Below are 113,232 nucleotides of genomic sequence, written 5' to 3'. Positions count from 1 at the left end.
CGTTGTCGGCGAGCACGACCAGGTCGCAATGCAGCAGCATCGTGGTGCCGACACCGACGGCGCGGCCCTGCACGGCAGCGACCAGCGGCCGGGTGCAGCGCGCCAGCGACTGGATGAAGCGCACGACGTTGCGGCTGCCCTCGGACTTACCGGCCGCGACCGCGGCGAATTCGCCGACATCGTTGCCGGCGGTGAACATGTCGCCCTCGCCACGGATCAGGATCACGCGGGCCGACGGATCGAACTCGGCGGATTCGATGCTGTCAGCGAGCTTGCCGTACATCGCATCCGTCAGCGCGTTCTTCTTGTCGGGCCGCGCCAGCGTGAGGGTGAGGATGCCGCCATTGTTCTCGATCCGGACGTGCTCTGTCATCGGTCTCTCCTTTTATTCATCTGAATGTCTTGGATCTGAAGATCTTGGAAACTTGTCCTGAATGCTGGTCAGCCAGCGCGCAACGATGTCGATCTCCGCGGCCGTGAATCCGTCCGTCAGCGCGGCGTTGACTTCCGCCGCGCCGGCCTTCGCCTGCGCCAGCGCGGTCCGTCCCTTCGGCGTCAGCCATATCCGCCAGGCGCGTCCGTCCTCGCGATCGGCCCGCCGCTCGATCAGCTTCGCCGCCTCGGTGCGATCGACCAAGCCGGAAATCCCGGCCGGCCCCAGATCGAGCGCCGCGCCCGCCTCGCCCATCAGGACGCCGTCCTGCCGTCCGAGGATGAACAACAGCCCCGCCTGCGCCGGCGTCACATCGTTACTGGGCTGCGCCGCCATCCAGCGTTGCAAGCGGCGCTGCGCGACGCTCAGCAGGTAGATCAGCCGATGATGGCGCGCGTCGGCCGCTTTATTTCGCATGCGAAGTATCTAGCCGAGCCCGTCAACACTGTCAAATGTCCGGCGGCGTCCCGGCACCGAGTGCCCAGGGTCAGGTCCCGCTTGACGGCGGACCGCATCGACCAGGCGATCGAGGTGCCGCTGCCCGACGAGGCCGGGCGCGGCAAGCTGGTCCGCCTCTACGGCAAGGGACTGCCGCTGGAGGACGCTTTCATTGCCGAGGCGGCCCGGCGCAGCGACGGAACGAGTTGTGCGTTCGTCAAGGAATCGATGCGGCGGCTGGCACAGGCCAGCATCGCCCGCGACGGCGAAACCTCCGTGATTTCAGCCGATATCGACGAGGCGCTCGACGACATGCTGTTTTCCGGCGGCCGGCTCAACGCGCAGTTGCTTGGCGGCGCACAGGCGATGGCAGCAAGGTAGGCCGTGCGTGCCTGCGTCGCTCACAAGCGGCGCAAGAATTCACGGCGCGCAGGTGAAGCTCGACGCCTCCGTCACGGGGCCGCTCTTGTAGTGCGGCCAGGATGGCCAGCGGCACAGCGGCAATGCGCGCAGGGTCGCGAACGAGGGCGCCTCGACCTTCTGCTCGCTGACGTCGAGATCGCCGGGCGCCTTGCCCTTCTCGACCCAGTCGACCAGCACGCTCAGCATGTCGACATTGGCCGGCGCGCCGGAGCCGACATGGTCGACGCCGGGCGCGGTGTAGAGCCGCGCGAACTCCGCCGTCTCGGCCCTGCCGAGCTTGCGCTCGACGCTCTCGAAATAGCGGATGCCGGCATAGGGGCTCTGGGCGTAATCGGCCATGTGCTCGAGCATGATGAGACGGCCGCCGCGGGCGCGGAAGCGGCCGAGATCGGGGTCGGTCGAGTCCATCAGGCCGGAGACCTCAAGCAGCCGCGCCTTGTGCTCCTCCACCTTGTAGGTGGTGACATCGAGCTTGGGATCGCGCGCAAAGACATATTGAATGCCGCCAGCACCGTAGATCCAGGCGATGCCGTTGTTGGGCGCAGGCGGCTGCGCCGGCGGCGCGGTGCCGAGCCACCACGCCGTCCAGCCGCCGGTCGGGCCGATCGCCGGAGTGTCCTCGCCTGACACGCCCCAGCCGGGATAATCGTCGAGGCCGTTGGCAAGCGCGAACGGAAACTTGTAGGTGCCGTGCAGCGTGTCGATCGCCTTGATCTGCGCATCGGTCAGGCACTGATCGCCGCTCTGGCCGGCTGCGCAGCGCAGAGCCTCGACCTTGAATGCCGCCTTGCAGCCGACGGGGTCCTGCACCAGCGCATCGTCGGAGCCATCCGCCTTGTCACAGGCCGCCCGCACGGCCTCGCCGACGAGCTTCACCTGAGCCGGATTGATCCAGCCCGCGCCCATGGTCGCAAGCCCCGAACGCGTGCCGGCGTGCTGCAAGCCGACCCAGTTGATGACGGGCACGCGGGCGAAGATGCCGTCGAAATCATCAGGGTAGCGCTGCGCCATGGTCAGGCCTTCACGGCCGCCCTCGGACGAACCCATGAAATACATCTTCTCGGGCTTCTTGCCGTAGGCGCGCTCCATCAACCCAACGGCGGCATCGCGCACTTTCTTGTAGGCGCGGTGAGCGAAATTCTCGAAGGCTTCGTCGTTGAGCGCAAAGACCTGCGGCGGCTCGCCCTGCTTGGTCTCGTGGCCCGAATCGGTGCCGTAGGTGACGAAGCCGCGCGCTAGCGGCGACGGCTTGTCGAAGGGATAGGCGGGCGGCAGCCCGAGACCCGTGATCAGCACGCCGTTGAAGCCGCCGCCGCCATATTGCAGTGAGCGTCCATTCCATTCGACGGGAAGGTTGACCTGGAACTTGATCGGCGGCGCCTTGGGGTCGACGGGGTCGATATGGCCGAGCACCTTGCAGAAGCCGGGATTGGCCGGCGTGATGCGTCCCGACGGCGTCGGCCCGCGTTCGGCGACGGCGATTGGCGAGGGGGCCTGCAACGTCGCGGCATCGATCTTCACGGCATCGGCTCCACCGACGAGGCCCTTGCAAACCGTCTCTGCATCCTCCGCCAGAGTGAGTGCCACAGCGGAATTCGCGCCCAGCACGGCCACAGTCCCCACGAGCCATGCGCACAGCTTCGCTCTCGTCAGCGTCATCGTTTCCACCCGGATGTGTACTCTTGTTCAACCCAGCGAAGGCCGCATTCAATGCGACCTGCTGCCGGCCGTCAATGACGCGTTGCAGCCCTGCCCCGATGGAAGCGGAACAGGTCTGCGGTTTGTCGTATTGACGCGTTCTTTACGCGAACCGGTATCCACTTCGCTCGAAAACGCTTCAGTGCTCGAACACCAGCCGCGCGCCGATCGTGCCGTCGAGGCTGCGGATCTGCTGGAGCAGCGCCGCCGAATCCTGCCCGCCGAGATCGGCATCGAGCACGACATAGCCGAGGTCGCCAGCGGTCTCCAGATATTGCGCGGCGATGTTGATGTCGCGCTGGAGGAACACCTCGTTGAGCCGCCGCAACATGCCCGGCACGTTGCGGTGGACATGGCTGAAGCGCGCGCCGGAGGGGCGCAGATGCAATTGCACCTCAGGGAAATTCACCGCGCCCATGGTCGAGCCGGTGATGAAATAGTCGACCAGCTTGCGCGCGACCTCGCCGCCGATGCGCTCCTGCGCCTCCTCGGTCGAGCCGCCGATATGGGGCGTGAGGATGACGTTCTCGAGGCCCTGGATCGGGCTCTTGAAAAGATCCGAATTCGAGGACGGCTCGACCGGAAAGACGTCCACGGCCGCGCCGGCGAGATGACCGTCGTGCAACGCGCGCGCAAGTGCCTCGAGATCGACCACGGTGCCGCGGCTGTTGTTGATCAGGAACGAACCCGGCTTCATCGCCCGGAGCTCCTTCTCGCCAATCATGCCCGCGGTCTCCGGCGTCTCCGGAACGTGCAGGCTGACGACGTCGCTCTGCGCCAGGAGTTCTTCCAGCCTCTCGACCGGTTCGGTGTTGCCGTGGCGGAGCTTGTCGGTGCGGTCGAAATAGATCACGCGCATGCCGATCGCTTCGGCCAGCGTCGAGAGCTGCGAGCCGATATTGCCGTAACCGACGATGCCGAGGGTGCGGCCGCGCACCTCGCGGCTGCCGGTCGCCGATTTGTCCCAGCCACCCGCGTGGGCCGATACCGAGCGCGGAAAGATCCGCCGCAGCAGCATCACGATCTCGCCGATCACGAGCTCGGCGACGCTGCGCGTGTTGGAGAATGGCGCGTTGAAGACGGGAATGCCGCGCTTGCGCGCCGCCGCCAGATCGACCTGGTTGGTACCGACGCTGAAGCAACCGACCGCGAGCAGCCCGTCGGCAGCTTGCAGCACCTCATCGGTGATCTGGGTGCGCGAGCGGATGCCGAGCAGCGACACGCCCTTGAGCGCACGCCGCAGATCCTCTCCGTCCAGCGCCTTGGTCAGCCGCTCGACATTGCTGAAGCCCGCGCCCTTGAAAAGATCGACAGCGCTGTCGTTGACGCCTTCGAGTAGCAGCGCCTTGGCACTCCGCTCAGGGCTTTGGCCTGGGGCCGGCATGGTGTCTCCGTGGATCATGAGCTACGTCGCAGCACATAGACCGTGGACGGTGCGCGACACAATAGGGGCGGATACGGAGGGAAGATGGCGAAGTGGCATCCCACCAGCACCCCGGTCATTCCGAGCTCGCGACAGCCAACCGTCATCCAGAGAGACGGTGACGGATCAGCGACAAGGCCTTACGTGCGCCTGCCCCGCAATCAAATCACATAAAACCCGTGCGTGCCGTCACGACGGAGTTGCTCCACGAGTCCATACTCCCAATCGAGATAGGCCTGCATCGCCTTCTCCGCAACGTCGGTACCTTCATATGGCCGGCGGTAGCGGTGGGCGGGATCGGGCTTGGGCAGCCCACCGGGCGGGCCGATCTCCAGCGCGCTGTCATAACCGCCTTCCAGCACATAAACCTCCCAGCCCATCTGGGCCAACCAGGACGCCGTCATGTCGGCGCGGACGCCCTTGTCGTCGGTCAGGACGATGCGCGCGCCGCGCACGGGGGCGGCCATGTCGGTCTCCTGCACGAGCTGGCCGCCGGGATAGTGACGAAAGCCCGGGAGATGGCCGGCGGCATATTCTTCGGCGTCGCGCACGTCGAAGCGATAGAGCGTGCGATCCGTCTGCGCGAGCAGCGCAGCCATTTCGCTTGCGCCGATATGGCGAACACCGGCGCGATAGGCGACGTCGCGCGCGTTGGCAGGACCGCCTTCGAACGGGCCGATTTCTCCGCGCTTGTCCGCGCCGTGGTCGAGCGTATGCCGCGCCAGCGTCCAGCCGATGGTGCCGTTGCGCAGTGCACGCACCTTGTTGGGTACGCCGGCATTGATCAAAGACTGGGTGCCGATGATCGAGCGGGTACGACCAGCGCAATTGACGATGATGGTGGTATCGGGGCTGGGCGCGGCCTGCCCCGCCCGCAGCACCAGCTCCGCGCCGGGCACGCTGACCGAGCCCGGAATGTTCATGGTGGCATATTCGTCGAAGCGGCGAACGTCGAGGATGGCGATGTTGGCCTTGTCGGCGATCAACTGCGCCACCTCGTCGGCGCTGAACGAGGGCGTGTGGCGCCGCGCTTCGACCAGCTCGCCAAACGCCTTCGAATAGGAATTGACGTCCTCGAACACCTCATAGCCCGCGTCGCGCCAGGCCTTCAGGCCGCCATCGAGCGCGCTGACATTGCTGTAGCCGAGCGCGGCGAGACGCTCGGCGCCCGTCGCGACCAGCCCCTCGCCGTCGTCATAGAGAATGATCGGAACGCCCTTCCGCGGCAGCCTGATCTCGGCTTCGATTGCGATCCGATCGACGGCCATGTTCGCGGCGAACAGGGGATGCCCTGTCGCGAAGCCTGCCTCGTATCTGAGGTCGAGCAGCGCGACTTCTTCGCGCAGCAGCAGGGCGCGGCGGACATCGGCGGGGGTGACGGTCGGGAGCTTCATGGCATGAATCCTGGGTGGACAGGCCATGGGCTTTTGAACGATTGCAGGCGGGTTGGCTAGCCTCGTCCGCTCACTCGCCCGGGACGAGCTGCCCGAGCGGCTTCTGCGCCGGACGCCGCAGCCTGCGGCGCGACAGATAAAGCAGAATGCCGGTGACTGAAAACAGCGGCATTAGGATCGCGGCGATCATGAAGGCGAGCTTCCCGGGCCACCCCAGGATTTCGCCGCGGTGGATGTCGTAGATGGCCGCGATGATTGTCTCTCCGAACGTCTTGTCGGCATAACGCTCCGCGGAGAGCAGTTTGCCGGTGACGGCATCGATGCGGAATTCATCGCGCGTGGTCTCCAGCAGGGACGACGCCTTCCGCCAAGACCGGATCCGAACCGCCGTGCCCGTCCCCGCCGGTAGCGTCAGCAAGGCCCTGGAGAAGCGGTCGCCCTCCTCGCGCTGGAACGTCGTCCATGCCCGATCGAATCCGATCGGCGAAACGGGCTCGCCGCGTTCGGCCATACGGGGCGACTTTGCGGGCATCTTCGCCGCGGCGACGTGCGGACGTGCCAACAGCCATGTGACGCTGTCCTTGTACCATTCGAAGGAGAAGAACAGCCCGGTGAGCGTCATCGTCAGATAGACCGGCAGCACCCATGTGCCGATCACGGTGTGCAGCGACCGGTGCAGTCCACGGCCGCTGAGCCCGAGATTCGGCTTCAGCCACATCTTCGCGCTGCCCGCGCGACGCGGCCAGCGCAGCACGAGGCCCGAGACCAGCATGACGATGAGGCCGAGCGCGATCGTGCCGGTGATCGGACGCCCCCAGCCCTTGCCATCGCCGGGAATGAGCAGCCAGCGATGCAGCCGGCGCACGGTTGCGAAGAATACCTCGCCGCGCGGCGAGCCCAGTATGCGCGCGTCGTAGGGATCGACATAGAGCGAGGTCGGCCGGCCGCCCTGCTCGTCGCGCGCAAAGCGGACATGAACCGCCGCCGAAGGATCGCTCGACAGCGTGACCGCGGCGATCTTGCCGAGGTCCTGGGCCGCCTTCAGCCGCGCCACCAACTCGTCCGGCATCAGCGTCGGCGCCTGACGCGGCGCGACCTGCATGATGCCGGCGTTGAGATGATCGACGATCTCGTCCTCGAAACTCATGATCGCGCCGGTCAGCGCGATCAGGGACACCAGCAGCGCAAGCATCAGGCCCGCGATGGAATGGACCTGGAACAGGACCGCCTTGAGGGTGTGTCCCAGCCGCGCGGCCATGGCTAGAACTTCACCGTGGCCGACAACGAGACTCGCCGCGCATCGCCGATGGCGACGTTGAGATTGTTGACGGCGGAGGGATAGTAGACGGTGTCGAACAGGTTCTTGACGTTGAACTGGTAGATCACCGGCGTGTTCTGGTATCTCGTCTCGTAGGTGGCAAAGATGTCGGCGACCACATAGGACGGCAGGAAGAAGCTGTTGGTGGAATCACCGGGACGGTCGCCGACGTAACGCGCGCCGCCGCCGAGCCGAAGCTGACCGGGCAATGCCGTGCCGAAGTCGTAGACCAGATAGAGCGAGGCGGTGTTCAGGGCCACGTTCTGCAGCTTTCTGCCGAGTAACGTCGGATCCTCGGACGCCGTCACGCGGGCATCCGTGTAGCCATAGCTGCCGATCAATGCCCAGCTGTCGGTCAGCCTGCCGGTGACATCCAGCTCGACGCCGCGCGAGCGTGCACGGCCGACGGTGTGGAGCTCCACGATGCCCGCACTGTTCGTCTTCGTCGTCTGGACGTTCTTCTTGTCGAGGTCGTAGAGTGCCAGCGTCCCGGAGATGCGCTTGTTCACATCGAACTTCACGCCGGTCTCGTACGACACGCCCTCTTCCGGCGCGACGTTGGAATCGATCACGACGCCGATCGGCGCAATGGTCGAGTTCGGCTTCAGCGATTGGGTATAGCTCGCGTAGAGCGAAACCTGATCCGTCAGTTTAAAAATGGCGCCGCCGAGCGGGAGCACCTTGTCCTGCGACACGTTGGTGTTGGTGACGAAGGGCTTTCCGCGTCCGGCGATCTGGTCGTAGTCCATGTAACGCGCGCCGCCGACCAGCGCGAACCGGTCCGTCAGATGCAGTGTGTCCTGCACGAACAGCGACCACTGGCCGAGCTTGTCGGTCTGGGCGCTGTCGGAGTTGGACACTGTGGTGCCGGGCCCGATCAGGCCGTAGACCGGATTGTAGATGTTGATGGCGGGCGTCGCCTGCCGGATCAGACTGTCGCGGTAGATGGTGCGGTACTGGCCGTCGCCGCCGAACACCAGTTCGTTACGCATGTTGCCGAGCCAGAAGCCGCCCGAGATGTACGACGTTCCATAGCTGACATTGCTGAGCGAGCCCCGCGTGCCGTCGTTGCTGCGCGTCTCGTTGCCGGTCGTGAAGTTGATGCCGGTGATGCGGAGCTGGTTGGCGCTGAAGGTTTCGGTGTTGTAGCTGTAGCCGGCGTAGAGCTTCCAATCCTGGTTGAAGCGATGCTCGACCGAGGCCTGGAGCAGATCGGACGTGCCCCACGTGTTGTTGAAGGGTTCGTCGAGACGGCGGGTGGCGGGTACCGCGAGCGGCGCCTTGGTCACCGGGTTGAACGCCGTGCCACGATCGAACGGGTAGATGAACTCGCGATGCTCGTAGTTGAGCTGGACCGTGGTGTCCTGGCCGTACCAGGCCAGCGACGGTGCGACCAGCATCTCGCGATGCCGGCCGAAATTGCGCCAATAGTCCTCGCTGACGCCGTAGCCGATGAAGCGATAGGCGAGGCCCTGATCGCCGATCGGACCGGTAACGTCGAGCAGGCCGTCGGCGCCCGTCTTCGAGGCGCTGAAGGCCGAGCCGAGCAGCGTCACCGAACCGTGCTGGTAGAGCTCCGGCCGCTTGCTGATGGTGTTGACGATGCCGCCGGGATCCATGATGCCGTAAAGCAGCGAGGCTGGCCCCTTCAGCACCTCGACGCTTGCAACGGCAGGATTGAAGCTGCGCCCCTGCACCAGCGGCATGCCGTTGCGCATGATCGAGCCGTCGCGATTGTCGCCGAAGCCGCGGCGGATGACCGCGTCCTGGCTGCCGGCGAGGGTGTTGGTCTGGGTGACGCCGGAGACATTGATGAGCGCATCGTCGATGTTGCGCGGGAGCTGGTCCTTGAGCACCTGCTCGGGCACGACGTTGACGGCCTGCGACGTATCAAGGGGCGAGGCGCCGCTGCGCAGCGTCGTCGCGCTCGGCATTGCGCGATAACCGAGCTTGGCGGCCTGCTGCGCGGCGGCCTCCGCGGCCGCGCGCTCCGAGAGCGTTGGCGGCGTGGGGGCTGGGTTACGGGCGGATCGGCGGCGCGCAACGGCCTGGGTGCGGCGCGACGATTGCTCCGACGCGCGCACCGCCCTGGACCGCGGCGCCGGGGCCTCCACCGTCACCGGCGGCAGCGCCGACTGCGCCTGCGCGCAAGTCGTGTGGGAGGAAAATTCGGTGAGCAGGACGGCTGCACCGACCAGAAGACCTGCACGGCTCGTGCAGGCACGATGACGATGGCTGCCGATACGCAGGCCATCCACGGAGGCACGCACTTTCAATCCACTTCACGTCAGGACATTGAAGTGTGCGCGTGTAACAGCCGGCGAGATCGAGGAGAACCGTAGCGGAGCTTGAATCGCTCTAGTGTGGAATCGTTCTAACGAAAGATCGACCAGCAACGGCAATCATGAATTGCTGTCGTGCCGTGCGCGACACGCTGCACGCGAGTTCGCCGCAACGTGCCGCAACTTTATCGCGATCTCACGCGACGGCAGGAGCTGTCAGTTCGTCGAGCTTGCGCTTGAGCGCGACGCCGTCGGACGAGGCGCGCATCGGCGGGCACACGCGCAGCCAGGCCGAATCGCCGGTTTGCGCCGCAAGGATGGCTTTCAGCGTCGCGGTGAACGACGGCGTCTTCAGCACGACATCGATCGCAGCCTGCATGCGCGCTTCGACGTCCTTGCCCTCGACCATGCCCTTGACCAGCGCAGGGACGACGTTGGCCATGCCACAGATGGTACCGGCGCCGCCGGCGGCGATCGCGCGGGTGATGTCGGCTTCGTTGCCGACGGTGATGGCGAGTTCGGGAGCCGCGGCGCGGAAGGCCTGAAACTGCTTGAAGTCGCCGCTGGAGTCTTTCAGACCTGCGATCACCTTGCCATAACGCTTGCGCAGGTTCGCAGCGACGCCGGTCGGGATCGCAACGCCCGACATTTGCGGGATGTGATAGAGATAGGCACGCAGCCGATCGTCGCCGACGCCATCGATGATCGCGGCAAAGGCATCCTCGATGCCCTCAGGCGTGACGCTGCGATCGAAGTAAGGCGGCAGCACCAGCACGTGGCGCAAGCCGAGACCGAGCGCGGCGCGCGCGAGTGCGATGCTGTCGCTGATGGCGGGAAAGCCACCGCCGATTCCGATCCGTTCCGGCGCAACACCAGCCTTGAGCACGGCTTCGATGGTCGCGATGCGCTCGGTGACATTGAACGAAGTGCCTTCGCCGGTGGTGCCGAACAGCACGACGCCGTCGACGCCCTTGCCGAAGAGCTGCTTGGCGTGCGCCGCGAGCTTGGCTGAATCCACGCTGCCGTCGGCCGCCAGCGGCGTCGCCGATGCCACCCAGAACCCGCGAATTGCCTCCGTCATCTCACCACCCTCTATGCTGCCATCTCGAACGAGCCCCCGATCCCCAGTGATCCAAAGGGCCCTCAAGCCTTGTTTTTGCTTTACTTTCTAACTTGTACCTTACATACAAGAACGAGGCAAACCCTTTTCCCCACTACGGCGCGCATGGGCGCGACCAGATTTTGGGATGTCTCGCATGAACATGGTGACCCCGATGAAGCGGCCCGACCAATTGCTCGGCGCCCTGCGCGACAAGCTTGGCGCGGCCGCCGTCCTGATCGGCACTGACGTGCCCGCCCGCAATTGCAACGACTGGAGCGCCAGCCTGCCGCAGACACCGCTCGCGGTGATCCGGCCGATCGACGCACAAGGCGTGGCCGACGCGATAGCGACCTGCCGGCAGGCGCATCTGCCGTTCGTGCCGCAGGGTGGGCTCACCGGACTGTGCCGCGGCGCCTCGCCCGAAGCCGGCTGGGTCGCGATCTCGCTGGAGCGCATGAGCGGCATCGAGGAGATCGACCGCGCCTCGATGACGATGACGGTGAAAGCCGGCACGCCGCTGGAAACGATCCAGAAGGCCGCGGACGAGGCGGGCTTGTTTTTTCCGCTCGATCTCGGCTCGCGCGGCTCCTGCGCCATCGGCGGCAATCTCTCGACCAATGCCGGCGGCAACCGCGTGATCCGCTACGGCATGACGCGCGAGCTGGTGCTCGGCTTGGAGGTGGTGTTGCCCGACGGCACCATCATCACCAGCCTCAACAAGCTGATGAAGAACAATGCCGGCTACGATCTGAAGCATCTGTTCATCGGCTCTGAAGGCACGCTCGGCATCATCACCCGCGTCGTGCTGAAGCTGTTCCCGAAGCCGCGCTCGACCATGGCTGCGCTCTGCGCGCTGAAGGACTACGCCGCGGTGATCGCGCTGCTCGGCGCTGCGCGCAGCGGCCTCGGCCCGTTGCTGTCGGCCTTCGAGGTGATGTGGCCGGACTATTGGGACGTGATCACGGCGCGCGCCGGCGTCAAGCCGCCGGTCGCAGCAGGGCACGGCCTCTACGTGCTGGTCGAGGCACAGGGCACCGACGAGAGCCTGGACGCGCCGCGCTTCCAGGCGTGGCTCGAAGAGCTGATGGAAAGCGGGCTGCTGGCCGATGCCGCCGTGGCGCAATCGCTGGCGCAGACGCAGAGCTTCTGGCGCGTGCGCGACATCTGCGCCGAGTTCGGCCAGGTGCTGGGGCCGCACATCTCCTACGACATCGGCCTTGCGGTGGCGCGGATGGACGAATTCGTCACGCGCTGCAAGGGTTCGCTGGCCTCCGGCATCGAGGGTTGCGAGAGCGTCTATTACGGCCATATCGGCGACGGCAATCTGCACCTGGTCTCCTGGGTCGCCGGCCTCTCCGTCGAGCAGCAGCCGAAGGAAGAGATGGACACGATCATCTACGGTCTCGTCCGTGAACTCGGCGGCAGCATCTCGGCCGAGCACGGCATCGGCACGCTGAAGAAGAGGTGGCTGGGCCATGCCAGGAGCGAGGCCGAGATCGCGCTGATGCGGACGCTGAAAGCCGCGCTGGATCCCGACAATCTGCTCAATCCAGGCAAGGTGATCTGAGAGCACCGATGCGATCGCTCAAGCTCGATATGCCGAAATCGCTGTCGCAGCGCGTGATGCAGCGGCTGCGCCAGGCGATCATCGACGGCGAGTTCGCGCTGGGAGCGGCCATCTCCGAGGAGATGGTGGCGAATTCCTTCGGCGTCAGCCGCACGCCGGTGCGCGAGGCGATGAACCAGTTGCAGGCGCAAGGCCTCGTGGTGATCCGTCCGCAGGTCGGGAGTTTCGTGTTCACGCCGAGCGCGGACGACATCAACGCGCTCTGCACCTTCCGCATCGCGTTGGAGCCCAAAGCGGCAGAGTTCGCCTATCGTCACGATCGCGACGGTGCGGTCGCAGCGATCAGCGAGGCCATCGCGGCGATGGAGCCGGCGGTCAATGCCAAGGACAACATCGCCTATGGCCGCGCCGATGCGGCCTTTCACGAGGCGCTGTTCACCCATTGCGGCAACCGCTATCTCGCCGAATCCTATCAACTGGTCTCGGGCCGCGTCGCCGCGCTGCGCACCAATCTGACCTCACCGATCGACGTGCGCACCCGCACCTCGTTCGACGAGCACCGCAGTCTGCTTGATCTGTTCGCGCGGGGCGCGTTCGCCGCCTTCGAGCAATTGATGACCACGCATATCACCAATTCGGGCGTGGTCTACGCCAAGGCCTTGAAGGTTGAGGCCTTGAAGGTAGAGGCTTTGAAAGTGGAGACGTCCGAGCGGGATTGATCGCTATTTTGCGTTTTTCGAGCCGGGCTTGGCCAGGAAATCCAGCGCGGTGTTGATCTGCTCGAGCTGGTGCTCGATCCTGTCGCGATCCTCGACCGACGGCGCCTTTTCGAGCTGCTCCACGAGCTTCTGCTTTCGCAACAGCAGGTTCTCAATGACTGTACTCACAGCTCCCCCACGCCAGAGGCGACCATTTGAGAACGCGCGCGAGCCGGGCTCGCAGCGACCCTTCCATCAGAATGTCCGCGCACCCGGATGGTTCCTGCAGGGTGTGCGCGGATGGAACTAGCGGCGCAGACTGGCCCAAACGCCGCCCAGGATCAGCAAGCCGCCGAAAAGATGGATCAGCTTCGGCGGCTCGCCGAGGATGACGAAAGACAGCAGCGCGCTTGCGATCGGCCCGAGATACAGCACAAGCGAGGTTCGCACCGAGCCAAATTTGCCGCCGAGCCAGGCGAAGCCGGCATAGGCGAGCAGGCCGGGAACGATCCCGGCAAAGACATAGGCGGAGAGAGCTCTCGTGCTGAAGACTTGCCCCGGCGTCGCCCACATCTCCATAGCCGCAAGCGGGAGCGAGAACAGGGCGCCGGCGCCCGAGAACAAGCTGATGCGCGCCAGCAGCGAGGCCCTTGGCGCGGCGCGCGATTGCAGCAGCGTGTAGCCGGACCAGCCGAGCATCGCGATCACGACGAGCCCATCGCCCGCCACGGTCTGAAGTTCGATCAGCGTCTGCGGATGGCCGCCGGAGATGATGAGCAGCGCACCGGCGAGCGCCAGCGCGGTGCCGAGCCATTGCAGCGGACCGACATGCTCCATGCCGCGCATGGCCGAGATCAGCAGCACCGTGATCGGTGACAGCGCCATGATCAGCGCGATGTGGATCGCCGTCGTGGAGACGCCGGCGGCGTAGACCGGGCCGCCGCACAGGAACATGCCCATGAAGCCGGCGGCGAGGATCGGCCAGATGTTGCGGCCGAGCGGCACGCGGCCATCGCGGATCTCCCTGAGCGCGATCGGCGCGAGCCCGATGGCGACGATGCTCCAGCGGAAGAAGGCGAGCGCGAAGGGCGGGACGGAGCCCGCGAGCCCGCGCGCCAGGACCTGATTGGAAGCCTGCGCGGTCGCCACCAGGACGAAGCCAATGAGCGCGATTGCGCCGAGCCAGGCATTCGCGGACGACGCTGGGCCGGCGACTGATCCATGACGGCCCTCAGAGGTTTCCTTGCCCATGGATCAATCGGATATCCGATGTCGGCCGCGGTGAGAACCCCGAGGAGGGCTCACCGATATGCATATGCGGCACGCGCGCCATTCCGGAAGGCGCGGAGACGCTTGCGAGCAGCACCGGCACGATGGGGGTGCGGGTGATCGAAACCGAGAACACCGCCAGCATGCAGATCCTCATCCGCACCGTCCGGCGGTCGCTGATCGGCAGGAACAGGAAAAACAGCATCGCAAGGATCAGCAGCGCGTCGATCAGAAACATGGGGCTCTCCTTCAAAGCTGGAGAGGAGCATGATGCGTTCGTGCCGGCCGAACTGTGGAAGGCGTCACACCCCTGATGGCATCAACGCGGGTCGCGCGGGTGGTGGAGTGAGCGGCCTACGCTCGTGAACGGTCAACGTGCCCGATTGCGGCCGTGGAACCTCGATCTTTCACGCCTCCGTCGGTTGTATTCGGCAGCGCGGAGTCCTATGCGTAGGCGCCATGGACACCCAGATCATCACCGCCGCACAGCCCCTGATGGCCCAGGCGCGCCCGCGCAAGCCGGCACCGTTTCTCCCGATGAGCCGCACCGAGATGGATGCGCTCGGCTGGGACGCCTGCGACATCGTGCTGGTGACCGGGGACGCCTATGTCGACCATCCCAGCTTCGGCATGGCCATCATCGGCCGGCTGCTCGAGGCGCAGGGTTTTCGGGTCGGCATCATTTCGCAGCCCGACTGGCACTCGGCCGAGCCTTTCAAGGTGCTTGGCAAACCAAAGGTGTTCTTCGGCGTCACCGGCGGCAATATGGATTCGATGGTGAACCGCTACACAGCGGACCGCCGCATCCGCAGCGATGATGCCTATACGGCTGGCGGCGAAGGCGGCAAGCGGCCGGACCGCTGCACTGTCGTCTACGCGCAGCGCTGCCGCGAGGCGTTCAAGGACGTGCCGATCGTGCTCGGCGGCATCGAGGCCTCGCTGCGCCGGATCGCGCATTACGATTACTGGTCGGACAAGGTGCGCCGCTCGGTGCTGGCCGACGCCAAGGCCGACCTGCTGCTCTACGGCAATGCCGAGCGTGCCGTCGTCGAGGTGGCGCAGCGGCTCGCCGCCGGCGAAGCGCCGCGCGCGCTCGACGACATCAGGGGCGTCGCGCTGTTCCGGAAAGTCCCCGAGGATTACACCGAGCTGCACGCCGACGATCTCGATTCCGCCGACGAGGGCGCGACGCGCCAGAAGGGCTTGACCGTGATCCGCCTGCCTGCGCTGGAGCAGGTCGAGCAGGACAAGGAAGCCTATGCCCGCGCCTCGCGCGTGCTGCACCGGGAGAGCAATCCCGGCAATGCGCGGCCGCTGGTGCAGCGTCATGGCGATCGCGACCTCTGGCTCAACCCGCCGCCGATCCCGCTGACCAGCGACGAGATGGACGCGGTCTACGACCTGCCTTACGCGCGCGCGCCGCATCCGTCCTATGGCGATGCGAAGATCCCGGCGTGGGACATGATCAAGTTCTCGGTGACGATCATGCGCGGCTGCTTCGGCGGCTGCACCTTCTGCTCGATCACCGAGCATGAGGGCCGCATCATCCAGAACCGCTCCGAGGGTTCTATTCTCCGCGAGATCGAGAAGATCCGCGACAGGACGCCGGGCTTCACCGGCGTGATCTCAGACATCGGCGGCCCCACCGCCAACATGTACCGGATGGCGTGCAAGGACCCCAAGGTCGAGGCGGCGTGCCGGCGGCCGTCCTGCGTCTTCCCCGAGATCTGCCCGAACCTCAACACCTCGCATGACGACCTCATCCGGCTCTATCGCAAGGTGCGCGAGACCAAGGGCATCAAGAAGGTGATGGTCGCCTCGGGCGTGCGCTACGACCTCGCGGTCGAGAGCCCTGAATACATCAAGGAACTCGTCACCCATCACGTCGGCGGCTACCTCAAGATCGCCCCTGAACACACCGAGCGCGGCCCGCTCGACAAGATGATGAAGCCCGGCATCGGCGCCTATGACAAGTTCAAGCGCATGTTCGATGCCGCCGCCGAACAGGCCGGCAAGAAATATTACCTGATCCCCTATTTCATCGCGGCGCATCCGGGCACGACCGACGAGGACATGATGAACCTCGCGCTCTGGCTGAAGAAGAACCGCTATCGCGCCGATCAGGTGCAGACCTTCCTGCCCTCGCCGATGGCGACCGCAACGGCGATGTACCACACCGGCGTCAACCCGCTGCGCGGTGTGCGCCACGGCGGAAGCGACAAGGTCGAGGCCATCAAGGGCCTGCGCCAGCGCCGACTGCACAAGGCGTTCCTGCGCTATCACGACCCCGACAACTGGCCGGTGCTGCGCGAAGCCCTGATCGAGATGGGCCGCCGTGACCTGATCGGCTCGCAGCCGCACCAGCTCGTGCCCGCACACCAGCCGCCAGGCACCGGAAAGGCCGCGGGAACGCGGCGGCCCGTGCGGCCGGGCGAGAAGTCGCAGCGGTTCACGACCAAGGGCTTGCGGGTGATGAAGTAGCGGGGCTGCGCCCGCCTCCGCCGGGGCGAAAAGTGCGAAAACAACCCCATGCACAGTAGACGGGGCCAGCAAGATCAATGGGTTAGAGCGCGACGAAATCGGGACGGGTCCCCGCGCACAGGAGCTCGCTGCTCCCAGACGGACGTCAAGAAAAAGATAACTGCTTGACCCTTCGTCGGGCAAAACAGGCGCAAGGCGACGTCGTTCCAAGCTCGCTCGCGGAGCTCGGGCAGGCATCTCGTCAGCCTGGGTTGCGATGGGAGAACGTATCCTTGCTCGTCAGTACATCGACACGGTGCACCTTGGCCGCATCGGCCAGGATGGCATTCATCTGTGTCACGTCGCGAAAGATATCTGCCAAGATCGTCGGTCCGGCAATATGCCGGAGACTAGTCGAATAGCACCGGCAAGCCGCGCCACGACCGAAGGCGGATGTCACTTTCTCCGTAAAATTACGGCATCCAAATTTGCATTGCAGAGGTCTGCCGGAAGCCAGCAGGGATTTCCTGTCAGGAGAATGTCCCATGCTATGCTACCTTTTTAGCGTGCGTCCGGAACACGCTCGTCGGCCGGGGCTCCGCGAACGATTTCCGATCCATCGACATGCTCTTGAAAAGATTTCCGACATTTCAAACCGGCGACGTGCAGGAGCTTGCACATCAACTCGAAGGCGTCGCCAATGGCCGCCTCCAATCGGCAGAGTTACCGGGCGGCCAAGCGACGGCCTATTGGTGCAACAGCATCGAGACGCAAAAATTACCGTTCATCATGTTGAAGAGCGATGCCGCGATCGACGTGACGTATCAGCCGGTCGATTACCTCAGGATTGTCTTCCAGACGCACAAGAACAGCCGACTCCTTCTGCGAGGAATGGAAATCGATACCGGCCCTCGCAACATAGGATATGTCATTCCGGAAGGCGTGGAGGCCAGGAAGATCGATCCCGACGGCCATTCGAGCCTGTTCATTCGTATCAACCCGGAGGACCTAAAACAGACCCTTGCCTCGCTGTGCGGCGAAGAGGTTTCAGGGCCAGTGCAGTTCGCACAACCGGCCGCCACCAACCTGAGTTTCGGCCGTTACGTGCGGGATACGGTGTTCCGGGGTGCACAGGAACTTGACGCGCTGGAACAACGGTTTCACGACAGGCTGATCGAGCAGATCCATGCTGTGGTGCTGCTTCGACTATTGATCCATCTCCCGCACAATCACAGCCACCTCCTCGATGCCTCGATACCGCGCCCGAGCATGCCGCAACTCAAGCAGGCCGAGGACTTCATCGTCGAGAATTTCAACAAGCCGATCGACGTGGCCGGGATTGCCGAAGCGACCGGAACGAGCGTCCGATCCATCTTTCGATATTTTCAACAGATCCACGGCGAATCTCCGAGCATGTATCTGAAGCGTCTGCGGCTCGAACGCGCGCGGACCATGCTGGCAGACAGCGAGGCGTCCAGATCTGTGACGGAAGTCGCCCTGTCGTGCGGCTTCCAGAGCCTCGGTCATTTCGCGCGCGCCTACCGGCAGCGCTTCGGAGAGCTTCCGTCGGATACAGCGGCAAGACATTGACGCCTCACTGCCGGCGCAGCGCTCGCGGCCGAGCGTGACGATCACGTGTCCCCGACATGACGGCGGGAACGCCGTGGCACGTTCGGAACGAAGCTGGCCTGCCCGGGATTTTATCAATTTTTACGCGAATTGCGGAATGTCCGGCATGGCGACCGCTCATCCGCTTCCGCGATGAAACGCGCGGCCGCGTGACAATGGCGTCGGAGATTTCATCATGTTTGCCAAATGGTCGATTCGCTCGAAGATCATCGCGGTCATCGCGATCATGCTTCTCCTGATGGGAGGCTTGGGAGCGATGGCGGTGCGGAGCATGGACGGCATCAACGCCCATTCCGTCGCGATCGCCACCAACTGGCTGCCCAGCGTCCGCGCGCTCGGCAACATGCGAACCGCCATCACCGAATATCGCATTGCGATTCGCGATCACATCTTCAATGAAACCGCTGATGGCAAGGCCGGCTTCGAGAAACGGGCGGCAGCTAGCCTCGCGATCATCGAAAACCAGCGCCAGGCCTACGAGCGAATGATCACCTCGCCGGAGGAGCGCAAGAATTACGTCGAGTGGGTGCGTGTCTGGGGGGACTACCGCAAAGCCGTCGACGAAGTCACCGACATGTCACGGAAAATCCTCGGTCGTCCCGCGCTCGAAGCGCGCGAACTGCTTGCCAAATACGGCAAGCTGAGCGTTCAATCCGACGAACTTCTCCAGAAGAACATCGACATCAACGACAAGGGCGCGGATGACGAAACACGAGCCGCGGCCGAAGGCTACAGCTCCGCCCTCATGGTGATCGTCGGGATCATCCTGGCTGCGGTGACCGGCGGAGCGTTGGTCGGCTTCATTCTCATGCGCGACGTGTCAGCGGGCATTGCCTCGATCATCAAGCCGATGCAGGAACTGGGCCGGGGCGATCTTTCCGCCGAAGTCACCCATCGCGGCGAGAAGACCGAAATTGGTGCGATGGCCGACGTGCTGCAGCTGTTCAAGGAAGCCCTGATCGCGAAGAAGGCATCTGACGAAGCAGCTGCGCGCGACGCTGAGGCCAAGATCGAGCGTGGCCGCCGGGTCGACGGCATCACGCGCGACTTCGAAGCGATGATCGGTGAGATCGTCGAGACCGTATCCTCGGCCTCGACCGAACTCGAGGCGTCTGCAAGCACGCTGACCGCCACCGCCGGACAGGCGCAGGAGGTGACGACCATGGTTGCGACGGCATCCGAGGAGGCGTCCACCAACGTGCAGTCGGTGGCGTCGGCCACCGAGGAACTGTCATCCTCCGTCAATGAGATCAGCCGGCAGGTGCAGGAATCGGCGCGGATGGCCGGTGATGCCGTCAACCAGGCGCGCAGGACCAACGATCGTGTCAGCGAGCTGTCCCGCGCCGCGAGCCGGATCGGCGACGTGGTCGAGCTCATCAACACCATCGCAGGCCAGACCAACCTTCTGGCCCTGAACGCCACCATCGAGGCGGCGCGAGCCGGTGAAGCCGGCCGCGGCTTTGCAGTGGTCGCCTCCGAAGTGAAGGCGCTGGCCGAACAGACCGCGAAAGCCACCGGTGAGATCGGACAGCAAATTTCCGGCATCCAGGCGGCGACCCGGGAGTCCGTCGGTGCCATCGAGGAGATCGGCGGCACCATCGAAAAGCTCTCCGAAATCGCGTCCACCATCGCCGCGGCCGTCGAAGAACAGGGAGCTGCAACGCAGGAAATCTCGCGCAACGTCCAGCAGGCGGCGCAGGGCACCCAGCAGGTCTCGTCCAACATCATCGGCGTGCAGCGCGGAGCCACCGAGACCGGCTCGGCCTCGTCTCAGGTCCTGTCCGCGGCGAAGTCTCTTGCCAGCGACAGCACCCGCCTGAAGCGCGAGGTGCGACAATTCCTCGAGGCGGTCCGTGCGGCCTGAGGCAAGTCCTCGAGGCAATATCTGTCGCACGCGTTTCGAACGGCTCGTCACCTCCGGTGGCCGAGCCGCGAAGCGGTCGACTCGAAGGACGAGGCGTGCGCTCCGCTCACGCAGAGAGCCATGTGCGATTGCCCTGCCGCAGCACGGCAGCACCTGTTACCCGTGGTACCGCTCCAGCAGGCTCCGCTCCACCTTGCAGATGTACGTGTATTTCGGATTGACCACCTGCGTGCAGCGAGCTTCGGCGACCTGACCGAGCAGCATGTAGCCCTCGGCGGCTGGAATCTTCCAGTCGTCCTCCATCCAATAGACCATCTCCTCGAACGCGATGCGCATGGCGTCCTCCAGCGGGCGCGCGCATCCGAGCGTGCAGATGTGGGTGGCCGTTTCGATGCGCGGATGAGTCAGTCGCGCCGGCGCCTTGGCGAGAGAGACCTTGACCGTGAGGTTGGCCGCGATCTCGATCGCGCCCATTCCGTTGCATTCGCCGTCGCCCTGGATGGCATGGCAGTCGCCCAGGAAGAGATGCGCGCCGTCCTTGTTGACGCGGAAGAAGATGCTGTTGCCGGTGGTGATCTCCTGGACGTCCATGTTGCCGCCATGCGGGCCGTTGTCGACGGTGAGAACCGCGCCGTGGACCGGCGCCACACCGGCCACGCCGATCATCGGCTTGACGGGCAGCTTCAGATGCTCGTTCCAGTGCACGTGGCCGTCCTTGACCTCGACGACGCGCGTCTGGATCCCGAACTCCTTGCGCCTGACCCAATCGGGAAACATGCCGATGCCCGGCCAGAGCGCGGTGAAGCCGAGCTTGTCGAGCTCCATGCCGACGATTTCGAGGCGCAGCATGTCGCCCGGCTTGGCGCCGCGCACCTCGATCGGACCGGTGGCGCCGTTGACGAACGGCATCGTTACGTCGGCCTCGGTCAACTGCTGCCCAAGATGACGGATGGTGCCGTCGTTGGCGTTGATGGCACACTCAACCACGAAGGTTTCGCCGGGCTCGACGCTCGCGATGAAACTGTCGTCCCCGGACAGCGCGTATTTGATGTTTCCGGCCTTGCTGATGCGCTTGGACATGGTTCCTCCCTGGGCGTTTCGGAATATGGTTGATCGCTCGACGTCAGGCCTGGCGCCGCCACGGAATCAGCAGCCGCTCGATCTTGCCGACGAGCCAGGTCAGAACGAGCGCAAGGACGATCGTCACGACGAGCGCGGCGAATACCTTGGGAATGATATAGAGCGAGCCGGCCTTGAAGATCGCGTGACCCAATCCTTCCGACGATGACATGAACTCGCCGACGATGGCGCCGATCAGCGCGAAGCCGACCGTCAGCTTCAGCCCCGCGAAGATGTCCGTGAGCGACGCCGGGACGACGAGCTTCCGGAAGATCTGGAACTTGGAGGCGCCGAGCGTCTTCATGAGATTGATCTGGTCGCCGTCGACGCCGATCGCTCCCTTGTAGGACGTTACAAGCGCGACGATCACCACCGACAGGGTGGACATGGCGACCTTCGAGACCAGCCCGGTGCCGAACCAGATGATCACGATGGGGGCGAGCGCGATGATGGGGATCGAGCCGAGCGCGATGACGAAGGGCTGAACGACGCGGGAGACGAAGCGCGAATACCAGAGCAACAGGCCGAGCAGCGTGCCGACCAGATTGCCCAGGAAGAAGCCGAGCAACGTCTCCATGCCGGTGACGCCTGCATCGCGATACAGGCTTCCGTCCTTCGCCATCTGCGCCAGGAAGCCCGCGATCGCCGACGGCGATCCGAACATGAAGGCCGCGGGGCTGCCCTTCGGCGTGGCGTATTCCCACAGGACGAGAAGAGCGGCCAGGACGAGGACCTGGGTCGCGAGCACGGCGATGCCGTCGCGCAGTCTTTGCCATCTTGCACGGCCCCGTGGCGATGCAGCGCTTGCGGCAGGCTTCGACGCGTCAACCATGCGGGTCTCGATACCTGTCGTCATTGGATCGCGATATCGAGGTCGGCCCAGATGCGCCGGACGTATTGGCTGAAATCCGGCCTCTCGCGCAGCGAAATCATGTCGCCGCGGTCGGCACCGAACTCGATCTGATAGGTCGTCTTGACCCAGGTCGGCCGCCGCGACAGCACGACGACGCGATCGGCCAGCGACACGGCTTCCTCGATGTCATGGGTAATGAGCAGCATCGAACGTCCGCCCTTTCGCACGAGATCCACCATGTCATGCTCGATCAGCAGCTTGGTCTGGAAGTCGAGCGCGGCGAATGGTTCGTCCAGCAGCAACACGTCCGGATCGTTGACGAGGGTCCGCGCCAGCGCCACGCGTTGCCGCATGCCACCCGACAGGGTCGAGGGGTAATGGTCCGCGAACCCGTGCAGCCCGAGCTGATCGAGCATGGCCCGGCTGCGGTCTTCCGCCTCTGCGGCAGCGACGCCGCGGATCTCGAGGCCGAGCATGGTGTTGCCGAGCGCGGTGCGCCATGGCAGCAGCAGATCCTTCTGCAACATGTAGCCGACGTTTTGCGGCTGACCGGAGACCTGCCGGCCATGCCAGCGGATGCGGCCCGCATCGGGCGCCAGCAGGCCGCACAGCGTGTTGAGCAGCGTGGTCTTGCCGCAGCCGGACGGGCCGACGATGCTGACGATCTCGCCCTTGCGCAGCGTCATGCTGAGATCGGCGATGACAGGCACGACCCGGCCATCGAGATCGTAGCCTTTGGCGACATGCTCGACCACGAGCGGGAGGGCGGCGCCGTCCACGGCCCCGCCCTCTCCGGGCTTCGCGTATGTGGCAGCCTCGGCGATCATTTCAGGCTGGCGATCGCCTTTTCAGCGAACGAGTTGTCGATGATCTGCTCGAACGGAACCGATCCCTTGGCATTGCCGAGGTAGATCTGCATGTCCATGAGGTTCTTCCACTGATCCTGCTTGGTGATCACGGACTGCGCCGGGATCAGGTATTGCAGCTCCGCGTCGATCGCCTTGTCGACGACCTCGCCGGGCAAATCCGGAAACTCCTTCCGTGCGACTTCCTTGGCGAAGGCCGGATCGGCGTAGGTCTTGCGCGAGGCCTCCTCGAACGAGGTGACGAGCGCCTGCACCATTTGAGGATCCTTCTGAATGGTCGAGGGCAGCACCATGATTCCGGTGTTGCAGAACGGCCCGACATAATTCGAGAAGTCGAACACGACCTTGGCGCCTTGCGCCTCCGCGGCGGCGACGCTCGGCTGATAGGCGACCGCCATATCCGCCTGCCCGGCCAGCATCGCCGCGATCTCGGTGCCGGGATTGACCGGAACGATCGTGGCGTCGGTACCCAGCTTGAGCCCGGCCTTTTCCAGCATCCGCTTGGTGACGCTGAAATTGGTGTTCGGCTCCGGCGAGGTGACGATCTTGAGACCCTTGAACTCCTTCGGATCGGTGATCGGCTTGAGCGTCTTGGAGACGCCGAAATAATGCGCGCGCTGCACGACGGTCCCCACAACGACACCGGGGCCGCCGTTCTCGCGCGAGATCTGCGCCATGGTCGCATCGCCGATCGCGAAGTCCGCGGAGCCGCCGAGCACGGCCGCGAAAGTCTGGGTGTCGCCGCCGGCGGCGCTCACCTTCATGTCGAGACCGTTTTTCTTGAAGATGCCGGCATGCATGCCGACGTAGAGGTTGATGTAGCCCAGATTGTGCACGGCCTCGCTGAAGCGAACGGTCTTGAGCTCGGCGGCGGAGGCGATACCGGATCCCATGAGCGGTGCGGCGCCGATGCCGGCAACGAGTATCGACGAGGCTGCGAGGAATCGGCGGCGGTTGAGCACACGACCACTCGGCGTGGCCGGAGGACGAACATCATTGGTCATGGCGCGAAATTCTCCAGAGCTGCTGAAAGGCAGCTCAAAGACTAGGCGCCGACCTCCGTGCATCAAGGCGAAATAAGCGACGCATTCTGCACGCGATTTGAACCGGGCGATGAATATGTCGTGCGGGTGGCGCGAACGCTGGATTCTTGATCGCGTTGCGCCTCATTTCCGCTCGTTCTGCAATCGGTCCGAGGCAGACGTCGGCGGGCCGCGAACGATTCCGTCATTTTTGACATTATCGCTGCACAAAGAATTTGCAGAACCGCGAACGAGCTTGCAGGTTCCATCCGTCCCAGCGGAGTCCGCACGTTACGGATTGACGCGCACCGAGGAGAAGCGGCCGGTCAACGCGCCACCACACTTCTCCGCTGCGATCCGGCTGGCGCGAGTACCCTGCTGCGGCGTGGCCGTCGATGTGCCGTCTTTCTTTTCAGTGTCCGTGTTGCGCAACTGTTCGAACAGATTGCTGACGAGGCCGCGCAAGCGCACATTCTCGGACTTCAGCTCGTTCATCTGCTGAATGGCGTGGACGTCGAGGCCGCCGAAGCTGCGGCGCCAGCGATAGAACGTGCGCTCGGTAATGCCGGCGGCCTTGCAGATCTCTGCAATCGACACCCCGGAGCTCGCTTCGGCAAGGAGATGAATAATCTCATTCGCAGTGAAACGGGACCGCCTCATCGATCTCTCCCCCGGCCCGCCATTTGCACGGAACACCGCGCAGGGCCTGAGGCCAGTATAGCCGAAGGATTGCCGCAGCCTAGAATGTCCAAGGACGATTTTGCCGGTCGCGCCCGTGATGCCCCGGCACGATTGCCCGCCCGCGAGAGCGCACCCGCCATGCCTGGAGTTCATCCGATGCAACGCCACCACGAGATAGCCAGTACGCCCGAGAACATGGTCTGGGGCTATCTGGACTGCAGCACACGACCTGTGCTGGAAATCAACTCCGGCGACAGCGTGACGCTGCACAGCTTCCCGGCAGGTGGCAAGGAGACGCTGCCGGACGACCTTTCGCTGGTTCCCGAGGACTATCGAGTCGCCCTCGAGACGATGCAGCCGGGGCCGGGACCTCACTTCATCACCGGCCCGGTTTATGTGCGCGGCGCCAATGTCGGCGACACCCTCCAGGTCGATATCCTCAACGTGAAGGTTCGTCAGGATTGGGGCTTCGTGTCGATCCTTCCTCTGCTCGGAACGCTGCCGGACGAATTCACGGATTATGAGACGATCCATCCGGTGATCGACCGCGAGCGCGAGGTCTGCATCATGCCATGGGGCACCGAGATTCCGCTCGCGCCCTTCTTCGGCATCATTGCCACGGCCCCGCCACCAAGCTGGGGCCGCTGCGGATCGCCCGTTCCGCGCGCCTTCGGCGGCAACATGGACAACAAGGAGCTGCGGGCCGGCACGACGCTGTATCTGCCGGTGTTCAACGAGGGCGCATTGTTCTTCGCCGGCGACGGTCACGGCGTGCAGGGCGATGGCGAGGTCTGCATCACGGCGCTCGAGACCGGCGTCACCGGAACCTTCCGCCTGACGGTTCGCAAGGACATGGACCTCCGGTGGCCGTTTGCCGAGAGCGCCACGCATCTGATGTCGATCGGGCTCGACGAGGATCTCGATGACGCCGCCAAGCAGGCGGTCCGGGAGATGGTCAAGCACGTCTGCGCGCGGACCAACCGCACGCGTAACGAGGCCTACATGCTGTGCTCGCTGGCCGGCAATCTTCGGGTCACCCAACTCGTCGACGGCAACAAGGGCATTCACATGCTGCTGCCCAAAGCGCTGCTTTAGATCGACGCAAGAAAATCAGGATCTGCGCATGACTCCACCGCGCTTCGCCGTCAGCCGACGCGCTGGCCTCGCGCGTTCATCAATGCGCGTCGGGTGAGAGGGACGTCGGCTTGACGGCCGGCTCATCATGTAACATATAAAGTTACATGAAACAAGATTCCCGGCTCTCCGGCGTTCTCCACGTCCTCCTGCACATGGCACAGCAGCCCGGGCCTTTCACGTCCGAGACGCTGGCAAGGGCCATGGACACCAACCCGGTCGTGATCCGCCGCATCATGGCGGGGCTGCGGGAGATCGGTTACGTCCGATCCGAAAAGGGACACGGCGGCGGCTGGACGATCGCCTGCGACCTGTCGAAGGTGACTCTGCGCGACATCTATGCCGCGCTCGGCAATCCCCCGCTGCTGGCGATGGGCAACCGGACCGAGTCGCCCGGCTGTCTGGTCGAGCAGGCCGTCAATGCCGCGCTCGATCAGGCCTTTGACGATGCGGAGGCGCTGCTGCTGGCGCGGCTCGGCGAGGTGACGCTGGCGATGCTGGGCGAGGACCTGCGCAAGCGGCTCGGCGCACGCAAGCATCAAGGCATGAGCGCCCATCGCGCGTGATCGCGCTCCCTTCACCAGAGTAACATCATGACCGACATTCAAACCATGTTCTCCGATCCGCAGGCCGTGGCGCGCTACACCGAAGGGCCGCCGCGCTTCGTGCCCGGCTACAATGCCATGCTGTCCATGGCGGCGATCCTGCTGGGGGAGCGCGTTCCGAACGACGGCAGCGTGCTGGTGCTCGGCGCCGGCGGCGGCCTCGAGCTCAAGGCGTTTGCGCGAGCACATCCCGGCTGGCGCTTCGACGGCGTCGATCCGTCCGCGGCGATGCTGGCGCTGGCCGGGCAGACCCTGGGGCCGCTCGCACCGCGTGCGCGCCTGCATCGAGGCTATATCGATGACGCGCCGGAGGAACCGTTCGACGGCGCCAGCTGCCTCCTGACCCTTCACTTCGTCGATGTCGCCGAACGGCGCCGCATCGCCTGGGAAATCCGCCGCCGGCTCAAGCCGCGCGCACCGTTCGTGGTCGCGCATCTGAGCGCGCCCGACGGCGAGGAAGAGCGCCCGCTGTGGCTGTCGCGCTACTCCGCGTTCCTGGCCGCCGCCGGCGTCGAACCCGAGCAGGCGGCCGCCGCACGTAACGCCGTCACCAACCATCTGGAGATTCTCGCGCCCGCCCAAGACGAAATTATTTTGCGGGAGGCCGGCTTCTCCGACCCCACGCTGTTCTACACCGGCTTCGCGTTCCGAGGCTGGGTGGCCTACGCCTGAGGCCGTCACGGCTTCACGCGGGCGTCAGCGATCGACCGGCACACCGGGGCCGAGATGATACCGGCTGGAAAAGAACACCAGCGGGGTGGTGTCGTCATGGTCGCACGCCGAGACTTCGGCGATGATCAGCGTGTGGTCGCTGACATCGACGTGACGCGTGACCTCGCAGGCGAACCAGGCGACGCATCCCGACAGCCGCGGCAGGCCGTCCACGATGTCGTAATCCGGGCTGGCGCCGGTGTTCGGCTGGCTGGCGAAATGCCGCGAGAGGTCGCGGCCATGATCAGGCAGGACGTTCACACAATAACGTCCCGTCGCCGAGATCGCACGGTGCATGCGGCCCGGCATGACCGAGACCAGCACGGTCGGCGGCGACAGGCTGACGGTGACGAAGCTGTTCACGGTCATGCCGCAGACGCGGCCGTGCTCGTCGAGCGCGGTCAGCACCGCAACGCCGGTCGCGAAGCGCGAGGCGGCTTCGCGGAACGCGGCGGGATTGGCGCGCGGCATCTCAATTTCCGCTCGCATCGATCCTCACGCAATCGCCCTGATCGGCTCGGCCGGCGCCGACATGCGCTCGATCCAGGCCTGGATGCGCCCCGGCGTCGAGATGTGGTCCCACTGCCGGTCCGGATAGTTGAAATTCTCGGTGAACTCGTTCGCCAGCGCCGGGTTCTGGCTCATCGCGCCGATCAGCATGCCCAGCGCTTCCGTCGGCGGCTGCAGCATCACGTTGGTCCAGCGCGACGCCGCCAGCACGCGGTCCTGCCGCTTCAAATCGATCTTCTCGCACAGCCGGGCGTCGAACGCGTCGGAATTGACGATCTCCTCGCCGAGCACGAAGGCCGCATAGGAGGCGACGTTGGCGCCCTGGCCCATCATGGGATCGACGATCGCATGGACGTCGCCGAGCGCGATCGCGCATTTGCCGTCGTCGAATTCGACCACCGTGTTGCGCACCGTCGGCACGACGCCGCCTTGCAGGAGATCCTGCGGCTGCGCGAGGTCGAAGCGCGAGGTATCGATGCGGTCATAGGTCGTCGGATGATGCTTCTCCAGCTTGCCCAGCAGCACCTTCAGGAAGTGCTTCGGATTGTCGTCGTAACTGAGCATCGCCAGTTCTTCCATGTCGCCGCCCGGCACGTTCTCCATCAGCAGCGCGTTGGCGATGCCGCCGAAGGTGATGGTCGGGATCACGATCATCTCACCGTGGCCGGGAGAAACCGAGAGCGTAACGTTCATGGGATCGGGCTGCCGCACGCCGGTGTAGAGCCCGACACACAGCCGCCGTTGCGGCTGCGAATAGGGCGTATGTTCGGGACGGTAGGTGAAGAGCTGGCCCAGCGGACCCTTGCCGGTCGATACCACCAGCAGATCGAAGCGGGCGACCAGCGGACGGATGTCGCGCTCTTCGATGCGGCGGTACTCGATCCTGCCGCCGCGGCTGGCGAAGTCGTTCATCAGCGCGGGAAGATAGATCCGATAGTCGACGGCGCGGCTCGGCTTCGAGAAGTCGCCGCGAAAGCTCAGTGGCTGCGGAAAATTGAAGACGTGGTCGTGATAATAGTAATGGTCCTTCGGATCGGTCCAATGATTGACGCCGAGATAGTCCTCGCGGGCGATCGTCACGTGGTGGTGCGCAACGGTGTTGAGCAGCCGGATGTCGCGGTAATCCTCGGGCGGCCGGTCGGTGATGACGGTGGCGTCCACGCCGTGCTTTTGCAGATAGAGCGCGAGGTGCAGGCCGGCGATGCCGGCGCCGACGATTCCGATGTTGCGTGCCACTGTCGTCTCCTCCCCTGGTCGCTTGTTTTGAGGAAGCCTAGCGACCGGCCGTGTTGCACACTACGGAATAACCGGGATATGATTTATTCCAACTTGGAATAGATCATGGACCGGATCGATTGCCTGCGCGCCTTCGTCCGCACCCTCGAGGGCGGCAGCTTCTCGGCGGCTGCCAAGGAGCTGGGGATCGGCCAACCCGCCATCAGCAAGCGCATCGCATTGCTGGAGAGCGAGTTCGGCACGCAGCTGTTCCTGCGCACGACCCGCACGCTCAAGCCGACGGCCGAGGCGCACCGGATCTACGAGCTGGCGCGCCAGATTCTCGGCAGCTTCGACATGGCGCGGTCGAGCGTGGAAGAAGCGGCGCCCCGTCCCACCGGCACGCTCCGGATCGGCGTGCCGTCGTCGTTCGGACGGCGCTACATGATGCCGATCGTTGCCGAATATGTGCGGAATTATCCGGAAGTGAGGGTCGACATCCGCTTCAGCGAGCGGTTCGTGAACCTGGTGGAGGAAGGCATCGAGCTTGCCTTGCGGATCGGACATCTGGAGGCGAGCACGCTAGTTGCCCGCCGGCTCGGCACCGTGCAGCGCCATCTGGTTGCGACACCCACCTATCTACACGGCCGCCCGCTGCCGCGGACGCCTGACGATCTCGGCTCGCATCAATGCATCGTCTATTCCAGGATGTCGCCGGCGCACCAATGGGCGTTCGAATCCGAGCACGGCCGTCACGTCGCATCGGTCAACGGCCCCATCCAGGTCGACGACGCCGATGCGATGCAGGAGGCAACGATGCATCATCTCGGCATCGCGATCCTGCCCGAGTGGAATGCCGCCGACGGTCTTCGCAGCGGCGAGCTCGAACATGTGCTTCCGGACTACAGCATCGCCGCGCTGCCGCTGCACGCGGTCTATCCGGAGACGCACTGGATGTCGCCGCGGGCGCGAAGCTTTCTGGACCTCCTGGTCGAGCGCGCCGACCATTTCGCGATTGCATCGTCTGCAGGCACCGCCATCCATGCGGGTGGTTGACGCCGTCCTGCCCTGCATTAAATGACGTCCATGAAGAAGATCGGATTTCTGTCCTTCGGACACTGGACCCCCTCGCCGCAATCGCAGACCCGCTCCGCGGCAGACACCCTGCTGCAATCGATCGAGCTTGCGGTCGCGGCCGAGCAACTCGGCGCGGATGGCGCCTACTTCCGCGTGCACCATTTCGCGCGGCAGCTGGCTTCGCCCTTTCCACTGCTCGCGGCGGTCGGCGCGAGGACGAGCAAGATCGAGATCGGCACGGCCGTGATCGACATGCGCTACGAGAACCCGCTCTACATGGTCGAGGACGCCGGCTCTGCCGACCTGATCGCCGGCGGCCGGCTGCAGCTCGGCATCAGCCGCGGCTCGCCCGAGCAGGTGATCGACGGCTGGCGTTACTTTGGTTATCGCCCGGCCGAGGGCCAGAGCGACGCCGACATGGGCCGGCGCCACGCCGAAGTCTTCCTCGATCTCCTGCGCGGCGAAGGTTTTGCCGAGCCCAATCCGCATCCGATGTTTCCGAATCCGCCGGGGCTGCTCCGCCTGGAGCCGCATGCGCAGGGTCTGCGCGAGCGGATCTGGTGGGGCGCGGGCTCGAATGCGACCGCGGTGTGGGCAGCGAAGCTCGGCATGAATCTGCAGAGCTCGACGCTGAAGAACGACGAGACCGGCGAAGCCTTCCACGTGCAGCAGGCCGCGCAGATTCGCGCCTATCGCGCCGCGTGGAAGGACGCCGGCCACGCCCGCGAGCCCCGCGTCTCCGTGAGCCGCAGCATCTTTGCACTGATGGACGATCGCGACCGCGCCTATTTCGGCCGGGAGCGCGGAGGCGAGGACCAGATCGGCTTCATCGACCCGCAGACCCGGGCGATCTTCGGCCGGAGTTATGCCGCCGAGCCCGATGCGCTGATCGAGCAGCTGCGCAAGGACGAGGCGATCGCGGAGGCCGACACGCTGCTGCTGACGATCCCGAACCAGCTCGGGGTCGATTACTGCGCGCATGCGATCGAGGCGATCCTCAAGCACGTCGCCCCGGCGCTGGGGTGGCGCTGAGACGAGCTCGCGCGGCACGACCAGAAGTCGCGGTTGACTTCGTCCACCACCCTCGCCAATGATTCCTCCGGGGACTGTTGGACTGAATCAGGGGGTTGGAATGGGCTTGCGTCCGGGGATTTTCGTTGCGGCTTTCCTGCTTGCGGGGTGTGCATCAGGGCCGATGGGCAGCACGGCCCTGACGGATAACGTCAAGGCAAATACGGCGCGGCTGGTGGTCTATCGCTCATCCGCCCTGGGTTTCGCGATCCAACCGAGCTATTCGGTCGATGGACGCCCCGTTGGAGGCAGTCAGGCTGCAGGTTTCCTGGCCTGCGACCTGCCTCCGGGCCGCCACGAGGTTGCGGTCAACAATCTTCCACTGAGCAGCAATCTGTTCGGACAGGGAAGCGAGAAAGTGAGCCTCGATCTGCGCGCCGGCAGCACCACCTACCTCTCCGCCCAGCCACAGATGGGAATCATCACGCCCGGTGCGATCACGTTGATCCAGGTCGCGGAAAGCCAAGGCCGTGCCGACGTCGCCAGCTTACATCAGAGCAACAGCTCGTGCGGCAAGGCGTGATTTGAGACGCTCCGCGCTCCCTGCGGAGTTCGACCAAGCGGGCGAACCAGAGGCCGTGCGGAAGCGGGCCAGGGCTCATCCTGCGTCGTAGATACTTGCGTGTAACGGCAAATCGCCTAAGCGCCTGAACGTGGCGCCGACGGCTAACGGCGCAATCAAGATAAGAAATCCGGAGGCCGTGCGGCTGACGCATCGACCGACGCCAAGCCAGGCGGGCTGCGGCCCCGGTTTCGACCATCATCGAAACCGGGGCCTTCGCATTCAGTGCATGTGTCCAATGAGATAAATGCCGCCGCCGACGACCAGGATGGCGGGCACGGCCCAGAGAATCAAAATGGGCATCTTCCTCTCCTCCAATCAGCTGCTCCCGGTAGCAAAACAGGAAAAAGTGGCAAACGTTCCCCTATCGGCGGAACGGGCAGGCCGGTGCCGCGTTCATCGCAGCACCGCATGCGGCAGACCGTGGAGAAGCGGCTCGGCTCGCAGTCGCGCTTCCTCCATCTCGCGGTCAATTCCTGATGCCCATCATTCGCTACCTTGTGTTCGCAAGTGCATTCGTCGCGGCGTTGCTGTTCGCGCTCGACCGCAGTTTGCCTCCACTCAACGATGTCTCCGCTGGCGCTGGTGTCGACCGATCGGTCATTCGCATCCATTCCGCGCGCGCCCTGCCTGAGAAGATCATTCTGGACACGTCAAGCATGGTTGCGATGGAGACATCATGGGATCTGCTTGTCTCAGAGGCCTCAAACCGCGCTGCAAGCCAGGCGTTGGCGTCGGCGGAATCAGCGGGGCAGACGTCCGAGATTGCGCACAAACCTCGACTGAGCCCGAGCCACGCAACGCCTGCGCGTTCCAGTCGCACTGCCAGCTCGGCAGCTGCGCTGCGCTCTGCGATCGTCGAGTAACGATCGACGCATTCTGAGTGAACTAACTACGTCGCGGGAACGCGGCGCAAGAGCGGTGCGCACTTCGTGCGGATGAATGCAGGATGAACGCGAACCAACGCGCATCGCTGCAGGTGCGGTGAGCTCCGCTGCGGGCGATCAAAATGCACCAACGTGCACAACCGTTGGAACGTTTGCCTGATTGCCACTTTATCCCGAGCCTGATTTGGCAATCTGATTTTGAAAAACCCTGGAGGAGATGACATGAGGATCCTGAAGCTTTCTGCGGCCGCGGCCGCACTGTTGGCCAGCACCGCGCTTGCCGTTGCGCAATCGAGCTCGACCGTCGGCACCGGCGGATCGTCGGCGGGCGGCGGCACCAGCAGCTCGACCGTGGGTACCGGTGGCTCTTCGGCCGGCAGCGGATCTGGCAGCGGATCGGCCTCGACGCTCGGCACCGGCGGCTCGTCGGCGGGCGGCGGCACCAGCAGCTCGAGCGTCGGCACGGGCGGCTCCGCGGCCGGCAGCGGATCGGGCAGCGGCTCGGCTTCGACGCTCGGCACCGGCGGCTCATCGGCCGGCGGCGGCAAGAGCTCGTCCAGCGTCGGCACCGGCGGCTCGGCGGCTGGCAGCGGCTCCAACTCCGCATCGACCGTTGGCACCGGCGGTTCCTCGGCTGGCGACGGCAAGAGCGGATCGACGGTCGGTGCGGCCGGCTCGTCTGCGGGTCATGCCAGCGACATGGGCATGGAAAAGGGCAAGGGCCACAACAAGGGCGAGATGAAGAAGGACAAGGATTGATGCCTTGACCCGGGAGCGGCAGCGATGCCGCTCCTTCGTCTTTGTTGGAGGAGAACTCGCATGAACAGATCAATCATTGCGATCGCAGCGTTGAGCTTGATGACCGGCGCTGCTCAGGCAACCACCATGGAAAAGACCGGCAAGACGGCATCAGGCGAGACCTGCAAGGTCACGGTCGAAAAACATGCCGATGGCAGCATCACCGCGGTCGGCTCATCGGGTTCAAGCACGACCGGTTCGACGGCCTCAAGCGGTTCGCTTTCAAGCTCGAGTTCGGCCGGCGGATCGTCGGTGCATGTGCAGGCGGGCGGCGGCAACGTCTCCAGCTCGTCCTCGACCGCAGGCGGGCCGGGCTCGACCAGCGCCAGCACCATCACGGTCAACGGCTGCACGATTTCGACCTCGTCCCCCTAAGATTCATCGAGAGGATTGAACATGAGAACGATATTCGCGACCGCGGCAATTGCAGCTCTGCTTGCCGCCACCTCCCCGGCTCTCGCGCAGAAGAGCGTCACGGGCGGAAGCGGCGGCTCGGCCGCGGCAGGCGGCACCTCCGCCTCGACGGTCGGCACCGGCGGGACCTCCACCTCGGCGAACGGCAGCACCGGCTCGTCGATCGCGGCCGGCGGAAGCGCCGCTGCCGTCGATGGCAAGGCGCAGACCGGCGTCAGCACGAACAAGGGCAACGGCCCCGTGATGAACTCCAACGCCCGGGCGCAGGCCCATGAGGGCGGCACGTTCAGCCGCTCGCATACCCGCACCAAGGTCAAGGCTGGTGAAGAGGTCGGCTCGACGACCAAGACGATGTCGCATGTGCCGGGCTCGAAGCCGACGATGTCGACGACATCGACGACCGCACGCTAACCTCACGGCCCTGCTGCCCGACTTGTTCGGGCAGCTCTTTTTCTTTGCGTAGTTCAGTTGGCGCTCAGGCTATGGCTGACCCGCGTGACCACGCCATCCCATTGCCGCTTCTCGGCGGCGGGGTAATTGATCAGCACGCAATGCACATAGCCGCGTGAAAAATTGCAGCGGTTGTACCAAATCTTGTCGCGCCTGATGCTGGAAACGACGAAAAACTTCGGGGTTATACGCTTGTAGATGATGCCGGCAGGTGGCCCCTTCCTGGCAAGGAATGCGGACGGCGAGAGACCTTCGCTGTTGGAAACAGTCTGCACGGTAAGATCGGCCCGAGCATCAGCGGTCTGAAACCGCTGGCCCAGGCCGTCGGGCTTGCCGGCAAGCTCCGTAAAGAGCGACGAGGGAATATCCACCGATGTTCCCGCTTCAGGGATCCGGTACGTTGTCCAGCTTTCCGCGCGCGCAGCCGAGAGCGTGGCGAGCAACGCGATGATAGCGGCGGCAAATGTGGTCCTCATGTTCGGTCCCTCACGCGCGCGGAATCAATTGCAGCTCCATCAGGGCGATCCTCTGCAGGTCAGCGGCATTGCGCTCGCCGGCACCGGCGGTGCGCAGGATGGATTCGGCGAGCGTGGTGACATGCGAGGAATGCACGGGCTCAGGAAGGCTCGCGACCGCGGCTTCCAGGGCGCCCGTCATGATCGCGATCACGTCGGGAGAGAATGCGGCGTTGGAAAAGTTTTTCATGGCCAGGACCGGCCCCTTTTTGCGGCGAGCACGATCAACGCCGGGAAAAAGCGGAAGTTCCTGCGACAGCCATCTGAGGCGGGCTTTAGGTTATCGGCTGATAATGCGCGGCATGTTCGATTTCAGCCCGCTCGCTTGCCACGCCCTGCATGCGCACATGGCTGCCGATCACGAGACCGGTGAGGGAAAACATCAGTCCGAGCGCGAGCGGCGCGAACAGAGCCTCTTCCTGGAACAATCCATTCAGCAGCACGACCATGACGCCGAAGCCTGCGAGCCCCTGCGTCAGATAGCCCGACGACGCGTAGAGGCGCCAGGCCTTGAGCGCCATCGCGAAATAGAAGGCCAACGGCACGAAGGCGCCAACGCCCATCTGGTACAGGAGAACGCCGATCGCGCTCTCGACCGCGCCGTCGATCGTCCCCGCGGCCTGCGCGGCGCTCCAGTCGATGGAGAAATAGCTATCTGCCAAATTGCCGCCGATGCCGAGGCCGCGGCCGAAGGGTTTCTGCACGAATCCGTCCAAACCACCCATCAACCCGATGACGTGATAGTCGCCGATCTGAAGTCCGAGGCGGATCGCCAGAATTGCAAAGGCGATCATGCCGAGGAAGCCGAGCAACAACGTCGTCACGGCGCCGATCAGACGTGTCCCGATCCAGGCTGCGGCCACGAAGATGACCGTAATGAGCGCGCCCTTCACGCTGCAGAAGACCAGCAGCGGCAACGCGGCGAGGGCCAGCAGCGGTCGTCCGACCGAAAACAGGAACAAGGTGAGAAAGGCGAGCCCGTAGGCGAAGCTGATCGGGTGCATGTTCGGACCGTTGATGCGCAGCATCTTTGACAGGCCGAAGCCTTCGAGCAGGGGCGTGTTCAGGAAGTCGAAGCTGAAGCGGTCCTTGAGATCGACGGGCACGTTGCCGGTGGCCCGCATCTGGGCTTCCCAGACACCCGAGTGAGTCGCCTTGAGTTCGTCGAAACCCCAGAACGTATAACTGTTGGTGATGGCCAGCCAGACATCGCGGAAGGCGAACTCGACGTAGCCGCACAGCATGAGGATGACCGCAAGCGTCACCAGGAAAGGCGTGATGCGCATCTCGTAGGTCGCGGCGGTCAGCAGCGAAAGCTGGAACAGGAACAGCGGCAGCACGATATTGCGCAGATAGACCGCCGCCGGCTGTCCGTCCTGGACGAAGCCGATCGCGAAATACAGCGACACCACGGCGAGGGTGACGACACCCCAGCGCATGATCCGGTTCACCTCGGTTGATTGATTCCGCTGGCCCAGCACGTAGAGACCGAACGTCGCCAGCCACATCACGGAGCAGACGAGGAAATTGTAGCCCTTGATGAAGTCGAGATCGGACGGCAGCGGAACCAGCGGCGACAGGATCGAGACGAACAGGTTCTGGAAGAACAGGACGAAGATCGCGATGGCAGGCGCGCAGGTGGGGACCGCCAGCACGATGGCGATGCCGACGAACACCTCGACGACAATGCCGAGAGCCGGATTGGCCAGATGCAGGACCGGCACAAAGCCGATCGCGGCCACGGCGATGCAGAACGTCACAGCCAGCTCGCGCCAGGCCGGCGGCAATCTCACGGCCTGCACGCTCTGATCCTGGGTCAAGTCCCCGGCGCTCATCGATCGTCCTTTGGCATCGCGCGGCGAGCACGATAGCGGGGTGATGCGTAACGATGCGTTAACGATAGCGAACCGGCGCGATGTCAGCGCCGGCCGGGCCGCGCCGTGCCAAGCAGCGCCCGCATCACGTCGGGATCGGGCCTGCCGGTGCTGCGGTCGACGAGGCCGAAGCCCTGCGCCAGCTCCCAATGCGTCCAGCCCCAGCAATGGTCGCGGGCGTAAGCGGTGACCTCCGCCAGCCAGCGCAGCCGGGCCTGTCTGGGCGCGCCGGCTTTCAGCACGCCGAATTCGTTGACGATGATCGGCCGCGCGAACTGCCGCTGCCACGCAAGCGCGGGCGCGAGCCAGCGATCGGCGCCCGGTTTGTCCCGGGCGGCGGCAATCGCAGTATCGAGCATGCCGAGCGCCTTGGTCGCCCCCCTCGCCTGCAGATCCTGGCGGATTGCGCGAACCTTGGGATCGCCGGCATCGATCGGATAAGGCAGGTCCATGATGTCGTGCAGCGGATCCTGCGCATCCCAATGGCCCTGATGGGTGAACACCATGGGATCGTAGAAGTGGATGGCATAGACGACGTCAGGATCGTCCAGCGGACGAAACCGCGGCAGCGAGTCCGCGCGCTGCCAGTTGACCGGACCGACGATGAGCGTGTTGGCGGGAAGCAATTTGCGCACGAAGCCGCCGAGCGACTCGGCCTGCCTTTGCCATGTGTCGGCGTCGATATCGGGCTCGTTGAGCAGCTCGGCGAAGATTCGATCGGCCGGATAGGAGCGCATGGGTCCCGCGAGGCTGCGCCAGGCCTCCTGCATCTCGCGCAGCGCCGCCTCCGGATCCTCCTTGTGCAGGCGGTTGAAGCGCTCGCCGGGGTGAAGATCGACGGAGATGGCATAGCCGAGCGCAGTGAGCTGCTTCAGCGCCTTGTCGAGCACAGCCAGCGTCCCGTCGCGCTCGACCGGCGATGCGAAACGCGGCATCACACGCTCGGCCGGCACCGGCAGCCGGACGTGACTCATTCCGGCCAGGCGCAACTGCTGCAGCAATTCGCGACCTGGCACCTCGCCGTTGATCCAGCCGTCCGCATTGAAGCCGCGGGACAGTGCGGCAAGCCTCACGGGCGCGACCGTCTGCGGAACGGGTACGCAAGTGTCGGCGAAGGCCGACGGACCGAACGAGATCGAGAGAAGCGTCGCAGCAGCCAGCCGACGACGCAGCGATGCTGTCATCGTCAAACCGCAAGGCCCAATGCGCCGCCCTCGGGGTGAGGCGTCGTCGAATCCGCTGGCGCGTGATTGACAACGAGCCCCATCGGCACGGTCCTATAGCGCGACAGCGCCGCGGTCACCCGGCGCATCGCCGCCGACCCGAGCTCGCCGGCGCGCGCCACGAGGACGATCAGGTCGGCATGCGCGGCCAGCGCGATCGCATCCGGCTGCAAGGCGAGATTGCCGGCATGGACGATGATCAGGTCGAACTCCGAACGAATATCGTCCTCAGGCCTCGCATCGGCCTTTCGGCCGGCGCTGAGAAGCTCGTCGATCGACTGAAGTCCCGCCGTGGTCGAGCCGTCGTTCCATTCGGTCACCGGCGGCTGGTGTCCTGCGAATTCCCCCTGCAGCCGGATCAGCACGCTCATCATGCCCCTGTTCACGGCGGCACGATTGAGTGAACGCGCAACGGTGTTGCCGCCAGCGCTCTTGCCGACCGACAGCACCAGAGCGACCTTGCAGCCGCGCACCGGTACGCGATCGATCCGCTCGAGCAGCGGCCGCAGATACGGACCGAGATCGAGTTCGGCCGGAGCAGCGATCGGTCGCTGCCAGACGGTGCTGGTCGCGGTCCCGGACGCAGACGCCAGATCGGGAATGCGGGCCCAGACAGGAAGCCGCGGCATCGCCTCGGGCCGGGGAGCGACGGCGGCCGGCGTTTGGACTTGAGGCTGGACCTGCTGCGGGACTCGAGGCGGGACCTGCCGGTCCTCAGCCGCCTGCACGGCCGCCTCGGCAGGCGCGGGCCCGCCGGATAGGCTCGTCAACGCCGCGACGGCAGCGGTCGACGTCAACAGCGATCCGATCATCAGCGCTGCCAGCAGCAGAGCGAGCGGCGGACGGGTCGAGCGCAACGGCGGAATGGCGGGCGAGGCGACCTTGCTCTGGGAGCTCTGCAGCTGGCGCTGCTCGTTGGTCGTCTTGAACCGCGACAGGAACTGCTCGTAGATGTTCTTGTTGGCATCGGCGTCGCGCTGCAGCTCCTGCAGCTTCACCAGCGCCTGGCCGTCGACCAGCATCTGCGTCTCGACCGCCTTGAGCTGCTTTTCCAGCGCGTTCTGCTGTTCCCGCTGAGCTTCGTATTCGGACTTGGCAGTATCGATGTTCTTCTTCCGCTCGACCTCGATCTGCCGGTTGATATCCGCCAGCTGGCTGTAGGAGATCGCGAGATCGGGATGGCGATCGCCATAGACCGCCTTCTTCTGCGCGATCTGGTCGTTCAGGGTCGAGCGTTGCGCGCGCAGCATGCTCAGGAGGTCCTGCTTCACGGGACCTTCGACATTGGCCTTGAGATCGCGTTGCACCTGCTCGTAGCGCGCCTTGGCTTCCTCGGTGCGCGCGCGGGCGGCGGAAACCTGCTGATTGAGATCGGTCACCCGCAATTGCTGGGTGGTCGAATCCTTGCCGGCACTGAGGATCTTATGCTCGAGCCTGAAGGCGGCGACGGCGTCTTCCGATGCGCGCAGGCGCTCGCTCAACGCCTTCAGCCGGTCCTGGAGCCAGTCCGCCGCCTCGTCCGTGGCCTCGGTACGGACACGGCCCTGGCTGGCGACGAACGCCGCGGCGATGGCGTTGGCATAGTAGGCGGCCCGCTCGGGGCGGTTCGAGGTGAAGGAAATCGCGACGACGTAAGTGAGCCCGCGCCGCGTGATCTCGAGGCGACTGCGGAACTTCTCGAGCAGGCGCGTCATGTCGGTATGACCGCCCGAGATATCATCGTCATCGGCGATCTTGAGCTGTTCGATCAGGGGACGGAGAAAGCCGTCCGATTTGGCGATCTCGATCTGGCTTTGAAGCGCCGCGGCGTCCTGGCCGATGCCCGGCAAGACGTCCTGCTCCGTGGTGACACGCAATTCCCGGGGATCGAGCACGACCAAGGCCGTTGCGGCGTACCGAACCGGCAGAACCATCAGGACGATGATGCCGAGGGCGAACAACGCCAGCGCCAACGTCAGAATCCGCCGGCCGTTCTCCCGCAGGAAAGCGAGAGCTCCGGAGACGGTCAGCGAGCCCTTGATCAGCGCGGGCGCGGCGCTCTCGGGATTCGTCCGCGCAGCCCGCGGCGCTTCCCACGAAGCCGCTGGCTCCGTCGGGGCGATGCTTCGCGGAGATGCGCTTCGACCGAACGCCATGGGATTGGACTCGAAATCAACTGACTGCCCCATCTCGGAGGCTTGCTACACCGTAAATATCCATGGTTAACCGGCGGTTACGGGAGGGACGCGAAACCGGAAGGCCTGTGAATTGGCCCGTTCAAGCGGAAAAAGGACGGCTTGGATGGCCAGCGTGCCGAGCCCGGCCTCGCGACGACCAGCAACGCCGTCGATGGCGCCGACCGCGCGGGCCGGGCATCGCCGAGCAGGCAGGACCGTAAGGCTTCGATCTCCGGGCCATCGGCAGTGCCGAGCGGCCGATCAGGAAGCCATTTTCCAGCAGCTCGCATTCGTAGCCCGGATAACGCTGCACCCCGTCCGTGATCTGCTGCAGCGCTAGCTGATGTTCAGCAGGATCCGGCCCGAGGTGCCGCTGCGCATCAGGTCGAGCGCGTCGTTGACGTCGTCGAGCGCGAATTCGTGAGTCACGATGCCCCGGTAGCTCACCTTGCCGGCGTCGCTCAGGCGCACGAGGCGCGGAATGTCGCGCGCCGGCTGGCATTGGCCGCCTTCCGAGCCCTTCAGCACCTTCTCGAAATGGAGCGGCAGCGTGTAGATCTCGGCCTTCTCACGGGGAACGCCGACAAGGATGCAGCGGCCTTTCTTTGCGGTGATCTCGTAGGCGAGCTCGATCAGATTCTTGACGCCGGTGGTCTCGACAACCTTGTCGGGCCCGTCGGCCCCGGTGATGGCGCGAACTTCCGCGGCCACGTCCTTGACCGCGTCGGAGTTGATTGTGTGCGTGGCGCCGAAGTCCTTCGCCATCGCCAGCTTGTTGTCGAGGCGGTCGATCGCAATGACCGGATAAGCGCCGACCATCGCGGCGAATTGCACGATGTTCAAGCCGACGCCGCCGACGCCGAACACGACGACGGCTTCACCGATGGCGATCTGCGCGTCGTTGTTGACGACGCCGAGCGCGGTCGTCACCGCGCAGCCGAGCAGCGGGGCGCTGGTGCGGTCGATCGTGGCGGGAACCGGCGTGACACGGTTCTCCGACACCACGGCATATTCATTGAAGGTGGTGACCCAACCGGCATTGAGGCGCTTGCCGCGCCAGGAATAAGCCGGCGTGTTGGACTGGATGCCCTTGCCCGGCCGCCAATGCATGACGACGGTGTCGCCCTGCTTGCAGGAGACGACGCCGGGACCGGTTTCGACGATCGTGGCCAGCGCTTCGTGTCCGAGAAGGTGGGGCAGGAACTTGTCGACGCCTTTGACGGCGTCGATCTCGTTGATCTGTGCGCCGCAGATGCTGGAGGTGTGCACGTGCGCGAGCACCTGGCCATGCTCGAGCGTGTCCGGCAAGGTGAACTCGTCGACGATCAGCGGCTTGCCCGACTCGACGAGAATGGCGGCCTTGGCAGTCTTGATGTCCATGAGGCGCGCCCGATCACTCGAAATAGATGAATTCGTAATCGCCGGTGTAGCCGAGCTTGCCGTAGAGCCAGATCCATTCCGACGTGTGCAGGATGGATTCCGCAGTCAGCGCCCAGCATTCGAGGTTGTGCAATTCGGCGACGGTCCGGTAGCCCTCGACCATGACGTATTTGTTCTTGCCGACCCGCTCGATCTCCTTGAGCGCCGCTTCGAGCTCATAGAGCCGGAGATTGTGCAGGGTGCCGAGTGAGATGACGAGATCGAAACTGTCGTCGCCATAGGGGTAGATGTCCTGGGCGCGATAGTTGAAGAGATAGGGCTTCACCTGCTCATGCGAATTGGCAAGGCCGTGCTTGGAGATATCGAAGCCGGTGACCTTCAGGCCCGGCAGGATCTTCTGCATCTCGTACAGCAGGAAACCCTTTCCGCAGCCGACGTCCAGCACGCTGGAGCCGTCCTTCAGGCCATAGGTCTCGATCAGGGCCTTGGCGACCGGCGCCCAGCGCCCCTCGATGAAGCGGTAACCGCCATAGCCGAAGCGGCGGTCGCCGTCCCAATAATCGGCCTCGTATTCCCGCGCCTTGAGCGAGCAGCCGATCTTGTCGTCGTTCATGCGCCCCATGTAGTCGCGCTTGGTCGCCGTATGCAGCGGCGTCACGATATTCAGCAGTCGTCCCATTCAGCCCTCGGATTCCAGCGCGCGTTGCGATTGTCGCGACCGGCCGGGAGCCGTGAGTCGCGACTTGCGAATCCTTCTAGCATTGGTGGTCGGAATCATCATTGTTTCAGATCAATGATCGGGAACCCCGAGGGCCACGCCGAGCAATGGCGTCGGCCCCGGCGAAGCCAGTCGAGCGACATCCTTACGAACCTTTCATTTTCTGCGACGCTGTGACGCTCGCCTCGCATCAAGAGGAACGGAGCGGGTGAGCGGCCGTTGCTCCTGCATCCTCGACAACATGGAGCCCGACATGACAATGCGTAGAACGTTCGTCGCCCTTGCGGCCGCCGGAGCGATGCTCTCGACGGCCGTTTCACCCGTGCTCGCGGCGCCCATGCCGATCGCGAATCCCGGTCCCGACCAAGGCGTGCAGCAGGTGCAGTACCGGCATGGCTACGGACACGGCCACGGCCACGGCTATGGCCACAGGCATCATGGCGGGCATTACGGTGGTGGCGGCGCAGCCGTTCTGGGCGGCCTTGCGGCGGGCGCAATCATCGGCGGCGCGATCGCCAATAGCCAGGCGCAATCCAACGCCGCCTCCTATTGCGCGCAGCGCTATCGGTCCTACGATCCGGGCTCAGGAACGTATCTGGGCAATGACGGCCTGCGTCACTCTTGCCCATGATAATGACCATATGACGCCCGCATGAGCATGCGGCAGCCTTCTCGTTCGGCGAGAGGCTGCCGACACGCGCGAGCCGAATGGGCAGTGGTCTTGATCTCGCGGCCCGTCGCGCTATACGCTTCTGCATGATGTTCTTCTCCACATTCTTTCCGCTGATCTGAACGGCAGATCGTCGTTCCGGCGCATACGCGCCAATCAGATCAAACGGCTGCGCGATGCGCTGGCCGAACGGAGAAATGTGTCTATGCCCAAGCTTGAACATCATGGCTTGACCCCGCGTCAGGTCCAGAGCTTCATCGACGACGGTTTCGTGAAAGTCGAGAATGCCTTCAGCGACGACCTTGCAAAACAATGCAGGGACCAGCTGTGGGCGGATATCGGCCTGTCACCGGACCAACCCGAACATTGGACCCGAGCCGTTGTCCGCGTAGGATTCAAGGCTACACCCCCTTTCATCGAGGCTGCGAACACGCTGCTTCTGCACAAGGTCTATGATCAACTCGCCGGCGACGGGCGCTGGCTTGCGCCCGGCGGGCTCGGAACCTTTCCGATCCGCTTTCCCTCGACGGAAGCTCCTGGCGATGACGGCTGGCATGTCGACGTGAGCTTTGGCACCGCGAATCCGGATTTTATGGAATGGCGCGCCAACGTGAAGAGCAGCGGACGCGCATTGCTGATGCTCTTCCTGTTCTCGGATGTCGGCGCCGATGATGCGCCCACGCGAATCCGGAAAGGCTCGCATGCCACGATCGCGCGGGAGCTGCTGCCCTATGGCGAAATGGGCGCGACGCTCCGGCAGCTCGCTGCCGAGGACTGGGCCTCGACGAAAGATTGCGAGATCGAACTGGCGACCGGTGCGGCAGGCAGCGTCTATCTGTGCCACCCGTTCCTCGTTCATTCCGCGCAACCCCACCGCGGAAGGCGGCCGCGCTTCATGGCACAACCTCCGCTGCTGCCGAGGGGCGAACTTGATCCGGCGTTGCCACCCTCGCCGGTTCAGATCGCGATCCGGCGGGCTTGCGGACTGGGATTCTAATTGGACGACATCCGGGGCCGTTCGCGGCCCCGGATATTGGTCGGATTCGCGAGACTCATCGCACCTCGATATTCGCGTCCTTGACCAGCTTGCGCCAGCGCTCCTCCTCCCGGGCGACATAGCGGTCGAGCTCTTCCGGAGCGCTGCCGACCATGATGAGGCCTTCGTTCGCCTCGAGCTTCTTGAACGCACCGGACTGGACGGCTTTTGCGATCGCCTGATTGAGACGTGCGATCACCGGCGCGGGCGTTTTGGCCGGAGCGTACAATCCGTACCAGGACTCAGCCGCATAGCCGGCAACCCCGGCTTCCGCGACGGTTGGCAATTGCGGAAACGCCGCCGACCGCTCGGCGGATGTGACGGCCAGCGCGCGGAGCTGCCCGGCTGCCACCAGCGAGGCCGCGCTTGCCACCGTGGTGAACATCACGTCGATCTGCCCTCCCAGCAGATCGCTGATCGCGGGCGCCGCGCCCTTGTAGGGCACCGCCGTCATGTTGACCTTCGCCATCGCATTGAACAGCTCGCCCGCGAGATGGGCCGATGTGCCGGTGCCGAAGGTGCCGAAATTGAGCTTGCCCGGATTGGCCTTGGCCTCGGTGATCAGATCGGCGATCGAGTTGATCTTCGATGCCGGATTGACCACGACGATATTGAAGGACCGCGCGATCAGGGAGACCGCCGCGAAATCCCGGTGCGGATCGAACGCAGCTTCTTGTACAGGCTCGGGTTGACCGCGTGCGCGAAGGTCGCCATCAGCAGCGAATAGCCGTCGGGCTCGCTGGTCGCCACCGTCTGGGTTCCTATGATGGTCCCTGCGCCCGGCTTGTTCTCGATGATGACGGGCTTGCCGAGATCGGTCTGGATTTCCTGAGCTGTCGTTCGTGCCATGATGTCGGTCCCGCCGCCGGCTGCGAAGGGCACCACGATCTTGATGATCTTGTCGGGATATTCGGCGCGCGCGGGCGTCAGTCCGAGGCCCGCGACGACAGCACAGGCGAAAATGGCAAGACCTCGCCGGCGCAGCACGGCAAAGCCCTTCCCGCAAAAGCTGTCGCGATTGATGATTCCGCCACTGGCCATCTGGAGCTCCATCCGATCTTGTTCAGGCATTGAGAATGACCAATCCGTCTGCCGCCTTCACGCCCCGGCCTGCCGGCAGTACGAACACCGGATTGATCTCCGCCTCCGAAAGTCGATCGCCGAGTTGCGCAACCATGCGCGAGAACGCGACGACCGCTTCCGCGAGCGCTTCGACATCGCATTTCGGCCGGCCGCGAAAGCCATCCAGCAACGGCCAGGAGACGAGCTCGCGCGCCATCGCTCTCGCTTCGGACAGACCGAGGCCGCCTTCCGGCGGCAGCAGACGCATCGTGGTGTCCTTGAACAGCTCGGCGGTGACCCCGCCCATGCCGAGGAGGATGGCGGTTCCCAGGGGATCGCGATGCATTCCGAGAATGATCTCGACGCCACCTGAAACCATCTCCTGCACAAGGAATTGCTCGGGCCGCTTCCCGGTCCTGGCCTCGACCTCATCTGCCATTGCCGCCAGGCGGCTGCCGACCGTGTCAGCGGTCAGGTTGACCACAACGCCGCCGACGTCGCTCTTGTGCGCGATCTCGCGCGACAGAATCTTGAGCACGACCCGGCCGCCGAGATCGCGTGCCGCCCGTTCCGCTTCGCTGGCCGTTGCAACCACCTTCTCTGCAGCGACCGGAAGGCCAAAGCGAGCGAACAACGCCTTGGCCTGTGCCTCATCCAGCGAACCAGTCGGGAAGTCGCCGATATCGACTGACGCCTCGATCACGCCGGATGTCGGGACATGCTGCGGCACCCCGGCCCGCAACAGCCCATCGAGCGCAGCTGCGCGGCTCTCGGCCGACGTGTAGGCCGGGACGCCGCGCCGGGTGAGGACGGAAACCACCTCGGGCGCGTGGGGGCTGACATAGGCAATGACCGGCTTGTCGCTGAGCGGCAGACAGTCTCGGATGGCATCGGCCATCAGGGCCGGCGATCCGACGGCCGACGAGCCGGCAATGACGACCAGCGCATCGTAGGAGGGACTGGCGAGCAGGATGCGAATGGCGGCGCGAAGCAGATCGGGCTGCAGGCCGGCGAGGGTCACATCGATCGGATTGCGGTCGAGATTGGCCTGCGGTCCCGCCTGGAGGCCGCGCAATTGCGCCGCCGTCTCGGTGTCGGGGGCGGGCGTCGCAAAGCCGGCGACGCCGAGACTGTCCGACACGATCGTGCCGGCGCCGCCGGTCGAGGTGAGGATCGCAACATTCCGGCCGGACAGTTTCCGTCCCGCGGCAAGGACCGCGGAAATGTCGAGCAGGTCTTCGAACGTTTTTGCGCGGATCACGCCGAATTGCCTGAACAAGGCGTCATACATGCGGTCGGAGCCGGCCAGTGCGCCGGTGTGCGAGACCGCCGCTTGCGCGCCGGCCTCCGATCGACCGATCTTGAAGGCGACAATGGGCTTGCCGGCCCGGCGTGCTTTCAGCACCGCCTCGCGAAAGCGAGATGGATGTCGGATCGCCTCGATATAGAGCGCAATGACGCGCGTTGCGCTGTCGTTGGCGAGGAAGTCGATGAAATCGGCGAGTTCGAGATCGGCTTCGTTGCTGGTCGACACCAGCTTCGACAGACCGACCCCGCGCGCCGCCGCGCGCGACAGCAAGGCACCGAGAATGCCGCCGCTTTGCGAGATCAATCCGACGGGCCCCGCCGGGAAGTCATCCATCGCCAGCGCGCCCGACGCCGACAGCACGATATTGTCGGTGAGATTGACGAGGCCGATGGTATTCGGCCCGAGGATCCGCATGGAGCCGGCGGCTTGCATGAGCTGTTTCTGGCGCTCGGCGCCTTCCGCCCCCGTTTCGGTGAAGCCGCTGGCCAGGACGATCGCCGCGGCAGCCCCTCGCTCGGACAATTCGCGCACCGCGACGTGCGCGCGCTCGGCGCCGAGCAGGACGAGGCCGACGTCAGGCACATCAGGCAGCGAGGCGATGTCGGGATAGCAGGTCAGACCGCCGATATCAGCGACCTTCGGGTTGACGGGATAGATCGCGCCCGCAAAGCCGTGCTTCCGGAGATAGGACACCGGTCGCCCCGAAGTCTTGTCCGGGTCGGCCGATGCACCGATGATTGCGACGCTGCGGGGCCGGATCAGGCGTTCGATGGCATCCATGGCTCAATCCTTCGAGGCTGATTGCGCAAGGAACGCGGTCACGGCATCGCGATGCTCCGCGCTGGTGTAGCAGATGGCCTGGGCCTAGCTGCCGAGACTGAAAATGTCGTGCGCGGAATGCTCGAAGGTCTCGTTCAGGATCTTCTTGCCCAGCGCCAGCGCGGTGGGAGACCCCTGAGCCAGTTCGGCCGCCCAGGCCTGCGCGGCCGGCAGCAGCTCGCTCGAGGCCACCTTGCGATCGACGATACCGAGCGCGAGCGCTTCGTCAGCCTCGACGACGCGCCCGGTGAAGATCAACTCCTTGGCCCTGGAAAGCCCGACCCGGCGCGGCAGGAAATACAGGCCGCCGCCGTCGGAAATCAGACCTCGCTTGATGTAGGACCAGGTGAACTTCGATCGCTCCGTGCCCATCACGAAGTCGCAGGCCAGCGCGGTGTCGGCACCGAGGCCCGCCGCTGCACCGTTGACGGCGGCAATCGTCGGCTTCGGCAGGCCAAGCAGGAACGACTGCACGTGATGCACGCCCTGCTGACGGCTCCATCCGTTGAATGCGACCTCGCCCTGCGGCGCCGCGAGCCGGCGCTTCATTCCGCTGATGTCTCCGCCGGCGCAAAACGCACTGCCGCGCCCCGTCAGCACCAGAGCCTTGATCGCCTTGTCCCGGGCGACGATTTCGAGCGCAGCGACGAACTCGGCGCGCATGTCGTCGCTCATGGCGTTGCGCCGGTCCGGCCGGTTGAATGCGATCGTCGCGACACCGGCCTCGACGGAAAATTCGATGAACTGATAGGACATGAGCTGATAGGACATGGCAGCATCCCTGGCTGGCGTCGGATCGATCGCCCGACGCTTTGCGGAGGCCGAATGCCGATTTCGGCCGTGCCGTTTCCTCGTTGAGCCCCAGCGCGGCCGGGCGTTCTTCTTCCCTGCGCTGATAGCGGCTTGCGCTGCCCTACACATCCCCATATTTCCACTTAGTGGAAATGCGAGGGCGGGTCGGATGGCGCGCATCTATGCGGGCGGAATCAATGGCAATCGCTCGCTCGAGCGGGGCATCGAGATCCTCCGGGCGTTCCGGCCCGGCGTCGACACGCTGGGCAACGGCGAGATTGCGGAGCGCACCGGATTGCCGCGATCGACGGTCAGCCGTCTGACGCGAACGCTGGTCAATTCCGGGATGCTCGACGAAGTCCGAAACCAGCGGAGCTACCGCCTTTCCGCGTCCGTCATCAGCATCGGCCACGCGATGCGGACGGGATCACCCGTGCTCAACGCGATCGGACCGATGATGCGGGCCGAGTCGGCCAGGCGCCGGCTTAACGTGGGACTAGCTGCCGCGGATCGAACCATGATGGTCTATCTGGAATCGATCCGCTACAGCCCGCGCGCGGCGTTGCGCAACGTGGTCGCCGGCCAGCAGGTTCCGATGGAGTTGACCTCGCTCGGCCGCGCCTACCTCGCTGGCATTGCGGAGACCGAGCGCGAGCGGTTGCTGAAAAAATTCGAACGACGCAGCAACTCTGCCAACAAGGCGCTGCTTGCAGACGTCAGGAGATCGATCAGCTCCGTCCAACGCAACGGCTATTGTGCCGTGTCCTGGCAGCCCGCCGTTCTCGCCGTCGCCACGCCGATCGTGCTCGACGGGCTTCCGGTCTACGCCCTCAACATGAGCCTGCAGAACGTCGAGCGGTCGGAGGCGCTGGCGAGCGAGATGGGCGCGTATCTCAGCGCCTTCGCCGCGAAGTGCAAGGAGGTGTTGGCAGGAGGTTGAGGGCGATGGGCAGCGTTACAATTTTCCATACACCCCCGCGGCGACCGCCTTCAGCCGCTCGACCGAGCCGGACTCCGGATGCGGCTTGACGGGCGCGAACAGGATCGAGGCCTGCCTGCCGTTCTTCCAGACATGGATGTGGACGGCGTTGCCGTTGCCCTTGATGCAGGAATGCTCGCCAAACGCTTCCTTGCCGAACTCGGGGATCGCCACGTGCTGGCAAGGACCTGCGCGCTTCATCATGCCGATGGCGGTGTCGCGCGAGGTCGCGATCACCGCGACGGTCATGGTGTTCGCCTCGCGATCGAACATCATGCAGCTGCCGGCGCCGGTGCGCTGCACCGTCAGCGTGCTCGGATCGAGAAAGCCGTCGGCATCGGCCGCCGTGAGCCACTCGCAACCGCCAAACCGCTCGCTGCTCTTGCCCACATTGGCGATGGCCACGCGCGCCGCTTCGGTGACCGGCCCGAGCAGCGCGTCGTCGGCGCGCCGGCCGGTCGGATAGACGGTGAGTTGCAGGATGTAGTCGCCCGACAAGGTGACGACCACGGCTTCCTGTCGCTCCGCGCCGGCTGCGGTCGTACCGCCCTGGCCTTCGTCACCGATGCCCGCGACCGGCTTGAGCGGCATGCGCTCGGCAAGCGTCTTGACGAAGGTCGCGTACAATTCCCTGGCGCGGTCCTTGTCGGGATTGCGGAACACCGACAGCATCATCGTGTCGCCGCGCCCACCCTGGTAGATGCAGCCGCGGCCGTCCTGATTTGAAATCAGCGACCATTTGAGCGCCGGCATCGCCGCGGCAAGCTCCTTTGCGCTGATGAACGGGCAGGCTTCGGCCGCGCGCGCGGGAGGCACCGGGACGGTTGCGATGGCAAGGATCAGGGCGAGACAGGAGAACAGGCGATCGATGGTGCGCATGGGAGAGACATACTACGAAAATTGGTACGCCCGGAACGACCCGCGCATGCGCGCTCCGATTTCGCCATCTGATGCGAGGCCAGCCTGGCAAGGCGGGGACCTGTCAGCGGCGGGGCATCGTCACTGCCCGTTATATTCGGCCCAGCAATCCGCGGTTTCATAGACACGGACCGCCGAGACCTGCGGAAGATCCGGCTTCAACCGGTCCCAGATCCAGATCGCGATATTCTCGGCAGTCGGGTTCTCGAGGCCTTTGACCTCGTTCAGGCAGTGGTGGTCCAGCGCGGCCAGGATGTCGGCAAAGCATTTTTCGATGTCGAAGAAATCAGCGACGAATCCGGTGTGCGGATCGACCGGCCCGTCCAGTTGGACCTCGACCCGGTAGGAATGACCATGCAGCCGGCGGCATCGATGGGTCTCGGGCACATTGGGCAGCCGATGCGCCGCCTCGAACTTGAACGCCTGCGATATTCTCATTCAGTCCCCCACACGACGTGGCCACCCGGTCTCGAGCCGCCTTGGCGACCGGATGCTGCTGTGTCCTGACCTTTCATCGAAGAATGGCGCGCCCGGAACGATTCGAACGTCCGACCCTCAGATTCGTAGTCTGATGCTCTATCCAGCTGAGCTACGGGCGCGTTTTTCGCGAACAGTGCGGGCCTGAGCCCGCAGGCAGCCTCCGGACAGCGCCGGAGGGGTGCGAAAGAGCGCTCTGACTAACCGCTCTTGCTCCGGTTGGCAAGGTCCGGGACCGGGAGATTTTGCAAGGAGATGACGGTTTTGGTGTCATCCCGGAATGGCCCGCCGGGTCAGCCCCGGAATGACGCAATCCGCGGGCGGGCTAATGTCGGCCTCCGGCCGACTACGCCCTCTGCCGCTCGTTGCGGACGGAAAGCAGTTCCACGGGGCGGTCGGGGATGACGATTCGGAAGGTGGCGCCGATGGTGCCTTCGACGAGATGGATGTCGCCGCCATGGGCGCGAACCAGCTCGGCGGCAATCGCGAGGCCAAGGCCGCTGCCGCCGGGGCGGCCGGAGGTCTGGAACGCCTCGAACAGATGAGCCCGGGTCTTCGGGGGGACGCCGGGGCCGGTGTCGGAGACCTCGAGAATTGCGACCGCGCCCTCGCGTTTTCCCGTGATCCGGATCTGCTGGACCCCGCCCTCCCCGGAAGCGTGACTTTCCAGCGCCTGGGCAGCGTTGCGGACGAGGTTGAGCAGCACCCGAAACAGCTGATCGGGATCGGCATCGACCGCGAGCCCGCGATCGATCGCGGAGACCCAGGCGATCGAGGCATCGTTGGCGAGGCCCGCCGTCTCGCGCACTTCCAGCACCACAGGCTCGATGAGGATCATGCGCCGGTCCGGCGCGGCTTCCTGGGCGCGGCCGTAGGACAGCGTCGATTGGCAGAAGGCGATGGCACGCTCGAGCGAACGCACGAGCTTCGGCGCAAAGCGCTGCACCCGCGGGTCGGGCACGCTGGCCAGCTGATCCGACAGCAGCTGGGCCGAGGCCAGCAAATTGCGCAGATCGTGGTTGATCTTGGACACGGCGAGGCCGAGGGCGGCGAGCCGGCTCTTCTGATGCAGCATCGACATCAAATCGCGCTGCATGTCCGATAATTCCCGCTCGGCGACTCCGATTTCGTCACTGCGCTGGCTCGGCACGATGATCCGCGCCGAGCTTTCGGGGTTTTCGTGGAAGCCGACCAGGCTCGCGGTCAGCCGCCGCATCGGGCGCACGAAGAGATAATGAAGCGCGAGATAGACGAGGCCCGCGGTCAGCGCCGCGATGATCAGCGCGACCACCACGACGTTGCGGGAGAACCGGTACATCTGCTGCCGCAGCGGCAGCTCGTCGGTGACGATCTCCATGAACTGGGCATTGCCGACGCCGGGCCCGACGATGCGGATGGCCTGGTTGCCGGTCTCCAGCATCATCCGGAACGAGCCGGTGATCGCCTCCCACGCCGTCATGTCGCGCAGGTCGATGTCGTGCTCGATGGCGGCCGGCAAATTGTCGCTGGCGAGCAACCGACGCTGCTGGCCCATCTTGATGGCGACCGCGCGGGCGTTGATGCTCTTCAGGATCTGGCGCGACAGCGAATCGGGAACCATGCCGAGCGGCGCCGCATCGAGCACCAGTGCCGCGGTGTTGGCGGCGGCGACACGGTCATTCAGCCGGTTGACCCAGAAGTTGGCGATGGCCGGCACATAAAGCAGGCTGGCTGCGATCATCACCAGGGGAATGGTGAGCAGCAGCAGCTTGCCAGACAGCCCGAGCCCGCGCGTCCCGCGACAGCGCATCGCCGGCTGGTCCTGCAGATCCTGATCCTGGATCGGCTGGGGGTCTGTCGCTGCCACGAAATACGCCCTCGCTGCCTCTGGCGGGTGAAGGATCCGGCGGGTATCAAGATGCGGCCCGCCCCCGATCCGGTCAAATTACGGATCGCTAATCTGCCGAGGTGGGATGTAAGCGTTGATATGGCCAGTCGCCACCTCAAGGGCTAAAAACCCCGCACAAACAGCGATATTCACCGGAATCGCGCGCTTGTGCGGCGTTGACGAAAACAAGGCGCTCGCTTATAAGCCGGCCAAATTGTCCGCGATGACCCGGTGTGACGCCGGGAGCGGCTCTCTTGGGGCCGAAAATGGCCCGTTTGGGGCCGCATCTTCCGGGCTTTACCTTCAATTCTACAGGCAAATTGCCCGGTCAGCGGAGAAAAACCCGTGAAGCGGACTTATCAACCCAGCAAACTGGTGCGCAAGCGCCGTCACGGTTTCCGTGCTCGTCTCGCCACTGCCGGCGGTCGCAAGGTTCTGGCCGCCCGCCGCGCCCGCGGCCGCAAGCGTCTGAGCGCCTGAGCCGGACCCTCTTTTCCGGGATTTCATCATGGATCGGCTGAGGCAGCGGGCGGATTTCCTCGCCGTTGCCAATGGCGCGCGGGTGAACAGTCCCGCGTTCGTCCTGCAAAGCCGGCTCCGTGACGACGGCGGTCCGATCCGGATCGGCTTCACCGTTACCAAAAAGAACGGCAACGCCCCCGCGCGCAATCGCATCCGGCGCCGGCTTCGCGAACTGGTGAAGCGGCTCGATCCGGCGTCGATGCAGCTCCATCATGATTATGTCCTGGTCGGCCGAAGGGACGCGCTCTCGCGCGACTTCGCCACCATGCTCGACGATCTGCGCATAGCGTTCACGAAGCCCGCGCGGCATACGCACAAGGGGCGCGGCCCGAAACGCGTAGGGCCCGGCCCCGTCCCAGCTGCCAGCCGCAAACCGGATTGATGACGAGACAACAGTGATGACCGACAATCGCAATACCATCCTCGCCGTCATTCTGTCGGGCCTCGTCCTGATCGCCTGGCAGTATTTCTACAACGTGCCGGCGATGGAGAAGCAGCGCGCCCTGCAGCAGACGCAGGCTGAGCTCCAGAAGGGCACGCCGCAGCCGACCGCATCTGCAACGCCGGGCGCCGCGCCGGCCGGCGGCGGCGCGCAGCCGTCGTCGACCCCGGGCGTGAACCAGCAGGCCCAACCGGTCGTCGCCCGCGACACCGCGATTGCCGCCAGCCCGCGCGTGAAGATCGACACGCCGCGCATCGTCGGCAGCCTCTCGCTGAAGGGCGGCCGCATCGACGACATCGCGCTGGTGCAATTCCGCGAAACGGTCGACCCGAAGTCGCCGCCGATCATCCTCTATTCGCCCTCCGGGACCGCGGAGCCCTATTACGCCGAGTTCGGCTGGGTGGCCGCGACGGGCGTGACCGCGAAGATGCCCGATGCCCAGACCGTCTGGCAGCAGGACGGCAGCGGCAGCCTGACGCCGACGACGCCGGTGGTCCTGAAATGGGAAAACGGCGATGGCCTGACCTTCCGCCGCACCGTTTCGGTCGACGACCATTATCTCTTCACCATCAAGGACGAGGTGAGCAATGTCGGCAATGCGCCGGTTACGCTCTATCCGTTCGCGCTGATCTCGCGACACGGTGCGCCACAGGTCTCCGGCTACTACATCCTGCATGAAGGCCTGATCGGCTATCTCGGCGACGAGAAGCTGCAGGAATATGCCTACAAGAAGATCGACGAGACCAAGCAGGTGAACTTCAAGGTCACCAATGGCTGGCTCGGCATCACCGACAAATACTGGGCCTCGGCCCTGCTGCCCGACACCAACGCGCAGCTTCAGGCGCGGTTTTCCTCGAACCCCTCCGGCAATCTTCACACCTACCAGACCGACTACCTGCTCGACCCCGTCACCGTCGCGATCGGCGGCACTGCGACCGCGAACGCGCGGCTGTTCGCCGGCGCCAAGGAAGCCGGCGTGGTCGGCGTGTTTCCGTTCGCCGGCCTCGGCGGCTACAACAAGGAGCTGGGGCTGAACCATTTCGATCTCTTGATCGACTGGGGCTGGTTCTACTTCATCACCAAGCCGATGTTCCTCGGCCTCGACTTCTTCTTCCGCTTCTTCGGCAATTTCGGCATCTCGATCCTGCTCGTGACCGTGATCGTGAAGCTGCTGTTCTTCCCGCTGGCGAACAAGTCCTACGCCTCGATGGCGAAGATGAAGTCGGTCCAGCCGCAGCTCGCGGCGCTGAAGGAACGCTACCCCGACGACAAGGTGAAGCAGCAGCAGGAGATGATGGAGATCTACCGCAAGGAGAAGATCAATCCGGTCGCCGGCTGTCTTCCCGTTGTGATCCAGATTCCGGTGTTCTTCTCGCTGTACAAGGTGCTGTTCGTCACCATCGAGATGCGGCACGCGCCGTTCTTCGGCTGGATCAAGGACCTCTCCGCGCCGGACCCGACCAACCTCTTCAACCTGTTCGGACTGATCCCGTTCGATCCGACCACGATCCCGGTGTTCGGCCACTATCTCGCGCTCGGCATCTGGCCGATCATCATGGGCATCACGATGTGGTTCCAGATGAAGCTGAACCCGACGCCGCCGGATCCGACGCAGCAGCTGATCTTCAACTGGATGCCGCTGATCTTCACCTTCATGCTGGCGGGCTTCCCGGCGGGTCTCGTGATCTACTGGGCCTGGAACAACACGCTCTCGGTGCTCCAACAGAGCTACATCATGCGTCGCAACGGCGTGAAGGTGGAGCTGTTCGACAATCTCAAGGCGACGTTCGCGCGGAAGGCGACGTAGCTATCAGGCAGGTGCCCGCCCACATATTGCGGGCACGATGCTTCCAAGTCGTCATGCCCGGGCTTGTCCCGGGCATCCACGTTTTGAAAGCTAGCTCCGTGAAGACGTGGATGGCCGGGACAAGCCCGGCCATGACGCGAGGATAGACTTTCAGATGACAGACAAGTCAGACGACAAGCTGATCGAGGCCGGGCGCAAGCTGTTCGCGCGCGACTGGCAGTTCATCTGGGCCTCGCCTTCGATCGAGACGCTGCCGCCGATGGCGGGGCTGGAGGTCGCCTTTGCCGGGCGCTCCAATGTCGGCAAGTCGAGCCTGATCAACGCGCTGACGGGGCGCAATGCGCTGGCGCGCACCTCGCATACGCCGGGCCGCACCCAGGAGCTGATCTTCTTCGAGGTCCCCGGCAAGACCGATTTGCGGCTCGTCGACATGCCCGGCTATGGCTACGCGAAGGCGCCGAAGAGCCAGGTCGCGTCCTGGACCGAGCTGATCCACAAATTCCTGCTGGGGCGCGCCTCGCTCGCGCGCGTCTACGTGCTGATCGACGCGCGCCATGGGCTCAAGGACGTCGACCTCGAGGTGCTCAAGACGCTCGACCGCTCCGCAGTCAGCTACCAGGTCGTGCTGACCAAGGCCGACCAGGTAAAGGCCTCCGATCTGCAATCGCGCATCGCCGAGACCGAGGCCGCGCTCGCCAAGCATCCGGCTGCGTTCCCGAACGTGCTCGCGACCTCGTCGCGCAGCTCGACCGGCATGGAGAGCCTGCGCGCAGCGATGGCGAAACTGCTGGAAGAGCGGGCCTCGTAATGATGGCACAGCGCCTGCTGATCGGGCTTGCCGGCTTGATGGGCGCCGCCGGCGTCGCGCTGGCCGCCGCCGCCGCTCACGGTGCAGATGCGAGCCGGCTGGCCTCCGCCAGCGCGATGCTGCTGTTTCACGCAACTGCCATACTTGGCGTCACGTCGCTGCTCGCGCGCGGCCTTCTGCACGGCGGAATTGGCCTGATCGGCGCGTTCGGCTTCGTGATCGGCGCCGCGCTGTTCGCGGGCGACCTCACCTTGCGGCAATATGCCGGGCACTCGCTGTTTCCGATGGCGGCGCCGACAGGTGGAATGGTGATGATTGCGGGCTGGCTGGCGGTGAGTGTGGCGGCGGCGGCGGCGAGGAAGTGACGCTCTTCTCCCCTCTCCCCTTGCGGGAGAAGGTGGCGCGAAGCGCCGGATGAGGGGTCTCCAACCGCAGGTGTGCTCGCGGACAGAGACCCCTCACCCGTCTCGCGCAAGGGGAGAGGGGAAGAACATCGCTTTGCGCTGCCCCCGCCAATCGGATAGAACGCAGGCCGCTCCAGTCCCGCCAGCGAGATCCGCGACATGACCGACATCTCCCCGCTCGACCAGGCCCGCATCCTGTCCGAAGCGCTGCCGCACATGCAGCAGTATGACGAGGAAACCATCGTCATCAAATATGGCGGCCATGCCATGGGCGACGAGGAGACCGCGAAGAATTTTGCCCGCGACATCGTGCTCTTGGAGCAGACCGCGATCAATCCTGTCGTGGTGCATGGCGGCGGGCCGCAGATTGCGACCATGCTCAAGCGCCTCGGCATTCAATCGGAGTTCGCGGCAGGCCTGCGCATCACCGATGCCGCGACCATCGAGATCGTCGAGATGGTGCTTGCCGGTTCCGTCAACAAGCAGATTGTCGGCTACATCAACGAGGCCGGCGGCAAGGCCGTGGGTCTGTCAGGCAAGGACGCCAACATGGTGAAGGCGTCGAAGACGACGCGCACCATCATCGATCCCGGCTCGAACATCGAGAAGGCGATCGATCTCGGCTTCGTCGGCGACCCCGAGAAGGTCGACCTCACGCTGCTCAACCAGCTGATCGGCTACGAGCTGATCCCGGTGCTGGCGCCGCTCGCGACCTCGAAGGAGGGCCAGACGCTGAACGTCAACGCCGACACATTTGCCGGTGCGGTTGCCGGCGCGCTGAAGGCCAAGCGGCTGCTGCTGCTCACCGACGTGCCCGGCGTGCTCGACAAGTCGAAGAAGCTGATCCCGCAGCTCTCGGTGAAGGACGCGCGCAAGCTGATTGCCGACGGCACCATTTCCGGCGGCATGATCCCGAAGGTCGAGACCTGCATCTATGCGCTGGAGCAGGGCGTCGAGGGCGTCGTCATCATCGACGGAAAGATGCAGCATGCCGTGCTGCTCGAGCTGTTCACCAACACCGGCACGGGAACGCTGATCCACAAGTGATGAAGAGCTGGCCAACGAAAGCCGTCATGGCCGGGCAAAAGCGCGAAGCGCGCCTTCGCACAGATGTCCCGGCCATCCACGAGCTTTTGACCGGCACCAAGAAGGTGGATGCCCGGGACAAGCCGGGCCATGACGAGCGGAGAGTCCGGCAGCACGGTCGCTCGCCCCTCACCCGCTTCCTGATGACGCTGCCGGCCGCGGCCGTCTCCTTCGTCTTCTCCTCGGTGCCGGCCTTCGCCGATCTGAAGATCTGCAACCGGATGTCCTATGTCGTCGAAGCCGCGATCGGCATCGACGACAAGGCGGCGACCGCGACGCGGGGCTGGTTCAGGGTCGATCCCGCCACGTGCCGCGTGGTGGTGCAGGGCACGCTGACCGCCGACCGCATCCTGCTCAACGCCCGTGCGCTCGGCGTCTATGGCGCCTCCCCGATTCCGCAGAACGGCAGCGACATGCTGTGCGTGGCGCAGGACAATTTCGTCATCGCCGCGGCCCGGCAATGCCGCACCGGCCAGAGCCAGGCGGCCTTCACGCAAGTGACGCCGGCACAAGCCGCCGACGGCAACCTGATTGCCTATCTCGCCGAGGATTCCGAATATGACGACGAGCAGGCCCGCCTCGCCGGCATCCAGCGGCTCCTGGTGATCGCGGGCTACGATGCCGCGCCGATCGACGGCGTCGACGGGCCGAAGACGCAAGCTGCCCTGGCCGCGTTCCTGAAGAGCCGCGGATTGTCCGCGGACATCGTGGGCTCGCCGAATTTCTTCAAGACCATGATCGATGCGGTGCAGACGCCGTCCGCGACCGGCCTGACCTGGTGCAACGACACGGTGCACAAGGTGATGGCGGCGATCGCGACCGACGACGGCAAGACCGTGACCAGCCGCGGCTGGTATCGCATCGATCCCAAGACGTGCCTGCACCCTGATGTCACCGGCCAGCCGAAGCAGATCTTCAGCTTCGCGGAGGCCGTCGACGCCGACAACCGCGTCGTCAAGCTGAAGGACCGGCCGTTGAACTGGGGCGGCGACAGGCAGCTCTGCACGCGCGAGACCAAGTTCGAGACCACCGAGCAGACCGATTGCGGCGCGCGCGGATTCGCGGCGACCGGCTTTGGCGCTGTGGACATGTCGAGCGGCGGCAAGACGCTGCGCTTCGCGGTGCCGTGAAGGAAGATTTGCAATGAGCCAGCCCCGCACCTTTGCCCATGTCGACACCTGGGTGTTCGACCTCGACAACACGCTGTATCCGCATCACGTCAATCTGTGGCAGCAGGTCGATGTGCGGATCACCGAGTTCGTGTCGAGCTGGCTGCAGGTGACGCCGGCGGAGGCGCGAAAACTCCAGAAGGATTATTACCTGCGCTTCGGCACCACCATGCGCGGCATGATGACCTTGCATGGCGTATCCGCCGACGACTATCTCGCCTACGTCCACAAGATCGACCATTCCCCGCTGGAGCCGAACCCGGCGCTTGGCGAGGCCATCGCAAGATTGTCGGGGCGCAAGCTGATCCTGACCAACGGCTCGGTGGACCATGTCGATGCGGTGCTGGCGCGGCTCGGCCTGGCAACGCATTTCGACGGCGTGTTCGACATCATTGCCGCCGAATTCGAGCCGAAGCCGGCGGCGCAGACGTATCAAAAGTTTCTCGCCGACCACGCGGTCGATCCGACACGCGCCGCCATGTTCGAGGACCTCGCCCGCAACCTCGCCGTCCCGCACCAGCTCGGCATGACCACGGTGCTGGTGGTGCCGGATGGAACGAAGGAGGTGGTGCGGGAAGACTGGGAGCTGGAAGGCCGGGGCGCCGCCCATGTCGATCACGTCACGGATGATCTGACGGGATTTTTGGCTGGGTTGTCTCCCAAGTAGCCGTCATACCCCGCGAAAGCGGGGTATCCAGTAATCATTGCTGTCTCGATTCATCACGACCGCTGCGGCGTCCTGGATTACCCGCTTCGCGGGTGATGACAGCGAAGCAAGCTTGACTCTCCCCCGTCAAATCCCGAAAAAGCCCCCAATCCGCGACAAGACCCGCCTTCTCCAGAGGAAATCCCGATGTCCCTTGCAGCCCTCGAATCCACCATCAACAGCGCCTTCGACGCGCGCGACGGCATCTCGACCGCGACCAAGGGCGAAGTGCGCGAGGCCGTGGATCAGGCGCTGGAGACCCTGGACAAGGGTGAGGCCCGCGTTGCCGAGCGCGGCGCCGACGGCAAGTGGAAGGTCAATCAATGGCTGAAGAAGGCCGTGCTGCTGTCGTTCCGCCTCAACGACATGGGCGTCATCAACGGCGGCCCCGGCCAGGCTAACTGGTGGGACAAGGTGCCCTCGAAGTTCGAAGGCTGGGGCGAGAACCGTTTTCGCGATGCCGGTTTTCGCGCCGTGCCGGGCGCCATCGTGCGCCGCTCGGCCTTCATCGCCAAGAACGTCGTGCTGATGCCGTCCTTCGTCAATCTCGGCGCCTATGTCGATGAGAGCACCATGGTGGACACCTGGGCCACAGTCGGCTCCTGCGCGCAGATCGGCAAGCGCGTGCACATCTCCGGCGGCGCCGGCATCGGCGGTGTGCTCGAGCCGCTGCAGGCCGAGCCCGTGATCATCGAGGACGACTGCTTCATCGGCGCCCGCTCGGAAGTCGCCGAAGGCGTGATCGTGCGCAAGGGGGCGGTGCTGGCGATGGGCGTGTTCCTGGGCGCCTCCACCAAGATCGTCGACCGCGACACCGGCGAGATCTTCATCGGCGAAGTGCCTGAATATTCGGTGGTGGTACCCGGAGCGCTGCCCGGCAGGCTGATGAAGAACGGCCAGATCGGCCCGAGCACCGCCTGCGCCGTGATCGTCAAGCGCGTCGACGAGCGCACGCGCTCGAAGACCAGCATCAACGAGCTGCTGCGGGATTGAGCTCTCAGCCTCTCCCCGTTCCTTGCGGGACGAGGTGACCGGCGGCGCCGGACAGCCTCGTCGAACCGCCTCTCCCGCCATTGCGACCAATCTTCGGGCGGCCGCTCCCGCCCGGAACCGCTCGCATGGACTGGACCTCGTACCTCTTCCGCTTCGACGGCCGTATCAACCGCGCCTTGCAATGGCAGGCGTTGCTGATCGTCGCGGTGCTGGCTGGCTTGCTCGGATTGATCAGTCAGGTGATCCACCTCCTCAGCGGGGACGGATTGTTGAAGCTATCCATCAAAGTTGATTTCGACTTCGGCCTGGACGACCTTTTCAAGCTGTTCGATCCCAGGCTTTATCGCTCGCTGGCATCCCTCGGCCGCACGGACCTGATCCTGAAGGCGTCAGGCCTGTCGCTGTTTGCATGGATTTTCCTGGCAACGGCCACCAAGCGGCTGCACGACCGCGACAAGAGCGGCCGGTGGATCATTCCATTCTTCCTCGCACCCGGCCTGTTCAGTCAGTTCTCGGATCTGCTGCCTGACTCCCATTGGGCCCAGTCGCTCAGCCTCACCGCCTCGACCCTGTGGCTGTGGGGATTCATCGAGCTGTTCATCGTACCCGGCACCGCGGGCCACAACCGCTTCGGCCCCGATCCGCTCGCCGACGTCGACGACGGCTCCGCATCCGTCGCTCCCTCTGCAAAAAGTTGGGACCAGAGCCGCGAGCTCGAAATTGTCCCGCCCAGCGCTAGCCCACCCGGCGGCATGCATGTTAAGCGGGGCTCATGACCGATGCTCTCTCCATTGCCCGCGATCTGATCCGCTGCCCCTCGGTAACTCCTGAAGATGCCGGCGCGCTCGGGGTCCTTGAAAAAGCCCTCGGCGCCGCAGGCTTCACCTGCCACCGCGTGACCTTCAGCGAACCCGGCACTGCCGACGTCGACAATCTCTATGCGCGGATCGGCAGCGAGGGTCCGCACATCACCTTCGCCGGCCATACCGACGTGGTACCGCCCGGTGACGAGAGCGCCTGGAGCGTCGGTGCGTTCTCCGGAGAGGTCAAGGACGGTGTCCTGCATGGCCGCGGCGCGGTCGACATGAAGGGCGGCATCGCCTGTTCGGTCGCAGCGGTCCTGGAGCATCTCGCCGCCAACGGCGGCCAGCCGCGCAGCGACGGCAAGGGCTCGATCTCGTTCCTGATCACCGGCGACGAGGAAGACGTCTCGATCAACGGCACCATCAAGCTGTTGAAATGGGCCGCCGAGCGCGGCGAGACATTCGACCATTGCGTGCTGGGCGAACCCTCCAATGTCGAGACGCTCGGCGACACCATCAAGGTCGGCCGCCGCGGCTCGCAATCCGGCACGCTGTACGTGGACGGCGTGCAGGGCCACGTCGCCTATCCGCATCGCGCCTCCAATCCGGTGCCTGACATTTCGCGATTGATCGTGGCGATTTCCGACGAACCGCTCGACCATGGCAGCGCGCAATTCCAGGCCTCCAATCTCGAATTCGTCTCGGTCGACGTCGGCAACAAGGCTTTCAACGTCATCCCCGGCGAGGCCCGTGCCAGGTTCAACATTCGCTACAACGACAACCACACCCAGGCGAGCCTGCGCGAATTGGTCGAGACGCGGCTGACAAAGGCCTGCGGCAATCGCATCAAGGCCCGCATCGTCTGGGAGCCCTCGAACTCCAACGTGTTCGTCACCAAGCCCGGCCCATTCACCGATCTCGCGGTGTCCGCGATCGAGGAGGTGACGGGGCGCAAGCCGGAGCTGTCGACATCAGGCGGCACGTCGGACGCGCGGTTCATCTCGAGCTATTGCCCGGTGATCGAGTTTGGGCTGGTCGGCCAGACCATGCACCAGGTCGACGAGCGCGTGCCGGTGGCCGATCTGGAGAAACTGACGAAGGTGTATCGGGGGATACTGACTAGGTATTTTGGGTAAGCGCTGTCGTTGCCAGGGATCCCGTCGTCGTGCCCGGGCTTCTCCAGGGCATCCACGTACTTCAGTCGCAGCAAGAAAGATCGTGGATGGCCGGAACAAGCCCGGCCATGACGGACGTAGCGGCATCAGGCGCTAATAATCCACCTTCATCAGATACAGCCCGTCCGGCGGGGCGACGATGCCGCACGCTGCGCGGTTGCGTGCGGCCAGCGCTGCGGAGAGATCGTCGGCGGTCCAGCGGCCTTCACCGACCCAGACCAGGGAGCCCACCATCGAGCGGACCTGGCTGTGCAGGAAGGACCGCGCCGAGGTGACGATGACGATCTCACGGCCATCGCGCTCGACGTCGAGCTGATCGAGCGTCTTCTCCGGCGACTTCGCCTGGCACTCGGTGTCACGGAACGTGGTGAAATCGTGCTTGCCGAGCAGGCGTTGTGCCGCTGCATGCATCGCATCGGCATCGAGCTTGCGCGGCACGCGCCAGGCGTGGCCGATGTCGAGCGCGAGATTGGCGCGGGTGTTGATGACGCGATAGCGATAGTGGCGCTTCACCGCTGAGAAGCGCGCCTCGAAACTGTCAGGCACGACCTCGGCTTCCAGCACCGCGATCGGATGCGGGCGCAGATGCGCATTGAGCCCGTCGCGAAACCGGCCCGGTGGAAACGGCTTGTCGATATCGACATGCGCGACCTGGCCCCGCGCGTGCACGCCGGCATCGGTGCGGCCGGCGCCGTGCACGCGCAACTCCGCGCCGGTCATCGCCTTCACGGCCGCCTCCAGCGCGCCCTGTACCGACGGCAGCGTGTCCTGCACCTGCCAGCCGAAGAACGGCGCGCCGTCATATTCGATGGTGAGCTTGTAGCGGGGCATCTCAATCCCGGTGGTGTCATCGCCAGGGCCTGACCGGCGATCCAGTCCTCCGAGGCATCTCTGTTCAGCCAAGACGTGTCTGGGTACTGGATACCCCGCCGTCGCGGGGTATGACAGCGTCAGGTGAATTTGGCGCCGGCCTTCAACGGCATGCCGCGCAGGAAGTCCGCGGCCTGCATCCGGCCTTTACCCTCGCGCTGGAGTTCGATGATGCGGATGGCGTCCTCGCCGCAGGCGATGGTGAGCTTGTCGTCGAGCACCTCACCCGGCGTGCCCGAGCCCTTCGCCAGTTCACACCGCAGGATTTTGACGCGCGCGTTGTCGCTGACCTCGGCAAGCTCGGCCCATGCACCGGGGAACGGCGACAGGCCGTGGATGTGGCGCAGCACGGCGCGCGCCGGCTTGCCCCAGTCGATCCGCGCCTCGGTCTTGTCGATCTTTGCGGCGTACGTCACGCCGTCCTCGCTCTGCTTTTTGAGCTGGAGCCCGCCGCGGTCGAGCGCAGCCATCGCGCGCACCATCAGGTCGGCGCCAAGGCGGGAGAGCCGATCGTGCAGGTCGGCCGCCGTCATGGTGTCCGTGATCGCGAGGCGCTCGGCCATCGCGACGTCGCCGGTGTCGAGGCCGACATCCATCTTCATCACCATCACGCCGCTCTCGGCATCGCCAGCCATGATCGCGCGGTTGATGGGGGCGGCGCCGCGCCAGCGCGGCAGCAGCGAGGCGTGCAGATTGTAGCAGCCGAGTCTTGGCGCATCGAGGATCGCCTGCGGCAGGATCATGCCGTAGGCGACGACGACGGCGGCATCAGCATCGAACGCGCTGAACTCGTCGAGCGCTTCCTGGGTTTTCAGCGTCTTCGGCGTCAGCACGGGAATGCCGAGCTTTCGCGCGGCCTCCTCGACCGGCGTCGGCTGCAACTGCAGGCCGCGCCGCCCGCCCGGCTTCGGGGCGCGGGTGTAGACGGCGACGATCTCATGGCCATGCGCGACCAGCTCGAGCAGCGTCGGCACGGAGAAATCGGGCGTGCCCATGAAGATGAGGCGAAGGGGCATGTGGCGAGACAATCCTCAGATGGGAGCCAGTTATCCGTCAAGGCTGGGCTTGTCCCAGCCATCCATGCCCTTCCTGCGCGCGGCGGCGACGAACGTGGATGCCCGGCACAAGGCCGGGTATGACGGCGGAGGATGTGGCTACTCCGCGCGCTTGGCAGCTTTCTCGAACTTCTTGATGACGCGGTCGCGCTTGAGCTTCGACAGATAGTCGACGAACAGCACACCGTTGAGATGGTCGATCTCGTGCTGGATGCAGGTGGCGTAGAGACCTTCGGCGTCTTCCTCGTGCACCTTGCCGTCGAGGTCGGTGAAGCGCACGCGCACCTTCGCCGGGCGCTCGACCTCCTCGTAATATTCAGGGATCGAGAGGCAGCCTTCCTCGTAGACCGACAACTCCTCGGAGGAGCTGATGATCTCGGGGTTGATGAAGACGCGCGGCAGCGGATTGGTCTCGCCGTTCTCGTCGCGCTTGGCGAGGTCCATGGTGATCAGCCGCAACGGCTGCGCGATCTGGATCGCGGCGAGCCCAATCCCGGGCGCGTCGTACATGGTCTCGAACATGTCGTCGGCAAGCTTGCGGATCTCGGTCGTGACCTTTTCGATCGGCTTGGAGACCTGACGCAGCTGCCTGTCGGGCAGGATGATGATTTCTCTGAGGGCCATGGCCGCGATTTAAGCCCCGCGCCGAGTGCGGTCAATGCGGCCCGGAACCCCGTTAACCCTTCGCTAACCATAAATTTTCAGGTTTCGTTAACCGTAAAAATTAGGGTGCAGTTAACCATAAGCGTTCGCTATTCGTTCGCGGATGCCGGCGAATCGGCTAGAACGGTCGGCATGAACGAGACCATTTTCATGCTCGGCGACTGGCCGGTGCGCACGATCGATGTGCTGATCGGCTTCGGCGTCCTCGTCCTTATCCTCCTGGTGGCGATTGCCGTGGTGATCGCCCGGTCGGGCCGGCGCGGCGCGGAACTCGCGATGGCGCACGCGATCCGCGCCGACGAGCTCGAGGAGCGCCTGAGCGAGGTCTTGCGCGCCCAGAGCGAATCCTCAGGACGGGTCGACGCCATGACCCAGGCGCTGGCGGGACGCCAGGCCGAGATGGCGCGGGCGGTCAACGAGCGGCTGGACTCGGTCACCCACCGCGTCGGCCAGTCGATGGAGCATTCGACCCGCAACACCATGGAAAGCCTGCGCGCGCTGCACGAGCGGCTCGGCATCATCGACAGCGCCCACAAGAACCTCACCGACCTCACCACCCAGGTGACGACCCTGCGCGACGTGCTCGCCAACAAGCAGTCGCGCGGCGCCTTCGGCCAGGCGCGGATGGAGGCGATCGTCCAGGACGGTCTTCCAAAGGGCGCCTACGAATTCCAGTTCACGCTCTCGACCGGCAAGCGGCCCGACTGCGTCGTGTTCCTGCCGGACCAGCGCCCGCTCTGCATCGACGCCAAGTTCCCGCTGGAAGCAATGACGGCGCTGCACGACGCCCGCACCGACGAGGAGAAGCGCATTGCCACGCAGCGGCTGCGCGGCGACGTGATGAAGCATGTCAGCGACATCGCCGAAAAATACCTCATCACCGGCGAGACCCAGGAGATGGCGCTGATGTTCGTGCCGTCGGAATCGGTCTACGCCGAGATCCATGACGGCTTCGACGACGTGATCCAGAAGGCCTATCGCGCCCGCGTGGTGCTGGTGTCGCCCTCGCTGCTGATGCTCGCGATCCAGGTGATGCAGCAGATCATGAAGGACGCGCGCATGCGCGACGCCGCCGACCAGATCCAGACTGAAGTCATCAAGCTCGGCGACGATCTGGGACGCCTGCGCGACCGCGTGGTCAAGTTGCAGAAGCATTTTTCCGATGCGAACGAGGACGTCCGCCAGATCCTGATCTCCGCCGACAAGATCGAGAAGCGCGCCGGCCGGATCGAGGAGCTCGATTTCAGCAAGACCGAGGCCCCGGAAGGACCGCATCTGGTGGCAACGGGTGCGCCGGAGCTGTTCCCGAGGAAGCTCCGGGCGGGGGAGTGAGGCTGAGTCGTCATGGCTGGCTTGTCCCGGCCATCCACGGCCTTTTCACCGACATCAAGAACATGGATGCCCGGACAAGCCCTGGCATGACGGGTTTTGCGACAGAGGCATCAGGGCCAGAATCTGCTAACACCGCCCCATGACCGCACCCGACGCGACCTCCCCTGCCGTTGCCTCCCCTCCTGCGACCTCCTGGCGCGACAGTCTTGCCGTTTACCTGCAGCCGCGGGTGCTGATCGTGCTGTTCCTCGGCTTCTCCTCTGGCCTGCCGCTGGCGCTGTCGGGATCGACGCTGCTGGTGTGGATGCGCGAGGCGGGGGTCGATCTCAAGACCATCGGGCTGTTCGCGCTGGTCGGCACGCCCTACACGCTGAAGTTCCTGTGGGCGCCGCTGGTGGATGCGCTGCATGTGCCGCTGTTCACCCGTGCGTTCGGGCGCCGGCGTGGCTGGCTGTTGTTCTCGCAATCCCTGCTGATCGTCGCGATCCTGCTGCTGGCGATGACCGACCCCGCGCGCTCGCCGTTCTATGTCGCGCTCGGCGCGCTGCTGGTGGCGGCGACGTCGTCGACGCAGGACATCGTGGTCGATGCCTTCCGTGTCGAAAGCCTTCCGGAAAGCGAACAGGCGGCCGGCATGGCCGCTTACGTCGCGGCCTACCGTATCGGCATGCTGGTCTCGACAGCGGGCGCGCTGTTCATCGTCTCCGGCTTCGAAGACACCGGCATTCCCCGCACGTCGGCGTGGATGTGGGGCTATGTGGTGATGGCCGCGATGGTACTGATCGGCACGGTCACCGCGTTGGCCGCGACCGAGCCGCCGCAATCCGCACAGGCGGAAGCTGCGACACAAGCCGAGACCGCGCTTGCGCGGGTGTTGACCGCGGCAATCGGCGCGTTCTCCGAATTCCTGTCGCGCAAGGACGCACTCGCCGCGCTCGCCTTCGTCGTGCTGTTCAAGTTCACCGATGCGTTCTCGGGCACGATGACGGCGCCGTTCGTGATCGACCTCGGCTTCACCCGCAACGATTATGCGGCCATCGTGAAGGGCGTCGGCCTCGCCGCGACCCTGATAGGCGGATTTGCCGGTGGCTTCGTCGCGCGACGTTATCCGCTGGCAATGTCGCTCTGGATCGGCGGCGTGGTGCAGGCGGTGGCCAATTTGTCCTTTGCCTGGCTCGCAATGGTGGGCACCAATCAATGGGCGCTGGCGCTCGCGATCTGCGCCGAGAATTTCACCAGCGCCATCGGCACCGTGATCTTCGTGGCCTACCTCTCGGCGCTCTGCCAGAACCCGCTGCACACGGCAACGCAATATGCCTTGCTTACCGCGCTCGCAGCGGTGGGGCGGACCTATCTGTCGTCGAGTGCGGGTTATGTCGCAAGCGCGACCGGCTGGCCGATGTTCTTCGTGATCTGCGTGCTGGTGGCGATCCCGAGCCTGGTGCTGCTGACCTGGCTGCAGCGGCGCGGGCATTTCGAGGCGTTGGGGCCGGTGCGGGTGTGACGATGCGCCGTCACGCTCGGCGAAGGCGAGGCATCCAGTAGTTCCGAGACAGCTGCGATAGACCGAGAAGCTGCGGCGTGCTGGATCGCCCGCCTTCGCGGGCGATGACACCGGGTCGGAGAGGCCCCGCCCCCTACTGCTTCTTGATGATGCTCCACTTCGTGATCACGGCTTCGCTCATCTGGCCGGGATCGCTGGCGCAGGCGACTTCGTCGACCTTGACCGAGATCGCCTTGCCGACGAACGATTTCAGCTGCGCAGCCTGCGCGTCGCTGGAGGTGACGAGCTGGAAGGTCTCCGGTCCCGTCTCGAGATTGCACAGTCCGTTCGGCGCCGGCAGCCGGCGCGGCTCGGAGGTGATCTGGTAGGTCGCGATCCGTTTGCCGGCGTTCTTGACGTCGCGCACTTTCAATGCCGTCAGCTCACCCGACAGCACCTCGCCGGTGTTGATCGGCTTGCCGGGCTTTGGCGCCGGCAGCGCCTCGTTGTCCGGCTGCGCCGAGATGGCCGGCGTCACCACCAGCAGCATCGTCGCGACCAAAGCCAATCGAGCGGCGAATCGTTTCGTCATGTCGTCCGTTCCGTAAAGTCTGGATGGAGATTGTTGTTTTGACGCGTTTCCTTCACGCGAACCGGTATCCGCTTCGCTCGAAAACGCGCTAGAACAGGGTGCGCTGCCGCATCGCAGCCGATAGCGTACCTTCATCGAGATAATCAAGCTCGCCGCCGACGGGAACTCCGTGGGCGAGCCGCGTCACCTTCACATTGGCGTCCTGCAGGAGGTCGGTGATGTAATGCGCCGTGGTCTGGCCGTCGACCGTCGCATTCAGCGCCAGGATGATCTCGTGCACCCGCGAATCATGCGCGCGCGCGACCAGTGCGTCGATGGTCAGATCCTGCGGGCCGACGCCGTCGAGCGGCGACAATGTCGCGCCCAGCACGTGATAGCGCCCCTGGGTCGCATTGGCGCGCTCCAGCGCCCAGAGATCGGCGACATCGGCGACGACGACGATGATGGCGTCATCGCGCTTCGGATCGGTGCAGACGGTGCAGGGATTTTGCGTATCGATGTTGCCGCAGGTCTTGCAGACCTGGACCTTGTCCAGCGCGACCTGCATGGCCGAAGCCAGCGGCATCATCAGCGCTTCGCGCTTCTTGATCAGATGCAGCGCCGCACGCCGCGCCGAGCGCGGACCGAGGCCCGGCAGCCGCGCGAGAAGCTGCACCAGCCGCTCGATTTCGGGACCTGCAACCGCGCCCATATTACTGGCCGAACAACCCCGGCGGCAGGCCGAGCCCGCCGGTCAGCGACTGCATCTTTTCCTGCATCGCAGCCTCGGCCTTGCGGCGCGCGTCACCGAGCGCGGTGACGAGCAGATCTTCCAAAACTTCGCGCTCTTCCGCCTTCATCAGCGAGGGATCGATCTCGATGCCCTTGACGTCCATCTTGGCGGTCATGCGCACGGCGACGAGGCCGCCGCCGGAGATGCCCTCGACTTCCACATTGGCCAGAGATTCCTGCATCTCCTGCATCTTGGATTGCAGCTGCGCTGCCTGCTTCATCATGCCGAGAAAATCAGCCATAGGTCGCGTGTCCTTGGAAAGAAGTTGGGCTCAGAGATCGTCGCCGTCGGAACCGTCCGGCGGATCGTCGCTGCCATAGTCCGCGTTTATATTGGCCTCCGGCGTCTCCGGAGCAAGCCTGCGAACCTCGACAACCTTGGCGCCGGGGAAACGCGACAGCACCTCCCGCACGCGCGGATCGGCCTCGGCGGTCCGCGCATGCTCCTGCTTGGCGGCCTGGTTCACCGCGCGCAGCGTCGGCTGGCCCTGCTCGTTGGACACGACGATGGTCCAGCGCCGGCCGGTCCACTGCTCGAACTTCCTCGCAAGCTCGGAGATCATGGTCTTGGAGGCGTTGGGTTCGAGCGCGACCTCCAGCCGGCCCTCCTCGAAACGCACGAGGCGCATGTCGCCTTCGAGTGCGCTCTTGGTCATGATGTCGCGCTTCTGCCCGGCCAGCGCGACGAGCTGGGTGAAGCTCGTGACGCGCAGCTGCGGCGCGGCACCTTGCGGATCCGGCGCTGGCGCCACCATCTGCGGCCGGGCGCCACCGCCAAACGCTGATGGCGATGATGTCGGCATGCGAACCGGCGCTGCGGACATGGCCGGTGCGGATGCAACCGGCGCGGACGACGCGCTGCTGCGCCCGGCACCGCCGCCGTTCGCGACCGGCGAACCGCCGCCGTTCTGCTCCAGCATCCTGATCGCTTCGTCCGGCGTCGGCAGATCGGCGACATAGGCGATGCGCACCAGCACCATCTCGGCGGCCGCGGCAGGCCGCGTCGCCGCCTGCACTTCGGTGATGCCCTTGAGCAGCATCTGCCACATCCGCGACAGCACGCGCATCGAGATCTTCGAGGCGAATTCCTTCGCGCGCACGCGCTCGGTCTCGCCATAGGCGACGTTGTCGGCCGTCGCCGGAACGATCTTCACACGGGTGACGAAATTCACGAATTCGGCGAGGTCCGAGAGCACGACGATCGGATCGGCGCCGACATCGTACTGGTCGCGGAACTCGTTGAAGGCGGCGGCGATGTCGCCGCGCGCCAGCGAATCGAACAGGTCGATGACGCGGGTCCGATCGGCGAGGCCCAGCATCTGCCTGACGGCGTCGGCCTTCACGGTGCCGGCCGCATGGGCAATGGCCTGGTCGAGCAGCGACAGCGAATCACGCACCGAGCCTTCGGCGGCGCGCGCGATGATGCCGAGCGCTTCCGGCTCGATTTCGACGCTTTCCTTCGCCGCGATATTGGCGAGATGCTTCATCAGCACGTCGGCCTCGACCCGGCGCAGGTCGAAACGCTGGCAGCGCGACAGCACGGTGACCGGAACCTTGCGGATCTCGGTCGTCGCGAACACGAATTTGGCGTGCTCCGGCGGCTCCTCAAGCGTCTTCAGGAAGGCGTTGAACGCCGCCGTCGACAGCATGTGGACTTCGTCGATGATGTAGACCTTGTAACGGGCGCTGGCCGGCGCGTAGCGCACGCTATCATTGATCTGGCGGACGTCGTCGACGCCGGTATGCGAGGCCGCATCCATCTCCAGCACGTCCATGTGCCGGCTTTCCATGATCGCCTGGCAATGCACGCCGAGCGTCGGCATATGGATGGTCGGGCCCTTCACCGAGCCATCCGGCATCTCGTAGTTGAGTGCACGGGCCAGGATGCGCGCGGTGGTGGTCTTGCCGACGCCGCGGACGCCGGTGAGGATCCAGGCTTGCGGAATCCGCCCGGTCTCGAACGCATTGGAGACGGTGCGGACCACCGCCTCCTGCCCGATCAGATCGTCGAAACTTGAGGGACGGTATTTGCGCGCCAGCACCCGGTAAGGCGCGTTGCCGGCCGGGCCGGCGCTATCGGGATTGGAAGGGGCGCCAGCGTCGGTCATCGGTCGATCCGCAATGAAATGTCTCTTGGCCGGCTTTGCGGAAAGGAGCGCGCTGGCGGCTGTGCCGCCGGCGCTGGTTCGCTCGAAAAAACAAGTAGGAGACTGACGAGCGACCCGATCCGACCTCGTTAGGGCTGCTTCCTTCCGGACCTGACCCGGTTGGCGAGTGGCTCGTCCACCGCCAATCTCCCGGTCCTTATTTGGGGCCAAAAGGGGCGGAAAGCAAGCGGCTATCGCCCGTGATCGACGGCGCCTGCCCAGCATCCAGGCAATTCCCGATCTGCCCAGCCGATAGGCTGTGCTTTCACTGAAAGTGCGACCTTGGTATGAACCTGCCGGAACCTGTCCCAACCAGAAAAGCGATTGATCCCAATGGTTACACGTCGTGATGTTGCATCGATTGTCGGGCTTGGCGCCATGACCGCGGCCGCGCTGGCTTCGCCGGCCGTGGCCCAGACCGCCGATCAGAACGAATCGACCTTCGCCCGCATCCGCCGGACCAAGAAGATGCGGATCGGCGCGGTCGGCGGCGGCGCGCCCTATTACATGAAGGATCTGTCCAGCGGCCAGTGGAAGGGCTTCTACGTCGACATTGCCAAGGCGCTCGCCGACGACATGGAGGCCGAGCTCGAGATCACCGAGACCACCTGGGGCAATTCGGTGCTCGACCTGCAGGCCAACAAGATCGACATCTTCTTCGGCCTCAACCCGACCCCGAAGCGCGCGCTGGTGGTCGATTTCTCGGTCCCCGTCTTCAACAATGCCTTCGGCATCCTCTGCAAGAAGGACTTCAAGCCGAAGAGCTGGGCCGAGCTGAACTCGCCCGACATCAAGATCGCGGTCGACCAGGGCTCCTCGCACGACCAGGTCGTCAGCCGCCTGACGCCGAAGGCGCAGATCACGCGGCTCAAGACCGCGGACGACGCCACCGCCGCGCTTCAGACCGGCCGCGTCGACGCGCAGTGCCTGATCACCATGCTGTCGCTGACCGTGCTGAAAAAGAACCCCTCTCTCGGCCAGCTCGTGCTGCCGACGCCGATCTTCGCGACGACCTCGAATGCCGGCTTCCGCCGCGAGACCGACAAGACCTGGCGCGACTACGTCAACACCTGGATCGACTTCAACAAGGGCCTCGGCTTCATCCGCAACGCGATCATCACCAACATGGAGCTGGTGGGCGTGACGGAGGCGGACATTCCGCCGGGCGTTTCGCTGTAAGGTATCTGCATCGTCATGGCCGGGCTTGTCCCGGCCATCCACGTCTGACCCGCGGCACCTGGAACGTGGATGCCCGGGACAAGCCCGGGCATGACGGCGGCTTTCTGAGACCGGGTACGAGTAACGCACGCATGTATCAGTGGGACTTCGGTATCCTCTGGAGCTATCGCTGGCTCTTCCTCAACGGGCTCGGCGTCACCGTCGGCTTCACCGTGGTCATCGTGGTGTGCGGGCTGCTGTTCGGGCTGCTCGGGGCGTTCGGTACGCTCTCGCGCTTCAAAGCGTTGCGCCTTCTCGCGCTCACCTTCATCGAAGCGTTTCGCTGCACGCCGATCCTGGTGCAGCTGATCTGGTTCTATTACGCGCTGCCGATCCTCGCCGGCGTCGAGATGACGCCGATCACGGCCTCGGCGCTGGCGCTCTCGCTCTATGGCGGCTCGTTCTATTCCGAGATCATCCGCGGCGGCATCATCTCGATCGACAAGGGCCAGGCGGAAGCCGGCGGCGCGCTCGGCATGACGCCCGGCCAGAGCATGCGGCGCATCGTGCTGCCGCAGGCGATCAAGCGCATGATCCCGGCGCTGATGAACCAGTCAATCATCCAGTTCAAGAACACCTCGCTGGTCTCGGTGCTGGCGGTGCCCGATCTGGTCTATCAAAGCCAGGTCGCCGCCCATGACAGCTACCGGCCGCTGGAAACCTACACCGCGGTCGCGGTCGCCTATGCGGCGATCCTGATCCCGCTCACCATCCTGGTCCGGCGCGGCGAGAAGCGACTGGCGGTCGGCGAATGAGCGAGACGTCGAAAATCGAGATCCGCAGCCTGCGCAAGAGCTTCGGCAGCAACGAGGTTCTAAAGAACATCAATCTCGACGTTGCCAAGGGCGGCGTCGTGGCGCTGATCGGCCCGTCGGGGTCAGGCAAGTCGACGCTGCTCCGCTGCATCAATCTGCTGGTGGTGCCCGACGGCGGCAGCGTCCGCGTCGGCGACACGCGCTTTGCGTTCGGCGACGGTGCGAAACTCCCCGATGTCAAGACGCTGGCAAAATTTCGCGCCGGCACCGGCATGGTGTTCCAGCACTTCAACCTGTTCCCGCATATGACCACGCTCCAGAACGTGATGGAGGGCCCGGTCACGGTGCGGCGCATGGCCAAAGCCGACGCCGAAAAGCTCGCACGGGCCCAACTTGCAAAAGTCGGGCTCGTGGAGAAAGCGGATCAATATCCGGCGACGCTGTCCGGCGGCCAGAAGCAGCGCGTCGCAATCGCACGCGCGCTCGCGATGGAGCCCGACGTGATGCTGTTCGACGAGGCCACCTCGGCGCTCGACCCTGAACTCGTCGGCGAGGTGCTCGCCGTCATCCAGCAACTCGCGTCCGAGGGCATGACCATGGTGATCGTGACCCACGAGATCGCGTTCGCCCGCGAGGTCGCCGACCGCCTCATCTTCATGCGCGACGGCCTCGTGGTCGAGGAAGGCCCCGCGCGGCAGGTGATCGACACCCCGAGGGAAGCCGCCACACGCGCCTTCCTCAGCCATTTCCACCGCACCGGCGCGCTGCCGCCGGCCACAACGGCATCGTGATGTCCGAAATCAATCGCGTCTATCTCGTCACCGGGGCCGCCAGCGGCATCGGCCGCGCCACCGCCAAAGTGCTGGCGGCGCCGGGCGTCGGGCTGCTGCTCCATACGCGCGCCAACGCAGAAGGTCTTCGAGCCACCGCAGCGGATGCCGAAGCGAAAGGCGCTGTGGCGGCAAGCTGCCTTGGCGATCTCGCCGCGGAGAGCGCGGCCACCGACGCCGTCGCCGCCGCGCAAGCCGCCTTCGGCCGGCTCGACGGATTGATCCTGGTCGGCGGCCATGCCCGGCGCGGCAGCGCGATCGGCACGCCGGCGGACCAGTTCCGGCAGGCGATGGACGAGTCCGCGCTGGCCTTCACGCGAATGGTCGCTGCCGCGCTTCCGGAGCTGCGCGCAGGGCAAGACGCGCGGATTGTCGCCGTGTCCTCCTTCGTCGCGCACGCGATCCGCCCGGAATTCGCGCCGTTTGCGGCAACGGCTGCGAGCCGCGCCGCGCTGGAAGCGTTGGTGCGGCTGACCGCAGTCGAGCTCGCCGGCGACGGCATCACCGTCAACGCAGTGGCGCCCGGCCTCATCGTCAAGGACAAGCCGAGCGAAAGCCGGCTGTCGCCGGAGCAGATCGCCGCGACCGAAGCGCTGATCCCGATGCGCCGCCGCGGACGGCCGGAGGAAGTCGCCGAGATCATCGCCTTCCTGGCATCCCCGAAGGCGTCTTACGTCACCGGCCAGGTCTGGCACGTCAATGGAGGCCTGACATGACCGAAGCGACCGTCGAACGTCTCAGGCTGTTCCTGATCGAGAGCCCGATCAAGATGGCGCGCCTGCAGGGCGTCGGAAACGTCAAGGGCACGGTAAAACGCGTGCTGATCGAGCTCACCGCGAGCGACGGCGCGGTCGGCTGGGGCGAAGCGGCACCGTGGGAGGTCTTTACGGGAACGCCGGAAGCCGCTTTCTCCGCGCTCGATATCTACTTGAGGCCCATCGTGCTCGGCAAGCCGGTGCGCCGCATCCGCGCGCTGATGGCCGAGCTCGACCGCGCGCTGGTCGGACATGCCGAAGCTAAAGTCGCCATCGAAATGGCGCTGCTCGATATCGTCGGCAAATCGTCGGGCCTGTCGGTCGCCGACCTGCTCGGCGGCCGCGTGCGCGACACGATTCCGCTCTCCTTCTCGATCGCCGATCCGGATTTCGCCGCCGATCTCGAGCGCATGCGGAAAATGGTTCCCGACGGCAACGTCATCTACAAGGTCAAGACCGGCGTGAAGTCGCATCGCGAGGACCTCGAGCATCTCGAAGCCATCCGGAAGGAGTTCGGCGACAAGGTCGATCTGCGCGTCGATTACAACCAGGCACTCGCACCGTTCGGTGCCATCAAGATCCTGCGCGACGTCGAGCAGTTCGCGCCGACCTTCATCGAGCAACCGGTGCCGCGCAAATATCTCGACGTGATGGCGCAGCTCACCGCGGCGCTGGAAACCCCGGTGCTCGCCGACGAAAGCTGCTTCGACCGCCGCGACATGATGGAGCTTGTGCGCCGCGAGGCCGCCGACGCCGTCTCGATCAAGCTGATGAAGGTCGGCAGCCTGTTCGAGGCGCAGGCGATCATGGCCATCGCCGACATCGCCGGCCTGCCCGGCTATGGCGGCACGCTGTGGGAAGGCGGCATTGGCCTTGCCGCCGGCACGCAGCTGATCGCGGCGACGCCGGGCATCTCGCTCGGCTGCGAATTCTACATGCCGCACCACGTGCTGACCGAGGACGTGCTGGAGGACCGCGTCGCCAACCGCAGCGGCCATGTCGTGGTGCCCGATGGACCCGGCCTCGGTATTCGCGTCAGCGAAGCTTCGGTCCGCGCCAATGCGCGGGTGCTGGCGGAGGTATAGGCTCCCGTCATCCCGGGGCGCGCGCAGCGCAAGCCCGGGGATCCATAGCCACAGGATTGAGTTTGGCGAAGACTCCGAGTTGCCAGCTCGGGCAATGACTTCTCCCTGTGGTAATAAACCCCGGGGCTTGCGCTTTGCGCGCCCCCGGACGACAGCTGAGCATGCCGCCCCCGCGGCCCCGATCCTTCCCCTCAGGGAATCGGTATCGTATGGTCCGGCCAATAAGGCCCGAACCCACCGGGCCATCCGGAAACGCATATGCCTGAACCCGCCTGGTCGCTGCACTCCCGCCTGAAAGAGGACACCATCGATATCGGCGATCTTCCGCTGTCGAAGGTGCTGGTCATCAAGGACGCGCATTATCCTTGGCTGCTGCTGGTGCCGCGGCGCGCTGACGCGATCGAGATCATCGATCTCGACGAGGTGCAGCAGGCGCAGCTGATGACGGAGATCTCCCGCGTCTCGCGCGCGCTGAAGGAAATCACCAAGTGCGACAAGCTCAATGTCGCGGCACTCGGCAACCTCGTGCCGCAGCTTCACGTCCACATCATCGCGCGCCGCACCGGCGACGCGGCCTGGCCGCGGCCGGTCTGGGGCGTGATGCCGCCCTTGGCGCACGACGCCGCAGAGGTTCAGAATTTCATCAGCGCACTTCGCCGCAAGATCTGGTTGGGTTGAGAAAATAATGTCAGCATTCGACGCCTTTCCGCTGGGACAGCCGGCCTTCGTCACCAACATCCTCGATCGCGCCGCGCATCTGCGCCGCGACGACGAGAAGCTGTTCGCGATGGAGCAGAAGCCGACCTCGCGCGCCTATGTCGTTTATCGCGACTCGCTGCTGGTGAAGCGCGACGGCGACAAGATTCGTGCGCTGCTGTCGATCGACGAGGCGCTGAAGTGCGGCGCCAATCCGGGTACGATCTTCCTGGGGTTACGCGACGGCGCCGCGATGTTCGGGATGGGCCTGTCGCAGGCCGCCGCCGAGAAGCTTGTGGGCCGCGACGACTATACCGTCACCGAGCTGCGCGGCATGGCGATGCAGGGCGCGATCCCGCCCGGAGAGCTGTCGGCGATCGCGATGGCGAAGTCGATGGTCGGCTGGCACCAGCGCCATGGCTATTGCGCCAATTGCGGCACGCGCAGCGCGATGAAGGAAGGCGGCTGGAAGCGCGAGTGTCCTTCCTGCAAGGCCGAGCATTTTCCGCGCACCGATCCAGTCGTGATCATGCACGTCGCCTCCGGCGACAAGTGCCTGCTCGGCCGCCAGAAGCAGTTTCCCGCAGGCATGTACTCGTGCCTTGCCGGCTTCGTCGAAGCCGCCGAGACCATCGAGGACGCGGTCCGTCGCGAGATCCTCGAAGAATCCGGCATCCGCTGCACCGATGTGCAGTATTACATGACCCAGCCTTGGCCCTATCCGTCGTCTCTCATGATCGGCTGCAGCGCGCGGGCGGTGAGCGAGGACATCGTCGTCGATCACTCGGAGCTGGAGGACGCGCGCTGGTTCACGCGCGAAGAGGCCGCGCTGATGCTGGCGCGGACGCATCCGGATGGGCTCGCAGGCCCACATCCCTTCGCCATCGCCCATCATTTGCTCGGCCGCTGGGTGCACGACAAGAGCTGACCGCCGATGGCTGCATCCGGGACCGCGCCGCGCATCCTCTGCATCGGCATTCCCGTGCGCGATCTCACCTTTCGGGTCGAGGCGGTGCCGGCACGTGGCAGCAAGGCGAACGCGAGCCATTTCGCCGAGATCTGCGGCGGCAACGCGCTCAATGCCGCGATTGCCATTGCGCGGCTCGGCGGCCGCGTCTCGTTCGCCGGCCCGATGGGCGATGCGCGGGAGACATCGAGCGGCTTCATCCTCGCGCAGATGGCACAGGAGGGCATCGACACCAGCCACATCGTGCGCATGCCTGATGTGACCACGCCCGTCTCTGCGATCATGATCGAGCCGTCCGGCGAACGGACGCTGACGATCTATCGCGATCCCGGACTGTGGCGCGTGCAGCTGCCCAAGGCCGACGAATTGCTGGCCGATTGTCGCGCCGTGCTCGTCGAAACCCGCTGCGGTGCGTTCTGCAGCGACCTCTGCGCCGAGGCTCAGCGACGCGGTATTGCCGTCATCGTCGGCGTCGATCGCGCGATGTCGTTGCAGGATGGCCTGCTGACCGCCGCCTCGCATCTGCTGTTCGCGAGCGAACAGATGCAGGAGACCGCCGGCGTCGCCGACGACGGCAGGGCGTTGCGACGCCTGGCCGGGCTGACGCCCGCCTTCCTTGCCGCCACCCGCGGTCCGCTCGGCACGATCTGGCTGAACGATGCAGGCGAGTGGGAGGAGGCCGCGGCCTTCCCCGTCCAGACGGTGGATACGCTCGGCGCCGGCGACGTCTTTCATGGCGCCTTCTCGCTTGGCCTCGCTGAGGGCGGCAACGTGCGGCGGGCGTTGCGATTCGCCGCGGCCGCCGCGGCACTAAAATGCACCCGCCATGGCGGCGGCCTGGCTGCACCCCAACGCATTGAAGTTGAAGAGTTTTTGCGTGGAAGGCCCCAGAACGGCTCCAGGAACGTGCGGGATTACGGGCTTGTCGGGGAAGGATTTTCTCTATATCAGAGAAATCAGCCTATTAAATGGAACAGAATTCTTCAAATGACCGACGCCGCCACCCAGATCCCCGAGTCCAGCCGCCGCCTCGACGCCATCGACCGCAAGATCCTGATGGTACTCCAGGAGGATGCCTCCCTGTCCGTCGCCGAGATCGGCGACCGCGTCGGCCTGTCCTCGACCCCCTGCTGGAAGCGCATCCAGCGGCTGGAGGCCGACGGCGTGATCATCAAGCGGGTGGCCCTGGTCGACCAGAACAAGATCGGGCTCGGCATCTCGGTGTTCGTATCCGTTGAAAGCTCCGATCATTCCGACGCGTGGCTGAAGAAATTCGCAGAAGCTGTCAGCGCGATGCCCGAGGTGATGGAGTTCTACCGCATGGCCGGCGATGTCGACTACATGCTGCGCGTCGTGGTCGCCGACATGCAGGCCTATGACGTGTTCTACAAGAAGCTGATCAGCGCAGTGCCGCTGAAGAACGTCACCTCGCGCTTCGCGATGGAGAAGATCAAGTCCGTGACCACGCTGCCGATCCCGGCGGTGGTGGCGGCCTGAAGGCTGAAACATCGGCAGGGTAACGCAGAACGGACCGGCGACCAGCCGCTTGGTTTTGGTCCAGTCGGGGTCACGCAGTCCTTCAATTCAATCCCAATAGCGCTCGCGAATGCTTCGCGATGCCGGACAACACCTGGGAGACGCGGGGCGCGTGCGCGAAGCTGCGGAAGCCAGACATTCGATCGACTCAAAGCGCGGTGATCCGCGGAAAAGACCGTAGTCTTCCGTACCGGCCCTAACCGGATATTTACCCGCGGTTAGCCTCAACTCAATAGCTTCCGGTAATGGAGGGGAAAACGGCGATTCCGTCCCGGCGGTGGCCTGCCTGGGCGAATGCGACAGCGTTGCTGATCGCGGGGTGGATCTCGCTTGCAATCCTCACCTTACAGGTTCGTCCGGGGACGACAATCGTCGCAGTGGTATTTCCGCCTTGGTGGAGCGCGCAGCAGGTGTTTCAGGCTGCGGGATCGGCCCGGGCGGCGATCGTCGGGGGAACTGCTCTTCCCACCCTTCTCATCGTCCGCCCGGATGACCATGACGGACTGACCCGCCTGCACGATGCCGGCGCCTGGTTCGTGATGGACGCGCAAGCGGTTTCAGCATGCTTTGGCAGAATAGCTCCGGGGATGACGAAATGATTGTCAAGAACGATGAACTGGAATCGCTGCGTCAGATCACCAGCAAAATCCTCGTCGCGGTGCTCTGGCTGCACGTGCCGATTAGCCTGATCATCGGGCTTGCGCTCGGCAAGGCGTGGCTGCTCCCCGCCATTTTCATGACGGTCTTCGCCCTCGCCGCAACCCTGTCCTGGCGCCTGTCGGGTGACAGCCTTTCGACGCGCCTGGTGTTCGCGGTCGCGCTGATGAGCGGTGTGTCGATGTTCACCTACCAGTTCGAAGGACATCCCTGGCAGATCGACATGCACATGTACTTCTTCGCGGCGCTGGCCTGCATCGTCGCCTATTGCGACTACCGGCCGATCGTCGCAGCGACGGTTGCGGTCGCGCTGCATCATATCGCCTTGAACTTCCTGCTGCCGGCGGCGATCTATCCCGGCGGCTCAGATTTCGGTCGCGTGGTACTGCATGCCGTGATCCTGCTGATCGAAGCAGGCGTGCTGATCGCGCTTGCCCTCAAGCTCCAGGAGCTATTCGAGACGACCGCCGTCAAGACGGCCGAGGCTCAGGCCGCGATGGCCGCGGAGGCGCGGGCCCACAGCGAACGCCAAGACATCGAACAGCGCGCCAAGGACGAACGTGAGGCGGCCAAGCAGCGGCTCGCCAGCAACTTCGAGCGCAGCATCGGCGGCATCGTGCAGGCGGTGGCGGTCGCCGCCGGCGAAGTGCAGCAATTGTCGTCGGCGATGAGCAGCAACAGCGCGGATACCGCGCGCCAGACCGCCGCCGCGGCCTCGGCATCGAACCAGGCCTCCAGCAATGTCGAGACGGTTGCTGCCGCCACGGAAGAACTCACAGCGTCGGTCAGTAGCATCACCCAACAGGTTTCCCGGTCTGCCCAGATCGCGGCCAAGGCCGCGAGCGAAGCCCGCCGCACCAACGAGGTGGTCGAGGGACTCGCCACCGGCACGCAGAAGATTGGCGAAGTCGTCACGTTGATCCAGACCATCGCGAGCCAGACCAATCTGCTGGCGTTGAATGCCACCATCGAAGCCGCACGCGCCGGCGAGCATGGCAGGGGCTTTGCGGTGGTCGCGAGCGAAGTGAAGGCGTTGGCGAACCAGACCGCGAAAGCCACCGAGGAGATCTCGGCGCAAGTCCAAAGCATCCAGAGCGCAACCAACGACGCCGTCAACGCGATCCAGGCGATCGGTGCGACGATCGCGGAGATCGATCAGATCTCCGGACAGATCTCGTCCGCGGTCGACCAGCAGGGCCTGGCCACGCGCGAGATCGCGGGCAGCCTGCAGCAAGCCGCCACCGGCACGCGCGAGGTGAACCAAAACATCGTCGGCGTCAGCAAGGCTTCCGAGCAGGCAGGCATGGCTGCCTCGAAGATGCATCAGGCTGCCGCCGGGCTGTCATCACAATCTGAATGCCTCAAGGCCGAGGTCGACGGCTTCCTGGGCTCGCTGCGGTCGGCGTAGGGCGCGACACGGGTACGTGTCACTGCCCGGCTCGACCGGGCAATCCAGTATTTCGTGACGTCAGTGATCGGATCGGAAGGCCGGGGCGGACGAACGCTTCGGCTCCGGCTCAGATCTTCTGATTGTACTCGCCGACTTCGGGATGCGTGCGCAGCACGCTGTTCACCATCTCGAACATGTCGTGCATGCGCTGCTCGGAGACCGGGCTCTCGACCACCACGACGAGCTCGGGCTTGTTGGAGGAGGCGCGTACCAGGCCCCAGCTGCCATCCTCGACCGTGACGCGCACGCCGTTGACGGTGACGAGATCGCGGATCGCCTGGCCGCCGATCTTGGCGCCCTTGGCCTGCAAGTCCTCGAAGTGCTTCACCACCTGGTCGATGACGCCGTATTTGGTCTCGTCGGCGCAATGCGGCGACATCGTCGGCGACGACCATGTCTTCGGCAGCGCGTTCTTCAGGTCCGCCATCGACTTGCCCGGCGCGCGGTCGAGCATGTCGCAGATCGCGAGCGCCGAAACCAGGCCGTCGTCATAGCCGCGGCCATAGGGCTTGTTGAAGAAGAAGTGGCCGGACTTCTCGAAGCCCGCGAGCGCACCCGTCTCGTTGGTGCGGCGCTTCATGTAGGAATGTCCGGTCTTCCAATAGTCGGTTCTGGCGCCCTGCTTCTGCAGCACCGGGTCGGTGACGAACAGGCCGGTCGACTTCACGTCGACGATGAAATGCGCGTCCTTGTGGATCGCCGACATGTCGCGCGCCAGCATCACGCCGACCTTGTCGGCAAAGATCTCCTCGCCGGTATCGTCGACGACGCCGCAGCGGTCGCCGTCGCCATCGAAACCGAGGCCGACATCGGCCTTATGATGCAGCACCGCGTCGCGGATCGCGTGCAGCATCTCCATGTCTTCGGGGTTCGGATTGTATTTCGGGAAGGTGTGGTCGAGCTCGGTGTCGAGCGGAATCACCTCGCAGCCGATCGCCTCCAGCACCTGCGGCGCAAACGCGCCGGCGGTGCCGTTGCCGCAGGCCGCGACGACTTTAAGCTTGCGCTTCAACTTCGGACGATTGGTGAGGTCGGCGATGTAGCGCGCCGGATAATTCTCGTGAAACTGATAGGAGCCGCCCGCCTTGTTCTTGAAATCGGCATTGAGCACGATCTCCTTCAGCCGCGTCATCTCCTCGGGCCCGAACGTCAGCGGACGGTTGGCGCCCATCTTGACGCCGGTCCAGCCATTGTCGTTGTGCGAGGCAGTCACCATCGCGCAGCAGGGCACGTCGAGATCGAATTGCGCGAAATAGGCCATCGGCGTCACCGCGAGGCCGATGTCGTGCACCTTGCAGCCCGCCGCCATCAGGCCGGAGATCAGCGCGTATTTGATCGAGGCCGAATAACCGCGGAAGTCGTGCCCGGTGACGATCTCCTGTTTGACGCCGAGTTCGGCGATCAGCGCCCCCAGCCCCATGCCGAGCGCCTGCACACCCATCAGGTTGATTTCCTTCTGGAACAACCAGCGCGCGTCGTATTCGCGAAAGCCCGTCGGCTTCACCATCGGCTCGGATTCGAAGGCGTAAGTGTTGGGCAACAATACGGATTTCGGCTTCGGGAACATTGAGACAGTCTCGCGAAAATGGCGGGAGTTGAGGCAGCCTTAGCGAATGCCGGGCCGCAGCGGAAGGCGGGAATGCAGGCTTATCGACGATAATTGCGGCAGTTTGGTAACGAAGAAACGTTACCGCGAAGGCGGCCGAAGCGAAGAACTCGTTCTTGAAATGGGCGGCGCTTGATCGCAACAGGCTCCGCCTATTGCTCCAGCACCATCTGGCCGTTGGAATATTCGAACCGCTTCAGGCGGGAGAGGAAGGAGAGGCCGAGCAAATTCTCCGACAGCGCCTCGTCCGGCAGCACCATGGCGTCGACGTCGCGCACGACCAGACCCCCGACCTCAAGCATCGCAATGCGGGTGCGCGCAGCCTTGATGGTGCCGTTGGCGGTGGAAACGGTGGCGTTGTAATCGCTGCGAGAAGGGCGCAGGCCAAAGCGGGCCGCCGAGGTCTCATTCAGCGCAACCACGGAGGCGCCGGTGTCGAGCATGAAGCCGATGCGCTGGCCGTCGATCCGGCCCTCGGTCTGGAAGTGACCGCGACCATCGCGGGGAATGGCAAGACTGCGGCCCGCGGCCGGCGCAGCCGCTGCGACCGCGATCGTGGTACGCGGCGCCGACGTGGCGGAAGCCGAGCTCATCTTGTCCGCCATCTGCGCCATGAAGGTGCCGAGGCCGATCATGACGGCTGCGATGATCATAATGTTACGCATCACACCACTTCCGGGCCGGAAAGCCCGATTTCACCACGCGACACGCCAGGCCGCGAGCGTTGCCGCGGTCGGAGCGACGCTATTTTGACGAAAAGGATGAGCGGACGGTTAATGCGACTTCACGTCCCGCGCGGTTTGGCACGTCGGGTCGGCACTGCGCTGGCCGGATCGTCCGGCCAGGGATGACGGGGATAGCGGCCGCGCAGGTCGGAACGGACCGCGGCGTAGCTGCCGCGCCAGAAGCCGGGAAGATCGCGCGTCACCTGCACCGGGCGCTGCGCCGGCGACAGCAATTCCAGCACCAGCGGCACCTTGCCGGCGGCGACCGAGGGATGGGTGTTGAGACCGAACAATTCCTGCAGCCGCACCGCGATGGTCGGCCCCTGCTCGGCCTCGTAGTCGATCGCGAGCACGCTTCCGGTCGGCGCCTCGAAATGCGTCGGCGCCTCGCGGTCGAGCCGCGCGCGCATCTCCCACGGCAGCAGCGCCATCAGCGCGTCCGAGAGATCGCCGGGCGAGATGTCTTTCAGCGCGATCTTGTCATAGAGCGCCGGCACCAGCCAGTCGTCACGCCGCGCGATCAACCCGTCGTCCGTGAGATCGGGCCAGCTGTCGCCCTCGGCCTTCCGCAGGAACATCACGCGATCGCGCCATTGCTTGGCGGCCTTCGACCAGGGCAGCCGATCGAGGCCGGCGGCAATCAATCCGTCGGCGAGGATGCGCGCGGTGTCCTCGGAGGGCGACACGGCCATCGTCGCTTCGGAAAGTGTGATCGCATGCAGCACGCGCTTGCGCCGCGCGCGCAGCGCCATCGCGCCGTGATCGAAGGTAATCTCGTCGGCGGCCTCGATATGCTCGGCGAAATGCCGCTCGATCTCGTCTTCGCGGATCTGTGCCGCGAGCAGGATACGTCCGCTCGCCGCCGTCCCCGTCATCTCGCCGATCGCGATGTAGGAAGCGCGGGCGAGCGAGGAGGTCTGCTCGACCGCGGCGCCGCGGCCGTTGGCAAGCACAAAACTGCCATTTCCTCGGTTGCGCGCGACGCGGTCCGGGAACGCATAGGCGAGCATCAAACCGGTCGAGAGCCCCTCCTGCGGTCCCGCCTTCTCTGAAGCTCCCACTTGCGAGGCCCAACGCCGCGCCAGATCGCGCGCGCTGGCAGCGCGCGGCGAGCGGTCGCGGCGGAACTGGTCGCGCCGGTGCTCGAGATCGACGCTATCGCCGCCTAGCCCGCGCTCGGTGATGATGGCCGCGATCTCGGCGGCGGCTTCGCCCTCGCCGGCGCGATGCGAATCCACGATCATACGTGCCAGCCGCGGCGGCAGCGCCAGCGCACGCAGGCTTTTTCCCTCTGCGGTGATGCGGCCGTCGCCATCGAGTGCGTTGAGCTCTTCGAGCAGGCTTTTTGCCTCTTTCCACGCGGGCCCCGGCGGCGGATCGAGGAACGACAGCGCTGAGGGATCAGCGACGCCCCATTGCGCGAGATCAAGCACCAGCGAGGACAGGTCGGCGCTGAGGATTTCCGGCTGGGTGTAAGGCGCCAGCGAAGCCGTCTGCGGCTCGTCCCAGAGCCTGTAGCAGACACCCGGCTCGGTGCGGCCGGCGCGGCCGCGGCGCTGGTCCACCGCCGCGCGCGAGGCGCGCACGGTTTCGAGCCGTGTCAGCCCAATGTCGGGCTCGTAGCGCGGCACGCGGGCCAGCCCGGAATCGACCACGATGCGCACGCCTTCGATGGTCAGCGAAGTCTCCGCGATCGAGGTTGCCAGCACCACCTTGCGCATGCCCTTGGGCGCAGGCGAAATCGCACGGTCCTGCACGGCGGCGTCGAGCGCGCCGAACAGCGGCACGATCTCGATCGAGGCATCCTGCACGCGCTCGCCGAGAAAATTCTGGGTGCGGCGGATTTCGGCAGCTCCCGGCAGGAAAGCGAGCACGGAGCCGCCGTCGGCGCGCAGCGCGGACGCAATGGCATCCGCCATCTGCCGCTCGATCGGCGCATCTGCCTTGCGGCCGAGATAGCGCGTCTCGACCGGGAAGGCGCGGCCTTCGCTTTCGACGACGGGCGCATTGCCCAGCAACCTTGCGACGCGTGCGCCATCGAGCGTGGCGGACATCACGAGAATCCGGAGGTCCTCGCGCAGGCCGGTCTGGGCGTCGCGGGCCAGCGCGAGGCCCATGTCGGCATCGAGCGAGCGCTCGTGGAATTCGTCGAACAGGACGGCGGCAACGCCTGACAATTCGGGATCGTCGAGGATCTGGCGGGTGAAGATGCCCTCCGTCACCACCTCGATGCGAGTCGCGCGCGAGATCTTGGAGCCGAACCGGACGCGGTAGCCGACGGTCTCGCCGGCGCGTTCGCCCAGCGACTTGGCCATGCGATCGGCGCTGGCACGCGCGGCGATTCGGCGCGGCTCCAGCACGATGATCTTCTTGCCCTTCGCCCAGGGCGCATCGAGCAACGCGAGCGGCACGCGCGTGGTCTTGCCGGCCCCGGGCGGCGCCACCAGCACGGCGGCGTTATGCGCCTCCAGCGTGCGCGAGAGGTCGTCGAGCACGGCATCGATGGGTAAGGGCGCGTCGAAGCTGCGGGGCAAGACATGATCCCGTCGTCATGCCCGGCCTTGTGCCGGGCGTCCACGTTCTTTCATCTGGCAGTGAACAAGACGTGGATGGCCGGGACAAGCCCGGCCATGACGGCAATTCAAGGAGATGTGTACGATCAGCCCTGCACGGGCGGCCGACCGATGCTGTCATAGGTGAAACCGGCCGCGACCATCTCCTCGGGACGGTAGATGTTGCGCAAATCGACGACGACGGGCTGCGCCATCACGGTCTTCAGCCGGTCGAGATCGAGCGCACGGAACTGCACCCATTCGGTGACGATGACGAGCGCATCGGCACCTTCGGCGCAGGAATAGGCGTCCTCGCAATAGGTGATGTCGGGCAGCTCGCCCTTGGCCTGCTCCATGCCGACGGGATCGAACGCCTTGACCTTCGCGCCCATGTCGATCAGGCCCGTCACCAGCGGGATCGACGGCGCATCGCGCATGTCGTCGGTATCGGGCTTGAAGGTGAGGCCGAGCACCGCGATGGTCTTGCCGCGCAGATTGCCGCCGAGCGCCTGGCTCACCTTGCGCGCCATCGCCCGCTTGCGGTTCTCGTTGACCGCCAGGACGGATTCGACGATGCGCAGGGAGACATCGTAATCCTGCGCGATCTTGATCAGCGCCTTGGTGTCCTTCGGGAAGCAGGAGCCACCGAAGCCGGGACCGGCATGCAGGAATTTTGTCCCGATGCGGTTGTCCAAGCCAATGCCGCGCGCGACCTCCTGCACGTTGGCGCCGGCCTTCTCGGAAAGATCGGCGATCTCGTTGATGAAGGTGATCTTGGTCGCGAGAAACGCGTTGGCGGCGTACTTGATCATCTCGGCGGTCCGGCGCTCCGTGAACATCAACGGCGCCTGGTTCAGCGACAGCGGACGGTAGATGTCACCCATCACCTTGCGGCCGCGCTCGTCGGACGTGCCGACCACGACGCGATCGGGAAACTTGAAGTCGCGGATCGCCGCGCCCTCGCGCAGGAATTCCGGGTTGGAGGCGACCACGACATCGGCGTCGGGATTGGTCTCGCGGATGATGCGCTCGACCTCGTCGCCGGTGCCGACTGGCACGGTCGACTTTGTCACCACGACGGTGAAGCCGGTGAGCGACCGCGCGATCTCTTTCGCTGCGGCATAGACGTAGGACAGGTCGGCGTGGCCGTCGCCGCGGCGGGACGGCGTGCCGACCGCGATGAACACGGCATCGGCGTCCGCGACCGGCTTCGACAGGTCCGTGGTGAAGTCGAGCCGCTTGGCCTTGACGTTGGTTGCGACCAGCTCATCGAGCCCGGGCTCGTAGATCGGAATCTCGCCGCGGTGGAGCGCCGCAATCTTCTTCTCGTCCTTGTCGACGCAGGTCACGTCGTGACCAAAATCGGCAAAGCAGGCACCGGACACCAGTCCCACATAGCCCGTGCCGATCATCGCGATACGCATGAAAATCCCTGCTTTGGTTAACGAATGATGCTGCTTTGCAGCGGTCTTAGAGCATTTTGAGGTCCTCGGGGAAGAGGTCAGCCCAAGAAAAGCAGCCGGAAAGCCGGCATGCGAATTGTACAGTAAAGGGGACCGAAACCAGACACCGCCATACTGCCTCGCTCTTGGGCGGAACATCGCCTCGAAAAGGGACATCATGACCTCATTCGGCACAATCGCCGCGGCCGGAGGCTTAGAGAGCCCGGCGGCCGCGCGTGTCGACTGGATCGACTACGCCAAGGGCATTTGCATCGTCATGGTCGTGATGATGCATTCGGTGCTGGGGGTCGAGCTCGCCGCCGGCCAGACCGGTTTCATGCATGTCGCCGTGGCCTTCGCAAAGCCGTTCCGGATGCCGGATTTCTTCCTGATTTCGGGCCTGTTCCTGCCGCTGGTGATCGACCGGGACTGGCGAACCTATCTCGACCGCAAGGTGGTGCATTTCGCCTATTTCTATGTCGTCTGGGTGACAATCCAGTTCGGCTTCAAGGCGCCCGCTTTCGCGGCAGAGACGAGCTGGCACCACGTTGGCCTCTTGTATCTCGAATCCTTCGTGGAGCCTTTCGGTACGCTGTGGTTCATCTATCTGCTGCCGATCTTCTTCGTCGTCACAAAACTGACACGCAAATTCCCGCCGCTCGTGATCTGGCTGGTCGCAGCCGCACTCGAGACCGCCCGTATCTCCACCGGCTGGACCGCGATCGACGAGTTCTGCGCCCGCTTCGTCTATTTCTATTCGGGCTATCTGTTCGCGCCTTACGTGTTCGCACTGTCGGATCGCGCGCGTAAGCACCCGGCGCTTGCGCTTGCAGCGCTCGCGACGTGGGCGCTGGTCAATGCCGGCCTGGTCGCCTCGGGGGCCAGCGAGTGGAAAATCGTCTCGCTCGTGCTCGGCTTTGCCGGTGCCTGCGCCATCATCACCACGGGCACGCTGCTCGCACGCGCACAGTGGCTGAACTTTTTCCGCTTCTGCGGCGAGCATTCGATCGTGATCTATCTCGCCTTCTTCCTGCAGATGGCGGCGACGCGGACGCTGCTGCTGCGCACCGGCATCATCCCCGACATCGGCACGGTGTCGCTGATCGTCACCGTCGCCGGCGTGCTCGGCGCGCTCGCGATCTGGCAGGTGGCGCTGCGGCTGCACGCCCATTTCCTCTTCGAGCGGCCAGAGGCGTTCTGGATCGCGCCGAAGAAGGCGGGGCCGGTGTTGCAGGCGGCGGAGTAGCCTCGCTCCACGTCATCCCGGGCTCGCGCTTCGCGCGCCCCGGGATGACAGTGGGGATAGCGGCATCCGCAAGCCAAAAATCACCCTTCCAAGGCTGTCAAAACCCGCAAAAATTCATACATTGCGGCCATGCCAAAAAGCTCCCCGAAGACCACCGCCAAAGCTGACACCAAGGCTGCTGCGTCCAAAGCCACCGATACCAAGCCCGCTGCTGCGACAGCTGCTGCCAAACCGGTTGCGGCCAAGGCGGCCGGCAAGGGCGATCATGTGTTCCTGGTTGACGGTTCCGGCTACATCTTCCGCGCCTATCACGCGCTACCGCCGCTGAACCGCAAGTCCGACGGGCTGCAGGTCAATGCCGTGCTCGGCTTCTGCAACATGTTGTGGAAGCTGCTGCGCGAGATGCCCGAGGACAACCGGCCGACGCACCTCGCCATCGTGTTCGACAAGTCGGAGGTCACCTTCCGCAACAAGATCTATCCGGAATACAAAGCCCACCGCGCGCCGGCGCCGGACGACCTGATTCCGCAATTCGCACTGATCCGCGAGGCCGTGCGCGCCTTCGATCTGCCGTGCCTGGAACAGGGCGGCTTCGAGGCCGACGATCTGATCGCGACCTATGCGCGGCAGGCCAGCGAGCGCGGCGCCACCACGACCATCGTGTCCTCCGACAAGGATTTGATGCAGCTCGTGAACGATAAGGTCATGATGTACGACACCATGAAGGATCGCCGCATCGGCGTCCCCGAGGTGATCGAGAAGTTCGGCGTGCCGCCGGAGAAGGTGGTCGAGGTACAGGCCCTGGCCGGCGACTCCACCGACAACGTGCCCGGCGTGCCCGGCATCGGCATCAAGACCGCCGCGCAGTTGATCACCGAATATGGCGACCTCGACCAATTGCTGTTCCGCGCCACCGAGATCAAGCAGCCGAAGCGGCGCGAGGCGCTGCTCGAGAATGCCGAGAAGGCGCGGATCTCGCGGCAGCTCGTGCTGCTCGACGACAAGGTCGACCTCGAGGTGCCGCTGGACGACCTCGCGGTTCACGAGCCTGATGCGCGCAAGCTGGTCGCCTTCCTCAAGGCAATGGAATTCACCACGCTGACGCGGCGCGTGGCCGAATATTCTCAAATCGATCCGGCCAACGTCGATGCCGACCCCGGCTATGCCAGCGGCGCCAGCGTCTTCACGACGCTCCCGGCCTCGGACGTCGTGCCCGCGCCGGGAGGCGATACGCCGGGACAAGCCCGGGCGAAAGAGCCCAACAAGGCGGCGGGCAAGGAGGACAAGGCCGCGAGCCCGAAGGGCGCGCCGATCTCGCTCGCCGCCGCGCGCGAAGAGGCCCTGCGCAAGCTTCCCGTCGACCGAAGCAAATACCAGACGATCAAGTCGCTCAAGGAGCTCAACGCCTTCATCGCGCGAATTCATGATACCGGCCATATCGCGGTCGAGATCCGCGGAAACTCGATCGATCCGATGCAGGCCGATTTCTGCGGCATCGCGCTCGCGCTGGCGCCGAACGAGGCCTGCTACGTGCCGCTGGCGCACAAGCAATCCGGCGGCGGCGCCGGCCTGTTCGACGCCGGCCTCGCACCCGACCAGGTCAAGCACGAAGATGCGATCGAGGCGCTGCGGCCCGTGCTGGAATCGGCGGGCATTCTCAAGATCGGCTTCGACCTCAAATTCACCGCCGTGATGCTCGCGCAGCACGGCATCACCTTGCGCAACACCGATGATGCGCAATTGATCTCCTACGTGCTCGACGCCGGCCGCGGCTCGCACGCGATCGAATCGCTGTCCGAGCGCTGGTTCGGCCATGCCATGCTGAAGGAGAGCGAGCTGCTCGGCAGCGGCAAGGGCAAGATCACGTTCGACCAGGTGCCGATCGACAAGGCCGCGGCGCTGTCGGCCGAAGGCGCCGACGTCGCCTTGCGCGTCTGGCGCGTGTTGAAGCCGCGCCTGGTCGCCGAGCACATGAACACGGTCTACGAGACGCTGGAGCGGCCGCTGGTCGCCGTGCTTGCGCGCATGGAGCGGCGTGGCATCTCGATCGACCGCCAGGTGCTGTCGCGACTCTCGGGCGACTTCGCCCAGACCGCAGCGCGCGTCGAGGCCGAGATCCAGGAGATCGCTGGCGAGCCGGTCAATGTCGGCAGCCCCAAGCAGATCGGCGACATCCTGTTCGGCAAAATGGGACTGTCCGGCGGCACCAAGACCAAGACGGGCGCATGGTCGACCACCGCCCAAGTGCTCGACGAGCTCGCCGAGCAGGGCCACGATCTTCCGAAGAAGATCCTGGAGTGGCGCCAGGTTTCGAAACTGAAATCGACCTACACCGACGCGCTGCCGACCTACGTCAATCCGCAGACGCATCGCGTGCATACGACCTACGCGCTGGCCGCGACCACTACGGGCCGGCTGTCGTCGAACGAGCCCAATCTGCAGAACATCCCTGTTCGTACCGAGGACGGCCGCAAGATCCGCCGCGCTTTCATCGCGACGCCCGGGCACAAGCTGGTCTCCGCCGACTATTCGCAGATCGAGTTGCGGCTGCTCGCGGAGATCGCCGACATTCCGGTGCTGAAGCAGGCGTTCCGCGACGGGCTCGACATTCATGCCATGACCGCGTCGGAAATGTTCGGCGTGCCGGTCGAGGGCATGCCGAGCGAGATCCGCCGCCGCGCCAAGGCGATCAATTTCGGCATCATCTACGGCATCTCGGCCTTCGGCCTCGCCAACCAGCTCGGCATCGCGCGCGAGGAAGCCTCGGCCTACATCAAGAAATATTTCGAGCGCTTCCCCGGCATCCGCGCCTACATGGATGAGACGCGCGACTTCTGCCGCAGCCACGGCTACGTCACCACGCTGTTCGGCCGCAAGATGCACTATCCCGATATCAAGGCGTCGAACGCCTCGGTGCGCGCCTTCAACGAGCGCGCCGCGATCAATGCTCGGCTGCAGGGCACCGCGGCCGACATTATCCGCCGCGCCATGACGCGGGTCGAGGATGCGCTCGCCGAGAAGAAGCTGTCGGCGCAGATGTTGCTGCAGGTGCACGACGAGTTGATCTTCGAGGTGCCGGACGCCGAGGTCGCAGCAACGCTGCCGGTCGTGCAGCACGTCATGCAGGACGCGCCGTTCCCGGCCGTGCTGCTCTCGGTGCCGCTGCACGTCGATGCGCGCGCGGCGAACAATTGGGACGAGGCGCATTGAGGCTGCTTGTCCCTGATGCTGCGCAGTGCGCCGCACTTCGCGGCGTGATGCGCTGCTGATCGGGCTCACGCCGCGCCAACTGGATACCGGCTCTGCGCCGCGTCCGGGACACGCGAGTTGAATTGTCCTCCGAGCAATTGCGCGATGGCCGCGCTTCGCCTCGCATATTAGAACCAGTGCATCTTCGCACCGGTTCGCTCATGCCCCACACTTCCGCCCTGCTCGGCTTTGCCCTCGTCTGCCTCAGTCTCGTGCTCACCCCGGGACCGAACATGATCTATCTGATCTCGCGATCGATCACGCAGGGCCCGGCGGCCGGCATCGTCTCGCTCGGCGGCGTCGCGCTGGGCTTCGTGTTCTACATGCTGTGCGCGGCGTTCGGCATCACGGCACTCTTGCTCGCCATTCCCTTTGCCTATGACGCACTGCGCTTTGCCGGCGCGGGTTATCTGCTGTGGCTCGCCTGGCAGGCGGTGAAACCGGGCGGACGGTCGCCGTTCCAGGTGAAGCAGCTTACCATCGACAGCCCGCGCAAATTGTTCGCGATGGGCTTCGTCACCAATTTGCTCAACCCGAAGATCGCGATGCTGTATCTGGCGCTGCTGCCGCAGTTCATCGATCCCGCGGCCGGCAGCGTGCTGACGCAGTCGATCGTGCTGGGCGCGATCCAGATCGCGATCAGCGTCAGCGTCAACGCGATGATCGCGCTCGCGGCCGGATCGATCGCGCTGTTCCTGGCGAACCGGCCGAACTGGATGCTGGTGCAGCGCTGGCTGATGGGCACGGTGCTGGCCGGCCTTGCGGTGCGGATGGCGGTGGAAGCGCGGAAGGTTTGAGGCGCGACACTGTCTTGCCCCGCCAAGGCGGGCATCCAGTACTCCGCGGGTTCTCGGCTCGATCACTGGCGTCACGGCGTATTGGGTCACCCGCCCCAGTGCGCAAGTGCGCACAGGGCGGGTGACGACAGCATCCAAATCAATCCAGCTTCGCTTCCATGCCCCGCTTCACCGCCGGCCTTGCCATCAGCGCCTCGTACCAGCGCTTGACGTTGGGGAAGTCGGTCAGCTCAACCTTGTGGCGAGGGTGGCGCCAGGCCCAGCCCAGGATGGCAAAATCGGCAATCGAGAGGGCGCCGGCAACGAATTCGTGGTCCGCCAGCCGGCGGTCGAGCACGCCGTAGAGCCGGCGCGTCTCTGCCATGTAGCGCTTCAGGCCGTAAGCGCGGTCCTGCTCGTTTTCGAGCGCGATGAAATGGTGCACCTGGCCGGGCATCGGGCCAAAGCCGCCCATCTGCCACATCAGCCATTCATAGACCGGGATTCGGGCACCGAGCGCTTTCGGCAGGAATTTGCCGGTCTTTTCACCAAGATAGAGCAGGATCGCGCCGGATTCGAAGATGCTGACGGGCTTGCCGTCCGGACCCTCGGGATCGACGATCGCCGGGATCTTGTTGTTCGGCGACAGCTTCAGGAACTCCGGCGCCATCTGCTCGCCCTTGGTGATGTTCACCGGGACCGCCTTGTAGGGCAGCCCCATTTCCTCCAGCGCGACCGAGATCTTGCGGCCGTTCGGCGTGTTCCAGGTGTGCAGCTCGATGGTCATGCCTTGCTTCCTTCCCCAACCAGTTTGGCATCCCACCTACTCCAGAACGTCGCGCCCCCACAACCAGCGGTCCGGGATGGCCGATCCCTGTTGACGAGGGACGCCCCCTCTGGAATGTCGCAGCCGTCGCGGATAAATTCCGCCACTTTCAAAAATGCTCCCGAGGGACCGCCGTGTCGAAATCAGCCTCCCGCGCCCGACTGTTCGAAATCATCCGCCGGCGCTCCTTCGGCCGCGGCGAGGTGACGCTCGCGTCGGGCCGCAAGAGCGATTTCTACTTCAACCTCAAGCCGACCATGCTCGACCCGGAGGGAGCAACCCTGCTCGCCGAGCTGACCTATGAGGCGCTGAAGGACGACAATCTCGATTTCATCGGCGGCCTCGAGATGGGCGCGGTGCCGCTCGCCGGCGCGCTGGCGCAGATCTCCTGGATCAAGGGCCACCCGATCGCGGCGTTCTTCGTGCGCAAGAAGCCGAAGGAGCACGGGGCCAAGCTCGCGATCGAAGGCCTGCCAAAAGGCGAAACGCTCGAGGGCAAGCGCGTCGTGATCGTCGAGGACGTCACCACCACTGGCGGCTCGGCCATGAAGGCGGTGGAATCTGTGCGCGAGACCGGCGCCGAGGTGGTGCTGGTGCTGACCATGGTCGACCGCGAGGAAGGCGCCACCGACACGTTCGGTGCGGCCGGCTTGCCGTTCCGCTCGCTGTACAAGGCGTCGGAGTTCTTGAAGGCCTGATCCAGTCCTCGTGTCCCGGGCGCGGCGCAGCGTGTAACGCTGCGACGCGGAATCGGGACCCAGCCTCGCTTCCCATCGACACGGCCCCGGCTCTGCAGCGCACCTCGACGCGAAGTGCCTGGCGCTGTGCCGCGTCCGGGGCACGAGACCATCCGCTTCAACCGCTCATTTACCATCCCGCTTTATGGTGAATCATGTGCTGAGATCCCCTTGGGGTCCCGGCCAGTTCCGTAGCGTCGGGTGGAGTGAGCGTTGCGTACAGTCATGTCCCATGCGCGCCGGCGGCGACGCGCGATGCTTGTAGCCGCCACCCTTGCAGCACCGCTGCTTGCGGCGCCGGCCCCGGTTTCGGCCGAAGGCCTGTTCGACTTCTTCTTCGGCGGCATGCAGCAGCAGCAACGGCCGCAGCGCGAGGTGCCGCAGCAGGCGAGTTCCTACGCCGATCCGTTCACCGGCCAGCAGAATGCCGCCACTCCGCAATATGTGCCGCCGACGCGCGCGGCCGCGGCCGGGGGCTCCGGCCCGGCCTTCTGCGTGCGCAGCTGCGACGGCAAATATTTTCCGCTGATGCGCGGCCTCGCCTCGCCGGCACAGATGTGTCAGGCGTTCTGTCCTGCCAGCGCGACCAAGGTTTATTTCGGCTCTTCGATCGACGGTGCGGCGTCTCAGACCGGCGAGCGTTACGCCGACAGCGAGAACGCCTTCGCCTACCGCAAGGCGTTGCGTTCGGACTGCACCTGCAACGGCCGCGAGCCGGTCGGCCTTGCCCCGGTCGATCTCGCGCTGGACTCCTCGCTGAAGGCCGGCGACGTGATTGCCACCACCGACGGCCTCGTCGCCTATACCGGCATCCGCGTCGGCAACGATCAGGCCGCGGATTTCACCCCTGTTGCGTCCTATCCCGGCCTCACCGCTCAGGTCCGCGCCCGCCTCGGCGAGATGAAGGTGGCCCCGGTGCGGGCAGAGACGGTGTCGGCGGATGCGCCTGCCGCGGAGATCGTGCGTGAGACGCTGCCGGATGTGACGGTGCCCAAGACGACGGCGCAGAAGCCGGCGAAGCGGGCGGGATTGGATTAAGCCACAACTCTGACCAAACCGTCATTGCGAGCGAAAGCGACGCAATCCAGAATCCCACTGCAGAGATACTCTGGATTGCTTCGTCGCTTCAGCGCAAGATTGCTGCGCAATTTTGTCGCGAGCTCCTCGCAATGACGGAGGTTGTCGCGTTATCGTCCGATGATCACGCCGATCACGTTCGGCGCCGCCAGATATTTCTCTTCGATCGCCGCGCGCGCGGCGGCGCGGTTGTCCGGGGTCAGGAGCCCGCGCTTCTCGGCCAGGATCATCCAGCAGAAGCCCCACCAGTCCGTCAGCATGCCCTGATCGCCGACGAGGTCATAGCCCTGCTCGGCCGCGAAGATGCGCGCATGGGCTTCGTCCAGCGTGTCCAGGAAAAGATGATCCTCGGTCGAGAACAGATCGTCGCTGACGTCGTCGATGGTGTAGCCCCAGATCGACTGGCACACCGCGTTGAACTCGCGGTCGAACTGGTCGTCGTCGATGCGCTGGCGCCGCGCCGCCTGATGCAGCCGCGACAGCGAGCGCGCGAAATCGGCGATCCGGGTGAGGGCAAATTGATCGAAGGCGATGGTGGACATGTAGTCCTCGCAAAGTCTGACAGACGCTAGATATTGTGCCGGCAACTCGCCGAATCACAATGATATATCAAAGACTTGCTAAAGTGTTCTTAATTTGTTCTGGACCCCGCCTCAATTTCAGGAACACCGCGAGGCCGCAATCGCATGAACGCGGCGATCGCCGAGCAGATGGGCAATGAAGCCATTCTTCGGGAAGATCTTCGCAAATGCGACGTCACGGATGTTGAGGCCGCCCGCATAGGCGCCGAATGCCGGCATCACCGCGCGCATCCCGTCGGAGGCAAAGCAGCGCCGCTCCATGAAGCGGCCGCGCGCGGAGACGCGCGCCTTGGGATGGAGATGGCCGGCGATCTCGCCGCACGCACCAGTCGGCTCGTGACGGAAAGTAATCGGGCCGATCGCGACTTCGTCGGCGACAGCGCCGCCGAGATCGCTAGGCAGCATCGGATCGTGATTGCCAGAGATCCATATCCAGTCGCGGCCGGTCTGGAGCGCTGCGACCGCATCGCGATTGTCCGACGACAGCCGCTCATGCGCGGTTCGATCATGAAAGCTGTCGCCGAGTGCAATCACGGTTCGCGGATCATGGCGGGAGATGGCAGCAGCAAGACGGCTCAGCGTGGCCAGCGTATCGTAAGGCGGCAGCAGCACGCCGCGGGCGGCGAAGCTGGAGCCTTTTTCCAGATGCAGGTCGGAGACGACGAGCAAACGCTGCTCTTCCCAGAACAGCGCGCCGGAGAGATCGGCGGCGAAGGTCACCTCGCTGATGGTGACTGTGGACACGCGCATGTCGTCGTCGTCCCCTGAAACCTGCGCGCCAATCGTCACGTCTTACCCGCTTCTGTCCATCGCTTCTTTGACGAGTTCATCGGCGGCTTCGGCCAAAAGCTCATCTGCAGCTTCGCCATAAACTGACTCGCGACCGATTTCCAGCATCACGGGGACGGCCAGCGGGGAAACGCGGTCGAGTTCCCGATGGGTGATCCGGCCGTGGATGCGCATCAGCATGTCGCTAAGGCGGCGCAGATCGAGCAGGCCGGTGGCGGCATCGGCCCGCGCGGCGCGCAACAGGACGTGATCGGCCTGATGCTTGCGCAGCACGTCGTAGACGAGATCGGTCGAGAACAACACCTGGCGGCGACTCTTTTCTTCGCCGGTATGCCGGCGTGTGATCAGGCCGGAGATGATCGCACAGTTGCGGAAGGTGCGCTTCATCAGGGCGGATTCGGCGAGCCAGGCCTCCAGATCGTCGCCGAGCATATCGGGGTCGAACAGCGCATTGAGATCGATCCGGCCATTGCGGATCATGGAGGAGAGATCGCCGAGCGCCCAGATCGCAACGGCATATTCGTTGGCGACAAAGCCGAGGGGCCGGGCGCGGGCGCGCTCGAGCCGGCGCGTCAGCAGCATGCCGAGCGTCTGATGCGCGAGGCGTCCCTCGAAGGGATAACAGACGATGTAGTGCTTGTTGGCGCGCGGAAAGCTTTCGACCAGGAGCTCGCGCACCGCCGGCACGCTGCTGACGTCCTTCTGCAGCGACAGCCAGTCGCGCACCTGCTCCGGCAGGCCGCGCCATGCGCGCGCGTCATCGAGCAGCCGGCGCACGCGTTCGGCGAGATAGGTCGAGAGCGGGAATTTTCCGCCCATATAGGACGGCACTTTCGGGTCCTTGTCGTGCGCGCGCGAGACATAGACCTGGTCCTCGACCAGGGTCTCATAGCGCACCACCTCGCCTGAGAATACGAAGGTATCGCCGGGCGAGAGGCCCTCGATGAAGGCCTCCTCGATCTCGCCGAGCAGCCGGCCGCCCCGCGCGATCACGCCCGTGGAACCGCCGGCTTTGCCATGGCCGCCGCCGCGCGAGCGCACCAGGCGCACCTTCAGCATGTCATCCTCGACGATGGTGCCGACATTCATGCGGTAGCTCTGCCGCACCTTGGGATTGGCGACGCGCCAGCGACCCTCCTTGTCCTGCTTGATGCGGGCGAAGCGTTCGTAGGTCTTTAGCGCGTAGCCGCCGGAGGCGACGAAATCGACGACATCGTCGAAATCCGGACGCGACAAGTCGGCGTAAGGCGCGGCGGTGCGCACCTCGGCATAGAGGTCATCGGAGAGGAACGGCTCGCCGCAGGCACAGCCCAGCACATGCTGGGCCAGCACGTCGAGGCCACCTTTGCGCAAGGGCGGCGTGTCCTGCGCGTTCTCGGCAATGGCGTCGATCGCGACGTGGCACTCCAGCACTTCGAAACGGTTGGCCGGTACCAGCACCGCGCGCGAGGCTTCGTCGAGGCGATGGTTGGCGCGACCGATCCGTTGCATCAGGCGCGAGGAGCCCTTGGGCGCGCCGATATTGACGACGAGATCGACATCACCCCAGTCGACGCCGAGATCGAGCGAAGAGGTGCAGACCACGCCGCGCAGCTTTCCTGCGGACATGGCGTCCTCGACCTTGCGGCGCTGGGAGACGTCGAGCGAGCCGTGATGCAGCGCGATTGCGAGGCCGTCGTCGTTCATGCTCCAGAGATTCTGGAACAGCATCTCGGCCTGGCTGCGGGTGTTGACGAAGACCAGCGTGGTCTTGTTCGCCTTGATCAGCTCGTAAATCTCGGGGAGTGCGTGGCGCGCGCTGTGGCCGGCCCAGGGCAGGCGCTCGCGCGTATCGAGCATCTCCACCTCGGGTGGCGCGGCACCGCCGGCAACGACGATGTCGGCGGCGGTCTCCTTGCCGTCGGGCTGCGGCACCAGGAAGCGCGCGAGCTGATCAGGCTCGGCCACCGTCGCCGACAGGCCGATCGCGCGCATCTGCGGTGCCAGCCGCCACAGCCGCGCCAGCCCGAGCGAGAGCAGATCGCCGCGCTTGGACGTCACCAGCGCATGCAGTTCGTCGAGCACGATGCGCTTCAGCGAGGCGAACAGGAACGGCGCGTCATCCGAGGACAGCAGCAGCGCGAGCTGCTCGGGCGTCGTCAGCAGCACGTCCGGCGGATAGCGCCGCTGCCGCTGGCGCCGCGACACCGGCGTGTCGCCGGTGCGGGTCTCGACCTTGATCGGCAGGCCCATCTCCGCAATCGGCCGCTCCAGATTGCGCGCGATATCGACGGCGAGCGCCTTCAGCGGTGAGATGTAGAGCGTGTGCAGGCCGCCGGACCGTTGCACGCTGCGGCCGGTGGAGACGAGGCTTTTCTTCTCGCTGGTCTCCCGCTCGATCGGCTGTAGCGAAAGCTCCACCAGTGTCGGCAGAAATCCCGCCAGCGTCTTGCCGGCACCGGTCGGTGCGATCAGCAGCGCGGAGCGGTCCTCACGGGCCTTCTCCAGCAGCGCCAATTGGTGCGTGCGCGGTGACCAGCCGCGGGCTGCGAACCACGCGTTGAAGCGCTCGGGTAGCAGCGCAGGCGTTTCGGCCCGAGGTTTGAGAATGCGGCGCGTCACACCATGACAGGTAAGCCGTGAGGGCGGTTTCGTCGAGGGGTGCTGCCCTCCGCGCCGGGCGGCCGAGCAATCGCTCATGCGCCATCCATTGAAGCACGCTGGTCCCCCATACCGTCATGGCCGGGCTAAACATCAAGCCCGGCCATCCACGCCTTGCGTGTAGCACTGAGAACGTGGATGCCCGGGACAAGCCCGGGCATGACGACCTCTTGTGATCGTCTGTAAGGTTCCGGCCGCCTGTACGAGGCGGGTCGGAGATCTCACGCCCCCGCCGGCACCTGATCCAGAAATCCTGTCACGCTTCTGATCCGGCCGTCCTTCAGCACGGCAAAATCAGTGCCCTTGATCGGGCTGTCGGCGCCGTCGGGACCAAGGCCCCAGGAAAAGCGGACGTGGTCGCCGTAGCCGTTGGGCTCGCCGATCAGCTTGAACCTGAAATCGGGAAAACGCTGCTGCACGCCTGAGATCAGCGCCTCGATGCCGTCGCGGCCGTCGCCCTTCATCAAGGGATCGACATAGCTCGCATCATTCGTCCAGCTCTCGCTCAGCAATTCGCGGCGGCGTCCGGCGGTGCGTTCGTTCCAGAGCTCGACGTAGCGTTGGGCGATGGTGATGGGGTCGGTCATGATGCTCTCCTTCGATGACGCCGTATTGGCTGCCGTCACTATCGAAGGTTCGGGAGCGCCGATCGATTACCCGAGAGGTCATCGTTACGCAAAAAAGAGAGCGCGATGACGTCGCCATCGCGCTCTCTTTGCATGTCCGTTGTTTTGCGAAATTACTTCGCAGCCGTGACCATGATCTCGACGGTGTATTGCGGCGCCGCCAGCTTGGCCTCGACGGTGGCGCGGGCGGGAGTATTGCCGGCCGACACCCAGGCGTCCCACACCGCGTTCATCTCGGCGAAGGTCTTCATGTCGGTGATGTAGATCGTGGCCGAAAGCAGCTTGGACTTGTCGGTGCCGGCCTTGGCGAGATGGCCGTCGATGGTCTTCAGGATGTCCTGGGTCTGCTTCGTCACGCTTTCGCCGGCCGCGTTGTTGGCGACGACGCCGGCGAGATAGACGGTGTTGCCGTGCACGACGACCTGGCTCATGCGCGGGCCGGTTTCGAAACGCTGAATGCTCATTGGTAGCTCCTCACTGGAATGGCGCCCCTGTCTAGCCCAGCGCCTCACGCCCTGCCACCCCGGCGGTGCATGCGTCGCTGGCAACGCATGCGCGGCTTACCGAAGCGGGCCGAACAATTCAGCCCACCGCCTTGGCGGCGGACCGGCCCGCATTGCGACCCGAGAACAGGCAGCCGCCGAGAAAGGTGCCCTCCAGCGAGCGATAGCCGTGCACGCCGCCGCCGCCGAAGCCGGCGGCTTCGCCGACCGCATAGAGCCCGGGAATGACACTGCCCTCGCTGCCGAACACACGGGACTCGAGATCGGTCTCGAAGCCGCCCAGCGTCTTGCGGGTGAGGATGTTGAGCTTGACCGCGATCAGCGGCCCCTGCGCGGAATCCAGGATCCGGTGCGGGGAGGCCGTGCGGATCAACCTGTCGCCGATATAGCGGCGCGCATTGTGGATGTTCATGACCTGCGCATCCTTGACGTAGGGGTTGGCGATCTCGCGATCGCGCGCCTCGATCTGCATCCTGATGTGCTCGAGCTTGAGGAGGTCGCTGCCGGCAAGCTTGTTCATGGCCGCGACGAGGTCCTCGATCTTGTCGCGCACGATGAAATCGACACCATGGCTTTTGAATGCTTCGACCGGCGCCGGCGCCCCCTTGTTGGTGGCGCGCCGCAAGGTCATGCGCCAGCTCTTGCCGGTCAGGTCGGGGTTCTGCTCCGAGCCCGACAGCGCAAACTCCTTCTTGATGATGCTCTGGGTCAGGATGAACCAGGAATAATCATAGCCGGTCGACATGATGTATTTGAGCTGGCCGAGCGTGTCCGAGCCCGGGAACAGCGGCGCCGGCAATCGCGTGCCCGTGGCATCGAACCACATCGAGGAGGGGCCGGGCAGGATGCGGATGCCGTGGCGCGGCCAGATCGGATTCCAGTTCTGGATGCCCTCGACATAATGCCACATGCGATCGCGATTGATCAGCCGCGCACCTGACGTCTCGGTGATGCCGATCATGCGGCCATCGACATGTTCGGGCACGCCCGAGATCATGAATTTCGGCGGCTCACCCAGCCGCTTCGGCCAATTCTGCCGGACCAGCTCGTGATTGCCGCCGATGCCACCGGACGCCACGATTACCGCCTGCGCCTTCAGCGCAAATTCGCCGACGACATTGCGCGAGGTGCTCTTGCCGCGCTCGATCGGATCGGGCGCAAGGACGGCACCGCTGACGCCATCTACCGTGCCGTTGGTGATGGAGAGCGCATCGACGCGGTGACGGAACCTGAAGACCAACCGGCCGCTCTTCACGGCCTCGCGCGCCCGGCGCTCGAACGGCTCGACGATGCCGGGGCCGGTGCCCCAGGTGACGTGAAAGCGCGGCACCGAATTGCCGTGGCCCATCGCGTCATAGCCGCCGCGTTCGGCCCAGCCGACCACCGGAAAGAAGCGATGACCCATCGCCCGCAGCCAGGCGCGCTTTTCGCCGGCCGCGAACGCCACATAGGCCTCGGCCCATTGCCGCGGCCAGAAATCCTCGTCGCGGTCGAAGCCGGCGGCACCGATCCAGTCCTGCATGGCCAAGTCGAAGGAATCCTTGATGCCGAGCCGGCGCTGCTCCGGCGAATCGACCAGGAACAATCCGCCGAACGACCAGAACGCCTGGCCGCCGATCGACTGCTCGCCTTCCTGGTCGACCACGATGACGCGCTTGCCTGCGTCGGCGATCTCGGTTGCGGCGACCAGTCCCGACAGGCCGGCGCCGACGACGATGACGTCGGTCTCTTCAGCCATTTGTATCCCCCTCCATGAAATCCCCTGTATTTGCCCGGATTGAAGCCAGCGGTTGTAACTGAGATCAAGGGTTTGGCGCGTAAGACATCATTAACTTGTTCCACTTTGGGATAGGGGCCCGCCAAGTGCAGCACCGCCGCAACACTGGATTTGAATTTGTTTTGAGCGAGCCGGTCCGCCTAGACAAAACCTCGGTTACGACGGACGCTAGCCGCGCATCATCACCTGACACGCAGATTCGAATTCGACTGGGGCGGGGACAATGAAGTTTCTGACGGGGTTGCTGGCGGCAGTTCTCCTCATCGCATGCATGGGGGCTTCTCACGCGGTGGTTCGAATCGCGGATGACCGCGGTGGCCGGATCGGAACCTACGTCGACAAATACCAGGACCTCAGGCAGTCGGGCGACACCGTCATCATCGATGGCCTCTGCGCTTCGGCCTGCACCATCGTCCTCGGCGCCATTCCCCATGATCGCATCTGCGTGACCTCGAGCGCGACGCTCGGCTTCCACGCCGCCTGGGATTTCGGCAGCAACGGCCGCGCCGTCACCAACACCGAAGCGACCCAGATGCTCTATATGATGTATCCTTCGCAGGTGAAGCGTTGGATCAACCAGCGCGGCGGCCTCACTCCGCATATGCTGTTCCTGAAGGGCAAGCAGCTCCAGGCCATGTACAAGCCCTGCTACCTGGACGCGCAGGCCTCGGCCATCAAGCCGTCGCGCCGGTCGCTTCCGCAATCGGACCGGATCGATTCCGCGCGGGGCCAGCTGCGCTGACCTTCTCTGCCTGACCGACCGCCGGCCCGCCAGCGGCGCCTTGCCCGCAGGCGGGCTAAGGCTTATTTGAGGTTGGGAACCGGGGCCTTCGCCCCGATCGTTGTCATGGCTCAACCGCTGCACCCATCGCATCCGCTACAGGACAATTCGCCCACTGCCGGCCGCACGCCGTTCGTGCTGCTGTTGGCGGGCGCGGGGATCGGCGGCTTGCTGGTGCTCGGCGCGCTGGCGCTGTGGTTCCACTACGGCACGCAGATGTTCTTCGAAATGATCAGGACCGGCTTCGCCGCCTGCTTCTGATCGGCCACAGGAAGTTTTCCGCTCATGAGTTCCGCCACCCGTCCGCTGGTGATCGCGACCGCTTTCGCCGCAAGCCTCGTTGCCGGCCTCCTGATCATGTTCTGGGCCATGGGCGGGGTCAGCAAGGTGGCGCAGCCGGCCGCGATCGGCGGCCCGTTCCAGCTGACCGACCAGAACGGCAAGGCGGTCACCGACAAAAGCCTCAAGGGCAAGCCCACCCTGATCTTCTTCGGCTACACCCATTGCCCCGACGTCTGCCCGACCTCGCTGTTCGAGATCTCGGAAGTGCTGCGCGCGCTCGGCAAGGATGCCGACAAGGTCAATGCCGTCTTCATCTCGGTTGATCCCGAACGCGACACGCCGGCGACCATGAAGGACTATCTGTCGAGCTTCGACCCGCACCTCGAAGGCCTCAGCGGCGATCCCGCCGAGACCGCCAAGGTCATCACCTCCTACCGGGTCTACGCCAAGAAGGTCCCGACCAAGGACGGCGACTACACCATGGACCACACCGCGCTGATCTACCTGATGGACCGCGACGGCCGCTTCGTCTCCCCGTTCAATCTGAAGCGGACACCGGACGAGGCGGCGGCGGATTTGAAGAAGTATCTTTGAGGGCTGATCGAGCCGCGAACGCCGCTGCAACCTCTCCCGCTTGCGGGGGAGGTCGACGCGCGGAAGCGCGCGGCGGGTGGGGGCTTATCCATTTAGGGGCTCGGAAACACCCTCTCCCCGACCCTCCCCTGCAAGCGGGGGAGGGAGCGCACCGTCACCACATTCCGCCCTCGCGTTCCCGGCGGGATGGTCTATAACGCCCTCCGTTCCCAATGATATCAGTTCATTTCCGGCCGATGGCTCCATCGCAACAGGCGAAATCGTCCAAATCGGCCCGTAGCTTGCTGACGGGGCTGGCGGTCGGTGCCTGCCTGCTCGCAGGCTTGCCCGACGCCGAGGCCCAGACCCCGGCCAAGCAGCCGCCTCCCCCGTCGGCGCCCCAGGCGACGCCGCAAGCCGCACCCCGAGCCGCGCAGGCCGCCCCGCAGGCCGTGCCGGGCTTCTGGGATCCGCGGCGGCGGCCGGAGCGGCCGGACCTGTCGCGCCTGACCGTGATCCGCTTCCTGACCGAGACCGACTATCCGCCGTTCAATTTCACCGGCGCCGACGGCAACCCGGCCGGCTTCAACGTCGATCTCGCACGCAGCCTGTGCGAGGAGATCAAGGTTACCTGCACGGTGCAGATGCGCCGCTTCGAGACCCTGGTGGACGCGCTCTCCTCCAACCGCGGCGACGCCATCATCGCCTCGATGGCGGCGAGCCCGCAGCTGCGCGCCCGCGTCGACTTCACCGATCCTTATTACCGGGTGCCGGCGCGCTTCGTCTCGCGCAAGGACGCGGTGATGCCGGAGATCCGGCCCGAATATCTCGAGGGCAAGAAGGTCGGCGTGATCGCCGGCTCCGCGCACGAGGCCTATCTCAAGGCGATGTTCACCGACGCCGAGTTGCACCCCTATCCCAACGACGACGCGCTCCGCACCGCTTTGCGCAAGGGCGAGGTCGATTTCATCTTCGGTGATGCCATCTCGCTCGCGTTCTGGATCAACGGCACCGATTCCGGCGATTGCTGCGCCTTCTCAGGTGGTCCCTTCGTCGAGAGCCGTTTCTTCGGCGAAGGCATCGGCATCGCCGTGCGCAAGGGCAACGACGTGCTGCGCCAGGCCCTGAACTGGGCCCTGTTCAGAGTCTGGGAAAAAGGCCGCTACACCGATCTGTGGCTGCGCTATTTCTCGGTGAGCCCGTTCTAGCCATCGGTCGTCATTCCGAGGTACGCGAAGCGTGAGCCCGGAATCCATAACCACCAGTCGGGAGTATGGCTTCCGGGCTCGCGCCCAGTGGCGCGCCCCGGAATGACAATTAAGACCGTTTTTGCATTCTGCCCGGAAATCGCTATTTTCCGCGGCCCGGAGGCCCCTTGATGTCCGTTATCGATCCCAACATGAGCCCGAGCGATTTGCGTGCGCTCGCCGAACAATCCAACGCCTGGCCGTTCGAGCAGGCCAAGGCCATCGTCGCGCGGCTGAAGAAAAGCCCGAAGGACGAGGTGCTGTTCGAGACCGGCTACGGACCGTCAGGCCTGCCGCATATCGGCACGTTCGGCGAGGTCGCGCGCACCTCGATGGTGCGCCATGCCTTCCGCGTGCTGACCGAGGACAAGATCAAGACGCGCCTGCTCGCGTTCTCCGACGACATGGACGGGTTTCGAAAGGTCCCGGACAACGTGCCGAACAAGGAGATGCTGGCCGCGCATCTCGGCAAGCCGCTGACGCGGGTGCCGGACCCGTTCTCCAACGAGTATCCCTCCTTCGGCGCGCACAACAACGCGCGGCTGCGCGCATTTCTGGATCATTTCGGCTTCGACTACGAGTTCGCGAGCTCGACCGACTATTACACGTCAGGCCGCTTCGACGCGACGCTGCTCAAGATGCTCGCCGTCTACGACAAGGTGATGGCGATCATCCTGCCGACGCTGGGGCCCGATCGCCGCGCCACCTATTCGCCGTTCCTGCCGATCAGCAAGACCACCGGCGTCGTGCTGCAGGTGCCGATGATCCGCCGCGACGTCGCGGCCGGCACGGTGACCTATCTCGACCCCGACACCAACCAGGAAGTCGAAACGCCGGTCACCGGCGGCAACGTCAAGTGTCAGTGGAAGGCCGATTGGGCGATGCGCTGGGTCGCGCTCGGCGTCGACTACGAAATGGCCGGCAAGGATCTGATCGACTCCGTGAAGCTCTCCGGCGCGATCGCGAAGGCGCTCGGCAGCACGCCGCCGGAAGGTTTTAACTACGAGCTCTTCCTCGACGAGAAGGGCCAGAAGATCTCGAAGTCGAAGGGCAACGGCCTCACCATCGACGAATGGCTGCGCTATGCCTCGCCGGAATCGCTGTCGCTGTTCATGTATCGCGAACCGAAGGCGGCCAAGCGGCTGTTTTTCGACGTCATCCCACGCCAGGTCGACGACTATCAGCAATTCATTGATGGCTTTCCCAAGCAGGACGACAAGCAGCAGCTCGGCAATCCGGTCTGGCACATCCACAACGGCAAGCCGCCGCAGGGCGACATGCCCGTCACCTTCCAGCTGCTGCTGACGCTGGTGTCATCGTCGAACGCGGAGAACGCCGAGACGCTGTGGGGTTTCATCGGCCGCTATCGTCCGGGCGTGAACCCGCAGACGCATCCGAAGCTCGATGCAATGGTCGGCTACGCCATCAATTATTACCGCGACTTCGTCGCGCCGACGAAGCAGTTTCGAGAACCGACCGAGGTTGAGCGCGCCGCGCTGCAGGATCTGCGCGATGCGCTATCGCAGCTGTCGCAGGACGCAACGCCAGAGGACATCCAGAACGTCGTCTACGAGATCGGCCGCCGCGAGCCGTTCCTCGACCAGATCAAGAAGGGCAAGGACGGCCGTCCCGGCGTCACGCTGGACTGGTTCAACATGCTCTACCAGGTGCTGCTCGGCCAGGAGAAGGGCCCGCGCTTCGGCTCCTTCGTCGCGGTGTACGGCGTGCAGAATGCGGTCAACATGATCGACGGCGCGCTGGCAAGGAGCGCTTGAGGCTCACTCCCGATGTCATCGTCCGCCTTGTGCGCATTTGCGCACTGGGGCGGACGATCCAGTATTTCAGAGGTCGTGGTCATGGAATCGAGACGCCGCGGCGTCCTGGATTCCCCGCCTTCGCGGGAATGACATCGAACCAGGTCGCGACGTCCCGGAGTGACGCCGCTCAGATCGACTTCAGCACGTAGCGCCTGTTGTCCTTCTGCACCGGACGCGCGTTCATAGGATAGAGCTTTGCGAACGCGGCGACGTCGGCGGCCGACACCTGGATCGGTGTGGTCAGCAGCAGCCATTCGACCACTTCCGAACAGGGCGGCGTCGTCAGCGAACCGGGATAGCGGAAGTAGCTGAGTTTCGTTGGCAGCATGGCGTACGGATCGATGCCCGCATCCGCTTTCACCGCGGCACCTTCCGCTGCCGGCATGGTCTTGACGATCCTGCCGAAAGCCGGATTCGGCCTGCCCTCGGCCATCAGCACACCGACCACGGCGAGGCCGCCGGCTTCGTTGCGATGGACGAAATGCGCCTCCATCGGGAAATTCTTGCCGCCGATCTGGTGCTCGCTCGGGCGGTGGAAGTGCACCTGAAGAAGCTTGTACTTGACGTCGCCGAGCATCAACGTGCTGCCTTCGGCGAAGTTGAGCTGGATCGTGTGCCCGTTGTTGACGATGGTGTCGGCGCTCTTGCCCCAGTTCAGCCTCAGGACCGGCAATTGCGACTTGATCGTCCCCTCGATGTCGATCGGCGATTGCTGCAGGCCGATCGCGCAGGCCTTGTTGGCCGCATCGAGATCGCCCCATTTGGCCGGGCCGCCGACGCCCTCATAGCCCCAATGCGCGCCCTCGGCGGCGAAGCTCGGCTTGCACACCGGACAGAGCGCAAGACCGGCGAGAGCCTTCAGAGCATGACGGCGATTCATCTTATTCCCCTGCGATAAATTTGATCGACAATGCGAGGGGAACCTAGGCGACAGCAGCGCTGAGTCGCAAGTTCCATGGCAAGATGCTGCGGAGGTGCCATGATCCGGAAGCTGACGCGATTACTGGCTTGCCCAGACGATGCGTGCGATCCAGCCAATGTCGCCCGTCACGATCGTGCGCGCGGCCTGCGCCGCCTCGAGCGGCTGCAAGTCCAGCGCCCCGGCCGTGCGGCGCTTCAACGTCGCGACGAGCATCTCACCTTTCCTGGTCTTCACCACCACCCGATCCCCTTTGCGAATCGGCGTGCCGGGCGAGACAAGGATGATGTCGCCGCTGCGATACACAGGCGCGAGCGCATCACCGGAAATCTCCAGCGCAAAGCCGTGGCCGTCGTCTGCGATGGGCAGCGCGGTCTCGGTCCAGCCCTTGCCCGAGGGAAGGCCCGCCTCGTCGAAAGCGCCGCTTGCACCGGCCATCGCGAGGCCGAGCAGCGGGACCGAGCGGCTGTCAGCTGCGTCCTCGTCGATCAGCCGTGCAAAGCTCCCGAACGAGGAGTCGGCCGCGGCCAGCGCCTTTGCGATCGATTCGGTCGAGGGCCAGCGCTCGCGGCCGTCGGATGTGACGCGCTTGGACCTGTTGAAGGTGGTGGGATCGAGACCGGCACGCTTGGCAAGGCCGGACGGTGACAGACCGGCGCGCGCTGCCAGCCGATCCAGGGCGATCCAGATACGGTCGTGCGTCAGCATCCTCTGCGCTTTGGCCTGCCTGACCATGCAAGGTCCAGCCCGTCGCCACTCAGGAAAACTGTCCTCAAATCAACCGGTTTTCCGTTTTCTGCGCAAGGGGCGCCAGGCAAGCCTTGAGTTCGGGAGGTGTGGCCTTTACGGTCGCGGCCGGGCTTTTAACACCCGCAAGAGACGAAAAAACCCAAGAGACTCAAAGGGCTCCGCAAGCGGTGGTCAAGATCTACAAAATCTGTCCGGCATCGGCCTGGCGCGAGGCGGAACGGCAGGGCGTGTACCGGGGCAGCGCGGACGATGCGCGCGACGGTTTCATCCATTTCTCGACCGCCGCCCAGGTTCCCGAGACCTTGCGCAAGCATTATTTCGGACAGCGCGCGCTGTTCCTGATCGAGGTCGACGGCGACGCGCTCGGCGGCGAATTGCGCTGGGAGCGCTCGCGCAATGACGAGCTGTTTCCCCATCTCTACGGCGAACTCGACTTCGGCGCAGTGCTGTCGGTGACGAACATCAACGTCCGCTCCGACGGCAGCCACGACACTCCGGAGCTGTTGCCGTGATCCGCGCTTTCGACGCCTTTTCGCTGCCGGTGCTGCGCTGGCTCGATCCGGAAGACGCCCATCGTCTCGCGATCCAGGGCCTGCGCTTCCTGCCGCCGGTCAAGCCACGCGCTGACGATCCGAAGCTCGCGGTGCGCGCCTTCGGGCTCAACTTTCCCAATCCGATCGGCATGGCCGCGGGCTTCGACAAGAGCGCCGAGGTACCGGATGCCCTGCTGCGGCTCGGCTTCGGCTTCGTCGAGATTGGCTCGGTGACGCCGAAGCCGCAGGCCGGCAATCCGCGGCCGCGGCTATTCCGTCTGGAGCGCGACGAGGCCGTCATCAACCGCATGGGCTTCAACAATGACGGCGCGGAAGTCGCCTTGCGCCGGCTTGCCGCACGCGCGCAACACGGCGGCATCGTCGGCGTCAATGTCGGCGCCAACAAGGATTCCCCCGACCGCGTCGCCGATTACGTCAAGCTGATCGAGACCTTTGCGCCGGTCGCGAGCTATTTCACTGTCAACGTCTCCTCGCCGAACACGCCGGGCCTGCGCAACCTGCAGGAAGGCGCCCTGCTCGACGATCTCCTCGCGCGGGTGATCGACGCCCGCGAGCGTGTCAGGCAGAAGGCCGGCGACACGCCGGTGCTGCTCAAGATCGCGCCGGATCTAAGCCTCGCCCAGCTCGACGATGTCGTGCAGGTGGCGCGCTCGCGCCGGGTCGACGGCATGATCGTGTCGAACACGACGATCGCGCGGCCGAGCACGCTGCGGGAGGAGACGCGCGCCAGGGAGCAAGGCGGCCTGTCCGGCCGGCCACTGTTCCGCCTGTCGACGCGGATGGTCGCCGAAACCTATGTGCGCGTCGAGGGCGCGTTCCCGCTGATCGGCGTCGGCGGCGTGGATTCGGGCGGTGCCGCGCTGACCAAGATCCGCGCCGGTGCGAGCCTGATCCAGCTCTATTCGTCCCTGATCTACAAGGGCCTCGGCCTCGTCGACGAGATCAAGCGCGACCTCACCTCGACGCTGCTGCGGACGGGACGGGACTCGCTGTCCGAGATCGTCGGCGCCGATGCCGCGACGCTCACCGCGGAAGACTGGCCGGGGATGTGAGACGCTCTCGTTCCCAGGACGCCGCACAACGCGCCGTCTGCGGCGTGGTGCGCTGGAGAGCCGGGATCCATGTGGCAGCGAGTTCGAGAAGAGAGGGGCGCGGCTCTGCGCAGCAGCGTTTGACGCTGCGGCGCGTCCGGGACACCGGAGCTACGGCTTGGCAAACGTCGCCCTGAACTGCGCGGGATACCTCGCCGCCTGCAGTCCGCCGCGCGAGAGGTAGGAGGCCATCAGCGCGCACCAAAGCCCGGCATTGCCGAGCGATTGCAGCGCCCACCAGGCGGCGAAGAAGATCACCAGCGAAGCCAGCATCAGATTGCGCATCTCGCGCGCCCAGGTCGCGCCGATATAGATGCCGTCGAAGCCGAAAGCGAACACGCCGGGAATGGGTGCGAGCACGACGAACGGCAGGAATTCGCGCGCGGCACGGCGGACGTCGTCACTCGCCGTCATGACATCGATCAGGGCCGACCCGAACACCGCGAACAGTCCCGACACGATCAGCGCGAAACCAAGGCCCCACAGCAGCACCAGTCGGGTCGAATCCGAAAAGCCTTTTGCATCGCGCGCGCCAACGGCGCGGCCGCAGAGCTGCTGCGCGGCGTTGGCGAGGCCGTCGAGGAAGAAAGCGCTGACCAGCAGGAAGTTGTTGAGCACGGAGTTGGCGGCCAGCGTGACGTCGCCGGCCTGCGCGCCCTTTGCAGTAAAGAACAGGAACACGGCGATCAGCGCCGCGGTGCGGATCAGGATGTCGGTGTTCACCGCCAGCAACCGCAACAGCTTGTCGCGATCGAAGAGGGTCGCGTAGGGCACGGCGAAGCCGCCATCGGCATAATGCCGGCAGACCAGCACGCCGAGGGCGAAGCCGACCGCTTCGGACAGCAGCGCGGCGAGCGCGGCACCGGCAATGCCGGTGTCGTAGACCAGCACCAGCAGGATCGTCGCCGCCATGTTGACGAGGTTGATGACGACCTGAAGCAACAACGCCGAATTGGCGCGGGCCTGGCCGATCAGCCAGCCGAGGATGACGTAATTGGCAAGCGCGAACGGCGACGACCAGATCCGGATCTTGAAGTAGGTCTTCGCCGCCCGCGTCACACCCTCGCTGCCGCCCATGAGATCGAACAGCACGGCAGCCAGCGGCAGTTGCAGCAGAATCAGCGCCGCGCCGATCAGGCCGGCAACGATGAAGCCGCGCGCCAGGATCGCGCTCGGCTCGCGCGTGTCGCCCGCGCCCAGCGATTGCGCGGTGAAAGCGAGCGTGCTCATGCGCAGGAAGCCGAACAGCCAGAACAGGCAATCGAAGATCACCGAGGCCATAGCGACGCCGCCGAGCAGCGCGGCATCGTCGAGCCGCCCGATCGCCGTGGTCGAGACAATGCCGATCAGCGGCGTGGTCAGGTTCGCGACCATCGCCGGGCCGGCAATGGCGAACACTTGACGGGTGCCGACTTTGGGATGGACGGGCGCGTGCATGGTCAGAACACGACGACCATGCCGTCCTCGGCCGCCATATGCGGCAGAGTCTCGAGCCGCGACAGCACGTCGTCGCTCATGTGGGTGAGCACGAGCCGCTTGGCGGCGATTGCCGGCAGATGCTGTTCCAGGGTTTTCAGGCTGAGATGGTTCTTCACCACCTTCTCGTACATATAGGCTTCGGCAATGAAAAGATCCACGCCATGCGCCAGCGGAATGAGCGTCTCCGTCCATTCGGTGTCGGCACTGTAGGCGAGCGTGCGGCCCTCGGCGTCGACGCGGTAGGCGAGGAAGGGGCCGCCGGACTCGCCATGCACGACGGGATAGGGCGTCACCGTCACGGCGCCGAAAGTCCGGCTCTGCCCGGGCACGAGCTCGACGACGTCGAGTTCGAAGCGCTGCTGGGTCTTCGAGGAATGCTCGAACAGCGCCTCCATCACCTCACGCAACCGCCTCTCGATGCCCTGCGGGCCCGCGATCGTCAGCGGCCGCGTCCGCCGCGAGAACTGGGCGTCGAGCAGAAAGAACGGCAGGCCGGCAAAATGGTCGCCGTGGAAATGCGTAATCAGGATGAGATCGATGTCGTTACGGTCGATCTCGAGCCGCTTCAGCGCCGGCAGGGCCGACGCGCCGCAATCGATCAGGAAGTTGGTCTGGCGCCCCGAGACATGGAAGCAGGTGTTGAGCCTGCCGCCGGAGCCGAAAGCGTCGCCGCAGCCGACGAAACGGAGTTGCATCGGCTGCGGACCTTCAGAATCTCACCGGCCGCGCGGCGTGCCGAACACGCGCGAGAGCAGCCAGATCGGGATCACGATGACTGCGCCGAGCAGGAAGTAGCGCCACAGCCAATTGATGGTGTCGAAGCCGAGATCCCACAGCCGCTGGAACAACAGGCGGATGCTGGTGAGAATGTTCCAGGGATCGAAGCCGATCGCGGCGAGCACGACGCCGACCAGAATCGAGAGCAGGACCAGGCGAAACGCGACCGCCAGCGGCGAGCCGCCGAGAAAGCGGTTCAGCCCGTCATTGCGGCCGGCCGGCAAATCTCTGACGTCTTGGACCATCTCAAACTCCTTGGCGGATTCGACCCATTATAGGGCACGGCGAGGCAGATGGGGAACCCGCAACGGGGCGTCAATCGGGTTACGGGAGTTTAATTCGGCCCGTCGGTTCGTCTCTCCCGCGGTCCGATGAGATTGTTTCCCGGCCGCCATCCTTCGAGACGCCCGCTTTGCGCGGGCTCCTCAGGATGAGGACGGAGTGCGCGGCAGCAGCTTCAACGGGCACCGATGCCGATCAGCCTCATCCTGAGGAGACCGCGAAGCGGTCGTCTCGAAGGACGAGGCGTGCGCTCGGGCGCCGCCAAAGTCCGAGTCATCGCACGCCCTCACACTTCACGCCTCCACCGCCTCCGCCTTCAGCATCCGCTCCAGCGTCTCCAGCCGGTCTGCCTCGCGCGGCGGCTTGTCCCAGCGCAGGCGGCTGATGCGGGGGAAGCGCATGGCAACGCCGGATTTGTGCCGAGGCGAGCGCTGCAGGCCCTCGAACGCCACTTCCAGCACCAGGCCCTTGTCGCTCTCGTGGACGACGTGGCGGACAGGGCCGAATTTTTCCGTGGTGTTGCGGCGGACGAAGCGGTCGATCTGCAGCAGCTCTTCGTCGGTGAAGCCGAAATAGGCCTTGCCGACCGGCACCAGCTCGTCGCCGCCCTCGCCTGCAGTCCAGACGCCGAATGTGTAGTCGGAATAATAGGACGATCGCTTGCCGTGGCCGCGCTGCGCATACATCAGCACGGCGTCGATGATGTGCGGATCGCGCTTCCACTTCCACCATTGACCCTTGGGACGTCCGGGCAGGTAAAGCGCATCGCGCCGCTTCAGCATCACGCCCTCGACGGCGTCGGCATCTTCGCCGGCGCCGGCACTGGCCGGATCGGCGCGCGCGGCGGTCAGCGCCTCCCAGCTTGCGAAGGGCACCGTGGGCGACAGATCGATGCGGGGATCGCCGAGCTTCCCGATGAAGGCCTCCAGCCGTTCGCGCCGCTCCGCAAAGGGCAGCTCGCGCAGATCGTTCTCGTCGTCGCC

General features: G+C 65.0%; 106 protein-coding genes, 1 tRNA gene, 1 other RNA gene and 3 pseudogenes (2 of these 111 cut by a window edge). 54 read left to right on the top strand and 57 right to left on the bottom strand.

The genetic code is table 11. From position 1 onward, the window contains the following. Together JQ580_RS00820 and JQ580_RS00815 are read right to left on the bottom strand one after the other, a co-directional pair. Positions 1–373 carry the 5' end (the start) of an enoyl-CoA hydratase gene (locus JQ580_RS00820; RefSeq protein ID WP_212277864.1) on the bottom strand. The gene continues 398 nt to the left of window position 1, outside the view, so 373 of the gene's 771 nt are visible here — the first part of the coding sequence; it begins with the start codon at positions 371–373; its stop codon lies off the left edge, out of view. A 12-nt stretch (positions 374–385) separates the two neighbouring features. Further along, positions 386–850 (bottom strand): MarR family winged helix-turn-helix transcriptional regulator, encoded by a 465-nt coding sequence (locus tag JQ580_RS00815; protein ID WP_212277863.1) that lies wholly within the window; start codon positions 848–850, stop codon positions 386–388. A gap of 81 nt (positions 851–931) precedes the next feature. On the opposite strand from JQ580_RS00815, the gene JQ580_RS00810 reads away from it, so the two are divergent. Then, the gene (locus tag JQ580_RS00810) at positions 932–1,252 is read left to right on the top strand and encodes an ATP-binding protein (protein ID WP_249133889.1); all 321 of its coding nucleotides are present in this window, start codon (positions 932–934) and stop codon (positions 1,250–1,252) included. Between the two features lie 39 nt (positions 1,253–1,291). Here the strand turns inward: JQ580_RS00810 and JQ580_RS00805 are convergent, their stop codons facing one another. The 6 genes from JQ580_RS00805 to JQ580_RS00780 form a co-directional block, all read right to left on the bottom strand. Then, positions 1,292–2,953 carry a tannase/feruloyl esterase family alpha/beta hydrolase gene (locus JQ580_RS00805; protein WP_212277862.1) on the bottom strand — a complete coding sequence of 554 codons (1,662 nt, stop codon included), beginning with the start codon at positions 2,951–2,953 and terminating at the stop codon, positions 1,292–1,294. 178 nt (positions 2,954–3,131) lie between these two features. Then, a complete protein-coding gene (gene serA, locus JQ580_RS00800) occupies positions 3,132–4,376 on the bottom strand; it encodes a phosphoglycerate dehydrogenase (protein WP_212277861.1) in 1,245 nt (414 codons plus the stop codon). Positions 4,377–4,576: 200 nt separating this feature from the next. Beyond that, positions 4,577–5,809, bottom strand: coding sequence for a rhodanese-like domain-containing protein (locus JQ580_RS00795; RefSeq protein WP_212277860.1), 1,233 nt, complete (start codon positions 5,807–5,809; stop codon positions 4,577–4,579). Between the two features lie 70 nt (positions 5,810–5,879). Then, a complete protein-coding gene (locus tag JQ580_RS00790; protein WP_212277859.1) occupies positions 5,880–7,067 on the bottom strand; it encodes a PepSY-associated TM helix domain-containing protein in 1,188 nt (395 codons plus the stop codon). A 2-nt stretch (positions 7,068–7,069) separates the two neighbouring features. Beyond that, positions 7,070–9,403 (bottom strand): TonB-dependent siderophore receptor, encoded by a 2,334-nt coding sequence (locus JQ580_RS00785; RefSeq protein WP_212277858.1) that lies wholly within the window; start codon positions 9,401–9,403, stop codon positions 7,070–7,072. Between the two features lie 202 nt (positions 9,404–9,605). Then, positions 9,606–10,490 carry a dihydrodipicolinate synthase family protein gene (locus tag JQ580_RS00780; RefSeq protein WP_212277857.1) on the bottom strand — a complete coding sequence of 295 codons (885 nt, stop codon included), beginning with the start codon at positions 10,488–10,490 and terminating at the stop codon, positions 9,606–9,608. 175 nt (positions 10,491–10,665) lie between these two features. On the opposite strand from JQ580_RS00780, the gene JQ580_RS00775 reads away from it, so the two are divergent. Together JQ580_RS00775 and JQ580_RS00770 are read left to right on the top strand one after the other, a co-directional pair. Beyond that, positions 10,666–12,078 carry an FAD-binding oxidoreductase gene (locus JQ580_RS00775; protein ID WP_212277856.1) on the top strand — a complete coding sequence of 471 codons (1,413 nt, stop codon included), beginning with the start codon at positions 10,666–10,668 and terminating at the stop codon, positions 12,076–12,078. Positions 12,079–12,086: 8 nt separating this feature from the next. Continuing rightward, positions 12,087–12,797: a GntR family transcriptional regulator gene (locus JQ580_RS00770; RefSeq protein WP_212277855.1), complete on the top strand. Its 711-nt coding sequence runs from the start codon at positions 12,087–12,089 to the stop codon at positions 12,795–12,797. A gap of 3 nt (positions 12,798–12,800) precedes the next feature. Here JQ580_RS00770 and JQ580_RS00765 read toward each other — a convergent pair whose 3' ends face one another. From JQ580_RS00765 to JQ580_RS00755, 3 genes are all read right to left on the bottom strand, one after another. Next, positions 12,801–12,965 carry a hypothetical protein gene (locus tag JQ580_RS00765; RefSeq protein WP_212277854.1) on the bottom strand — a complete coding sequence of 55 codons (165 nt, stop codon included), beginning with the start codon at positions 12,963–12,965 and terminating at the stop codon, positions 12,801–12,803. 117 nt (positions 12,966–13,082) lie between these two features. Continuing rightward, entirely contained in the window at positions 13,083–14,027 is a 945-nt protein-coding gene (locus JQ580_RS00760) for a DMT family transporter (protein ID WP_212277853.1), read from the bottom strand. Continuing rightward, positions 14,008–14,283 (bottom strand): hypothetical protein, encoded by a 276-nt coding sequence (locus tag JQ580_RS00755; RefSeq protein ID WP_212277852.1) that lies wholly within the window; start codon positions 14,281–14,283, stop codon positions 14,008–14,010. The genes JQ580_RS00760 and JQ580_RS00755 overlap by 20 nt, the downstream gene beginning before the upstream one ends. Positions 14,284–14,504: 221 nt before the next feature. Here JQ580_RS00755 and JQ580_RS00750 point away from each other — a divergent pair, with 221 nt between their 5' ends. The 3 genes from JQ580_RS00750 (at position 14,505) to JQ580_RS00740 (ending at position 19,998) form a co-directional block, all read left to right on the top strand. Beyond that, positions 14,505–16,526: a YgiQ family radical SAM protein gene (locus tag JQ580_RS00750; protein ID WP_212277851.1), complete on the top strand. Its 2,022-nt coding sequence runs from the start codon at positions 14,505–14,507 to the stop codon at positions 16,524–16,526. A gap of 609 nt (positions 16,527–17,135) precedes the next feature. Then, positions 17,136–18,095 (top strand): AraC family transcriptional regulator, encoded by a 960-nt coding sequence (locus JQ580_RS00745; protein WP_212277850.1) that lies wholly within the window; start codon positions 17,136–17,138, stop codon positions 18,093–18,095. 214 nt (positions 18,096–18,309) lie between these two features. Beyond that, on the top strand, positions 18,310–19,998 hold the full coding sequence (locus JQ580_RS00740) for a methyl-accepting chemotaxis protein (RefSeq protein ID WP_212277849.1): 1,689 nt from the start codon (positions 18,310–18,312) through the stop codon (positions 19,996–19,998). A gap of 156 nt (positions 19,999–20,154) precedes the next feature. Here JQ580_RS00740 and JQ580_RS00735 read toward each other — a convergent pair whose 3' ends face one another. From JQ580_RS00735 to JQ580_RS00715, 5 genes are all read right to left on the bottom strand, one after another. Further along, positions 20,155–21,078 (bottom strand): acetamidase/formamidase family protein, encoded by a 924-nt coding sequence (locus JQ580_RS00735; protein WP_212277848.1) that lies wholly within the window; start codon positions 21,076–21,078, stop codon positions 20,155–20,157. 43 nt (positions 21,079–21,121) lie between these two features. Beyond that, positions 21,122–21,949, bottom strand: a complete 828-nt coding sequence (locus tag JQ580_RS00730; protein WP_249133888.1) for an ABC transporter permease — start codon at positions 21,947–21,949, stop codon at positions 21,122–21,124. 20 nt (positions 21,950–21,969) lie between these two features. Further along, positions 21,970–22,797 carry an ABC transporter ATP-binding protein gene (locus tag JQ580_RS00725; RefSeq protein WP_212277846.1) on the bottom strand — a complete coding sequence of 276 codons (828 nt, stop codon included), beginning with the start codon at positions 22,795–22,797 and terminating at the stop codon, positions 21,970–21,972. Then, positions 22,794–23,840, bottom strand: coding sequence for an ABC transporter substrate-binding protein (locus tag JQ580_RS00720; protein WP_212277845.1), 1,047 nt, complete (start codon positions 23,838–23,840; stop codon positions 22,794–22,796). The genes JQ580_RS00725 and JQ580_RS00720 overlap by 4 nt, the downstream gene beginning before the upstream one ends. A 309-nt stretch (positions 23,841–24,149) precedes the next feature. Continuing rightward, positions 24,150–24,518 carry a transposase gene (locus tag JQ580_RS00715; RefSeq protein WP_212277844.1) on the bottom strand — a complete coding sequence of 123 codons (369 nt, stop codon included), beginning with the start codon at positions 24,516–24,518 and terminating at the stop codon, positions 24,150–24,152. A gap of 177 nt (positions 24,519–24,695) precedes the next feature. On the opposite strand from JQ580_RS00715, the gene JQ580_RS00710 reads away from it, so the two are divergent. The 3 genes from JQ580_RS00710 to JQ580_RS00700 all read left to right on the top strand — a co-directional run bounded on the left by JQ580_RS00710 (position 24,696) and on the right by JQ580_RS00700 (position 26,950). Further along, positions 24,696–25,634: an acetamidase/formamidase family protein gene (locus JQ580_RS00710; RefSeq protein WP_106947777.1), complete on the top strand. Its 939-nt coding sequence runs from the start codon at positions 24,696–24,698 to the stop codon at positions 25,632–25,634. Positions 25,635–25,780: 146 nt separating this feature from the next. After that, complete coding sequence (locus JQ580_RS00705; protein ID WP_212277843.1) at positions 25,781–26,239, top strand: Rrf2 family transcriptional regulator; 459 nt, start codon at positions 25,781–25,783, stop codon at positions 26,237–26,239. A 27-nt stretch (positions 26,240–26,266) separates the two neighbouring features. Beyond that, positions 26,267–26,950: a class I SAM-dependent methyltransferase gene (locus JQ580_RS00700; RefSeq protein ID WP_212277842.1), complete on the top strand. Its 684-nt coding sequence runs from the start codon at positions 26,267–26,269 to the stop codon at positions 26,948–26,950. 24 nt (positions 26,951–26,974) lie between these two features. Here JQ580_RS00700 and styB read toward each other — a convergent pair whose 3' ends face one another. Both styB and styA read right to left on the bottom strand, forming a co-directional pair. Continuing rightward, complete coding sequence (gene styB, locus JQ580_RS00695) at positions 26,975–27,478, bottom strand: styrene monooxygenase NADH-dependent flavin reductase subunit StyB (RefSeq protein WP_249133887.1); 504 nt, start codon at positions 27,476–27,478, stop codon at positions 26,975–26,977. A gap of 6 nt (positions 27,479–27,484) precedes the next feature. Continuing rightward, the gene (gene styA, locus JQ580_RS00690) at positions 27,485–28,735 is read right to left on the bottom strand and encodes a styrene monooxygenase subunit StyA (protein WP_212277841.1); all 1,251 of its coding nucleotides are present in this window, start codon (positions 28,733–28,735) and stop codon (positions 27,485–27,487) included. A 105-nt stretch (positions 28,736–28,840) separates the two neighbouring features. On the opposite strand from styA, the gene JQ580_RS00685 reads away from it, so the two are divergent. From JQ580_RS00685 to JQ580_RS00655, 7 genes are all read left to right on the top strand, one after another. Continuing rightward, positions 28,841–29,770: a LysR family transcriptional regulator gene (locus tag JQ580_RS00685; RefSeq protein ID WP_212277840.1), complete on the top strand. Its 930-nt coding sequence runs from the start codon at positions 28,841–28,843 to the stop codon at positions 29,768–29,770. Between the two features lie 30 nt (positions 29,771–29,800). Next, entirely contained in the window at positions 29,801–30,823 is a 1,023-nt protein-coding gene (locus JQ580_RS00680) for an LLM class flavin-dependent oxidoreductase (RefSeq protein WP_212277839.1), read from the top strand. A gap of 100 nt (positions 30,824–30,923) precedes the next feature. Then, positions 30,924–31,385 carry a DUF2846 domain-containing protein gene (locus JQ580_RS00675; RefSeq protein WP_212277838.1) on the top strand — a complete coding sequence of 154 codons (462 nt, stop codon included), beginning with the start codon at positions 30,924–30,926 and terminating at the stop codon, positions 31,383–31,385. Positions 31,386–31,903: 518 nt separating this feature from the next. Next, on the top strand, positions 31,904–32,290 hold the full coding sequence (locus JQ580_RS00670; protein WP_212277837.1) for a hypothetical protein: 387 nt from the start codon (positions 31,904–31,906) through the stop codon (positions 32,288–32,290). Between the two features lie 243 nt (positions 32,291–32,533). Further along, positions 32,534–33,070 carry a hypothetical protein gene (locus tag JQ580_RS00665; RefSeq protein ID WP_249133886.1) on the top strand — a complete coding sequence of 179 codons (537 nt, stop codon included), beginning with the start codon at positions 32,534–32,536 and terminating at the stop codon, positions 33,068–33,070. A 60-nt stretch (positions 33,071–33,130) separates the two neighbouring features. Next, positions 33,131–33,484: a hypothetical protein gene (locus JQ580_RS00660; protein ID WP_106947767.1), complete on the top strand. Its 354-nt coding sequence runs from the start codon at positions 33,131–33,133 to the stop codon at positions 33,482–33,484. 21 nt (positions 33,485–33,505) lie between these two features. Then, positions 33,506–33,934 (top strand): hypothetical protein, encoded by a 429-nt coding sequence (locus JQ580_RS00655; RefSeq protein WP_212277836.1) that lies wholly within the window; start codon positions 33,506–33,508, stop codon positions 33,932–33,934. A 53-nt stretch (positions 33,935–33,987) separates the two neighbouring features. On the opposite strand, the gene JQ580_RS00650 is transcribed toward JQ580_RS00655, so the two are convergent. The 7 genes from JQ580_RS00650 to JQ580_RS00620 all read right to left on the bottom strand — a co-directional run bounded on the left by JQ580_RS00650 (position 33,988) and on the right by JQ580_RS00620 (position 41,800). Further along, positions 33,988–34,449, bottom strand: a complete 462-nt coding sequence (locus JQ580_RS00650) for a hypothetical protein (protein ID WP_212277835.1) — start codon at positions 34,447–34,449, stop codon at positions 33,988–33,990. Positions 34,450–34,459: 10 nt separating this feature from the next. Next, on the bottom strand, positions 34,460–34,678 hold the full coding sequence (locus JQ580_RS00645) for a hypothetical protein (protein WP_212277834.1): 219 nt from the start codon (positions 34,676–34,678) through the stop codon (positions 34,460–34,462). Positions 34,679–34,763: 85 nt separating this feature from the next. Then, complete coding sequence (locus JQ580_RS00640; protein ID WP_212277833.1) at positions 34,764–36,323, bottom strand: hypothetical protein; 1,560 nt, start codon at positions 36,321–36,323, stop codon at positions 34,764–34,766. Positions 36,324–36,406: 83 nt separating this feature from the next. Continuing rightward, positions 36,407–37,546 carry a glycoside hydrolase family 5 protein gene (locus JQ580_RS00635; protein ID WP_212277832.1) on the bottom strand — a complete coding sequence of 380 codons (1,140 nt, stop codon included), beginning with the start codon at positions 37,544–37,546 and terminating at the stop codon, positions 36,407–36,409. Positions 37,547–37,548: 2 nt separating this feature from the next. Beyond that, positions 37,549–39,720 (bottom strand): GumC family protein, encoded by a 2,172-nt coding sequence (locus JQ580_RS00630; protein ID WP_212277831.1) that lies wholly within the window; start codon positions 39,718–39,720, stop codon positions 37,549–37,551. Positions 39,721–40,077: 357 nt separating this feature from the next. After that, a complete protein-coding gene (locus JQ580_RS00625) occupies positions 40,078–41,121 on the bottom strand; it encodes a zinc-binding dehydrogenase (protein WP_212277830.1) in 1,044 nt (347 codons plus the stop codon). A 13-nt stretch (positions 41,122–41,134) separates the two neighbouring features. After that, positions 41,135–41,800 (bottom strand): class I SAM-dependent methyltransferase, encoded by a 666-nt coding sequence (locus JQ580_RS00620; RefSeq protein ID WP_212277829.1) that lies wholly within the window; start codon positions 41,798–41,800, stop codon positions 41,135–41,137. Positions 41,801–42,092: 292 nt separating this feature from the next. Between JQ580_RS00620 and JQ580_RS00615 the strand changes: the two genes are divergently transcribed. Further along, the gene (locus tag JQ580_RS00615; RefSeq protein ID WP_212277828.1) at positions 42,093–42,470 is read left to right on the top strand and encodes a BA14K family protein; all 378 of its coding nucleotides are present in this window, start codon (positions 42,093–42,095) and stop codon (positions 42,468–42,470) included. A 244-nt stretch (positions 42,471–42,714) separates the two neighbouring features. After that, positions 42,715–43,506: a phytanoyl-CoA dioxygenase family protein gene (locus JQ580_RS00610; RefSeq protein WP_212277827.1), complete on the top strand. Its 792-nt coding sequence runs from the start codon at positions 42,715–42,717 to the stop codon at positions 43,504–43,506. A gap of 55 nt (positions 43,507–43,561) precedes the next feature. On the opposite strand, the pseudogene JQ580_RS00605 reads toward JQ580_RS00610, so the two are convergent. The 3 genes and pseudogenes from JQ580_RS00605 to JQ580_RS00595 form a co-directional block, all read right to left on the bottom strand. Then, positions 43,562–44,394: pseudogene (locus JQ580_RS00605) on the bottom strand (tripartite tricarboxylate transporter substrate binding protein). A gap of 214 nt (positions 44,395–44,608) precedes the next feature. Next, positions 44,609–46,696 (bottom strand): acetate--CoA ligase family protein, encoded by a 2,088-nt coding sequence (locus JQ580_RS00600; protein WP_212277826.1) that lies wholly within the window; start codon positions 46,694–46,696, stop codon positions 44,609–44,611. A 3-nt stretch (positions 46,697–46,699) separates the two neighbouring features. Then, positions 46,700–47,491, bottom strand: a pseudogene (locus JQ580_RS00595) (enoyl-CoA hydratase/isomerase family protein). A 205-nt stretch (positions 47,492–47,696) separates the two neighbouring features. Here JQ580_RS00595 and JQ580_RS00590 point away from each other — a divergent pair. Further along, positions 47,697–48,467 (top strand): IclR family transcriptional regulator, encoded by a 771-nt coding sequence (locus JQ580_RS00590; RefSeq protein WP_212277825.1) that lies wholly within the window; start codon positions 47,697–47,699, stop codon positions 48,465–48,467. A gap of 15 nt (positions 48,468–48,482) precedes the next feature. Here JQ580_RS00590 and JQ580_RS00585 read toward each other — a convergent pair whose 3' ends face one another. The 4 genes from JQ580_RS00585 to JQ580_RS00570 form a co-directional block, all read right to left on the bottom strand. Then, positions 48,483–49,385, bottom strand: a complete 903-nt coding sequence (locus tag JQ580_RS00585) for a hypothetical protein (protein ID WP_212277824.1) — start codon at positions 49,383–49,385, stop codon at positions 48,483–48,485. Between the two features lie 120 nt (positions 49,386–49,505). Beyond that, positions 49,506–49,862, bottom strand: coding sequence for a 6-carboxytetrahydropterin synthase QueD (gene queD / locus JQ580_RS00580; protein WP_094976439.1), 357 nt, complete (start codon positions 49,860–49,862; stop codon positions 49,506–49,508). Between the two features lie 84 nt (positions 49,863–49,946). After that, positions 49,947–50,023 (bottom strand) — tRNA-Arg (locus tag JQ580_RS00575). 224 nt (positions 50,024–50,247) lie between these two features. Further along, complete coding sequence (locus JQ580_RS00570; protein WP_212277823.1) at positions 50,248–51,747, bottom strand: ATP-binding protein; 1,500 nt, start codon at positions 51,745–51,747, stop codon at positions 50,248–50,250. 366 nt (positions 51,748–52,113) lie between these two features. Between JQ580_RS00570 and rpmH the strand changes: the two genes are divergently transcribed. The 11 genes from rpmH (at position 52,114) to dapE (ending at position 61,644) form a co-directional block, all read left to right on the top strand. Next, positions 52,114–52,248, top strand: coding sequence for a 50S ribosomal protein L34 (rpmH, locus tag JQ580_RS00565; protein ID WP_008542748.1), 135 nt, complete (start codon positions 52,114–52,116; stop codon positions 52,246–52,248). A gap of 28 nt (positions 52,249–52,276) precedes the next feature. Continuing rightward, the gene (gene rnpA / locus JQ580_RS00560; RefSeq protein WP_212277822.1) at positions 52,277–52,672 is read left to right on the top strand and encodes a ribonuclease P protein component; all 396 of its coding nucleotides are present in this window, start codon (positions 52,277–52,279) and stop codon (positions 52,670–52,672) included. 16 nt (positions 52,673–52,688) lie between these two features. Next, on the top strand, positions 52,689–54,539 hold the full coding sequence (gene yidC / locus JQ580_RS00555; protein ID WP_212277821.1) for a membrane protein insertase YidC: 1,851 nt from the start codon (positions 52,689–52,691) through the stop codon (positions 54,537–54,539). Positions 54,540–54,693: 154 nt separating this feature from the next. Continuing rightward, entirely contained in the window at positions 54,694–55,347 is a 654-nt protein-coding gene (gene yihA / locus JQ580_RS00550) for a ribosome biogenesis GTP-binding protein YihA/YsxC (protein ID WP_212277820.1), read from the top strand. Then, on the top strand, positions 55,347–55,712 hold the full coding sequence (locus tag JQ580_RS00545; RefSeq protein WP_212277819.1) for a DUF423 domain-containing protein: 366 nt from the start codon (positions 55,347–55,349) through the stop codon (positions 55,710–55,712). Before yihA ends, JQ580_RS00545 begins: the two co-directional genes overlap by 1 nt. 198 nt (positions 55,713–55,910) lie before the next feature. Then, positions 55,911–56,798: an acetylglutamate kinase gene (gene argB / locus JQ580_RS00540; protein WP_094976433.1), complete on the top strand. Its 888-nt coding sequence runs from the start codon at positions 55,911–55,913 to the stop codon at positions 56,796–56,798. Between the two features lie 182 nt (positions 56,799–56,980). Then, the gene (locus JQ580_RS00535) at positions 56,981–57,967 is read left to right on the top strand and encodes a DUF1036 domain-containing protein (RefSeq protein ID WP_212279165.1); all 987 of its coding nucleotides are present in this window, start codon (positions 56,981–56,983) and stop codon (positions 57,965–57,967) included. 13 nt (positions 57,968–57,980) lie between these two features. After that, positions 57,981–58,673, top strand: coding sequence for a pyrimidine 5'-nucleotidase (locus JQ580_RS00530; RefSeq protein ID WP_212277818.1), 693 nt, complete (start codon positions 57,981–57,983; stop codon positions 58,671–58,673). Between the two features lie 186 nt (positions 58,674–58,859). Further along, positions 58,860–59,705, top strand: coding sequence for a 2,3,4,5-tetrahydropyridine-2,6-dicarboxylate N-succinyltransferase (gene dapD / locus JQ580_RS00525; RefSeq protein WP_212277817.1), 846 nt, complete (start codon positions 58,860–58,862; stop codon positions 59,703–59,705). Between the two features lie 125 nt (positions 59,706–59,830). Beyond that, positions 59,831–60,481 (top strand): DUF805 domain-containing protein, encoded by a 651-nt coding sequence (locus JQ580_RS00520; protein ID WP_212277816.1) that lies wholly within the window; start codon positions 59,831–59,833, stop codon positions 60,479–60,481. Beyond that, the gene (dapE, locus tag JQ580_RS00515; RefSeq protein ID WP_212277815.1) at positions 60,478–61,644 is read left to right on the top strand and encodes a succinyl-diaminopimelate desuccinylase; all 1,167 of its coding nucleotides are present in this window, start codon (positions 60,478–60,480) and stop codon (positions 61,642–61,644) included. Before JQ580_RS00520 ends, dapE begins: the two co-directional genes overlap by 4 nt. Before the next feature lie 132 nt (positions 61,645–61,776). Here dapE and truA read toward each other — a convergent pair whose 3' ends face one another. From truA to def, 3 genes are all read right to left on the bottom strand, one after another. Next, positions 61,777–62,514 (bottom strand): tRNA pseudouridine(38-40) synthase TruA, encoded by a 738-nt coding sequence (truA, locus tag JQ580_RS00510; protein WP_212277814.1) that lies wholly within the window; start codon positions 62,512–62,514, stop codon positions 61,777–61,779. 119 nt (positions 62,515–62,633) lie between these two features. Next, entirely contained in the window at positions 62,634–63,569 is a 936-nt protein-coding gene (gene fmt / locus JQ580_RS00505; protein ID WP_212277813.1) for a methionyl-tRNA formyltransferase, read from the bottom strand. A gap of 138 nt (positions 63,570–63,707) precedes the next feature. Next, positions 63,708–64,232, bottom strand: a complete 525-nt coding sequence (def, locus tag JQ580_RS00500) for a peptide deformylase (protein ID WP_212277812.1) — start codon at positions 64,230–64,232, stop codon at positions 63,708–63,710. A gap of 171 nt (positions 64,233–64,403) precedes the next feature. On the opposite strand from def, the gene JQ580_RS00495 reads away from it, so the two are divergent. Both JQ580_RS00495 and JQ580_RS00490 read left to right on the top strand, forming a co-directional pair. After that, positions 64,404–65,603 (top strand): DNA recombination protein RmuC, encoded by a 1,200-nt coding sequence (locus tag JQ580_RS00495; protein WP_212277811.1) that lies wholly within the window; start codon positions 64,404–64,406, stop codon positions 65,601–65,603. Between the two features lie 139 nt (positions 65,604–65,742). Beyond that, positions 65,743–67,107 carry an AmpG family muropeptide MFS transporter gene (locus tag JQ580_RS00490; protein ID WP_212277810.1) on the top strand — a complete coding sequence of 455 codons (1,365 nt, stop codon included), beginning with the start codon at positions 65,743–65,745 and terminating at the stop codon, positions 67,105–67,107. Between the two features lie 133 nt (positions 67,108–67,240). Here JQ580_RS00490 and JQ580_RS00485 read toward each other — a convergent pair whose 3' ends face one another. The 5 genes from JQ580_RS00485 to ffs all read right to left on the bottom strand — a co-directional run bounded on the left by JQ580_RS00485 (position 67,241) and on the right by ffs (position 70,747). Next, positions 67,241–67,678: a hypothetical protein gene (locus JQ580_RS00485; RefSeq protein WP_212277809.1), complete on the bottom strand. Its 438-nt coding sequence runs from the start codon at positions 67,676–67,678 to the stop codon at positions 67,241–67,243. Between the two features lie 88 nt (positions 67,679–67,766). After that, positions 67,767–68,369, bottom strand: a complete 603-nt coding sequence (gene recR / locus JQ580_RS00480; protein WP_018320788.1) for a recombination mediator RecR — start codon at positions 68,367–68,369, stop codon at positions 67,767–67,769. A 1-nt stretch (position 68,370) separates the two neighbouring features. Beyond that, a complete protein-coding gene (locus JQ580_RS00475; protein ID WP_212277808.1) occupies positions 68,371–68,691 on the bottom strand; it encodes a YbaB/EbfC family nucleoid-associated protein in 321 nt (106 codons plus the stop codon). Between the two features lie 30 nt (positions 68,692–68,721). Next, entirely contained in the window at positions 68,722–70,557 is a 1,836-nt protein-coding gene (locus JQ580_RS00470; protein ID WP_212277807.1) for a DNA polymerase III subunit gamma/tau, read from the bottom strand. Positions 70,558–70,651: 94 nt separating this feature from the next. Next, positions 70,652–70,747, bottom strand: an RNA gene (ffs, locus tag JQ580_RS00465) — signal recognition particle sRNA small type. 182 nt (positions 70,748–70,929) lie between these two features. Here ffs and JQ580_RS00460 point away from each other — a divergent pair. From JQ580_RS00460 to JQ580_RS00415, 10 genes and pseudogenes are all read left to right on the top strand, one after another. Next, the gene (locus JQ580_RS00460; RefSeq protein WP_106947731.1) at positions 70,930–71,775 is read left to right on the top strand and encodes a transporter substrate-binding domain-containing protein; all 846 of its coding nucleotides are present in this window, start codon (positions 70,930–70,932) and stop codon (positions 71,773–71,775) included. A gap of 131 nt (positions 71,776–71,906) precedes the next feature. Next, a complete protein-coding gene (locus JQ580_RS00455) occupies positions 71,907–72,569 on the top strand; it encodes an amino acid ABC transporter permease (RefSeq protein ID WP_212277805.1) in 663 nt (220 codons plus the stop codon). After that, positions 72,566–73,360 (top strand): amino acid ABC transporter ATP-binding protein, encoded by a 795-nt coding sequence (locus tag JQ580_RS00450; RefSeq protein WP_212277803.1) that lies wholly within the window; start codon positions 72,566–72,568, stop codon positions 73,358–73,360. Before JQ580_RS00455 ends, JQ580_RS00450 begins: the two co-directional genes overlap by 4 nt. Then, entirely contained in the window at positions 73,360–74,115 is a 756-nt protein-coding gene (locus JQ580_RS00445) for an SDR family NAD(P)-dependent oxidoreductase (protein WP_212277801.1), read from the top strand. The genes JQ580_RS00450 and JQ580_RS00445 overlap by 1 nt, the downstream gene beginning before the upstream one ends. Then, positions 74,112–75,239 (top strand): muconate cycloisomerase family protein, encoded by a 1,128-nt coding sequence (locus tag JQ580_RS00440; RefSeq protein WP_212277800.1) that lies wholly within the window; start codon positions 74,112–74,114, stop codon positions 75,237–75,239. Before JQ580_RS00445 ends, JQ580_RS00440 begins: the two co-directional genes overlap by 4 nt. A 258-nt stretch (positions 75,240–75,497) precedes the next feature. Then, positions 75,498–75,917 carry an HIT domain-containing protein gene (locus tag JQ580_RS00435; protein WP_212277798.1) on the top strand — a complete coding sequence of 140 codons (420 nt, stop codon included), beginning with the start codon at positions 75,498–75,500 and terminating at the stop codon, positions 75,915–75,917. 7 nt (positions 75,918–75,924) lie between these two features. Next, positions 75,925–76,863, top strand: a complete 939-nt coding sequence (gene nudC / locus JQ580_RS00430) for an NAD(+) diphosphatase (protein ID WP_212277796.1) — start codon at positions 75,925–75,927, stop codon at positions 76,861–76,863. A 6-nt stretch (positions 76,864–76,869) separates the two neighbouring features. Next, positions 76,870–77,790: pseudogene (locus JQ580_RS00425) on the top strand (PfkB family carbohydrate kinase); the annotation flags it as partial. A gap of 99 nt (positions 77,791–77,889) precedes the next feature. Continuing rightward, complete coding sequence (locus JQ580_RS00420) at positions 77,890–78,399, top strand: Lrp/AsnC family transcriptional regulator (RefSeq protein WP_212279164.1); 510 nt, start codon at positions 77,890–77,892, stop codon at positions 78,397–78,399. Between the two features lie 634 nt (positions 78,400–79,033). Next, entirely contained in the window at positions 79,034–80,503 is a 1,470-nt protein-coding gene (locus JQ580_RS00415; protein ID WP_212277794.1) for a methyl-accepting chemotaxis protein, read from the top strand. A gap of 109 nt (positions 80,504–80,612) precedes the next feature. Here the strand turns inward: JQ580_RS00415 and JQ580_RS00410 are convergent, their stop codons facing one another. The 4 genes from JQ580_RS00410 to JQ580_RS00395 all read right to left on the bottom strand — a co-directional run bounded on the left by JQ580_RS00410 (position 80,613) and on the right by JQ580_RS00395 (position 86,852). Further along, positions 80,613–82,112 (bottom strand): phosphomannomutase/phosphoglucomutase, encoded by a 1,500-nt coding sequence (locus JQ580_RS00410; RefSeq protein WP_212277793.1) that lies wholly within the window; start codon positions 82,110–82,112, stop codon positions 80,613–80,615. A gap of 191 nt (positions 82,113–82,303) precedes the next feature. Continuing rightward, on the bottom strand, positions 82,304–82,816 hold the full coding sequence (locus JQ580_RS00405) for a TIGR02281 family clan AA aspartic protease (RefSeq protein WP_212277791.1): 513 nt from the start codon (positions 82,814–82,816) through the stop codon (positions 82,304–82,306). 119 nt (positions 82,817–82,935) lie between these two features. Then, a complete protein-coding gene (gene hrpB / locus JQ580_RS00400; protein ID WP_212277789.1) occupies positions 82,936–85,410 on the bottom strand; it encodes an ATP-dependent helicase HrpB in 2,475 nt (824 codons plus the stop codon). A gap of 125 nt (positions 85,411–85,535) precedes the next feature. Then, positions 85,536–86,852: a UDP-glucose dehydrogenase family protein gene (locus JQ580_RS00395; protein WP_212277787.1), complete on the bottom strand. Its 1,317-nt coding sequence runs from the start codon at positions 86,850–86,852 to the stop codon at positions 85,536–85,538. A 196-nt stretch (positions 86,853–87,048) separates the two neighbouring features. On the opposite strand from JQ580_RS00395, the gene JQ580_RS00390 reads away from it, so the two are divergent. The 3 genes from JQ580_RS00390 (at position 87,049) to JQ580_RS00380 (ending at position 92,162) form a co-directional block, all read left to right on the top strand. After that, positions 87,049–88,116 carry an acyltransferase family protein gene (locus JQ580_RS00390; protein ID WP_212277785.1) on the top strand — a complete coding sequence of 356 codons (1,068 nt, stop codon included), beginning with the start codon at positions 87,049–87,051 and terminating at the stop codon, positions 88,114–88,116. A 129-nt stretch (positions 88,117–88,245) separates the two neighbouring features. Continuing rightward, positions 88,246–91,326: a DNA polymerase I gene (polA, locus tag JQ580_RS00385; protein WP_212277783.1), complete on the top strand. Its 3,081-nt coding sequence runs from the start codon at positions 88,246–88,248 to the stop codon at positions 91,324–91,326. A 200-nt stretch (positions 91,327–91,526) separates the two neighbouring features. Next, entirely contained in the window at positions 91,527–92,162 is a 636-nt protein-coding gene (locus JQ580_RS00380) for a LysE family translocator (RefSeq protein WP_212277781.1), read from the top strand. Between the two features lie 139 nt (positions 92,163–92,301). Here the strand turns inward: JQ580_RS00380 and JQ580_RS00375 are convergent, their stop codons facing one another. Beyond that, entirely contained in the window at positions 92,302–92,928 is a 627-nt protein-coding gene (locus JQ580_RS00375; protein ID WP_212277779.1) for a glutathione S-transferase family protein, read from the bottom strand. Positions 92,929–93,101: 173 nt separating this feature from the next. On the opposite strand from JQ580_RS00375, the gene pyrE reads away from it, so the two are divergent. Both pyrE and JQ580_RS00365 read left to right on the top strand, forming a co-directional pair. Then, on the top strand, positions 93,102–93,665 hold the full coding sequence (pyrE, locus tag JQ580_RS00370) for an orotate phosphoribosyltransferase (protein ID WP_212277777.1): 564 nt from the start codon (positions 93,102–93,104) through the stop codon (positions 93,663–93,665). 294 nt (positions 93,666–93,959) lie between these two features. Then, positions 93,960–94,742, top strand: coding sequence for a DUF2865 domain-containing protein (locus tag JQ580_RS00365; protein ID WP_212277775.1), 783 nt, complete (start codon positions 93,960–93,962; stop codon positions 94,740–94,742). 149 nt (positions 94,743–94,891) lie between these two features. Here the strand turns inward: JQ580_RS00365 and JQ580_RS00360 are convergent, their stop codons facing one another. From JQ580_RS00360 to JQ580_RS00335, 6 genes are all read right to left on the bottom strand, one after another. Beyond that, positions 94,892–95,323, bottom strand: coding sequence for a hypothetical protein (locus JQ580_RS00360; protein WP_038973194.1), 432 nt, complete (start codon positions 95,321–95,323; stop codon positions 94,892–94,894). 117 nt (positions 95,324–95,440) lie between these two features. Continuing rightward, positions 95,441–96,112 (bottom strand): ligase-associated DNA damage response endonuclease PdeM, encoded by a 672-nt coding sequence (pdeM, locus tag JQ580_RS00355; RefSeq protein ID WP_212277773.1) that lies wholly within the window; start codon positions 96,110–96,112, stop codon positions 95,441–95,443. Positions 96,113–96,154: 42 nt separating this feature from the next. After that, complete coding sequence (locus JQ580_RS00350; RefSeq protein WP_212279163.1) at positions 96,155–98,752, bottom strand: ligase-associated DNA damage response DEXH box helicase; 2,598 nt, start codon at positions 98,750–98,752, stop codon at positions 96,155–96,157. Between the two features lie 260 nt (positions 98,753–99,012). Further along, positions 99,013–99,378 (bottom strand): nuclear transport factor 2 family protein, encoded by a 366-nt coding sequence (locus JQ580_RS00345; protein ID WP_212277771.1) that lies wholly within the window; start codon positions 99,376–99,378, stop codon positions 99,013–99,015. 152 nt (positions 99,379–99,530) lie between these two features. Beyond that, the gene (locus tag JQ580_RS00340; protein WP_212277769.1) at positions 99,531–99,881 is read right to left on the bottom strand and encodes a RidA family protein; all 351 of its coding nucleotides are present in this window, start codon (positions 99,879–99,881) and stop codon (positions 99,531–99,533) included. 118 nt (positions 99,882–99,999) lie between these two features. Beyond that, entirely contained in the window at positions 100,000–101,658 is a 1,659-nt protein-coding gene (locus JQ580_RS00335) for an FAD-binding dehydrogenase (RefSeq protein WP_212277767.1), read from the bottom strand. Between the two features lie 262 nt (positions 101,659–101,920). Between JQ580_RS00335 and JQ580_RS00330 the strand changes: the two genes are divergently transcribed. The 5 genes from JQ580_RS00330 to JQ580_RS00310 all read left to right on the top strand — a co-directional run bounded on the left by JQ580_RS00330 (position 101,921) and on the right by JQ580_RS00310 (position 106,355). Then, the gene (locus tag JQ580_RS00330) at positions 101,921–102,439 is read left to right on the top strand and encodes a hypothetical protein (protein ID WP_212277765.1); all 519 of its coding nucleotides are present in this window, start codon (positions 101,921–101,923) and stop codon (positions 102,437–102,439) included. A gap of 105 nt (positions 102,440–102,544) precedes the next feature. Next, positions 102,545–102,739, top strand: coding sequence for a hypothetical protein (locus tag JQ580_RS00325; RefSeq protein WP_028140870.1), 195 nt, complete (start codon positions 102,545–102,547; stop codon positions 102,737–102,739). 24 nt (positions 102,740–102,763) lie between these two features. After that, positions 102,764–103,354, top strand: coding sequence for an SCO family protein (locus JQ580_RS00320; protein WP_212277763.1), 591 nt, complete (start codon positions 102,764–102,766; stop codon positions 103,352–103,354). A gap of 236 nt (positions 103,355–103,590) precedes the next feature. Next, positions 103,591–104,541 carry a transporter substrate-binding domain-containing protein gene (locus tag JQ580_RS00315; protein ID WP_212277761.1) on the top strand — a complete coding sequence of 317 codons (951 nt, stop codon included), beginning with the start codon at positions 103,591–103,593 and terminating at the stop codon, positions 104,539–104,541. Positions 104,542–104,711: 170 nt separating this feature from the next. Beyond that, positions 104,712–106,355 carry a lysine--tRNA ligase gene (locus tag JQ580_RS00310; RefSeq protein ID WP_212277759.1) on the top strand — a complete coding sequence of 548 codons (1,644 nt, stop codon included), beginning with the start codon at positions 104,712–104,714 and terminating at the stop codon, positions 106,353–106,355. A 169-nt stretch (positions 106,356–106,524) separates the two neighbouring features. Here the strand turns inward: JQ580_RS00310 and JQ580_RS00305 are convergent, their stop codons facing one another. After that, complete coding sequence (locus JQ580_RS00305) at positions 106,525–107,277, bottom strand: carbonic anhydrase (protein ID WP_212277757.1); 753 nt, start codon at positions 107,275–107,277, stop codon at positions 106,525–106,527. Positions 107,278–107,397: 120 nt separating this feature from the next. Next, positions 107,398–108,051 (bottom strand): S24 family peptidase, encoded by a 654-nt coding sequence (locus tag JQ580_RS00300; RefSeq protein ID WP_212277755.1) that lies wholly within the window; start codon positions 108,049–108,051, stop codon positions 107,398–107,400. Positions 108,052–108,233: 182 nt separating this feature from the next. On the opposite strand from JQ580_RS00300, the gene JQ580_RS00295 reads away from it, so the two are divergent. Both JQ580_RS00295 and JQ580_RS00290 read left to right on the top strand, forming a co-directional pair. Continuing rightward, on the top strand, positions 108,234–108,578 hold the full coding sequence (locus JQ580_RS00295; protein WP_212277753.1) for a DUF952 domain-containing protein: 345 nt from the start codon (positions 108,234–108,236) through the stop codon (positions 108,576–108,578). Continuing rightward, positions 108,575–109,672, top strand: a complete 1,098-nt coding sequence (locus JQ580_RS00290) for a quinone-dependent dihydroorotate dehydrogenase (RefSeq protein WP_212277751.1) — start codon at positions 108,575–108,577, stop codon at positions 109,670–109,672. Before JQ580_RS00295 ends, JQ580_RS00290 begins: the two co-directional genes overlap by 4 nt. 150 nt (positions 109,673–109,822) lie before the next feature. Here the strand turns inward: JQ580_RS00290 and JQ580_RS00285 are convergent, their stop codons facing one another. The 4 genes from JQ580_RS00285 to JQ580_RS00270 all read right to left on the bottom strand — a co-directional run. Beyond that, positions 109,823–111,148 carry an MATE family efflux transporter gene (locus JQ580_RS00285; RefSeq protein WP_212277749.1) on the bottom strand — a complete coding sequence of 442 codons (1,326 nt, stop codon included), beginning with the start codon at positions 111,146–111,148 and terminating at the stop codon, positions 109,823–109,825. Positions 111,149–111,150: 2 nt separating this feature from the next. Continuing rightward, positions 111,151–111,885 (bottom strand): MBL fold metallo-hydrolase, encoded by a 735-nt coding sequence (locus JQ580_RS00280; RefSeq protein ID WP_212277747.1) that lies wholly within the window; start codon positions 111,883–111,885, stop codon positions 111,151–111,153. A gap of 21 nt (positions 111,886–111,906) precedes the next feature. After that, the gene (locus JQ580_RS00275) at positions 111,907–112,212 is read right to left on the bottom strand and encodes a DUF6460 domain-containing protein (protein WP_018320831.1); all 306 of its coding nucleotides are present in this window, start codon (positions 112,210–112,212) and stop codon (positions 111,907–111,909) included. 330 nt (positions 112,213–112,542) lie between these two features. Then, positions 112,543–113,232 carry the 3' portion of an ATP-dependent DNA ligase gene (locus JQ580_RS00270; protein WP_212277745.1) on the bottom strand. Its footprint extends 963 nt past the window's final position, so 690 of the gene's 1,653 nt are visible here — the last part of the coding sequence; the start codon falls outside the window, past its right edge; its stop codon occupies positions 112,543–112,545.

The sequence above is a fragment of the Bradyrhizobium sp. SZCCT0148 genome (assembly GCF_018129985.1).
Classification (GTDB): domain Bacteria; phylum Pseudomonadota; class Alphaproteobacteria; order Rhizobiales; family Xanthobacteraceae; genus Bradyrhizobium; species Bradyrhizobium japonicum_H.
This window is presented reverse-complemented; position numbering and strand designations above follow the sequence as displayed.

Excerpts from the sequence above, each read along its gene's own strand:
- JQ580_RS00815 (WP_212277863.1), bottom strand. The coding sequence starts at position 850 with ATGCGAAATAAAGCGGCCGACGCGCGCCATCATCGGCTGATCTACCTG.
- JQ580_RS00805 (WP_212277862.1), bottom strand. The coding sequence starts at position 2,953 with ATGACGCTGACGAGAGCGAAGCTGTGCGCATGGCTCGTGGGGACTGTG.
- serA (WP_212277861.1), bottom strand. The coding sequence starts at position 4,376 with ATGCCGGCCCCAGGCCAAAGCCCTGAGCGGAGTGCCAAGGCGCTGCTA.
- JQ580_RS00795 (WP_212277860.1), bottom strand. The coding sequence starts at position 5,809 with ATGAAGCTCCCGACCGTCACCCCCGCCGATGTCCGCCGCGCCCTGCTG.
- JQ580_RS00790 (WP_212277859.1), bottom strand. The coding sequence starts at position 7,067 with ATGGCCGCGCGGCTGGGACACACCCTCAAGGCGGTCCTGTTCCAGGTC.
- JQ580_RS00780 (WP_212277857.1), bottom strand. The coding sequence starts at position 10,490 with ATGACGGAGGCAATTCGCGGGTTCTGGGTGGCATCGGCGACGCCGCTG.
- JQ580_RS00775 (WP_212277856.1), top strand. The coding sequence starts at position 10,666 with ATGAACATGGTGACCCCGATGAAGCGGCCCGACCAATTGCTCGGCGCC.
- JQ580_RS00770 (WP_212277855.1), top strand. The coding sequence starts at position 12,087 with ATGCGATCGCTCAAGCTCGATATGCCGAAATCGCTGTCGCAGCGCGTG.
- JQ580_RS00760 (WP_212277853.1), bottom strand. The coding sequence starts at position 14,027 with ATGGGCAAGGAAACCTCTGAGGGCCGTCATGGATCAGTCGCCGGCCCA.
- JQ580_RS00755 (WP_212277852.1), bottom strand. The coding sequence starts at position 14,283 with ATGTTTCTGATCGACGCGCTGCTGATCCTTGCGATGCTGTTTTTCCTG.
- JQ580_RS00750 (WP_212277851.1), top strand. The coding sequence starts at position 14,505 with ATGGACACCCAGATCATCACCGCCGCACAGCCCCTGATGGCCCAGGCG.
- JQ580_RS00740 (WP_212277849.1), top strand. The coding sequence starts at position 18,310 with ATGTTTGCCAAATGGTCGATTCGCTCGAAGATCATCGCGGTCATCGCG.
- JQ580_RS00735 (WP_212277848.1), bottom strand. The coding sequence starts at position 21,078 with ATGTCCAAGCGCATCAGCAAGGCCGGAAACATCAAATACGCGCTGTCC.
- JQ580_RS00730 (WP_249133888.1), bottom strand. The coding sequence starts at position 21,949 with ATGGTTGACGCGTCGAAGCCTGCCGCAAGCGCTGCATCGCCACGGGGC.
- JQ580_RS00725 (WP_212277846.1), bottom strand. The coding sequence starts at position 22,797 with ATGATCGCCGAGGCTGCCACATACGCGAAGCCCGGAGAGGGCGGGGCC.
- JQ580_RS00720 (WP_212277845.1), bottom strand. The coding sequence starts at position 23,840 with ATGACCAATGATGTTCGTCCTCCGGCCACGCCGAGTGGTCGTGTGCTC.
- JQ580_RS00715 (WP_212277844.1), bottom strand. The coding sequence starts at position 24,518 with ATGAGGCGGTCCCGTTTCACTGCGAATGAGATTATTCATCTCCTTGCC.
- JQ580_RS00710 (WP_106947777.1), top strand. The coding sequence starts at position 24,696 with ATGCAACGCCACCACGAGATAGCCAGTACGCCCGAGAACATGGTCTGG.
- JQ580_RS00705 (WP_212277843.1), top strand. The coding sequence starts at position 25,781 with ATGAAACAAGATTCCCGGCTCTCCGGCGTTCTCCACGTCCTCCTGCAC.
- JQ580_RS00700 (WP_212277842.1), top strand. The coding sequence starts at position 26,267 with ATGACCGACATTCAAACCATGTTCTCCGATCCGCAGGCCGTGGCGCGC.
- styB (WP_249133887.1), bottom strand. The coding sequence starts at position 27,478 with ATGCGAGCGGAAATTGAGATGCCGCGCGCCAATCCCGCCGCGTTCCGC.
- JQ580_RS00685 (WP_212277840.1), top strand. The coding sequence starts at position 28,841 with ATGGACCGGATCGATTGCCTGCGCGCCTTCGTCCGCACCCTCGAGGGC.
- JQ580_RS00680 (WP_212277839.1), top strand. The coding sequence starts at position 29,801 with ATGAAGAAGATCGGATTTCTGTCCTTCGGACACTGGACCCCCTCGCCG.
- JQ580_RS00675 (WP_212277838.1), top strand. The coding sequence starts at position 30,924 with ATGGGCTTGCGTCCGGGGATTTTCGTTGCGGCTTTCCTGCTTGCGGGG.
- JQ580_RS00670 (WP_212277837.1), top strand. The coding sequence starts at position 31,904 with ATGCCCATCATTCGCTACCTTGTGTTCGCAAGTGCATTCGTCGCGGCG.
- JQ580_RS00665 (WP_249133886.1), top strand. The coding sequence starts at position 32,534 with ATGAGGATCCTGAAGCTTTCTGCGGCCGCGGCCGCACTGTTGGCCAGC.
- JQ580_RS00660 (WP_106947767.1), top strand. The coding sequence starts at position 33,131 with ATGAACAGATCAATCATTGCGATCGCAGCGTTGAGCTTGATGACCGGC.
- JQ580_RS00655 (WP_212277836.1), top strand. The coding sequence starts at position 33,506 with ATGAGAACGATATTCGCGACCGCGGCAATTGCAGCTCTGCTTGCCGCC.
- JQ580_RS00650 (WP_212277835.1), bottom strand. The coding sequence starts at position 34,449 with ATGAGGACCACATTTGCCGCCGCTATCATCGCGTTGCTCGCCACGCTC.
- JQ580_RS00645 (WP_212277834.1), bottom strand. The coding sequence starts at position 34,678 with ATGAAAAACTTTTCCAACGCCGCATTCTCTCCCGACGTGATCGCGATC.
- JQ580_RS00640 (WP_212277833.1), bottom strand. The coding sequence starts at position 36,323 with ATGAGCGCCGGGGACTTGACCCAGGATCAGAGCGTGCAGGCCGTGAGA.
- JQ580_RS00635 (WP_212277832.1), bottom strand. The coding sequence starts at position 37,546 with ATGACAGCATCGCTGCGTCGTCGGCTGGCTGCTGCGACGCTTCTCTCG.
- JQ580_RS00630 (WP_212277831.1), bottom strand. The coding sequence starts at position 39,720 with ATGGCGTTCGGTCGAAGCGCATCTCCGCGAAGCATCGCCCCGACGGAG.
- JQ580_RS00625 (WP_212277830.1), bottom strand. The coding sequence starts at position 41,121 with ATGGACATCAAGACTGCCAAGGCCGCCATTCTCGTCGAGTCGGGCAAG.
- JQ580_RS00620 (WP_212277829.1), bottom strand. The coding sequence starts at position 41,800 with ATGGGACGACTGCTGAATATCGTGACGCCGCTGCATACGGCGACCAAG.
- JQ580_RS00615 (WP_212277828.1), top strand. The coding sequence starts at position 42,093 with ATGACAATGCGTAGAACGTTCGTCGCCCTTGCGGCCGCCGGAGCGATG.
- JQ580_RS00610 (WP_212277827.1), top strand. The coding sequence starts at position 42,715 with ATGCCCAAGCTTGAACATCATGGCTTGACCCCGCGTCAGGTCCAGAGC.
- JQ580_RS00600 (WP_212277826.1), bottom strand. The coding sequence starts at position 46,696 with ATGGATGCCATCGAACGCCTGATCCGGCCCCGCAGCGTCGCAATCATC.
- JQ580_RS00590 (WP_212277825.1), top strand. The coding sequence starts at position 47,697 with ATGGCGCGCATCTATGCGGGCGGAATCAATGGCAATCGCTCGCTCGAG.
- JQ580_RS00585 (WP_212277824.1), bottom strand. The coding sequence starts at position 49,385 with ATGCGCACCATCGATCGCCTGTTCTCCTGTCTCGCCCTGATCCTTGCC.
- queD (WP_094976439.1), bottom strand. The coding sequence starts at position 49,862 with ATGAGAATATCGCAGGCGTTCAAGTTCGAGGCGGCGCATCGGCTGCCC.
- rnpA (WP_212277822.1), top strand. The coding sequence starts at position 52,277 with ATGGATCGGCTGAGGCAGCGGGCGGATTTCCTCGCCGTTGCCAATGGC.
- yidC (WP_212277821.1), top strand. The coding sequence starts at position 52,689 with ATGACCGACAATCGCAATACCATCCTCGCCGTCATTCTGTCGGGCCTC.
- yihA (WP_212277820.1), top strand. The coding sequence starts at position 54,694 with ATGACAGACAAGTCAGACGACAAGCTGATCGAGGCCGGGCGCAAGCTG.
- JQ580_RS00545 (WP_212277819.1), top strand. The coding sequence starts at position 55,347 with ATGATGGCACAGCGCCTGCTGATCGGGCTTGCCGGCTTGATGGGCGCC.
- argB (WP_094976433.1), top strand. The coding sequence starts at position 55,911 with ATGACCGACATCTCCCCGCTCGACCAGGCCCGCATCCTGTCCGAAGCG.
- JQ580_RS00535 (WP_212279165.1), top strand. The coding sequence starts at position 56,981 with ATGACGCTGCCGGCCGCGGCCGTCTCCTTCGTCTTCTCCTCGGTGCCG.
- JQ580_RS00530 (WP_212277818.1), top strand. The coding sequence starts at position 57,981 with ATGAGCCAGCCCCGCACCTTTGCCCATGTCGACACCTGGGTGTTCGAC.
- dapD (WP_212277817.1), top strand. The coding sequence starts at position 58,860 with ATGTCCCTTGCAGCCCTCGAATCCACCATCAACAGCGCCTTCGACGCG.
- JQ580_RS00520 (WP_212277816.1), top strand. The coding sequence starts at position 59,831 with ATGGACTGGACCTCGTACCTCTTCCGCTTCGACGGCCGTATCAACCGC.
- dapE (WP_212277815.1), top strand. The coding sequence starts at position 60,478 with ATGACCGATGCTCTCTCCATTGCCCGCGATCTGATCCGCTGCCCCTCG.
- truA (WP_212277814.1), bottom strand. The coding sequence starts at position 62,514 with ATGCCCCGCTACAAGCTCACCATCGAATATGACGGCGCGCCGTTCTTC.
- fmt (WP_212277813.1), bottom strand. The coding sequence starts at position 63,569 with ATGCCCCTTCGCCTCATCTTCATGGGCACGCCCGATTTCTCCGTGCCG.
- def (WP_212277812.1), bottom strand. The coding sequence starts at position 64,232 with ATGGCCCTCAGAGAAATCATCATCCTGCCCGACAGGCAGCTGCGTCAG.
- JQ580_RS00495 (WP_212277811.1), top strand. The coding sequence starts at position 64,404 with ATGAACGAGACCATTTTCATGCTCGGCGACTGGCCGGTGCGCACGATC.
- JQ580_RS00490 (WP_212277810.1), top strand. The coding sequence starts at position 65,743 with ATGACCGCACCCGACGCGACCTCCCCTGCCGTTGCCTCCCCTCCTGCG.
- JQ580_RS00485 (WP_212277809.1), bottom strand. The coding sequence starts at position 67,678 with ATGACGAAACGATTCGCCGCTCGATTGGCTTTGGTCGCGACGATGCTG.
- recR (WP_018320788.1), bottom strand. The coding sequence starts at position 68,369 with ATGGGCGCGGTTGCAGGTCCCGAAATCGAGCGGCTGGTGCAGCTTCTC.
- JQ580_RS00475 (WP_212277808.1), bottom strand. The coding sequence starts at position 68,691 with ATGGCTGATTTTCTCGGCATGATGAAGCAGGCAGCGCAGCTGCAATCC.
- JQ580_RS00470 (WP_212277807.1), bottom strand. The coding sequence starts at position 70,557 with ATGACCGACGCTGGCGCCCCTTCCAATCCCGATAGCGCCGGCCCGGCC.
- JQ580_RS00460 (WP_106947731.1), top strand. The coding sequence starts at position 70,930 with ATGGTTACACGTCGTGATGTTGCATCGATTGTCGGGCTTGGCGCCATG.
- JQ580_RS00455 (WP_212277805.1), top strand. The coding sequence starts at position 71,907 with ATGTATCAGTGGGACTTCGGTATCCTCTGGAGCTATCGCTGGCTCTTC.
- JQ580_RS00450 (WP_212277803.1), top strand. The coding sequence starts at position 72,566 with ATGAGCGAGACGTCGAAAATCGAGATCCGCAGCCTGCGCAAGAGCTTC.
- JQ580_RS00445 (WP_212277801.1), top strand. The coding sequence starts at position 73,360 with ATGTCCGAAATCAATCGCGTCTATCTCGTCACCGGGGCCGCCAGCGGC.
- JQ580_RS00440 (WP_212277800.1), top strand. The coding sequence starts at position 74,112 with ATGACCGAAGCGACCGTCGAACGTCTCAGGCTGTTCCTGATCGAGAGC.
- JQ580_RS00435 (WP_212277798.1), top strand. The coding sequence starts at position 75,498 with ATGCCTGAACCCGCCTGGTCGCTGCACTCCCGCCTGAAAGAGGACACC.
- nudC (WP_212277796.1), top strand. The coding sequence starts at position 75,925 with ATGTCAGCATTCGACGCCTTTCCGCTGGGACAGCCGGCCTTCGTCACC.
- JQ580_RS00420 (WP_212279164.1), top strand. The coding sequence starts at position 77,890 with ATGACCGACGCCGCCACCCAGATCCCCGAGTCCAGCCGCCGCCTCGAC.
- JQ580_RS00415 (WP_212277794.1), top strand. The coding sequence starts at position 79,034 with ATGATTGTCAAGAACGATGAACTGGAATCGCTGCGTCAGATCACCAGC.
- JQ580_RS00410 (WP_212277793.1), bottom strand. The coding sequence starts at position 82,112 with ATGTTCCCGAAGCCGAAATCCGTATTGTTGCCCAACACTTACGCCTTC.
- JQ580_RS00405 (WP_212277791.1), bottom strand. The coding sequence starts at position 82,816 with ATGCGTAACATTATGATCATCGCAGCCGTCATGATCGGCCTCGGCACC.
- JQ580_RS00395 (WP_212277787.1), bottom strand. The coding sequence starts at position 86,852 with ATGCGTATCGCGATGATCGGCACGGGCTATGTGGGACTGGTGTCCGGT.
- JQ580_RS00390 (WP_212277785.1), top strand. The coding sequence starts at position 87,049 with ATGACCTCATTCGGCACAATCGCCGCGGCCGGAGGCTTAGAGAGCCCG.
- polA (WP_212277783.1), top strand. The coding sequence starts at position 88,246 with ATGCCAAAAAGCTCCCCGAAGACCACCGCCAAAGCTGACACCAAGGCT.
- JQ580_RS00380 (WP_212277781.1), top strand. The coding sequence starts at position 91,527 with ATGCCCCACACTTCCGCCCTGCTCGGCTTTGCCCTCGTCTGCCTCAGT.
- JQ580_RS00375 (WP_212277779.1), bottom strand. The coding sequence starts at position 92,928 with ATGACCATCGAGCTGCACACCTGGAACACGCCGAACGGCCGCAAGATC.
- JQ580_RS00365 (WP_212277775.1), top strand. The coding sequence starts at position 93,960 with ATGCTTGTAGCCGCCACCCTTGCAGCACCGCTGCTTGCGGCGCCGGCC.
- JQ580_RS00360 (WP_038973194.1), bottom strand. The coding sequence starts at position 95,323 with ATGTCCACCATCGCCTTCGATCAATTTGCCCTCACCCGGATCGCCGAT.
- pdeM (WP_212277773.1), bottom strand. The coding sequence starts at position 96,112 with ATGCGCGTGTCCACAGTCACCATCAGCGAGGTGACCTTCGCCGCCGAT.
- JQ580_RS00345 (WP_212277771.1), bottom strand. The coding sequence starts at position 99,378 with ATGACCGACCCCATCACCATCGCCCAACGCTACGTCGAGCTCTGGAAC.
- JQ580_RS00340 (WP_212277769.1), bottom strand. The coding sequence starts at position 99,881 with ATGAGCATTCAGCGTTTCGAAACCGGCCCGCGCATGAGCCAGGTCGTC.
- JQ580_RS00335 (WP_212277767.1), bottom strand. The coding sequence starts at position 101,658 with ATGGCTGAAGAGACCGACGTCATCGTCGTCGGCGCCGGCCTGTCGGGA.
- JQ580_RS00330 (WP_212277765.1), top strand. The coding sequence starts at position 101,921 with ATGAAGTTTCTGACGGGGTTGCTGGCGGCAGTTCTCCTCATCGCATGC.
- JQ580_RS00325 (WP_028140870.1), top strand. The coding sequence starts at position 102,545 with ATGGCTCAACCGCTGCACCCATCGCATCCGCTACAGGACAATTCGCCC.
- JQ580_RS00320 (WP_212277763.1), top strand. The coding sequence starts at position 102,764 with ATGAGTTCCGCCACCCGTCCGCTGGTGATCGCGACCGCTTTCGCCGCA.
- JQ580_RS00315 (WP_212277761.1), top strand. The coding sequence starts at position 103,591 with ATGGCTCCATCGCAACAGGCGAAATCGTCCAAATCGGCCCGTAGCTTG.
- JQ580_RS00310 (WP_212277759.1), top strand. The coding sequence starts at position 104,712 with ATGTCCGTTATCGATCCCAACATGAGCCCGAGCGATTTGCGTGCGCTC.
- JQ580_RS00305 (WP_212277757.1), bottom strand. The coding sequence starts at position 107,277 with ATGAATCGCCGTCATGCTCTGAAGGCTCTCGCCGGTCTTGCGCTCTGT.
- JQ580_RS00300 (WP_212277755.1), bottom strand. The coding sequence starts at position 108,051 with ATGGTCAGGCAGGCCAAAGCGCAGAGGATGCTGACGCACGACCGTATC.
- JQ580_RS00285 (WP_212277749.1), bottom strand. The coding sequence starts at position 111,148 with ATGCACGCGCCCGTCCATCCCAAAGTCGGCACCCGTCAAGTGTTCGCC.
- JQ580_RS00280 (WP_212277747.1), bottom strand. The coding sequence starts at position 111,885 with ATGCAACTCCGTTTCGTCGGCTGCGGCGACGCTTTCGGCTCCGGCGGC.
- JQ580_RS00275 (WP_018320831.1), bottom strand. The coding sequence starts at position 112,212 with ATGGTCCAAGACGTCAGAGATTTGCCGGCCGGCCGCAATGACGGGCTG.